Genomic DNA, 110607 nt, shown 5'->3' with positions numbered 1-110607 from the left:
ACCAGGCCCGACAGCCCATCGTCACCCACGGCGGCCTGACCGGGCTGGTCCACGGCGCGGAAACTGCCCCGGACGAGCTGGCGCTGTCACTCGAGCGTCTTGCCGCCATCGAGGAGATCGACCCGGTGGCCGGCACCATCACCGTGCAGGCCGGCGCGCCGCTGCAGAAGGTCCAGGAGGCCGCCCGCGAGGTCGGCATGCAGTTTGCGCTCGACCTGGGCGCCCGCGGCAGCTGCAGCATCGGTGGCAATATCGCCACCAACGCCGGCGGCAACCGGGTGATCCGCTACGGCATGATGCGCCAGCAGGTGCTGGGGCTCGAGGCGGTGCTGGCCGATGGCCAGGTGATCAGCGCCATGAGCCCGATGCTCAAGAACAACGCCGGCTACGACCTCAAGCAGCTATTTATCGGCAGCGAAGGCACCCTGGGCGTGGTCACCCGGGCGGTGCTCAAGCTGCAGCCGGCGCTTGGCGACACCCGCACCGCGCTGGTCGCCTGCCCCGACTTCACCTCGATGACGTCGTTGCTTGCGCACCTGCGTGACAGCCTTGGCGGAAGCCTGGCCGCCTTCGAGGCCATGTGGCAGAACCACTTCGCCCTGATCACCGAACAGGAACGTCATCAGCCGCCTCTGGACACCGACGCGCCCTACTACGCCCTGGTCGAGTCGCTGGCCAACGACGAGGACTACCACCGCCAGCAGTTCGAGGCGGCACTCGAAGCGTCCGTCGAACAGGGCTGGGTGATCGACGCCGTGATCGCCCAGTCGGAAAGCCAGCGCGACAAGCTATGGGCGATTCGCGATGATATCGAAGGACTGGTGGAGGCGCTCTCGCCGATCATGGCCTTCGACGTCAGCCTGCCGATCGGCGAGATGCAGGACTATGTCACCGAGGTTCAGGCACGCCTCGAGGCCCGCTGGCCACAGGTGCGCCTGGCGGTGTTCGGCCATCTGGGCGACGGCAACCTGCACCTGTCGGTGGGTGTGGGCAGCGATGATCCGGACACCCGCCAAGGGGTCGAGGCCTGCCTCTACGAGCCGCTGGCCCGGGTCAAGGGATCGATCTCCGCCGAGCACGGCATCGGCCTGGAAAAGCGCGACTGGCTGTCGATCTCGCGAAGCCCCGAGGAACTCGCGCTGATGGCGACGCTCAAGCGCACCCTCGACCCCCATGGCCTGCTCAACCGCCACAAGGTGGTGCCCTGGACCGCGCTACAGACCTGACCTGACCTGACCTGACCTGACGTGACCTATTAGCATAGGCCGCTGTCGTAACGCTTTCGGCCCCCTCTGACACGCATCCGCCCCCTTCAAGCCAACTCCCACAGGACATCCCATGGCATCCGATACCCCCACCTTCGCCGACCACCTCTACTCCCCGGGACCGGACAACCCCTTCCCTGGCATCTGGGTGCTGAAGCGCCGTATCGGCAAGGAGATCCCCCACCGTCTGGGCTCCAACGAAGGCCTGGACATGCCCCATCGCGCCCTGCGCGAGCACTTCGGTGACGCCATGGTCGAGCACGTCTACTGCTACGGTGACTCAGAGGCCCTGGGCGTGCGCGAACGCCTCGTCCGGCTGCACGGCTTCGACCTGGACACCCTGCGGGTGGACGCCGGCTGCGACAGCCTGCTGGCGCTGGTGCTTCGGGCCACCGCCCCTGCTGGTACCAGCGTGGTCAGCTCCGCCGGCACCTACCCGACCTTCGGCTACTTCGCCAAGGGCCAGGGCTGCCGCCTGATCGAGGTCGACTACGAGGAAACCAGCGACCACCTGGCGCCGGACATCGACGCCTTGATCGACGCCGCCCACAGCCACCACGCTCGGCTCGTCTACCTGGCCAACCCGGACAACCCCACCGGCTTCGTCCACGACGAGGCTACGGTCGCGCGGTTGCGTGACGCCCTGCCTGATGACTGCTGGCTGCTGCTGGACGAGGCCTATCACGACTTCCGCGACGACGCCGCCAAGCCGAGCTTTACCCGCGCCCTGCCTGGGGTGATTCGCTGTCGCACCCTGTCCAAGGCCCACGGCCTGGCCGGGCTGCGCGTCGGCTACGCCATCGCCGAGCCCGACACCCTGGCGATGCTGATGAAGGTGCGCATCCACTACGCGGTGTCGACCCTGAGCCTGGCCGCCGCCGAGGTGGTGCTCGACCACCAGGACGAGACCGACGCCCACATCCAGGCAGTGCTGGAGCGCCGGGCGCGCCTCGCCGAGCACTTCAAGGCGCTGGGCGCCGACGTGCTGGAGAGCGGCACCAACTTTATCGGTATTCGTCTGGCAGATGCGGATCTGGCCAAGCAGGTCAACGCCGACCTGCTGGACGAAGGCAAACTGATCGCACGCCCGGCTCACCCGGCCCTCGGCCATGTGCTGCGCATCACCGCCGTGGCCGATGCCCTCGAGCCCGGGCGACTTGCCCGCCTGGAGCAGGCGGTGCGTGAAGGAATCTGAGGCCAAGGCTGAGGCGATGGAGAAGTCAGTTTCCAGGCAAGATCTCTATGCCAGGCGAGGCCTTGATGGCAGACAGGACATTAACGGCAGGCGAGGTCTCAATAGCAGAGAATATCTCAACAAAAAGTACCGCCAGGCGACCAAGGTCGCCTGGCGGTAATGCTGGGGTGAAGTAAGCGCCGTAGGCCCTATCGCATGCCAGCATAGCAAGCGGCTGGTCCGGGCCCTCGACCCGCTCCCTCAACGTCGGTGAAACGCCACCGACGCCATCTTGCCAGGTGCACGCCGGCCTTCAGCTGGCGCTCTCCAGTATCGCTTCGTTCAACACCGCCTGGGGGAAGTGGCGGCGCAACATGCGATTCTGGAATTCGTCGACGAAGCAGGCGTTGATGATGATGATAAAGCGCTCGAAAGGGGCGCTTGGCTCACACTGGGTGATCGCATCGACGCTATGGAACAGGCGATCATCACGCAGATGCAGCACCTCCCCCGGCGCCAGCGTCACCCGGCCGACTTCCTGCTGGCCGGCCTTGTCCCGATACAGGGTGTTCACCGCCCCGCTCACGTTGTCGCGATTGAGCACCACGATGCTCAAGTACTTGCAGCCATCGGCGTGGATGCCCTGCCCCTGCAACGGATCCACGGTGCCGTCACCACGTACACCGGTGATCTGCATCAGAATGGGCGCGCGGCGCTCGAGCCCCCAAAGCTCCGCCCAGGCCTTGACGAAAGCCTTGACGTCCTCGCGCTCGGTAAGTTCGGGCAACAGCGGCTCGTAGTAGCGCAGCCGATCCGCCATGCTGGCGGCGTCATTGAAGCGCCCGCCCTGGGCCATGGGACACTCGCCCAGGGTTTCGACCTCTCCCTCGTCGTTCAGGTGCAGCCAGGACATGCGCTTCCAGCGGCGATTGACGTAGGGATCCCGCGGCAGGTCACCAATGAATGACTGCCATGCGGACAGATCAATATGCGCCAGGCGAGTCTTGCTCCAGGACTGAGAAGCGACCTCCTCAAGGACAGACAAATCCCAGTACCCGGATTCAGGAATCCGGTGCCCGACGTTGATCGTCTCGATGGCGGCAAGATGCCGACCTTGTGCGATTTTCTGCGCTATTTTCATGTCATTAACCTCGGTTTTGTGCACAAACATGTGCACTTCATGGATGTTGCATATGCAACACCGAGGATCATGTGGAGCGCTCACACAGCGGTCAAATACCGCGAACGAAGAAACTTCGTTGACCAACTTGTTGCCAAAAGAGAGTATCTACGACGTTTATTCCGATAATGGAAAAACTCATTCCGTCGTTTGGTACTCGCTGCTAGCGACAATTTGTACGACACTGCCGATATATGCGGATTCGTTACTTTTGTTCGGGCACACCCTCTGGCACACCTCGCTGCCCCTGCTCAGGAAATGACGCCATTGCACATCGGTGACAGATTCCACACACCACGCTCGACCGCTGCCGATGCCGGCAGCGGCGGCGAGAACGCCCTCCCGCTGCCGTCCCTGACGCTCAGCGACTGGCGCTTTCGTGAACTGCTGATGAGCCTTTCGCGGGTCGCGGTGCAGGGGTACGACAGGGACAGGCGCGTTATCTACTGGAATGGCGCCAGTCAGGCGCTGTATGGCTACAGCGAGCAGGAAGCCCTGGGCAAGCGCCTGGAACAGCTGTTGATACCGGAGGCCATGGTCGACGCAGTGATCGATGCTCACCAGGCGTGGGTCCACCGCGGCGTGGAGATCCCCGCCGAAGAGCTCGAGCTCAAGCACCGTTCCGGCGCCAGCGTACCGGTGTTCTCCCACCACGTGATGCTGGGCCGGGAGACGGACAATCCGCTGATGTTCTGTATCGACATCGACCTGGCTGGTGAGCGCAAGGCGCGTCGCGATCTGGACTACATGACGCGCTTCGACCGCCTGACCGGCCTGCCCAACCGCCACGCCTTCGAAATCGAGCTCAAGCGGACCCTGGCAGAATGTCGGCGCCACAACGACAGCCTGTTGATCCTGTTTGTCGACCTCGACCACTTCAACGAGATCAACGACACCCATGGCTACGACTGCGGCGACAAGGTCATCCGCCAGGCGGCCAATCGCCTGCGGGCCTTCCGGCGCAGCGATGACCTGCTCTGCCGCTTCGGTACCGATGAGTTCGTGCTGGCCCTGCCCCAGGTGGACATGGCCACCGACGCCATACAGGTGGCAGAGCGCCTGCTGGAAAGCCTCTCCCGCCCGATGCGGGTGGACGGCCGCGAACTGAGAATCCACGCCTCGATCGGCATCAGCACCTTTCCCGACAATGGCAGCGAGGTGCAGGAACTGGTGGGCAGCGCCGACGCCGCCAAGACCCGGGCCAAGCTTACCGGCCGCAACACCTACCAGTTCTTCAGCCCCGAAGCCCACGCGGCAATAGTGCGCCAGCACACCATCGCCGAACGCCTGCAGCGCCTGCTCGATCAGGACGGCGGCGGCGAACTGGGCCTGGTCTATCAACCCCAGGTGGCTGCCGTCAGCGGCCATATCGACTCCCTCGAGGCGCTACTACGCTGGACGACCCGGGAAGGCGAAGCCATCTCTCCTGTTGAGTTCATCCCGGTGGCCGAACGCAGCGAACTGATCAAACGCCTGGAGACCTGGGTGCTGCACAAGGTGTGCGAGCAGCAACGCCAATGGCGCGCCGAGGGCAGCCGCCAAGTGCGCGTGGACGTCAACGTCTCCGGACGTCACGCGGTCATGCCCGGCATGTTCGAGGCCTTCGCCTCCTGCGTCGCGTCATACGGCCTGGGGCCTCGCGAGATCGGCATCGAACTCACCGAGAACGTGCTGATCGAGGCCGGCCAGGACGTGCTGGACAGCCTGCGCAGACTCTATGACCAGGGTTACAAGATCGCCATCGACGACTTCGGTACCGGCTTCTCATCGATGAGCTACCTCAAGGTGCTGCCGATCACCGCGCTCAAGATCGACCGCACCTTCGTCGCCGAGTGCACCCAGGACCCCAGGGACAGGGCGATCATGGAAGCCAGCATCTTCCTTGGCCACCGCCTCGGTCTCGAGGTCGTCGCCGAAGGCGTCGAAACCGACGAGCAGCAGGCGTTATTGCAGGAAATGCGCTGCGACCTGCTCCAGGGCTTCTACTACCACCGCCCCATGGATGCCGATCTGGCAGCGAGACTGTTGCGTGCCGACAAGTCAGTCCTTTTACCAACAGGCAAAATGAGTCACTAGGCGCGCCCTCATCAGGATGCCCCTCTTCGCACCAACCATTGCGCACCAGCCCTTTCATAGCCTCATCTTGCACGCAGGCGCTTGCGCGATACAGCGGCTTCTGTATCCTCTGCAAGGCACCTCGCAATGAATTGTGCCATCGACTTTCTACATAACATTGAACACTCCGCCACCGACTCCTCGGACACGGCGAAGCGCGAGCAAGGACCTCACTGCAATGGCAAACACCCCCACCCAACCTCCGGAGCACTACTATCCAAGGCCACCGGCGGATGACGAGATATCGCTGGTCGATATCACCCTGATCCTGGTCAGGCGCTGGAAGATGATGGCTGGGGTGTTTGTGGTCATCGTGCTGCTGGCACTTGCCTTTGCCCTGACCATGACTGATAGCTACCGCTACGTATCGATCTACAACGTGGCTGAACGCGAGCCCAGCGGTGGCGCCGGTGTCGGCGTACTGGAAACCCCGGAGAGCGTGGTCGCCAAGATCGACAACTACTACTTCGATGCGGTCTCCAGCCAAGTACTCGAAGAAAAATCCCTCGACAGGCTGGGCTTCGAGACCACCGCCAAGGCGCCCGAGAACGTTGCCTTCCTGACCCTGTCCTCCGAGGCTGACGAAGACCATGCCGACCTAGTCCAGGAGTACCACCAAACGCTTCTGGACACAGTTAAAGCTGACCAGGATGAACTTCTCGCCAAGCGTCGCGAGACACTGGAGCAGCAGCTCGCCAGCGCCAACGAGAGCCTCGAGGCCGCCAAGCAGTCTTCCTCCGAGAGCGCTGCGGAGCTGGTGGCCACCTACACCGGAAATGTGGTCGACATCGAAGAGAAGCTGGCTTACCTCGCCGAAGGCAACATTCAGCGCGTGGCATCCCAGAGTCGCGAACCGGTGGGCACCAGCAAGGCTCTGATCATGGCTCTCGCCATCGTGCTGGGCGGCATGCTGGCGGTGATGGCCGCCTTCCTGGCCGAATTCGCCGGCACGGTGCGCAAGGCGTCAGCCCGCAAGGACTAAGGGCCTTTCGCTCCCGCCAGGCGGACACCAGCGGGACACCAGCGCCAATAACAAAACGCCCCGAAGGCCAAGGCCTTCGGGGCGCTTCTCTTTACGGCTATCTTTATTAGAGCTAGCAGGCAATGCGGCTCACGCGCTGTCTGTTAAAACGCCTTCCAGATAGCCCCTTCTCCTTCAGCGTTCTTTACGCAACGCCCTCAAGCGAATCACCACGACCGACGGCGTAGTACATCAGCCCTGCACGACGCACGCTTTCGGGGTCGTAGAGGTTACGGCCATCCACCACCACCGGCATCGACAGTTGCTCCTTGAGCCAGGGGAAGTCCAGCGAGCGGAACTCCTTCCACTCGGTGCAGATCACCAGGGCGTCGGCGCCCTTGACCGCCTGGATGCGATCCCCCGCCAACATCAGGTCATCACGCTCGCCGTAAATGCGTCGGGTCTCGCCCATGGCCTCAGGATCATAGGCCTGGACCCTGGCGCCAGCCTCCCACAGGGCCTCCATCAGGGTACGGCTGGGGGCGTCACGCATATCATCGGTGTTGGGCTTGAACGACAGCCCCCAGATGGCGATGGTGCGGCCCTTGAGGTCGCCGTCGAAGGCGCTGGCCAGCTTGGCGAACAACGTCTGCTTCTGGCGCTGGTTTACCGCTTCCACCGCCCCCAGCAGTTCGGCTTCGTAATCCACCTCGCGGGCGGTGCGCGCCAGCGCCTGGACGTCCTTGGGAAAGCAGGAACCGCCGTAGCCACAGCCCGGGTAGATGAAGTGGTAGCCGATCCGCGGATCACTGCCGATGCCGCGACGCACCTGCTCCACGTCGGCGCCGAGGCGCTCGGCCAGGTTCGCGATCTCATTCATGAAGCTGATCTTGGTGGCAAGCATGGCGTTGGCGGCGTACTTGGTCAGCTCTGCCGCCCGCACGTCCATGAACATCAGCTTTTCCTGCAGACGGATGTAGGGCGCGTAGCACTCCCGCATCAGCTGCTTGACCTTATCGGAGTCGGTACCGACCACGATACGCGCACCGTGGGCAAAGTCCTCGATGGCCGCGCCTTCCTTGAGAAACTCAGGATTCGAGCAGACGTCGACGTTCAGGCTGACACCGCGCTGCTCGAGCTGGGACTCCACCATCGCCTTGACCCGATCGGCGGTGCCCACCGGAACGGTGGACTTGTCGACCACCACCTTGTCGTCCTGCATATGCTCACCGATGGCCTTGGCCACCGCCAGCACGTACTGCAGATCCGCGCTGCCGTCTTCATCCGGCGGCGTGCCCACAGCAATAAACTGCAACACACCATGGTTGACCGCCTTGGCGGCATCGGTAGTGAACTTGAGCCGCCCAGCCGACACGTTGGCCTTGACCATGGGCTCAAGGCCCGGCTCGAAGATCGGGATCTCCCCGGCTTCGAGGCGTGCAATCTTGTTCTCATCCACGTCCATGCAGATGACATCGTGACCGACGTCCGCCAGGCAGGTCCCGGTGACGAGCCCCACGTAGCCGGTGCCAAAAATGGTGATCTTCATCCCTTGTCACTCACTCAATGAAATTTTTGATCGGCAAAGGATAACAATCCCGCCCTGCAAATGGCACAGCCCTTTCCTTGCCTGGGTCAAATGGGATAGCGAGAGCACCTGCAGGCACAACCTATCGCCCTTTGCTCCCCCTGGGCTGACACATGTCTGACACATGGCTTACACCGCGTAGAACTGGCGATACCAATCGACAAAGCGCTTGACGCCTTCTTCCACCGGCATCTGCGGGCGATACCCGGTTGCCTGATACAACGCCTCGGTGTCCGCCCAGGTGCGCGGCACATCACCCGGCTGCATGTCCTTGTAGTGGCAGATCGCCTCTCGCCCCACCGCTTTTTCGATGGCGCGAACGAAGTCCATCAGCGACACCGGGCTACCACAGCCAATGTTGTAGAGCGCGTAGGGGGCAGAGGCGGTATCGGTGGTGACCTCGGTACTGCCACGAGGGGGTGGCACCACGTCCAGCACGCGTACGACGCCCTCGACGATATCGTCGATGTAGGTGAAGTCCCGGGACATGTCGCCATGGTTGTACACGTCCATGGGGCGGCCTTCCAGCACTGCTCGAGTAAACTTGAACAGCGCCATGTCAGGGCGCCCCCAGGGGCCATAGACGGTAAAGAACCTGAGCCCGGTGGTGGGCAGGTCATACAGGTGGGAGTAGGTATGGGCCATCAGCTCGTTGGCCTTCTTGGTGGCCGCATAGAGACTGATGGGGTGGTCGACGTCATCGTCGGTGGCGAAGGGCACCTTGTCGTTGGACCCGTAGACCGAACTGGACGAGGCATAGACCAGGTGCTCCACCCGACCGTGACGGCAGCCCTCAAGAATATTGAGGTGCCCCACCAGATTGGCATCCGCGTAGGCGTGAGGGTTCTCGAGCGAATAACGCACGCCAGCCTGCGCCGCCAAATGGATAACCCTGTCAAAGCCCTCCTCTTTGAACAGGCGCTCCACGTGCTCACGATCAGCGATATCCAGACGCTCGAAGCGGACGTCCTCACACCCCTTGAGATCGGCAAGGCGCGCCTCCTTCAAGGCCACATCGTAGTAGTCATTCAAGTTGTCGACACCGACCAGTTCGTGCCCCTGACCACTCAACCGCTTGGCAACCGCGTGACCGATAAAACCCGCCATCCCGGTAATCAGAATCTTCATATGTACACCTGTTCCAAAACTGGGCCAATTGTAACGCGATACCACTGAAATTAGGAAAGCCCACTTGACGAACCTTCGCAGCGTACGAGCCGGCGACTTGAGCAGCAAACAGATTCCAGGTGCAAAGAGACCAACCAAGGCTCTGTGGTAAACTTTGGTGTCCGCAGCCGCCACTGATTCTCAACCGGAGCCACCGTGAACCATCAGCGAATCGCCTTTGTCATCGAAGACCTCTACGGGGGCGGCGCCCAGAAGTCGCTTTTGTACACGGCGGATCAGTTGCGCCAGCGTGGTCACGCCGTCAAGGTCTTCACCCTGCGCGACAAGGTAGAGCACCGCCTTCCTGATGGCCTCGATATCGAGAACCTGGCGGTGGTCACGCGCCTGACCAAGGCGACCTCCACGGTACTGACCGAAAAGTGGCAGGCCCGCAAGGTCCAGAAGGCCCTTGAAACCTGGCGGCCAGAGGTGGTGATCTCCTGCTCCTGCGACAAGATCACCCGGCACCTGGACTGGCCCAACCTCTACTTCTGGATCAAGTCCGACGTCAGCGCCAAGTTCAGTGACCCGGCCGCCCGGGACAAGGCCTTTGCCAAGGTGCGCCGCTTCTACGGCGGGCGCAAGGTGATCGCGGTGTCCGAGGGCGTCAAGGAAAACCTAGAGCAGGTGGTGGGACTTGAAGCCGAGACGATCATCCCGATCTACAATCCCTACGAGCGGGAGCCCTTTGTCGCAATGGCAGATGAGCCTCTGAGCCTGCCACCAGGGGTCGAAAAAGGCCGCTACCTGTTGTCGGTTGCCGCCATCGAGCCGCGCAAACGCCAGGACCGCCTACTGCAGGCCTATCGCCAGGCCCGGGACGAGCATGGTCTCGATATACCCTTGGTGCTGCTGGGCAAGGGCAAGCCAGAGAATGAACAACGACTAAGGGACATGATCGGCGAGCTGGGGCTCGATGATCACATCCACTGGCTTGGCTATACCGCCAACCCCTACCCCTACATACAAGACGCCCTGGCCATGGTACTGACCTCGGACGCAGAAGGCCTGCCGCGAGTACTGATCGAGGCGCTGCTGCTGCACACCCCGGTGATCAGCGTCGACTGCCCGAGTGGCCCGAAGGAGATCCTGACCCAAGAGCTTAAGGACTTTCTGGTGGCACGCAACGACGAGGCAGGGCTTGCCAGCGCCATGGCGCGCATGGCCGAGGCGCCCGTCACCATCGAACCGCGGCACTACCAGCAGTTTCTCACACAAAACGTGCTGCCGAAGTTCGAAGCCCTGCAGTCAGGGTCAGCCTGAACCATGCAGCTTCTGGATATTCCCTTCAACGACCGGCGCCGACGCTACCTGATGTTCCACACCCGCGACCTGCCGGAGCGTCTTGCGCTGTCTCAGACCACGACCACCGCCGCCTTCGAGGCGGTGGGCTCCAGCCGCTTTTTTGTCTCCCAGGACGGCAGGATTCTGGCCAAGGTGGTGCCGGACAAGTTCTCGAAGACGCTCGAGCCCTTCAAGTGGCTGACACGGGACTATCTCGAAAAACGCTGGCTGGCCCAGTCGGATGCGCGCAAGGAGTACCTCAGCATGCGCATCCTCGAGCGGGCGGGACTTCGCACGCCACGTTTCCACGGCTGGGGTTTGAGCCTTAATCCCCTCAACAGAAACGCATCACTTCTTTTGATGGAGCGGGTCAGCGGTGCGACAACGGCGGGCGATGTGTTTGATCAACTCCCCCGCCCTCAGCAGACGAGCTTTCTCGACAAGTTCAGCAAAGAAGTGGCCCAACTGGCCCGGGCAGGCTTTGTCCACCGCGACCTTCACTTCAACAACCTGCTGATCGACAAGCAGGGTGACTTCACCTGGGTCGACGCCCACGTCAGGCCCCTGCCACGCCAGGCGGCCAAGCGATGGCGCCTGCTGGAAGACTCGCTGACACCCAACAAACTGCGTGGCCACGACAACCTAAAGGAAGTCTCCGCCCGCCTCCACCACTACCTGGATCAGTTCGACGGGGATCTCAGCCAGGACAGCAGGTAGCGTTTCAGCCAACACGAGCTCGGCGACAGCTCTCCCTGACAAAGCCAGTGTAGGCACTGCTTTCCTGGGCTAGCGGGCCGCCCAAATGCGGCTGTGCGCTAATCGTCATCATGCAGCGCCAGGTAACGCTCGACGACGTTCTCCAGCCGATAGTGCTCACACTGGGTGTCATCAATCTGCTGCGTGTCCTTCACCAGGCGAGCAATACAGGCGCCAAAGGCCTCGATGCTGTCGAGCGGTACGAGCCACGACGCCAAATCACCGGTCAGTATCTCTGCCGGGCCGGTGGGACAATCGACGCTGATAACGGGGGTCTGGCAGACCAAAGCTTCGAGCAGAACAAGCGGAAACCCCTCATAGTCGGAACTCAGGAGCAGCGCTCGCGCCCGATCGATATACGGATAGGGATTTTCCCGGGGCCCCAGGGTCAGGACTCGCCCCTCCAACTGGCGCTTTTTTACCATCGACCTGACCTCGTCTAGCCCTGCCCCTCCACCTACCATGATCAATGGCAGGACGGTGCCACTGGCTAGATAAGCGTCAAGCAGTCGGTCCAGCCGCTTCTGGCGAATATCCATTCGCCCCACATACAGTAGGTAGTCATCAGGTACGTCATCGACGTCACAGCCCGCCAAGCGGCGAATATCGTCGATGGCGACCGGATTATGGATGGCCACGCCACGAGACGGCGTCACACCAAAGTGCAGACACAATCGATCCAGCATCGCCTGAGATACGGTGACCAGCTTGCGGCCCTGGTACAAGGCGCGCACCTTGCGCTTCTTCAATAACCGCGAGAAGCCATGTTTGTTGCCGAGAAAGCCAATCACCGGGTCGGCATGCAGGCAATACCAGGCGACGTCCCTGAGCCCTGAGCGCGATACCACCTGATGGGCGTGGTGCAGGTGCGCATAAACCAGATCGAAGGCGTGAGCTTGCTCCTTCAACCAGCGATCCAGCATCTTCGCGTGGGCCCGATAGCGCATCCATTTGCTGAGGTTCCCTTTGACCACATAGGGCATCGTCACCAGGTGCACCTCAGCAGGCAGACGGTGACGTTGTCGGTCACTCAGGATCAGCAGGGTGACCTCTGCACCAGCGCTGACCATGCCTGCGATCAAATCCCTGACCACTACAGGCGCTCCGCCTGAGTCCAGATGATCCACGATAAAAAGAACGCGTAATACGCTGCGAGAAGGCATGCAGGAAGCATCCGACCAAGGAATGGACTCCCTATCATCAGCGGCTTCTTACGTTCACCAGAACAGATACTTGGCCCTACCGTGCGCAACTAATGTGCTTAAACACAAAACAAGCGTTCTAGCGCAGTTTTTACAGCACTAGACGGAAGTCACAGCCATGCGCCACGCCTGCCAAAATAGAAATCTCAACTAGCCTCCATACCCCTCAGGATTTGCCGACTGCCAACTCCAGCTATCCCGCATCATGTCTTCCAGCGTTTTCTCTGCGCTCCAGCCAAGCTCCAATCTTGCCTTCGAGGCGTCTGCCCAGAAGGCAGGCAGATCGCCTTCACGGCGTGAAGCGATGCGATACGGTACCCGCTGCCCCGTCACCTGCTCGAAGGAACGGACCATTTCGAGGACCGTCGTGCCCCTGCCGGTGCCCAGGTTATAGGTTGCGACACCCGACGATGTCATTTCCTTCATCGCCTCCAGCGCCTTGACGTGCCCCACAGCCAGATCTACCACGTGCAGATAGTCACGCTCGCAGGTGCCGTCCCGGGTTGGATAGTCATCCCCGAAGATGGACAGCTCCGGCAGACGCCGCACCGCCACCTGGGAGATAAACGGCAGCAAGTTGTTGGGGATACCCTGGGGATCCTCACCGATACGCCCGGAGGGATGCGCGCCGATCGGGTTGAAGTAGCGAAGCAAGGACGCGGACCAGCGATCGTCGGCCCGGACCAGATCCTCGATCATCTGCTCCACCACGGCCTTGGTCGCGCCATAGGGGTTGGAAGGTCTGCCTCGTCCCATGGCCTCGACGTAAGGCACCGGCACGTCCTCGCCGTAAACCGTGGCGGAGGAACTGAACACGATCGATCTGACCCCAGCCTCCTCCATGGCCTCGAGCAAACGCTGGGTGCCCGTCACGTTACTGTCGTAGTAGGAAAGCGGCTGCCGATAGCTTTCGCCGACGGCCTTCAGGCCCGCAAAATGGATCACCGCTTCCGCCGAGTGCTCGGCAAAGGCTCTGTCCAGACAGGCGCGATCCCGGATATCCCCACGGACCACAGGCACCTTCTGCCCGACCAGCTCTTCAACCCTTGCAATAGCCCTGGGTGAGCTGTTGCAGAAGCTATCGTAGACAACGACCTCATGCCCGGCGGAGATCAGCTCGACCAGGGTGTGGGTCCCGATATAGCCTGCTCCACCGGTGACCAATACCTTCATGACATCTGTCTCCTTAAGAGAGTCTGGCGCCGATTCGACAGCCCCCCAAAACATGGGCGCACGATGCCTACATCAGCCAGCCTAAAACCACAGGCCATCTAACGGGCCATCACTAACGGGCTTTCATCGACGGATAACGAAGGCCTGGGCCACCCGCTCAGGTCTGAAGTCGTCAAGCCATTGCTCACGCACTTCAGGCTTGGGCCCTTCGAGTGCAGCGGTGATTCCGACAGCGAGGGCTTCCTCGCTACGTTCAACCAGACAGGTCTCGAGTTCACCCTTGAGAATCTCTCGCACGCCTCCCGGGCAGTCCACCGACAATACTGGCGTGCCGCAGGCTAGCGCCTCGAACAGCACAATGCCCATGCCTTCGAAACGCGAGCTGAGCACAAACAGCCGAGCGTGGCGCATCCAGGGGTACGGGTTGTGCTGATTACCGGCGAAGATGACCTTGTCAGCGATGCCTAATTCGTTCGCCAAGGCCACCAGGCTATCTCGTTCCTGACCATCCCCCACCAGCACCAGCGGCAAGCTAGTACCGGATCGCGCGTAGGCACGCAGAAGCAGGTCGTGCCCCTTGGCCGGCACCAGACGCGCCACGTTCAAAAGGTATGGCTCGGATGGTATTGCGTCATTGGCTTCCAGCATCGCCTCACGGATCGAGCGCAGCGGACAAGGATTGGGAATCACCGTGAGAGAGCGTGGGCGAAATTTCCAGAGTGTCTGCGCCTTGCGCAAGCTTTCGGCCACCCCCTGAGACACTGCCACGATATCCCGGCGATGGTATAGGCAGCGAGCAAACAGGGCCTTGCGACGACTGGCACCATTGAAGTGGAAGATATTTTCGAGCACGTAGCGGGCACGTTTGTCGCGAAAGCTCCAGACCAGCTCGAAGGTACCGATGCCCCGAAAGACGATACGGTCTACTCTTCCGTGCTCTTGCTCGAAGCGCTTCAACCAGTGCCGAAACACGACGCCGCCCATTACGCCAAGCCCCAGGAACAACGCCCTGCCCATCAGCGGATTGAGTAACAGGCGGGCCAACACTTCTAGGCCATAGCCAACCAGCGTCAATCGATTACGCTGTTGCAGCGGCAGGTGATGCACCTTGACCTCGGAATGCTCTGGTCTTAGGGGGCGCTTGACCTTGCGAAAATACACCAGATGGCTTTCATAGCCCGCCTCATGAAAGGCATCTGCCAGGTTGACCGCCACCCGCTCCATCCCGCCCATCTTGAGGGATCTCACCACCACCAGCGTTCTCATGATAGGCGCCCTTGTGTCCTGCGATCGCAAAAGTGAACAATGAGACCACATAATGCTATGCAGGTTCGAGCCACCCCCTCTCGAAACATCAACGGCGATGCTTCCTCTCCACCTCTACCCTTTACTCCATGGGCGCCCGCTCTCCACTGGGCCGACTATGCTGGATCATAAACTGCGCTATTTCGGCCATTCGCACCGACCAATCACCTGCTAAACTAACGAAAAATCAAAGAAAAAGCTGGGACCGGGAGCATGAAGGACAAAAAGCGCGTATTGCTCGTGCTAAGAAGAATGGGCATGGGCGGGATAGAGCAGGCCACAAGAACCCTTGCAAAGGCGCTGCAAAGCGCCGGCCACGAGGCCCATCTGCTGGTCCTCAAGGGGGAAGTCTCGTCAGCCGATAGAGAAACCTGCCGGCTCCACCAATACGACGTAGACCGCGAGAGTCGCCAGGGCCTAGGTCGCTTCATTCATCTTGCCGACAAGACGCTGTTGTCTCCCCTTATCAAGCAGTCAGGGTTCGTCTGGCGCGGCAGGCGCTGCTCAAATGCCTTCAAACACTATGTGGCAGCACTGGAAGCTCAACATGGTCGTTTCGATCTGATCCTCATTCGAGGCCAAGGCGCCTTCGAAAACCTCTGGGCGTTCGATGACGAACGCACCTGGCGCGTCGTCGAAGCCGTGACAGGGCGATTTCCGAATACCGCAAAAGGCCGCTGGCTAACGAGAACCATGTACCAGGGCAAGCAGCTACTTCACGTCTCCAGAGGCGTGCAACAGGAAGTCGGCGACTATCTGGATCGCCAAGGGGTAAAAGTCAGCAGGAGTGAACTTCTCTACAACGCGGTACCGATCGAAGCCATACGCCGCAAGGCAACAGAGACGGCAGAACCGGCCATCCCCCGCCCCTACCTTGTACATGTTGCACGACTCGTTCCAATAAAGAACCAGCAACGGCTGCTCAAGGCCTACTACTTGGCGGTGAACCAAGGCCTAGACCACGACTTGGTCATCATTGGCGATGGCTCCGAACGTCGCCACCTTGAAGAAATGACGCTGGGTCTCGGTCTTGCCGCCCGGGTCCACTTTCTGGGCCAGCGGGACAACCCCTACCCCTGGATGAAAGACGCAACCGCCCTGGTGCTCAGCTCCAACTTCGAGGGGCTCGGTATCGTCTTGGTCGAAGCCCTGGCCCTCGGCACCCAGTGCGTCGCCTGCAAGGTACCAGGCGGCATCAGTGAGGTGTTGGCGGGCCCGCAAGGCAGGCTGCTGGCCGAGCCCAGCGATGCTGGCCTTGCTGAAAAGCTTCTGGAAGCTGTTCAAGACCCTGTCATCGTCGATGATAAGATGATCAAAGCATTTGAACCGCAAGGCGTTATCGCGCAACTTATGGCACTGACAGAAGCCCCTTCGGAACGCCTTTATGCCCATCCAGCGTGACCACCACTTGCCGCTTGCCCCCGACTGGGAATGCAAGGCCAACATCGACCACAATGGCATCATTCAGTTGGCTGACCCCGCCATCGCTGCACTGAGCGCGGGCGACGTTCGACCCAACACCTGGATGCTGGAGGTACGCTACCGGGCAACGTCTCGCTGGAAGTTGCCTGCAGTCACAATCATCGACCGAAGCAACAGCCAACCTACGGAACGCTTTACCCAGTATCTCGAGCCCAATGAGACCGGCAAGCGCTTGATCAACCTCACAGGCATAGAGTCACTCGACCAACTCCAGCTAACGCTGAAACATCTGACGCTTGAGGCGGACGCCACCCTAATCGGCTTTCGCAATCCGGACCTGGCGAACGGACCAATCCTTATCATCGCGCCCCACCCTGATGACGCCGAACTCGCTGCCTTCGGTGTCTACAGCCAGCACCCCAAGAACACCTGGATCGTCACCATCACCGCGGGCGAGCGCCTTAAACGCCTCGACAAGCAATATTGGCCAGGGCTCGATGATTCACTCGAGGAGGCTTCACAGCGAAAGGGCTTTATTCGCGCCTGGAATAGCGCCACCACCCCGCTGCTCGCCGGTGTGCCGGCAGAGCAACTCATCATGCTAGGCTACTTCAACGACACCCTTGCAGCGCTGCATGAAACGCCAAACACCCTCGTACCCTCACACTCGGCACCGACGCTCACACCAGACGCCTATCGCCGGTGGAACAAACTTTCTCTCCCCACCGACGGGCAAGCGCAAAATACCGGGGAAAATCTCCAGAGCGACCTCGCAGCGCTACTGAACAAAATCAAACCAACAACCATCATCACGCCCCATCCAGACATCGACCCTCACGCCGACCATATCGCCAGCACCCGCCACCTGCAGGCAGCCATCGAGCAAAGCGAACACGCACCGGACCACCTCCTGCTCTACGCCAACCATTTGAAGAGCACCCGCGGATTCCCGAGGGGACCCGCCCACGCCGCTGCGGGAGTGTGGCCAACCCAAATCAACGCACCAACACCTCGAGACGACAAGATCGCCAGCTTTCCGCTTAGCTTGGAAGCTCAGAAACAAAAAACCCTGGCGCTGCACTCCATGCACGATCTTGGAGGCACGCCAGGGCTTGAGCGACAACTGAAACGAAAGCTTAAGAGGTTACTGAGCGGAACCCCCTCTGCAGACTGGAGTGAATACAGCGGTCACGATTACTTCCAGACCCATATCAAGGCACATGAAAATTTCGTGCTACAGCACATTGAACAGAGCAAAAAGTCCTGAGCCTCTATGAGGCAGTCAGCTTCTTTCGACATGAGAAAACCGAATTACCGGTTTCCAACTGCCAGCGCCAGATAAAGGTGACCACCACACCCATCACGACATTTTGGATGTAGGACCCTGTCCAGAAGAAGCTATAGGATTCAAATAGGCTGACGATGAAGTAGTAGACAAAAAATGCCCAGCCAAACGCAAAAACCTCCGTCGGCATAACGCCTGCTCGCCAGGCCTTCCAGCTTCCTAACCCAGTCCATATAACAAGAACAATAATGACTGACAACCCCAGCAGGCCGTAGCTCACGACGAAGTCCAGTAGCGTGTTGTGGAGATGTCCATACTCGTTCTTCACCGCCTGAGGAAGCCAATCCGTATGGTCGATCACCAAGCCTCGGCCCTCGCCTCCCCATCCGACGATTGGACGTTCCGCAAACCACTCGAGGCCAGCCCGCCACGTGTGGAGCCGGTTACCAATACTACTGTAAGGCACTTCTTCCCAGTTGCCTTGCCAAGCATTCGCCATAACCGAGTTTTCGGCCGAAAGACGTCTTTCGAGAGTATCGTTGAAGACAGCACCTGCAGTTGCAAGTAAAGAAATAATACACACAAGTGCTACGATTCCTTGCCTTTTTATACTTCTGGAGACAGCCCCCTTGAAGATGACTATCAAAAATATAAGAATCGCGAGAAACGTGGTAACCGTCAACGAAAGCCACACTGCACGAGTCTGAGTCACGAAGACACCCAGCAGGCAAACTGCGAATGAAGTGACCCAAAAAGGAACCGTCAACACTGATAAACGGCCAAGTGAAAAGCAACGCTTAGAAAAGCACAACAAACCAATAACAGCCACGCCAAAAAACATGGCGGTATGTTGAGCATTCCTTATATCAAGGTCAATTCTTTTACCCTGCAAGCCATGCAACCACTGTTCAATCGAACCTTCAAAAAGAAAGCAAGTTGCCATAAAGCCGATTAATGACAGCAGCAACATTGTCCACACATTCTTACGCATACCACCAAGCCAGAATGCGACACCTACGAACAAAAACCACTTACCAAGTCGATCCAGTTCGGGGTTATCTGGCAACCAGTCCGGATGGTGATAGTACCCTGCCCCCCAGCTTAACAGTTGTGCAATCAGGACTCCTAGCAGACACCAGAATACCATACTGGTTCGAAGCGTCGTCCCCTTCCATAGAATCAGAAACAATGCCAGCAAAGCTATAACTGTTCCAGCCTTTTGGCCAACATCAGGAAGCCATATGCGTAACCCCCCATAGATGAACGTCAGCCCAAGACAAAAAACATACATCCACTTCGGCGTAATATTGGAGGAGAAAGCAACAGCACAATTTTTTTCTTGAAACATTTATTATCGACCAAATTAATTTTATCTTGCGCCGTCACCGGTAAACACAGTCTTCACGGTCTTGAACAAAACTAGGACATCCAACCAAAGGGAGAAATGCTTTATATAATAAAAGTCATATTGAAGTTTTTCAATCATACCTTCAACTTCTGCAGCATACCCCTGCTCGACTTGCGCCCACCCTGAAATACCTGGTCGAACAACATGTCGATACCTAAAAAAAGGTACATCTTTTTCGTACCATTCCGATAATTCCATCGACTCGGGACGAGGGCCAATAAAACTCATCTCGCCTTTAATTACATTAAAAAGCTGGGGAAGCTCATCTATCCTGTACTTTCTAATGATTTTTCCTACTCGCGTTATGCGTGGATCGTCGTCCCCGTCAGTAAATCCCTTTCCCGCCTTGCCCACATACATGCTACGAAATTTATAAACCTCGAATGCCTCCCCTCTAAAACCCATCCTCTTCTGTCGAAAAATGGCAGGCCCCTCACTTTCTTTTCGGATCAATACAGCCGTGACCAGCATAATAGGAACACAGAGAGGAAGTAGCAATAAAGCACCAATCAAATCAATGACACGCTTTACATTTGAATAAATGGCAGAAGGCATCAACGAACCAAATTCATTTTCGGAAAGATGGTCGACCCTAACCTTTCCGGTCATTGATTCGTGTATTTGCCTTACGTGATATACAGGAATTCTACAGAGTGTGCACTCAGCTAAGAACCTTTCCCACTTCGCACCCAAGTTATCGCTTCTTAAATCCGCAACAATAGCATCGTAGCGTACGCCGTCGGGCTCTGGCGAACTTAGACGTCTCAATTCTATTTTTGAGTGCGACTCCATGTCTAAAGCATTACCGACCGGGACGACTCCAATCTTCAATTGTCGATAACGTCGTCCTATAAAGTAACCTGAAAAAAACCAGACAAGACACGCCAAGTATCCCATAAAAAGCACTTGGCGCGTATAAGCCTCCCTCGTAAAAAGCAAAATAGCAACGATTACGAGAAATGCTAAACTTACTGTCGGAGCAACATAAGCAGCGACACGCACACCAGGAAACCTCGTAAATCTACGCAAGAAAAATATAATTATCACGAAAGCCAAAGCTATCGCACACATGGTATTAATACGGTTGTCGCTAAGATTATTCCAAAACCCCCACCCCCACCTTTCCAAAGAAGGAAAAATTACCACAAAAGGCAACCCAAATAAAATTTGAAAAGGCACACCCAATAGAAACTTCTCATACCATCTTGAATGGCGACGCTCATAGGTATAACTCACAAATTCACCCTACCAATACGCGGATTTTAAAAAAATAGATTTAGAATATTTATCTATAGACCAAGAGTATTTAATCCGTATACATAATCATTCACCATGAATATCAAGGTCAATGTCAACCGATTGCTTAACCCCGCCCCCCCCGACAGATCCGGGCGTGCGCGCTTTACGCGTCCGTGTAATGCCCTTCTGGTTTTACGCGGCTAATGTCGGGCGTGCTCGGGGTGCCACGTAGCCCAGACACTTGTGTGGCCGCTCTTCTTTGTAGTACCTCATTCAGCGATTGATGACGGCCCTCGCCTGACCCTGCGATTCAAAGTGATGGAGCCAGATGGACTCCTCCTTCAAGGACCAAAAGAAGCGCTCCACGAGTCCGATCTGTTCTGGTGTATATTGCGTTGTGAACTCCTAAGCTAGGCCATAGGCCTTCACCGTGTCCGTGTAGTGACGACTGCTAAAAACAAGCCCGTTATTAGAGCGACGGGCCAACGGCTGCTGCACGCGCCCCAGCGCCCCGAGCCGATAGATCAGCGCTTCCTCCAAGCCCGCCTCCGCAGTCTTGCTGTAATGACCCCCTGGTTTCTGCACACCTTATCCAGTTAATGCGAGGTGTGCTCGGGGTGCCACATAACCCAGAGACTGATGTGGTCGCTCATCCTGTCCTCCTGATGACTGCACTATACCCTGTGCAGCTATGGAGGGGGTCACTTCAGTCCTTCGGGCGAGTCCTAAGCTCGCTTTCCTTGCTGCGCTAGGCCTCATCGATCCCTCGGAGACGGTGAGGTGTTGCGGGCGAGCCACTTCAGCGACGGTGGTCTTGCCCTTGACGATGCCCATGTCCACGTCGGCTTTGCGATTCGCGGTCCAGCGTTTGACGATGGGTTCATTGCTCATCGCGTCCTCCTGATCGCTGCACTATAGCTTGTGCAGCTCTGGAGGGGTGTCATTTTACAGGACCGAAAGAAGCGCTCCTGCAGATGCAAAGATGACGCACTTAACTGTACAAGTTCCACATCCCAAAGACAGCACCTTATCATCAATCACCAACTAATATGATGTAGGAATGTCAAAGCAGATTTCCAATTCCTTTATCAACTGGAATGTTAATCAGACGGTCTCAATGCCCTTGTAAGCAAGCTCATAAAGTCATGTGTTAGTAAATTTTTCCACAACCTCTATATATCTCCGGATAACAACCTCTTCGTCGAAGTTTGACTCTGCTAACAACCTTGAAAAAACTTGCATTTCCTCAATTTGAGAACGAGACATCGAGACCACCTTACGAATAGCTTCTTCCAACTGTGAGATAGACCTTGGTTCAACTAGATAACCATTTTCACCAACAACCACAACGTCACGACAACCAGGTGTATTGGTCGTAATAACAATTTTTCCGGCACCAATAGCTTCAAGCAAACATCGTGGAGTCCCTTCAGGGTAGTAAGATGGCAATACTACACAATCAATATTGTCCAAGAGACGAGGCATATCCTCGACATGGCCTAAAAACTCGACATCACCATCGCCGCTTAGCCCTTCAATAAACTTCGTGTCAACTGATCTCAAAGACTTATCGTGGATCCCTGCCAGGTAAAATTTGATCTGATTATAACTCTCGAGAATATTCCTAGAAGCCTCTACGTATTCAACAACTCCTTTAGGCTTAATAAGGCGGGACGCCATAAGAAAAGTAACATACCCATCGCGCTTCCTTGGCCGGAATCTCTTCAAGTCGACACCAGAACCAGGTATAACGCAAGAATTTTCAGGATCCGCCCATCCCAGTGCAACAAACTTGTCCAAGTCATCGAAATTTTGAAAAAAAATAAAGTGTGAGCGACGATAAAAAAACTTAGATAAAACTCTATACAATTTACCTGCAATACCCCCTAGATTAGAAGCATCGCCTACGCCAGAAACATTAGGGACGCACGGTATTCGAAGCAAATAACAGGATATCAGCGCGTAGAGATTTGTCTTTGGGTTGAATGAAAATAGAATCTTCGGTCTGTTTGTCATAATATTTAAAAAAATCGATATGAGAGAAAAAAACTCCTTAACTAAATTGACACTTGTCGGATTTAAGTAAATATTACACTTCTTAGCACTCAGACTTTCTACTTTTTGTTCTTTGTTTTCGAAGGGATAGAAACAGACCACGTTATAGCGCTTTGAAAGCCTTTCGATCGTAGAGTCCCTAAAATTACTTAAATACCAGCCACTATTAGCTATAAAACCGACCTTCATAAATTCTCCATACAAAACAGACCGTGTACATAAACCGGGCGGATGCAGCTTCTGAGTGCAACACCGTCGATTCGTTGATGACGGAGCCTCCCTATGCGGCAACGTTGTTGTAACCTAAACGGATTGAGAGGTGAACAAAGTGCGTTTCCCCGCAGAGCGTAAGGAAGTCATCCTCAAGAAGATGGCGCCATCCATGAGCATGAACATCCCGGAACTGGCCGAGCAGGAAGGCATCACAGCGACAACCCTCTACAATTGGTGGAAACAGGGCAGAGCACGAGGACAGGTTTTGCCATCACGTTCCACCCAGCCCGACCAGTGGACCAGCCAGGAGAAGTTCCAGAGCGTTCTGGAAACACCCCCGATGAACGAGGCCGAAGTCAGCGCCTACTGCCGTGAGCGCGGGCTCTACCCCGAACAGGTGGAGGCCTGTCGGCATGCCTGCATGAACGCCAACACGGATGCAGCGGAGAAGTCCAAGCAGCAGCGCCAGCCGCACAAGGAAGAACAGAAGCGGCTCCTCAAGTTGGAGCGGGAGCTTCGTCGCAAGGACAAGGTACTCACCGAGATGGCGGCACTACTGACGCTGTCAAAAAAGCAGAGGCGATCTGGGGCACAACCAACGACGAGGACGACTGGCCAGCCTCCCGGATCGCCAAGGTATCGTGACTCTGGTGCAAGACGACCAGCGTGACGGTGCTCGGCTGGCCAAGGCCTGTCAGGTGATGGGGGCAACGTGCGGACCTACTACCTCTGGGTCGCCGAAGTCAAAGTGACGGCGGATTGCCGCCCCGATACCGACTGTCCGGAGGCGGCCAACAAGCTGTCTCCCGAGGAGCGAGAAGCGGTCGTGGCGTTGTACCGGAGCCGCCCTTCGGCCTTCATCATGGCCGATCAGGCGGACAAGGGCTGCTACCAGGCCTCTGAATCGACGATGTACCGAGTGCTTCATGAAGCCGGCCAGCAGCATCGCCGGAGCCGCCAGCAGACCCCGCAGCGCAAGCGCTCGCCGAACACGCATCAAGTCACGGAGCCAAACCGCCTGTGGTGCTGGGATATTTCGTGGCTTCCCGGGCCGGCTCGCGGCACCTGGTGGTATCTATACCTGATCATGGATGTCTTTAGCCGTAAGATCGTTGGGCACGAGGTTTATGAGACGGAGGCCGGTAAGCTGGCCGCTGAGCTGATCCAGAAGGTCTGCTGGCGAGAGCACCTGACGGATTGTCATAAGCCCTTGATCTTGCATTCAGATAACGGCGGCCCGATGAAGGCCTCGACTTTTCCGAAGAAGCTGTATGACTTGGGCATCACTCCATCGTATAGCCGGCCAAGGGTCAGTAACAATAACGCCTTCGCCGAGTCGGCCTTCAGTACGTTGAAGTACCAACCGGGCTTCCCCGTCGACGGCTTCGAGAGCTTGGTCGATGCCAAGGACTGAGTCCAGCAGTTTACCGAGCGGTATAACCATGAGCACCGGCACAGCGCCCTTCGCTACGTCACCCCCGGCCAGCGTTATAACGGCCAGGCCAAAGGCATTCTGGCCCAGCGCCGGGAGGTCTTCGAGTCGGTGAAGCAACGTCATCCGGAGCGCTGGTCGGCTGCCATCCAGGAACTCAGCCTGCCAGAGGTAGTGCAGCTGAATCCCGAGAGGGGCCCGGTGCCGCAGACCTCGGGGTTTTAAAGAGCCACAGTCATTTCATGTGTCAATTATGTTGACAGGCTCCGTGTAACAGGTGACGTTTTTCTTGATCGGCGTTGCTTGCCTTGCCATGGATCACATCGTTAAGTGTGCTTCCTTAACGGGTTATCCACTGTTCTGGGCCACGCTCAGACCTAATATGACAATTGTAGAAAAAAAGACAAGTTGGAATTTTTTCGCAATCAAAAATCGGAAATCATTTTTTTCTTAGGCCGAAAAAGTCCTTGAGGAACGCGTTCACTAATTCCATGGTTTCTCTTAACCCCAGATAACACATTCTTTAGCTAGCAGCCATGATTAATATGAAAAACTCAGTTCTACCTTGCGATATACCCCTTATGATCGCTTTCTACGCCTAAGGTTGTAACTCCACTTTACTTTTCTCAATATTGCATCCCAGAACAAGTCCGCACTTAAAAAAATAGGATTGTATCTTCGGCGCTTAGAGTACTTAGATAACTTATAGCCTAAAGCAATAAGCACATCGCCAGCGCAACGTTCAAATACATCTACCTGATCTTTTGACAACTCACTCTTCCAATTATAGGACCTTTCACTCGAAGCCTTTTTCCCTACTAACTCATGTTGATGAAGAGTATAGCTAGGCTTTTTGAAACCTCCACCAAAGATCATCTCCTTAGTATAACAGATAGAAAACTTCTCACATACTGACTTTAATACATGTTCTGGGTTTATCAAAAAATCCTCATATCGTATTTCCATCGTCTTTACGGAAGAACGAGAAAGCGACATCGCGGACAAAAGAACATTATTTTCCCACCACAATGCAGTCGTAGAAGCTAGGTTAGGTCCCCAGTCCAATTTTCTTACAGAATTATATACTCCCCTACCGTCGCGAACGATGTGGATAGCTGCAAGTTCAAAGTTACCAGTTGCTATGTTTTCCCAATACGATAGTTTTCGAATATTGTGCGGTGTATGGTCAAGCCACAGACTACATTCTTTTCCTACCGTTTTAACCGAGTACTCATTCACACAAACGGTAATAATATCTTGCAATGAGTTGACTGGTTTTTGTTCAGCCAACTTGACAATATCGATGCCCCACAAGCTAAATCTAAAATCATTAGACAAATATGCAACAACATCTTTTTTCGTATTGAAGTCCCACGGACCTATCCCATATTGCTCATAGATATTGATGAAGAAATGTGATTCTGGAGTAACCACCACATCTTCAGTTTTCGAAATAAAATCAGCAAGCATCGTAGTCCCACTACGTTCGCATCCGCCGATTAAAAGTGCCGATCTAAGCATAGAATAATTTACAACTTCTGGCTGTTAACGATAAACGAAACTTGCTCGACCATGTTTTCAACGTAGTCACCCAAATCATCTAATGCTTCATTTGCAGCTCTATTCATCTCAACTTTTACTGATTCATTGTGACGGATCGAGACTACTCGGCGAGCTACATCTTTCAGCCTGTGGTCTTTTATATCATCAATACTAATACAGCTTATTTTTTTATCTAAGTAGTTATTCATCTCACCGACCACTCTTACGACAGGAACACATCCAGCCCTTATTGCTTCTATCGTTGCCATTGACATACCTTCAAAATCTGACGTCAGGAAAAAAAAACTATGCTTTTCTAAGTTCCTTATAACTTCATTTTTAGGGAGATTATACTTGACCGAAATATTTAAAGGAAAAGACGCAACAAGATTATCGACATGTTTATTAACATCCTGCCCTGACAATATAAAAGTGAAAGAAAAGTCAGGCTTTAGCTCTATAATCTGACGCACTAAGTTAGTTAAAATGTCTAATCTTTTCTCTGTGCTATTTCTTCCTACATAGATTCCATCGAATAATCGTGGTTGAAGCTCTAAATCCCTTTTCCAAGATTTTCTATTGAAAGGTATAATGCCAACATCGTTACGCAGTGTTTCTTTTACTATAAAATCACGTGTGGAGATGGAGTCTGCCCATAAAAAATCTGAAAATTTAAAAGATAGTTTTGATATAATCTTAGTTGGGAACGTTTTGTAGCGTGTACTATGAATAAAGCATACCCACTTTACTCCGCGTGATTTAAAATAAAACCCGAGCAAATGTGCCCACCACAGCGATGTGATAACCAGATCTGGTTTGTCTTTAGAAAAAAGCATTTTCCAAACACTTTCTTGACCAACATTAATCACCCCTCTTCTTTTAACATAAAGAACGCGGATATCAAAAAACTCTTTTAAATCCCCAATATTATCTGACAAGCCACTTTCAACACCTCCAATAGTCATTTCCGGTACAATGTAATAAACTATTCTCTTCATGAACAGTTCTCTATGATTTTTGAAACTTCTGCATCCCAATCAAAAGATAGATCGTCCTTTCTCTTTACTACTCTATCCTTCAGCTTACTATGGTATTCCAGAGAATTCGAGATCATAGTCAGCTTCTCGACCAAGGTTTTTTTATCCGAAAAAAGCAAGTCATTGTAAAGCAATATGTCTCTAACTCCAGGAACATTATTGCCGATTATTACCGTACTTTCTGAGATGGCTTCCAATGCTACATTTGGATAAGGGTCTCGATTTGAGGGCACTACCACTAAGTATGCTTGTCTAATAAAACATTGAGCCTTTTTGGTCTGCCCAATAAAGTTTACTTTTGATTCTTCTGCATATTTTTTTTTCAAACTATTATTTAAGGGACCGTCGCCTATAATGTCTAAGCTATCATATAACTCATTACACTCCAAGAAAGCTTGAATCAGCATATCTACGTTTTTCCTAGGTATGAGACTCCCCACAAAAACAACATTCTTTTTTCTTTCGCAAACTTCATGCCCCCAACTTTCTTTAGGCAACGATGGCGGAAGATCATTTGGTAAAACGATAGCCTTTCTGATTAAAACAGACCTTGCCAGCTTGTAATTTTCGAGAATATAATCTAAGTGAGAAGCGGTCTGATAAACAATTTTCTTACTTAATAAAATTATTGAATATTCATAAAAGACAACCTTAATCAATCTCAGATTACTTAATAAATTCTGCGATTCTCGAGCATCAGCTAGTTCATAGCCACGGATGAATGATATTGCCCGCCGTTTGAAGAGAAGAGCCCATATACAACCGTAAAAACAGGGCTCTAATCCAAAACCGAAAAAACTTACATCTTTCTTGGTTAGAATCTTCTCGGACAATGTTTTAGCGACACCGAACCACGTTATCTTCTTTTTGCAACCGTTCTTCAAGTTGAAATTGGAAGAAACGTCACCTTTATAGAACAAAGTAACATTATGCCGTAGAGATAGCGCCTCTAAAGCTCGCTTGTATCGCCTATGACTGCCAGTTTTAAATGTTTTTGAAGTATAGAAAGCTATTATTTCCACTTGGCCTCACTAAAATAGTAACATTAAAATAGCAAAAATTTGTAAGAGATTTTATTTTTAAAGAACCCTTAATCCCTGCTACTGGATTAATTGAGCGCTAGGTGTATAGTCCCGGGAAGTAGTGGACAGAGTCTTCATGAAATCTCTCGGAGTTATCCTGCCAGCAGTCGAGAATTAACCCAATGGGTGTTATTCCTTTGAGCGCTCGAAGCGGGCGAGCACTGTTATACGCCCAGAGATAGTCTTTTAGATGGTTACTCAGCTCGCCCAAAGTGGCGTAATGAAAGCTGCGAATGGTCGCTTCTTTGATGGTGCGATTCATCCGTTCCACCTGCGCGTTGGTCCATGGATTGAAGGGGTGTGTCAGGCGATGCTCGATGCCATGCCGATGGCAGACCACATCAAACCGATGCGGCTTGTCGGATTCCGTCCCTGGGCGCTTGGCAAACTGCGAGCCATTATCTGTCAGCACGGTGTGCACCCGATACGGCTTGCAGCGTGTCTTGAAAGAACTCAGCCGCCTGCTCCCGCTGTGCCTTGCGATAGAGCCGGGCATGCACAAACTTGGAGGTGCGATCGACGGCCACGAACAGATACGCCTCGCCCTCCCCGGTGCGGACCTCACAGATGTCCATATGCAGGTAGCCGATCGGGTAGTGCTTGAATGACGGCTTGGTCGTCGCCTCATCGGTCTGGCGAGGTAGCTGGCTGATGCCGTGGCGCACATACAGCCGATGCAGCCTCGACCGCGTCAGATGAGGGATAAAGCGCTGGAGTACAAAGAGGCAGTTATCCAGGGCGAGCCAAGTAGTGCGCCGAAAGGTGATCGCCGCGGCCTCTTCAAGGTCCGACAAGGAGGTAGAGCGCCCCATGCGCTCATCCTTCACGGAACTGCGACGCCGCCACTTACGCACTGTTGTGGGGTTAAGCTGGGAACGGCGGCTCAGCTCCGCGACCGAAGCTGACGATCGCTGTATGTCTTTTCGGGTGGCGTGCGTGGTCTTAGCGCGTTGGCGAAGTACTTGAGCCATGGATCCTCCTCGGACAATGGTTCGTACCATGGACCATTACACTCCGGGACTAAACAACTAGCGCCGATACAGCTGATGCAGGCTTGAACGTTTCAGGTGAGGGATAAAACACGGGCGAACAAAGAGACCGTCTTCGTGGGCGAGCCAGGTGCTTCAGCGAAAGGTAAACGCCACGGCCTCCTCAGCTTGGCTGCTTAGGGCCAATGCGATCGTCTTCTACGGACCTCCGACCTCCCCACTTGCGAACAGTTTTGGAATTGAGGTTGTACCGGCGGTTCAGCTCCACGTCCCTAGTTGCCGATCGCAATAAGTCTTCTCGGATGGAGTGCATGGTCTTGGCGCGTTCTTGAAGTTCTTGAGACGGGTCATTGTCGGACAATTGTTCGTACCACTGCTCAATATACACCAGGACTAATGATTAGGGCTGCTTATGCTTAAGTCGTGACTGGTATATAGCTGATATGGTTGGGTTTGAGCTGGATGTCAGTACCCAATGCTCTGCTTCATAGCCGAGAAGGTTGCGGCGCAGCCCCTTCCACCTCAACCTCGTGATCAAAAGTACTACGGTTGTTATCGAAAATTAGGATTGGCAACAACGCTGACGTAAATGGTGATACATACACTTATTTCTCTGTGTCATATCTCTCTGTGTCATATCTCGGAAATCGAATGGTAATGAATTGCTTTCATTACGAAGGCTTCTCTTTAGACAAATAGAACTTATGAACTCTAGCTCCGATTTTTATTTCCCTAACTGGATTTATCACAAAAAACCAAAAAACAATCCAAAAGAGAGGGGTTAATATATTAAATCTAGAAGCCGAAACAACTATTATCGGGAAAAACAATATAGGTTTCTTAAGAATCATCTTGGCAAGAGGTAAGAAAAGTGCGGCGCCTAAAAGACCAAGGTAAAAGAAAGCATGAAACAATGAACCATTTCCACGCACGTGACCACAAGCTTCGCATTCGATACTCGAAAACCCATTCCCTAGAAGAAGATCGTCGGTGCTTTTCTCAGCAATATAATAAAAATTTTCTAACTTATAGATTAAACTGTCATCAGTATAATCCCCGGCCCCCATTAATCTATCAATATAATAGGAAATAACAGACATTTCATAAGGGTTCGCCGATACATACAGAGAGAGACCAAGTATAAACAAAAAAAGGAGAGAGCATAGCCCAAAAAATCGATTTAAACTATTCTTCATTGAGATAAAAATAACAACATGAGGTATTATTGAAACAACAACCAGAAATATTGATGCAAGCGACCTACTGCCAAGGCCAGCTAAAATAGAAATACTAGCATAGAAAAAAGCTTCTTTGTTGCTAATCTTACCTATTTTCATACATGGCAACAAGAGTATAACCAAAATTGCTATAATATTTCCAACAGAACCAGGTTCTGCTTGAAGCCCTGAAAACCTAACCCCTCCCCACGAATATTCATAGATTGACCCTTCTGTAAATGGAAATATCAAAGTATTAAAATCTACAGTTATTCCATAGTTATATAGACACCATTGAACAACAACCACTAGACAGTTAACGACCAGCAATATTTTTACTACACTAAAAAAAATATCTACTCTAACTTCTTGAATAATAAAATAGAGCGTCACACAATAAAACAATGCCAGTACTATCTTATATTCGAGATGGAATAAAAAGGCGAGAAGCAGAATAATTACACAAAATATAAGCGACGGAAAATTTCTGTTTTTTATTTTGCTTCCTAAACTAACAACAATTAAAGAGCTTACAGATATAACATAAATGTTTAACACAGTTGCAGAACTTGGATCTTTAGGCTTAACTTGAACTGTAATAAAAAACAACGCAATTAGTGTTATACTCCATCTAACGAAGCGCACATAATTTTTTGGCCTAGACAGCGGCATAGTATCTTTTATTAACATACAAAAACTCAATACCTTGAAAACTATACACAAAAGAAATTAAAAATATTACAAGGTTTATATCAACAGGAACTTTTACTGTATAACCGATCAACTTTGTTATTAGTATAAGGAACATCCGAACGCAGGATACCGAATTTGTCAAACTAATATGGATACCCATCTGGAAGATCATCTAAGCCAAAAAAGCTGCTGCATAGATCATCCCAATCGAACTCGGCGAACTCGGCGAACTCATGGATCATTACACTCCGGGACTAAACACCTATGCCGCCCAGGTACGCTATCGCTATGACTTTATACTGCCACCACCTCAAAGCAGGAGAGCGTCCAACATGCTGATGCGTGAAGGTCACTCGATCGGTGCCATCGTCCATTACATACGGAGAGCTGTCAGCACCTTCCTCGGATACTGCCTCTGAATGCGGCCCCTCAAGCGGGCATTGACACCAGTTCAGCAGGTTTTAAGGCCACGCTGATAATATAAATTTCTCTTTAACACTACTCTTCTATCCAGTGAACTATCTGTTGTGCAAGTACTGATCTCCTAGACAAATGTAAAGCTCCTTTGGTTTCTGCACACCTTACGCGGCTAATGTCGGGGTGAACGGGGGGCCACGTAGCCCGGAGACTTGAAGTGGCCCCTCTTCGCTATGGTATCTATTCCAGTTATTGATGGCGTCTCTCGCCTTACCAGGCGATTCAAAGCGATGGAGGCAGATACTCCTCCATCAAAGACTGGAAGAAACGCTCCACAAGCCCGTTCTGTTCCGGTGTATATAGCTCGTGAACTCCTGAATCAGGCCATAAACCTTCACCATGCCCGTGTAGTGGCAACTACTGAAAACGAGCCCGTTATCTGACCGAATGGCCAACGGTTGCTGAACAGGTCCAAGCGCTCCCAGCCGATAGATCAGGGCTTCCTCCAGCGCGGCCTCCGCGGTCTTGCTGCTGCCATTGTCAGATAATCGCCAGCCGAGGATCTCTCGTGTGCAGCAGTCGATGATCGCCGCCAGGCTGGCTCGCCGATCCTTTCCACACCACACATGGGTGAGATCGGTCGCCCATCGTTCATTAGGCCTCGAGGCGACGGATGGCAGACTCTTGGCACGTGGGCGGAAGCCCTGAGGCCGTTTGCACACCTGCCAGCCTTTGAGCTGCAGGATGCGCTGAATCGGCTTGCGGTTCTCCCCCAGGACACACGCCAGTCGGCGATAGCCATAGCTCCAAAGCCAGTTTCACCCACGCCGCCAAGTCTCCATTGATCACACGCTGCCGCGACTGGGCCGGTAATACAGGCTTCGCCGGGGAATCCCAGCCATCGACAGAGCTTGACGAGCGACACCACATCGCTTTCCTCCGCCATTTGCGCCTGCAGCGACCTTACGAGTTCTCGTCCCCGTCGAGCAGGCGCTTGAATTTTTTAGTGCTTAGACATGCAGATGAGCCTCGCCAAGTGCCTCCTTGGTCTCACGGAGCTCAGACTCGTACTGCTCGCGGATGTCCTTGGGGCCGGCTTTGAACCCGTTCTCCATACTGCGCGGGGCTTCATCGATCCAGCCCCCGAGCTCAGAGACGATGAGATCGTATTGGCGAGCCACTTCAGCGGCCGTAGTCTTGCCCTTGAAGATGTCCATGACCACGGCAGCCTTGCGCTTGGCAGTCCATCGCTTGATTTGATTGTCGTCGCTCATCTTGTCCTCCTGATGGCTGCACTATACCCTGTGCAGCTCTGGAGGGGATCACTTCAGCAGTCAATGATGACCGCCTAGCTGGTCCGCCGATCCTTACCGCACCACATATGAGTTAGGTCTGTCGCCTAGCGCTCATCAGGCCTCGAGGCAACGGATGGCAGACTTCTTGCACGGAGGCAGAAGCTCTGCCGCCGCCTGCGCACTTGCCAACCTTTGAGCTGAACGGATGCGCTGAATGGGCTTGCGGTTCTTCCTCAGGACGCACGCCAGCCGACGATAGCCATAGAGGTAGGGAACCGTTCTAGGACCAGCTTCACGTGCGCTGCCAGATCGGTATTGATGGCGCGCCGCCACGGCCTAGAACGGTAGTACAACGTCCGCTGGGGAAGCCCCAGCCACTGACAGAGTTTGACGAGCGAAACCAAGTGACCCTGCCGGGCCATTTTCGCCTGCAGCGACCTTACGAGTTTTCGTCTTCGTCGAGCAGGCGGCGAAACTTTTTCAGCGCATAAATCTGCAGGTGGGCCTCGTCCAGCGCCTCCTTCGTCTCCCGCAATTCAAATTCGTACTGCACGCGGACGTCCTTCGGGCGAGCCCTAAACCCGTTTTTCATGCTGCGCTGGACTTCATCGATTCAGCACTAGAGCTCGGAGACGGTGAGATCGTACAGTCGCGCCACTTCAGCTGCTCCGGTCTTGCCCTTGAAGATGTCCATGACCACGGCGAGCGCGCACTTCGCGGTCCATGGCTTGATAGGTTTTCGTCACAGATTTTGTCCTCCTGATGGCTGCACGATCCCCTGTGCAGCTCTGGACGGGTCATTTCAATAAGTGCCAAAGGCAACTGCTACGACAATGCCTGTGCCGAGAGCTTCTTCCACAGCCTCAAGGTGGAGGCGGTCCGTCGTGAGCGATTCGCGACCCGGAATGCCATGCTGCAGCAAATATTCGAATATACCGAGATGGACTACAACCGGCAGCGCCCGCACGGTGCGATTAGGAGGATCCGTATTGAGGCCTTCGAAGCCCAGATCGCTCAGGAGGTATCCACCAATGCTGGGTAAGATCAGAGCCCGATGAGACCGCAGGCTCACTCAACGTTAAAAGAGAAGACTCCTTTGGAGCTGGGCGCAGAGATTCTCAAGAAGTCAGAGCCTGGAGCTCCGACAGCTCCGACACGCCGATTGTGTTGTGCTTATAGTTTGAGACCGGGGAGCTGATACTTTCTTGATATTTGAGGCTGTTTGCTAGCTGAATTGTAGCGCCCTAATTATTTTATGCAGAAAACCTTAAAGGATATAGTTACTTAACTTTAATGATTCGATCGGGTTCCGGCCAACGATTCAATTAAGCAAATTAAGAATATACTTTATAGAACCAAGATGGCAGCTTAGTACGAAGCTTCATCCTACAATGAATTGCAAACACAATCACGTTAGCTGGAGTATAAAAAATCAGAAAGTATAATACTCTGGAAATATTGAAATATATCTTATCTCTTAGTTTATCACTTTCTCCTCTTTTTAATTTTCCATAAGAAGAATTCTTTGAATAGCCAGACTTCTCAATCGTCACTTGTCTACCACCTACAAGATGATCAGACAACAGGGAAAGTTCAAGTTTAGGATTAGCTACAAACTTTTCGTAACTTACACAATACATTTTTTCCCGAAATGAATACAGTATTCTGTCGTAGCATCCCGAAATAACCGCATGCTTAAACCAAAACCTTATTTTACTAGGGCAGCCGAATGCATATACATTGGATTTGATTACATCATATAAGTTTCTTTTCACCCATACAATTTTTACTCCTTCTATATTTTCATACAACTCCCTAACGAATAAACTATGAGCTGGTGTTTTTTCCAACCATGCAATGTAGCCATTTTTTTCTGCTGCTTGTGACATTATAGTACAAAAATACTGGTATTTATTTTCACTGTGAGGAAGTTTTTTTGCACCAATACCTAGCAATCTAAAGTAATCTGATTTCTGAAAGGAATAGTGTAAGGTCAATCTATCTTCATTACTCTTGAAACCATTAAAGTAAGGCACTACGTGGCTAAAAAAAGCACTCTCGTGAACACCCTTATGCTCTTCATGTACTGGTGAATATGCGATACCATTTTCAACTAATAGATTAGACACCATTGTCGTTCCAGATCGATGTCTTCCTACAATAAATATTTTTTCCATATTATTCCACTATAACAAATCAATATCAAACTAAAGCAAATATTTTATGGGTACATGTCGAGTTTTACGGAAAACATTATAGCTTCCCCCCCAACCATTTACCTTTTACATAGTATTCAGAAGATCGCGGCTTTATCCAATTCTTACTGGCGTTAGACTAGTAATGATCTTACCCAGCACTGGTGCACACCGGTCTAAGCGATCATTCGAGCCTCGAAGGCCTCTGGGCTGATCATCCCGATCGTGCTGTGACGGCGTTGCCGGTTGTAGTCCAACTCAATGTACTCGAACACCTGCCGTCGCATGGTTTCTCGGGTCGTGAGTCGCTCGCCGTGAATGGCCTCGACCTTGAGACTGTGAAAGAAGCTCTCGGCGCAGGCATTGTCGTAACAGTTGCCCTTGGCACTCATGCTGCACCGGAGGTCGTGCCGGGTCAGCAACGACTGGTACAGGGACGAACAATACTGGCTACCACGGTCGCTATGCACGATGACGCTCTTGGGCATCTTGCGGCTCCACAGCGCCATCTGAAGCGCGTCGCCGACCAGGTCAGCGGTCATGCGCTCGCTCATCGCCCAGCCGATCACCTTGCGTGAATACAGGTCAATCAGCACCGCCAGGTAGAGCCAGCCCTCACCAGTCGCCAGGTAAGTGATGTCGCCGACCCATTTCTGGTTCGGCGCCGTAGCACTGAAGTCCTGCTCCAGCAGATTCGGTGCGACGGGCAGGCCATGCCGTGAGTTCGTCGTGGCCTTGAACTTACGCGCGGCTTTCGCCCGCAAGTTTTGCCGACAGAGGCTGGCAGCCACGGTATTGAGGCAGATGGCTACGCCAGCATCGTTCAGGTCATGGGTCAGCCTGGGGGCGCCTGAGCGCCCCTTGCCTTGCTCGAAGGCCTGAGCCACGCGCTGATCGGTGAGCGCTTGCCGGCGGCGGCGAGGAGAGGGTACACCTACCCGCAGTCGCCAGGCGTAGTAGCCGCTGCGGGCGACACCGAGAAACGCACACATCCGTTGAATGCTGAAAGCCTGACGATGCTGCTCGATGAAGGCGTACTTCACTTCAGGCTTTTCGCGAAGTACACCGCGGTTTTTTCGCGATTTCAAGCTCTTCCGACTTCTCAGCCAGCTGACGCTTGAGCCTCGCGTTCTCTTCCGCCAAGGCCTGCTCGCGAGCCGAGGCACTCTGCTGCTGCTGAGCCTTGGCTCGCCATTGGTAGAGCTCGCTGGGTTGAAGACCCAGCTCGCGGGCGGCGGCACTGGCACCAACACGGTCAGCGAGTGCCAAGGCCTCGTCCTTGTAGACCTGGGAGTAACGGGTGCGAGTCTTCTTCATCGACGTTGCTTGCCTTGCCATGGGGTCACCTCGTTCAGTGTACTGCCTTAACGGGGTGTCCACTGTTGGTGGGCAAGATCAATGGTTCGTACCATGGACCATTACACTCCGGGACTAAACACATAGGCCACTGTCTCATGATCCGCGAACTCTGACCCAGAGCACAGCGTGATGGTCTGGACAGCATCCCGGCGAGGCTTTTCACAGGCGGATCATGCCTTTTTGCTTCAGCTCTGCTGAGATATTGGGCAATCGTGCCGCCAGCAAATAGCTGCTACGTCGATCAACCCGGGTCACCGTGCCAGATTGTAGGCGCCCCTGAACCACGGCGTCACTCTCTCTGTGACCTGCATAGTCCGCGGTAGAGTACCCAATGAAGCGCCTGTAATTGGCCTCCGGGGGGCGATGCTTGATGCCCTCGCGGTAGGGAATCTTGCTGGGCCCTGCGCTCTTTGCCTGAGCACGGTGCTGGCTGCTTCGCTTGGTCTGGCGGAGATCCTGACAGAGATCGCCACCCCGAGCCCTACTATCCCAGATCAAGGCCTAGATCCTCGGGTGACCGACGTCTACACCAGACAAGTGCTCAATGAAACCGCTGACCTGCTGCGGGCTCCATTCATTCCTCCCGCGCCAGCCGGCGACGGCGGTGAGCAAACTGAGTAAGCGCTTCGTCCACTCCCAAGCAGCGCGTCGCTGATGATCACTGCGGGACTGCGCCTGCTCGGGATCGTAGCCACCAGTGGCAGCGTTGCTGCGCAGCTCACGGCGGATCGTACTGGTTGGTTGCCAAGCTCTCTGGCGATTTGACGGCGGCTCATGGCCAGGTCATGACGGGCACATATCTGGTATCGTTGGGTTTGGGTTAGCTGTCGGTATCCCATGCTCTGCTTCACTTTAATCGGTGAGCCGGGAAGAGTACCTGCGCTGCCCTCCCGCCTCTACATCGTGGTCCTAAGTGCTTCAGTTATTCTGTGAATTCAGAACTCACAGCGAGCCGAGGTCTCTTAAGAAAGAAGTGTCGCCTTGGAAAGCAGGCTGCGCAGAGATACTGAGGCTTTATCGTGCGTGTGGCACACGGTATCTGCCATCGGCCGCCCCCATTACGACCTATCTCTCGATTGATAGTCGCCGGAGACCGCTCGAGAAGAGCCGCCACGCTATCTGGTGCTCAAGCCATGCGCGAGGCAGACTTGGATCGTCGCCCGTTTTCGATACAAAGTTCAAAATATGACATGGGTGCAACACCTGAGCAGTTCAGCCAGGTGTTGCACTCAGAATTTGCGGCAAAGTTAGGTTTTGACTGTATGTCTGCATGCAGACAACGGTCTATGCAGGCTGGGCATATCATGGCCTTGAAAATGCTGGAGCGCCTATCAAAGTGCCTACAATTAAGGAGTAGTTTTTTTATAACAATAATACAGCGCTCGATAACGTTCCTTTCACGTTAGAACGGCTTTTCGAATACCTTGGGAAACCAACGGCCGGGTTTTTAGATATCTCTTGCGTTTAGTGATGATCGGCTTCATCCGGTGACGATCGCAGTCTCGGCGGAAGAAACCACTTCCGTAGTTTTTATCCGCCATGATGTGGCCTTACACAGTCGGACTACTCCAAAAGGAAGAACATTGACAGTTATCTGAACCTTGCCACGCAGACACGGTTAAAGTTAGTGGCCAGCCATTCCGATCGCAAAACATGTAAAACTTGGTGATCAGGTCACCTCGGTGGCCCCGACCCCATGGTCAATGGGTCCACTCGTTCCCCCTTTACTGCCGCCACGATCAGCCCGCGTAGTTCGAATCGACGTGGCAGCGACAACCCAAGAATCAAGATCCTTCACACCATCTTCCCGAAGCTTGATATGTAGACTGTCAGGATAGCCTCGAAGGTAGCATCGTTTCGCCACTGCCAAAACCATTCAGTAGACGGTTTCCAAAGCTTAAACCGTTACGGGAGGGAGACCTATTGATTAGGAGAGAGGTAGTGTACTTAACCATATCACAGTTATGATGGTAGAGTTCGAAGCATTTTACCATGCCCCCTCTATAATAACAGAAATGATTAAGTTAAAATACTCGGCTTTTCAGATATACCTAGGCTATGTGCAAGAAAGGCCTAAATCGTAGCCCGTTCTTCGATGCAGAGTTCACGATATAGTATGAATACAGCAACTTATCCTTCGTTCAGTTATTTTACTCATCTTGTTCGGTCGAATCCTTCCCTCTACCATGTGTTTATCTCTAACTAATGACTACGTCTATACATTGGAAGAACCCAAAAGCCCAGCTTCATTTTAACAAAGAAAAGTGCGGCAACATTCTGCATAACGAGTGTTAAAAACAAAGCATAAGCGGCCCCGCTTACGCCCATAATATTGATAAATAAATATAGAAATACTATACCTAATGCACTTGATATTAACGATAAATTCCTCATCAGTCTCTCGTGCCCGGTCATGTTTAACAAAAAACCGACTGATCCAGTCGAAACATTTATCAATTGGCCCAATGCAATAACACGAAGTAAATTTTCGGCATCAGTGAATTCACCACCCAAAATGGTCAATACGGACGCTGGTACTACAAAGCAAATCAGTAGCATAGGCAAAGCCAAAAGGAAGCCCAAGCAAGCTCCTTTCTTTGCTAAATCAGATAGCTCTTCAAGCTTTTTTTCTCTATATAGACTAGCAAAGCGTGGAGGGAGGATAGCATTCAAAACTACCAGGATGAAATTTATTAAAAATGCAGTTCTTTCTGCCGCTTTGAACAGTCCAAGTTCGTGGCTACTTAAGAGCATACCAGCCACTGCCACGGCGACCACATTTTGTATAAATCCGGAAAGACTCATAACAAAATAGTCGCCAGCGCTAATAAAAAACCTTTTTCTATCAAACCTCTCTGGCTCTTGGACCAACTTTTTATTTATAAAAAAACGGGCAGTCTCAAAAAGACCATACATAAGGACCAACCAAGATGACAAAGCCACCACCACACCTATGTCATCAATTGAAATAATTTTAGTAAAAATACTATCCAAAGCTATTATTATACCAACCAAAAATGCCGATATGCCATTTCCTAATAGGCAAGCTGTTGCCGGCTTACGAACAGCCTTCATAAAGCCTGCTATTACAAGGCATGTGGTGAACGCAGGTATCGCGATCGAGATCCCTTTAAGAATCTCACTTAGATACTTGCTGTCAAAAAAATTGCCAATATTGTCTTTAAAGACGTAAACCACTATTGCCACTGTGCAGCTTAGGAAAAAAGTAGAAATAACAGCTTCGCACAAATACCTCTTGGTATTTGTGCACAAATAATTTTCTCCAACATAGCGAACTAATGCGTTGTCCGTTCCATACTTTGCTAATATTCCTGAACCTAGGCAAACGCTTTGAGCCAGAGCGTAAACCCCCACCCCATCAGCGCCATATAACTGACCTAGAACAATCAACAAGAAAAGAGCACCAAATGCAGCCACCCCCCTAGCAAAAAAGGTAATAATCAATGTGGAAAAAAAACTTTTCTTATACATTTTCTTCATTAAATCTGAGCTTAAAAAATACACTTTTCACCACACGCTTCAACTATTCTTTTATTCAACATCATCATGAAATTTGACAAATTAAAATCTACTTTTATCATCAACAAACCCACACCAAAAAGTCGAGCACAAACTTTTCTGGATTTCAAACAACATTGCACTATTAAATTTTCATTTAGTCGGGTCGCCTTAAACCAGCCGCGCAACGTTATTGGATTGTAGGAGATGCCCGCTCTGTATTCTGTATACTTCAAGAGGCTTCTGGACGTTCATCGTCTCTCTAGGCCTGGTATTGAGTGAGTCTGCGATCTCATCGAGCTCCTCTTAGGTGTAGGTCGATAGGTCCGTTCCCTTGGGCAGATACTGTCGAAGCAGACCATTGGTATTTTCGTTCGACCCACGTTGCCACGGGCTGTGTGGACCGGCGAAGTAAATGGCTGTCCCGGTGCGTGGGGTTATTTCTGCATGCTTGACCGTCTCGCGCCCTTGGCCAGTAGACTATCGACAGCCGAAGTGAGCGTAGACAAACGGTTCAACTTTTCAGTAAGGCCAATCATCGCATCCGTCGCGGTCGTGCTGTTCACCCTAACTAGGATAAAGAAACATGTCGTGCGCACGACCAACTTGCCTACGAGGCGCCCCATAATGAGATGGCCTCCCCAAGTCCTAGGCATCAGCTGAGGTTCAAACTCAAGTGGCCGGAGACGAATACTGGCCAAGTCAGGAATTTGGCGGCGACGATTCTCACCAGGGTGGCGTCGACGCCGCTTTTCTTTTCCCTGCCAACAGCAAACAATGAACTCCTTTAGAAGCTAGCCTCGTGGTACCACATAGAGCGCACTCTAGATGCCCTCGTGCGAGACTGTTCATGGGCCGTCAATTGGGTTCATGCACTTCGGTGTTATGGCTACTTGCCAACAACAGTACTTGCGTACCAAGGCGCAAATTCGCTTGTCGTAGGGCGTATCAGCGAAACGCAGAAAACCGCCGAACTGGCGTTACATGCCACTTGAACGAGGGCCGCACAACGTGCAAGTTCCCGAAAAACCTTCCTAACCTCTCCAAAGGTACGTAGCAATGGAGCGTATCGAGTGAACTGCACACACCAGTATGACGGTGCGTAAGTTCTACAGCGGTAAGGTGTCGGTAGTAACGAGTCATAGCGATAGCCTACCTAATCATTCACGTGTTGCACTTGCCGTTTGAGACCGCTTTTATTTCTGCCAGCTCACAGCTCATCGCTCTGTTGTCCACTTATCACAGGCAGGCTTTTACCAATTGAGTCACAAGTTCCTGCTGGCTGTGGCTTGTGGTATCGAGCACAACTTCCGCTTTGGCCGGCGCTTCATAGGGACTGTTGATACCGGTGAAATCCTGAATCTTGCCTTCGCGTGCCTTCTGGTACAGGCCTTTCGGGTCACGCTGTTCGCAGACATCCAATGGCGTGTTGACGTGCGCCTCGACAAAACAGCCGTCATTGAACAAGGCGCGTGCCCCATCACGATCTACCCGGAAAGGCGAAATGAAGGCAGTGATGACAATGATCCCAGCTTCCGCAAATAGACGAGCCACTTCACCGACGCGACGAATATTCTCGGCCCGATCTTCCTCACCCATGCCAAGGTCTTTACACAGACCATGGCGGACATTGTCACCGTCCAGGAGCATGGTGTGGTAGCCTCGACGATTGAGTTCCACTTCCAGAGCATTGGCCAGTGTCGACTTGCCCGACCCGGAATAACCTGTGAACCAGATACACTTGCCCACATGGCCATTGAGCTGCTCACGCATCGCCTGTGTTACGCTTGTACGATTCCAGACCACATTAGCCTTGCTGTCGTTATCACGGAATTCGTAAGGTAGTTCACTATCGAGCGGCTGGTGGATCATCCCGGCGCCAACGGTGATATTACTCAAACGATCGATAACGATGAAGCTGCCAGTGCCAGGGCTGGTTCGGTAGTCGTCCACCGGTACCGGTGCTGTCAACTCCAGCCGGCAGCGTGCAATGGCATTCAGATCCAGGTGGTCGGCGTGGCGCTGCTCGAGCGTGTTGACGTCGACCTGATAATCAATAGCCGTTACCTTGCCTGCCGCATCTCGTGTCGCCAGCTTTATGTCATAGAGTTTACCCGGCTCCAGTGCTGTCTCATGCATCCAGACGATATCGGCCTCGAAGCCACTAGCCAGCGGTACCTTGTCATTCTCCGCCACCAGCCAATCACCGCGCGATATATCGATTTCATCTGTCAACGTTACGGTAATCGCTTGTCCAGGATAGGCCGCTTCAAGGTCACCGTCCCAAGTGACCAGTCGCTCGACCGTAGAGACCTTACCAGAGGGCAGCGCCCTCACCTTCTGCCCCGGACTCATTACGCCCGCTGCCAAGGTACCGCAGTATCCCCTGAAGTCGAGATTGGGACGGTTGACATACTGAACAGGCAGTCGAAGGTCACGCAGATTCTGATCGTGTGTGACCTCGACCGTCTCCAGCAGCTCAAGCAAGGCGGGGCCTTCATACCACTCCATGTGCTCACTACGATTGACGACATTATCGCCTTTCAGAGCGGAAAGGGGTACGAAGCGAATGTCAGGCGCATTTAGCTTATCGGCAATCTTCTGGTACTCGACAACAATCTCGTCATAGCGTGACTGCGAATAGTCGACAAGGTCCATCTTGTTGATCGCCACCACAAGGTGCTGGATGCCCAAAAGATCAGCAATAAAGCTGTGGCGACGTGTCTGAGTCTGAACCCCGTAACGTGCATCAATGAGGATTACTGCCAGGCTAGCGGTAGAGGCGCCGGTCGCCATGTTCCGGGTGTACTGCTCGTGCCCTGGAGTATCTGCAATGATGAACTTACGCCTATCAGTGGAGAAAAAACGATAGGCAACATCGATGGTGATGCCTTGCTCACGTTCCGACTGCAGACCATCTACCAGCAATGCCAGATCAACGTCCTCTCCGGTGGTGCCGCTGGTCTTGGATGCCTGGGTAATTGCAGCCAGTTGATCTTCATAGATCATCTTGGAGTCATGCAGCAGTCGTCCGATCAGAGTCGACTTGCCATCATCGACACTGCCGCAAGTAATGAAACGCAGCAGGTCTTTATTCTCGTGCTCTTTCAGGTACTGCTCGATGTCGTCGCCTATAAGTTCTGATTGATGTGCCATGAGTCCGCTCCCTTTAGAAATAGCCTTCGCGTTTTTTCTTTTCCATCGATCCAGCCTGGTCGTGGTCGATGGCGCGTCCACTGCGCTCGGAGGTCCTCGTAAGCAGCATTTCCTGAATGATTTCTGGAAGCGTTGTGGCCTTGGACTCCACAGCACCAGTTAGCGGGTAGCAGCCAAGGGTGCGGAAGCGCACCCATTTCTCTTGGGGAACCTCGCCATCCTCAAGTGGCATCCGGTCATCGTCGACCATGATGTCCATGCCATCACGATTGACAACCGGACGAGGAGCAGAGAAGTACAGCGGTACAATGGGAATCGACTCGAGATAGATGTATTGCCAGATATCCAGTTCCGTCCAGTTGGACAGCGGGAAGACACGGATAGACTCCCCCTGGTTCACCTTGGCATTGTAGGTATTCCACAGCTCGGGACGCTGGTTCTTAGGATCCCAGCGGTGATACTTGTCGCGGAAAGAGAACACTCTTTCCTTGGCGCGGCTAGCTTCTTCGTCACGACGCGCCCCACCAAAGGCGGCATCGAAACGATACTTGTCCAGCGCCTGCTTCAACGACTGGGTCTTCATGATATCGGTGTACTTCGAACTACCATGATCGAAGGGGTTGATACCTGCGGCCCGGCCTTCTTCATTTATGTGCTCGATGAGTTCCATACCAGCGTCTTTAGCCATACGGTCTCGAAACTCGATCATCTCCCGAAACTTCCAGGTCGTGTTGACGTGCATCAAAGGAAAAGGAGGTGTTCCCGGATAGAAAGCCTTACGGGCCAGATGCAGCATCACCGAGGAATCCTTTCCGATGGAATACAGCATCACTGGGTTTCGGAATTCTGCTGCTACTTCACGAATGATGTGGATCGACTCTGCCTCGAGTTGCTTGAGGTGAGTCTGGCGTTCGGGGGTTATCTCCATTATGACCTTCCAATATATTCAAAAATATTGTCGCGGCAGTTCACACTGTCAGATTTTTTTACAAATATAGAACGGCGTGCGGCACGGACCTTGAAAATCAAAGTCTATTAGTTGAGGTAAGCCCTAACTAAGACTCTCTTTCAAAGCCCTTATCCAGCGCTCATCTTGCAGACCACAAACCACAAAAAAAGGATTCAGAAAACTCTCTTGCTGATTGCAACGAAGGGGGGCTAGGGTATACGCATTGAGTACGCTGCCCCCTGCAGCGGTTACAATAGCCTGAGCTGCAGCAGTGTCCCATTCACAAGTAGGCGCTAGACGTGGATAAAGGTCGGCGGCACCTTCTGCGACTAAGCAGAGTTTTAATGAACTGCCCATAGATACTCGCTCATGTTCCGGCAGTGCGCTACAAAAGGCCTCGAATTCGTCAGAACCATGAGACCGGCTACCGACTATTTTCCAGGCTTCATAATTTGCGTCCGGCAACTCGCGCACGGCAATGGGTGTGGGCTGCCCACCATCAAACTGCTTCCACGCGCCAAGGTTGTTCTGCCCAAACCAAGTAGTTCCTGCCCCAGCACCCAATGCTGGAGCATGAACGATGCCAAATACTGGTACACCGTCCTCGATCAATGCAACGTTGAGAGTAAACTCCCCATTCTTTTTGACAAATTCTTTGGTTCCGTCAAGCGGATCAATGAGCCAATAGCGACCCCAGGATTGCCGAGCCTCGAAAGAAATGTCTGCAGACTCCTCGGACAGAACCGGAACTTCTGGTGTAATACTCTGCAGAAGATCGACCAAGGCGTGATGCGATACCACATCTGCTTCCGTCAGAGGACTAGCATCATTCTTTAATTCAACCCCAAAATCACGTTGATAGATGGCCATTACTTCGTGCCCAGCAGAGCGGACACCCTCTAGTAAGCGGGCTCGAAAATCAACCGTTACAAAATCTGTCAAAACAAGCACCTGTAACAAATAGGTCCGCGGACACTTTCCAGTTAGAAGGGCCACACTAGCGGTATCAACCCAAGCGCAGTCACTCCAATAACAAAACTCAGCGGGGCCCCAAGACGAAGATAATCGGTAAAACGATACCCACCAGGCCCCAGCACCATCAGGTTTGTCTGGTAGCCTAACGGCGTCATGAAACTTGCCGAAGCAGCAAACATTATCGCTATCACGAAAGGCTTAAAATCGACCCCTAACTGCTCTGCCACCGAGATCGCGATGGGGAACATCAGTACAGCAGCGGCATTATTAGTAATCAATTCGGTGAAGGCCACTGTCAAAATATAGACCAGCACCAGAGCTAACCAAGGAGATAAGTCATCGGCCAGCAATAGCCACTGGGCAATCTGGCTGGCTGCTCCAGTCTCGCGCATGGCAGCGCCCAAGGCGAAGGACGCAGAGATGACGACCAGCACACTAAGATCGACTGAACGACGCGCCTTGCTCGCCGGTACGCATCGCGTCATCAGCATGCCCCCTCCCGCCAACAAAGCCGCCTCGAGGATCGACAGCAAGCCAGAAGCGCTAACCACTACCATGGCCGCAAGTATACCGAGTGCCAAAGGAGCTTTACGAAAATCAGGAGGGGTCGAGTCGTTGAGGCCGCTGACAAGCAAAAAATCCTTGCGGTAGCGATACTGATCGACAAAATCCTGCGCGGTCTCTAGCAGCAGTGTATCGCCGACCTGAAGACTGATATTCCCCAGCTTTCCCGGCAGACGCTTGCCATGGCGCGAAATTGAAAGAATGACCGCCTGATAGCGTGAACGAAAACGGGACTCTCGTACTGTCTGCCCAAGTCCCACAAAGTCAGGACCGATCACAGCTTCCACGAGACAACGGCGATGGTGCTCGATATCAAGTTTATGCACATCCCCCCCGGCGGGCCGCATGCCGTGGATCCGCCGCAGCTCTCTTGCACATTCGGGTGCCCCGATGAATATCAGAACATCGCCCGCGGACAATTGAGTATCAGGGGGCACAGCAGTGAGCAGACGCCCTTGACGCTCGATATCTGCCAGGTAGCCGTGACTCAAATGCCTCAAGCCAGCCTCTGCGATACTCCGCCCCACCAGCGGCCCCTTACCATCGACAATTACTTCGACTGCATACTCGCGAGCCATCTCCAACTGCTCCAAGGCGCCTTGCCTATCAGGAAGCAGCCGATCGGAAAAAATATATAAAAACGTGCCACCGACCAGCACAAGGGGTAGCCCGACCCATGCTAGAGAGAACATGCCAAGGCCGACTCCCATTTCTGACTGTAGAAGTCCATCGATGACCAAGTTCGTACTTGTACCGATCAAGGTACAGGTACCCCCGATGATCGCCGCATAGCTCAGTGGAAGCAGCAACTTGGAGGGCGGTAGTCGCAGGCGCCCAGCCCACTCCTGAATCGCCGGGATGAACATTGCAACAACCGTAGTGTTGTTCATGAAGGCACTCAACCCGGAGGCTGGCAGGAGCACGCGCAACTGAGCCTGCTTCAGACGCTTCGGCTGCCCTAACAATCGGTGGGCAAGCCACTGAATAGCTCCGGTCTCCTTCAACCCTGCCGCAACAACATAAAGAGTAGCAATGGTCATCACACCCGGGTTGGAGAATCCGGCCAAAGCATCAGCGGGAGCCAACACTCCGGAGACCACCAAGACCGACAAGGCTCCCATGAGTACCACATCAGGGGAAATCCGCGTTGCCGCCAGCAACACTAGGGTAAATAAAATTGTAAACAATGTAAGTAAGGCGGAGGGTTCCATACCTCTCCCTATGAGACCTTAGACAACAAAATATAGAAAAAACCGCTACACAAAGCGTATTAAGCTTCTATCAACCAACTAATACACACGCATTTGCGATTTTTTATTGATAGAAAAACGATATGCAAAATGTACTCTTCACCACTATTTACGAATTCATCTACAACTACATGAACGTTACATCTTCTATTCTTTCAACATTTCTCTGAAGATATCGCGCCAACTCCCTTTGGCTGGCTTCCTCTCCGTGTACAAGCCGAACTTTTTTTACTTTACCACCAAGATCAATCACAAACCGCAACAAATCGTATTGATCCGCATGTGCTGAAAAACCCGAAATACTGTTGACGTAGGCATTCACCGGCACCCTCGCCCCGTCAAGAACGACTTCGCTTCCACGTTTCGCTCGCTGAATCTGCCTTCCAGGCGTGCCCTCAGCTTGATATCCAACAAACAATACGGTGTGACGAGGGTCTGCTAGCAATCGCTTGAGGTAGTTGACCACCCTGCCCCCGGTGGCCATGCCGCTGGCGGCGATGACGATGCCCCAGGTGTTGGTGGTGGCGAGGTGTTCGACCATGGCGAGGTGGTCGTCGTGGCTGTCTACGGTGACGAGGCCATCGAAGCAGAGGGGGTGGCGGTCTTCATTAAGCCGCGCCTTGGCTTCGCTGTCCCACCAGGGCTTGAGGTCTCGGTATACTTCGGTGAAGCGGGCGGCCAGCGGGGAGTCGACAATGATCAGGGGGCGCTCGCATTTCTCTTCTTCTTGTCGCTCGTGCAGTCGCTCGTGTAGAAGGGTTTCGATTTCGCAGAGCAACTCTTGGGTTCGGCCGATGCTGAAGGCTGGAATGACCACGCTACCGCCCTCGCGCTGTGCACGATAAATCATTTCCTTGAGCTGTGCGCGCCGCGTCCTGCGACCTTCATGCCTTCTATCGCCGTAGGTGCTCTCGAGCACCAGCACGTCTGCCCGCTCCAGAGGTGTGGGATCCGGCAATAGCGGAGTGTCGGGCGGCCCAAGGTCCCCCGAGAAGACGTAGCGATTATCCAGACTCGCGCGCTCGTCCTCAACATCAATTTCGACGTATGCTGAACCGAGTATATGCCCCGCGTTCTGTAGACGCACCTTGACCTTGTAACGCTCATCGTTCAGCAAGCTTTTCCAAGTGCCATAGGGACTTGGATCAAGATGCATTTGAACGGTATCAAGAAACCGCTCGATTAGCCTGCGGTCACGAGTAAAGCCGATTTTAAGGGCATCCTCGATCACCAGCGGCAGCAGCCGCGCACTCGGCGGGGTACAGATGATGGGGCCCTTGAACCCTGCTGCCATCAGGTAGGGCAGGCGACCGATGTGATCGATATGAACGTGGGTCACCACCAGGGCGATGACGTCGTCGACCGGAAATTCGATCTGGTGTCGCTCGAAGCTGGACTGGCCCTTGAGGTCCTCTCCCTGAAATAGCCCGCAATCGATAAGGATGGCGTGGTCTGGAGAAATCTGTAGCCGGTGGCAGCTACCGGTGACGCCTTCGGCGCCACCGTGGTGGATTATGGACGGATATTCCAATGGAACCTGCTCCTTGTTGCCTGAATCAGGGTGACAAGCCCCGACGCCCGCTTCCTGGCGCCTGGGAGCACGCGATTGGAGCTTCCCCGCCCGATCTCAAGGACTATCGATATCAATGACCTTGGGCAGGACGAGGGTGGCGGCATTCTCTGCTACCGCGAATTGGCTCGGGGATGGCCAGCCCAGGAGCGAACCTTCTTCCGTCGTGGTTGGAGCGGTATAGGCAATACTGGAGTCCAGACATGCAGACCACGCATACGCATTGGCCATGTCGGGCGAGGCTTCATCAAAGGTGCCATCAACCGCCAACGCCGTCCTGGCCGCCGCCAGCTCTTCCTTGCAGGCATTCACCGCGGCACGCTTCTGAAAGTTGGTGTACTGCGGTATGGCGATGGCTGATAGCAGCCCGATGATGGCCACCACCACCAAAAGCTCTATCAGGGTAAAGCCGCCCTGCCCTGCCGGTATCACGGTTCCGCTCTGCGCTGAATGACTGGTACTGGTACTGCTTTTACTGTCTTCCATGTCTGATGCTCCCTGTTGGCTTTTTTGCCGTTTCACGGTGGTGCACTTCCTGACCGGTGGTGCGGCATGGCGAAAATGGCGCTGAGCCAGAACCGTCAACCCCCGCAACCCCGCCCTACCGGGTTCGGAGCATCTTACTTGGCGCTGCGAGCGCCTCTGAGGGCTATACGCCCAAACCTTGACGCCGATTCGGGTTCGGATAACAAAACCGCCTCTACGGCCTCTATGGGCGTTCTATCGCGGGGTAGACTGACGGCTAGATTCAGGATGTCGCCGACGGGAGTGATCGGGCCCATCATGGGACCCACTTCCAGGGAGGGTGCTGTGCCATTTGACCAGGGGTTCGGAAACGGCTCGCCGCAGGGGCCAAACAGTGGATTGGCCCAACGGCTGGTGTCACAGGGGTTACTGAGTCCTCCGGCGGCGCTGCGGGCCGAGCGGGAGGCCCAGGACAGCCACAGCACGCTGTTGCGCTACCTGGTGGAGCATGAACTGGTGAGCGTAGGGCCGGCGACCCGAGCAGCGGCAGAAGAATACGACCTGCCATTTGTCGATCTACAGGAGCTGGAGCCGAGCGAACTGCCGGCGCTCTCTCACTTCCCCGAAGCCCTGTTGCGCGAGCATTCAGTGCTGCCGCTTAGCCTCGATGATCATCAATTGCACGTGGCGGTACCCTACCCTTCTACTCTTGCCCGCCTGGGTGAGCTGCAGTTCGTCACCGGCAAGAGCTTGAAGCCGGCGCTGGCACCGCTGGATCAGATCCGCGTGCTGCTCGACGCCTACCTGGGTGTAGATCGCCCCGATGACGGCGCCATCGCCGTCGCTCTGGGCGCGCTTGGTGCCTCAGGCGTGAACACTGCGGGCGCCGACGAGCGGTCGGGAAAGATGCATCCGTCACGGCAGTCGGATCTGACTTCTGGCCAGGGCGTGGCTTTCGACACTGAACAGGATGCCGACCTGGACGAGGAGCTCCATGCCGGGCTGGGTTCCGGGCTCAGCTCCAGCCTGAACGACCAGGCCGATGACGCCCCAGTGGTAAAGTTCGTCAACACCATCCTGCGTGACGCGGTAAGAAAGCGTGCCTCTGACATCCACTTCGAACCCTTCGAGGAGTCCTTTCGGGTGCGCTTTCGCATCGATGGCCTGCTCCACGAGGTGGCCCAGCCGCCGCTTAATCTTCGCGGGCGCATCGCCTCGCGCCTCAAGGTGATGGCGCGGATGGACATCTCGGAACGCCGCCTGCCCCAGGATGGCACCATCAAGGTCCAGCTCGACGATGGCGAGGACATCGACTTCAGGGTCAACTCGCTGCCTACCGTCTACGGCGAGAAGATCGTGCTCAGACTGCTGGGCTCCAGGTCGGCACGCCTGGGTATCGAGCAGCTCGGCTTTTCACCGGACCAGCGACGGCTGTTCGAGACCGCCCTGGCAAGTCCCCAGGGAATGATTCTGGTCACCGGTCCCACCGGCAGCGGCAAGACGGTGACGCTGTACACCGGCATCCACCAGCTCAACGCCGTCGAGCGCAATATCTGCACCGCCGAGGATCCGGTGGAGATCAAGCTGTCCGGGATCAACCAGGTCAATGTGGCGCCGCGCATTGGCCTGGACTTCGCCAATGCACTACGTGCCTTTCTGCGCCAGGACCCGGACGTGGTGATGGTCGGCGAGGTGCGCGACCGGGAAACCGCCGAGATCGCGATCAAGGCCGCCCAGACCGGCCACCTGGTGCTGTCCACGCTGCACACCAATTCCGCCGCCGACACCCTGTCGCGACTGTCGAACATGGGCATCGAAGCCTTCAATATCGCCAGTGCGGTCAGCTTGATCGTTGCCCAACGCCTGGCCAGACGCCTGTGCAGTCATTGTCGGTCCCCGGTCACCCTGCCTGCAGAGGTGCTGGTGCAACAGGGGCTGACCCAGGCTGAGGCCGATATCGCCGAGCTGTACGAGGCCGTGGGCTGTCGTCACTGCACCCAGGGCTACAAGGGGCGGGTCGGGCTATTTGAGGTGGTGCCGGTGGACCAACGCATGCGCCGGCTGATCCTGGAAGGGGGCAGCGCCGATGACTTCGACGCCCTGGCCCGCGCCCAGGGCTACCCGAATCTTCGTCGCAGCGGCCTTAACCGCGTGCTCGAAGGTGTGACCAGTCTGGCCGAGGTCTGCCGCATCACCGCCGCATGAGACCGCCGCCCTCCCCTCCACCATTTGAGTCCACTGACACGTGCCCTTTCGTCATCGCTCGCCTTCTACGGCTCCGCCTGCCTCTTCTTCCGTGTCGTCGTCCTCGCCGGCCACGCCCCCCGGGCAGGTAGGTGGCTACACCCCTGATGCAACGACGGGGGAGCCAACCTCTTCTGCCTCCGGCGGATCGGGTTCCCACGCTGGCCACAGCCACCTTTCAGCCGTGTCAAACGGGTCAAGCGGGTCACGCGACCACCTGCGCAGCGCACGCCGTTCCGCCCCCCAGCATCCGCGCCAGAGGTGCTGGCACTGGAAAGGCGAGGATCGCCAGGGCCAGCGGCGCAGCGGGGTGCTGCTGGCAACCGGCCGTCCCGAGGCCCAACGCCAGTTGCATCAGCTTGGTGTGATCCCGCGCAAGCTGCGCCAGGGCGGCACGCTTGCGCGCTTCGAGCGCCAGATCTCGCCACGGGACCTCACCCTGTTCTCGCGCCAGCTGGCGACCCTGCTGACCGCCGGCGTGCCGTTGTTGCAGGCCTTTCACGTGCTGGGCGAAAGTCTTTCAAAGTCAGCCATGCGGCTAGTCGTTCAGGCACTGGGCATGGACGTCAGCGCCGGGGCCAGCCTGGCCCAGGCACTATCCCGCCACCCGCATACCTTCGATGCGCTGTACGTCAACCTGGTCGCCGCAGGTGAGCAGTCGGGTACGCTGGACCGCATGCTCGAGCGCCTAGCCGGTCATCTGGAAAAGCGCGAGCGATTGAAGGCGCGGGTTCGCAAGGCGCTGTGGTATCCCTCCACCGTGGTAGCGGTGGGCATCGCGGTCAGCGCCATCCTGCTGATCAAGGTGGTGCCCCAGTTCGAACAGATGTTCGAGGGCGTCGGGGCAAGCCTGCCCCCGCTGACTCGGCTGACCATCGAGCTTTCGGAGTTCGCCCAGCAATGGTGGCTGGTGCTGCTGGGAAGTGCAGGCGTGATGGCCGGTGCGGCGAGATGGTGGATCAAGCGCTCGGCCAGGGCGCGCTTCGCCGCTCACGGCCTGGCGCTCAGGCTACCGGTGGTAGGGACGATCCTGGAACAGGCCTCGGTGGCACGCTTCTGTCGCACCCTGGCCACCGCCTTCGCCGCAGGCGTGCCCTTGGTGGAGGCGCTGAAAACCGCTGCCGGCGCCTGCGGCAATGACGTCTACTGCCAGGCGGTGGCGGCAGTGCAGAGCGAGGTCGCCAGTGGCCAGCGACTCCACCTGGCGATGCGGGCGACGAGGCGCTTCCCGCCACTGGCGCTGCAAATGGTGGCCATCGGCGAGGAAGCCGGCGCGCTGGACAGCATGCTGACGCGGGTGGCGGATCACTTCGAGCGCGAGGTGGACGAACGCGTCGACACCCTGACAAGCCTCCTGGAGCCGCTGATCATCGTGGTGCTGGGCGTGGTGGTGGGTGGCCTGGTGCTGGCGATGTATCTGCCGATCTTCCAGTTGGGCAATGTCATCTGACCAAGCCCCGGACTGATGGATCCAGGCATGACGAATGCTGACCCGAGTAGCCCTGACTTGACGAAGCCTCAGCCGACGAGGACTTCGCTCAGTGACGCCTTTATTGACGTCTGCATTGGCTTGATCAGTGGACGTGATCAGTCATGCAGCCACACCGGCGTGCCGGGCGTCGCTTCGTCGAACAGCCGCAACAGGTCGTCGTCACGCAGGCGAATACAGCCATGGGAGTCGGCCACCCCCATGGGCTTGTCCGGCGGGGTGCCGTGAAAATAGATATAGCGGCGCTGGGAATCGACGTCGCCGCCACGATTGAAGCCCGGCTCCAGACCACTGAGCCAGAGGATTCTGGTCAGGATCCAGTCGCGCTCTGGCTGGGCCTGGCCTAGCGCCTCGCTGTAGACCTCACCGGTGGGACGACGGCCACGAAAGACGCAGCCCGCAGGCTGCCCCTCACCGATGGCCGCACGGATCTGGTGCCAGCCCAGCGGGGTCTGACCGCTGCCCTCTTGCTGGCCAGTACCGGCAGCACCGGTGGACACCAGGCATTGCCAGGCAGGGTCTTCACCCCGCCATAGCGTCAGCTGCTGACGCGCGGTGTCGACCTCCACCCACACACCTTCGGTGGGGGGAAGCGCTGCCAATTGCGGGGTATGCATGACCCTGACTCCCTTCTCAGCTTATGCAGTTGGCTCGCGCGTCGCCGGTGGCATCGTCGGCGCCGGCTCCGGCAGTGGCGCCTTCAGCGCTGACACCACCACCGGCATCATGCGGCGCACCAGGTCGCGTACCGAGACATGCTCGTCGTAGTCCTTCTCGGCGATGTCGCGCAGGGCATCGAGCCCAGACAGGGTAAAGATCACGGTGCCCAGCGCAAAGTGCAGACGCCAGAAGCGCTCGGAGTCCGGCAGCTCCGGCGTGGCCTTGCGCACCAGCGCCACGAAACGGGTGAACACGGTGCCGTACTGGTCCTGGATATAGCGACGCAGATGCCCCTGGGCCTGACTGTAGGCCAGCCCCAGCAGGCGCATGAACACCTTGAGGCTGTGCCGTTCGGCCGGTACCTCGAGCACGGTGCGGGCCATGGTCTCGAGCAGCACCTCCAGCGGAATCACGCGATCGCCGTAGCCGCGCTCGAGCTCATCGATGGCGGCATGAAAGCGATCGGAGAAGGGATCCAGGTAGCGGGAGAACACCGCCTGGATCAGCGCCTTCTTGGAGCCGAAGTGGTAGTTGACGGCGGCCAGGTTGACCTTGGCCTTGCCGGTAATGTTGCGCAGCGACGTTTCCGCGAAGCCGCGTTCGGCGAAAAGCACCTCGGCGGTGTCCAGGATGCGCGTCACGGTATCGGTCTGGGCCATTCGCGGGCTCCGTCCAGTCTTGTCAAGGGCAGTTGGAAACAATTGTTTGAATACTGGCTTGAGTGTAAGGGAGCCGCCCTTCTCGCACAATCAACCCTGGCTCCACCCTGTTTCAAACGAATGCATCAGGCGGCGGCCCACTACACCAGTGCCCTGGCACACTATTCCTGGCCTTTCACGGTTTTACTGGATGTACATCCATACTGTACACTTCACCAAGGGCGAGCATTGACGCCCTCAGCATTGGCAAGTGCCGGCAGCAAGCCGCCGCCAAGCCACCCTGTTCCATCGCCGCCCGTGGGAGGCCGCATGACACGTCCCCTGACCCCTCGCCAGCAAAACGTCTATGACTTTATCGTCAAGACCATGAACGAGCTGGGGTACCCGCCCACCCGCGCGGAGATTTCACGCGCCCTGGGCTTTCGCTCCCCCAATGCTGCCGAAGAACACCTGCGGGCGCTCGAGCGCAAGGGCGCGATTCGCGTGATTCGCGGCACCTCTCGCGGCATCCGCCTGCCGGCCCAGGAGGCAGACTCCGGCGCCGCCAACGAGTCGCCCCAGGAAGCCAGCCCCTCACAGGGACTGCCGATCATCGGCGAGGTCGCCGCCGGCAGCCCGATCCTCGCCGCCGAGCACATCGACCGCTACTGCCCGCTGCCGCCGGACTACTTCACCCCCCGCGCAGACTATCTGCTGCGCGTGCGCGGGCTGTCGATGAAGGACGTCGGCATCCTGGAGGGTGACCTGCTGGCGGTGCATCGCACCGAGCGCATCCGCAACGGCCAGATTGTGGTAGCACGCCTGGAGGATGAGGTGACGGTCAAGCGCTTCCAGCGTGACGGCCATCAGGTCACCCTGGAGGCCGAGAACCCCGACTTCGCACCCATCACCCTGGACCTGCGCCGCGACAGCCTGGATATCGAGGGCGTCGGTGTTGGCGTCATTCGCGGCGGCAACGGCCAGGCCCTGGGCTAGTCGCCGTTTTCACCGACGTCGTGCCAGCGCCTGCCCGCCCATGCCAGCACCCGTACGCAAGATTCTGCATGCCGACTGCGACTGCTTCTACGCCGCGGTCGAGATGCGCGACAATCCCGCCCTGCGGGACATTCCGCTGGCGGTGGGTGGCGCGCGCGAGGGCCGCGGCGTCATCACCACCTGCAACTATCCGGCGCGCAAGTTCGGCATTCATTCGGCGATGCCGACCGCCCGCGCGCTGCGCCTGTGTCCGGAACTGACACTGGTTCCGCCGGACTTCGACAAGTACCGCGAGGTGTCGAGGCAGATTCAGGCGATCTTCCATGAGCTGACGCCACTGGTCGAACCGCTGTCGCTGGACGAGGCCTATCTGGACGTCAGCGATGTCGAGGGATTCAAGGGCAGCGCCACCTGGATGGCCCGCTGGCTGAAGGAGGAGTGTCTGGCGCGCACCGGCATCACGGTGTCGGTGGGGGCGGCACCGTCCAAGTTCCTGGCCAAGATCGCCAGCGACTGGGACAAGCCGGATGGGCTGACGGTGATCCCACCCGACCAGGTGGAAAGCTTCGTTCTGGCCCTGCCGGTGCGCAAGCTGCACGGCGTGGGGCCCGCCACCGGCGCCCGTCTGGACGCACTGGGCATCACCACCTGTGAGGAGCTGCGCGAACAGCCCATTGACAAGCTGCTGGACGAGTTCGGCAAATTCGGGCGACGCCTCTATGAACTCGCCCGCGGCATCGACGAGCGCCCGGTCAAGGTGGAGCGCGAACGCAAGTCGATCAGCGTCGAAAGCACCTACGGCCGGGACCTGCCGGATCTGGCCGCGGCCCAGCAGGCGCTGGTCACCCTCTGCGAGAAGTTGAAGGCGCGCATCGACCGCAATGGTCGCCCGCCCCTGGCCGGCGTGTTCGTCAAGGTGCGCTTTGACGACTTCACCACCACCACCCTGGAGTCGAAGGGCCTGGAGCCGGATCTGGCCAGCTACCGCCAACTGCTCGACCAGGCCTGGCAACGCGCCCACCGCCCGGTGCGCCTGCTGGGCGTCGGCGTGCGCCTGGTGCCACAGGAAGCCAGGCAACAGCTGTCATTACCGTTTTGACGTCTGAGAACCCAACGCCACAGGCATGCCAAGCAGGTAACGTCTCAGCACACGGTGCTCTTCGGGTGTCATCGAATCGGGCCACAGCCAGTGGGTGTGCCTCTGCCAACGCAGGGAGATCAGCCTGGCGCCGACGCTTTCACAGGTCAGCTCGATCTCGCGCCAGTCAGCGTCTGAGCAAAGCCGCTCGGATGCGTCCGCCGCTGACGCCAACGGACGCCACTGCCAACGCCCAGGCACCGGGGCCCTGGGCTTGCCCCACCAGCGCATAAGCGCCTGACTCAGGGCGCGCAGAAGGCGTCGCTGCCGACGCTGCCATACGGAAAGGCCCGTATCTTGGGCCTGCTCTTCATCCACGGCGACCAGCGTTGCCCCAGATGCCACTGCTGGCTCACTCTCGACCAGGCACCTTAGCTGACCCTGAAGCGGATGGCGGTGGGCGTGAATCAGTCTGCTGCAGAGAGCTGCGGTGAGTAGCGCCCCCACCGGCGAGGGAGTGGCGCCGGCGACGACCAGCGCGATGGTCGCCACCAGCGCCCCCTGGAAGAGATGCTGCTGCTCAGAGGCCCCGATTGTGACCGTGACCGCTGGTCTCGGCATAGTCCACGATCATCTGCACGATACGGCGACGGCTGGGCTCTTCCGGCCACTCGCGACGCATCAACCACATGAACAGGTCCTGGTCCTCTTCGGTGATCAGCTGGCGATAGGCGGCCTGGTCGGCCTCGTCGAGTTCATCGTAGCAGTGCTCGAGAAACGGCAGCAGCAAGAGGTCCAGCTCCCACATGCCACGGCGGGAGTGCCAGTGCAGGCGCTTGCGCTCGGCCTCGAGGCGGGAGGCCACGGAAGACGGTTGATCCAAGGGGAACCTCGTCAGGGATGGAATGTGTGGCCTCAGTATACCGCAGCACGATCCGCCAGGCAGCCGCCGGCGTATCCCGAAGGTGACCCGGCGCAAGATCATTGCCACGAATGTAGTGCGTTGTTTTCTCAAGACTTGAAAAGTATGCTATCTAAAAACAAGAGGCTGTGACGGATACGGCCTTCGCCACTGGCTTGGCCAGCGCTCAACACCCAGGTGGGACTCACGGAGACAACCGATGACAAAGTCCGAACTGATAGAGCAGATCTCCATGCGGCAGCCGGAGCTGTCGATCAAGGACGTCGAGGCCGCGGTGCGCCTCATTCTGGATGACATCACCGATACCCTCGCCGATGGTGGGCGGGTCGAGATACGGGGTTTTGGCAGTTTCTCTCTGCACTATCGGGAGCCCCGGGTCGGCCGCAACCCCAAGACAGGTGAAGCGGTGGAGCTGGAAGGCAAGTTCGTGCCACACTTCAAGCCCGGAAAGGAGTTGCGCGAACAAGTCGACGCCAGCCGTGCGCTGGGCTACTGAGTTCGCTGGCAACCGCTCTCTCCGTTCTCTTTGTCTCACTATGGGAAGTCACACATGCGTTGGCTAAAAGGCCTGATCATGGCCATCATTCTGCTGGCGGTACTAGTCATCGGTATCCTGTTCGCGACCAACAACCAACAGGCCCTGCCGCTGAACCTCATCTGGTTCGAATTGCCCGAGGCCTCCCTGTCGGTGTGGCTGCTGGCCTCCTTGGCTGTCGGCGTGCTGCTTGGCATGCTGGCGATGAGCGGCGTCTACATTCGGCTGCGCGCCCTGCTGACTCGCGCCCAACGCCACAACCAGCAGCAGCGCAAGGAACTCGATCGTCTTCGCGTGCAGGAGATGAAGGAACTTCCCTGAATGCCCGATCTTCTGCTGCTGGGCCTGCTGGTCGTCGCCCTCGCCATTGGCTGGGCGCTCGGCCGGCGGGAGAGTCGACAGCAAGAACGCCCCGCCCCAAGCCTGCACCGCGACTACTTTGTCGGTCTGAACTACCTGCTCAACGATCAGCAGGACCGGGCCATCGAGACCTTCATCTCTGCGTTGGAGGTCAACAGCGATACCATCGAGACCCACGTCACCCTGGGCAACCTGTTTCGCTCTCGCGGTGAGGCCGACCGCGCCGTCAAGATTCACCAGAACCTGCTCGCACGTCCTTTCCTGGACGGCCACCAGGGAGCCTGGGTGCAGCTCGAGCTGTCCCGGGACTTTCTGCAGCTGGGTCTGCACGATCGCGCCGAACGGCTGCTGAAGGGGCTGGTCAAGGAAGAAACCCACGCCGAAGTACGCCACCATGCCAAGCGGCTGCTGGTGGACCTGTTCGAGCGCGAGGGTGAATGGCAGCAGGCGATCGACGAGGCCGTCCCCCAGCTGACCCGACGCCATGATGACCTGCGTCGGGCCGCCGCCCACTGGCATTGCGAACTGGCCGCAGAGGCGCGAGCATCCAACAGCCACGGCATCGCCAGAAAGCACCTGAAGCAGGCGCTTTCCATCGACGAACGCTGCATCCGTGCCAACCTGATCCAGGCCGAGCTGTGCCACGACACCGGCCAGTACCGCCAGGCGCTCAAGCATCTGGATCGCATTCCCCAGCAGGACGCCGACTTTATCCCGACGCTGCTTGAGCCGCTGGAACGCACCTATCAGCTTCTTGACGACGCCGAGGGACTGATCGCGCACCTGCACCGGCTGCTGGAGCTGAATCCCTGCACCAGCGTAATGCTGCTGTTGGCGCAGACGCTGCGCAAGGTGCGAGGGAGTGATGAGGAGGCGATAGCGCTGATCACCGAACAGCTCAGGAAGGAGCCGAGCCTTGGTGGGGTGGACTATCTGATGGGGCTGTACCAGCGTAGCGAGGCAAGCGAAGGCGATCCCCGTTTCGACCTGCTGCGCCAGCACACCCAACCGCTTATCAAGGCGCTCCCCCGCCACCGCTGCCGGCGCTGCGGCTTCTCAGGTGAACACCTGCACTGGCAGTGCCCCAGATGCAGGAATTGGGGCACCACCAAACCCATCACCGGTATAGAGGGAGAGTAGCGGTCAGCTCTCCCTCAACTCCTTCTCGATTGCCTCTAACGCCGTCATCGGGTCTTCTGCCTGACTTGATCAAGATCGTGGTCAGCCGACTCCGACTGGGTTACGCCTCTTTCAGCTCCTTCTCGATCGCCTCTAACGCCGCCATCGGGTCTTCTGCCTGAGTGACAGGTCTTCCCACCACCAGGTGCGTGCTACCGGCGTCCATGGCCTCGCGCGGGGTCATGATTCGGCGCTGATCGCCGGCCTGGGCAAAGCTCGGGCGAATGCCCGGGGTGACCTTGAGGAAGTCTTCGCCACAGGCTGCCTTGAGACGCGCCGACTCCTGCGCCGAGCACACCACACCATCCATCCCGCTGGCCTTGGCCAGTCGCGCCAGGTGCTCCACCTGCTCGTCCAGGGCTACCGAAACATTAGTAGCTGCAAGTTCCTCGGCGGTCATGCTGGTCAGCACCGTCACCGCGATCAGGCGGGTCGCAAGGCCCTCTCTATCGAGCCGTTCGCGCGCCGCTTCCATCATGCGGGCGCCGCCGCTGGCATGAACATTGACCATCCACACGCCTTGCTCTGCCGCCGCCTGAACGGCAGCCGCCACGGTATTGGGAATATCGTGAAACTTGAGGTCGAGAAAGACCTCGAAACCCCGGCCATGCAGCGCTTCGAGCACATTGGGGCCGCTGCGGGTGAACAGCTCCTTGCCAACCTTGAGACGACAGCGCTCGGGGTCCAGTCGGTCCGCCATGCACAGCGCGGCGTCCATGGAGGGATAATCGAGTGCGATGATCAAGGGCGATGAGGTAGTCACGGAGGCCTCCGGCACAGTGGAATCGAAGGGCGCACCTGCGGCCTGCATGACGTGAGCCAAGCCGGCCCGGTCGCGAGACACAGGACCCGGAGCGCCAAAACGCCGCAGTATATCAGCCCAAGCGACTTCCGCGCGGCCCTATGGCTTCATCTGAATATCTAATTCCACTGATATTTTTATAAGTAATTTCTTATAACTGGATTCGTCGCTCGGCGCCTAAGGTGAAAGTCGAGACCCAACGGCATCACGTCGAACGGACTCGAAGGGGCAAGCCCCCTACGTCATGAAGACGACTTTCAACACCAAGGAGATGTCCGATGCAGACCCACAACGCACAACAGGCTGTTCGCCATCCATCGATGAACGACAACTCGAGCACCCTTTCCGCAAGCAAGCGGTCCAGGTTATGGACTATCGCACTACTGGCACTGACCTGGATGTTGCTGGCACAGCCAGTCATGGCCGAAGAGCAGCTGAGTATCGAGCCGATCAACATCAACGAGGCCAGCGTCGAGTTGCTGGCGGAACTCCCCGGCATCGGCCCAGGCAAGGCTCAGGCCATCGTCGAAGACCGCCAGGCCAATGGCCCCTTCACCACCATCGAGGACCTGACTCGAGTAAAGGGCATCGGTGACGCCACCGTCGCTCGGCTCAAGGATGAAATCAGCCTGCGCTAGACACCGGCTGCACCCAAGCCCTCCGCCGCGCAGTGCTGCGGAGGGCTTGTGGGGGTGAGGAATAATCAACACTTCAGGCAACGGGATTTCTGTTAGCAACCAACAGGCCATGATAGACCATCAGCTGGAGCGCTCGATTTGCTCTCGCAGTTCGCTGACCAGTTCTATCGAAATCTCGGCCACTTGCGCGATCGTCTGATCATCCAGCGAAGTCTGCTGAATCATATTGCGGGCTACCTCTAGCTTGCCTTCTTCGCGCCCTTCCTGACGCCCTTCCTGACGCCCTTCCTGACGACCTTCCTCGCGCCCTTCCTCGCGCCCTTCCTCGCGACCTTCCTCGCGACCTTCCTCGCGACCTTCCTCGCGACCTTCCCGACGGCCCTCCGCCAGCCCCTGCTGCTTCCACTGCTCAGGCCACCGCTTAGCTCTTTCTGCCAGCATATTGTGCACCTCGCTCAATTCATTCAGGGCCTGCCATCCGCCCTGTTCCTCATTTGACACCCAGTTTGGCAATAGTACTCGCTTGATCCAGATGACGAAGTGTCGACGCAAATCTGCCTGCTCTGGTGTCTGCAACCATTTCACCAGCAACCCGATCAGCTCAACCGCATCTGCGGGACTCCGGTGATGCTCCAGCTGGAAGATGGCCGACACCACATTACGCGCTTCGCTGGAGAACTGCTGGTCGGCAACGAGGGCACCTTCATCCAATAGCAGAAAGGACAGATCCGGTCGGTATTGCGCCAGGCTGCCAGGCCCTGCCTGAATGAGATCCCGAACGTTGACAGGCGCGCTCCAGCGACGCTCTCCATTATAGAGCACGATAGGCAACACCGGCGGTAGCTTGCCCGACCGAGTCAGCTGTTTCTGCTTGACCAGATCCTGGTAGAGCAACCCGACGTAGGTCATGGTGCGAAGCGCCATGAAACGATCCACCGTGCTCTGAAATTCCAGCAACAGGTACACGTAGCACCACTCATCACCGAAGCGCGCGCGCCAGATGACATCGTTTTCGCGATCACGCAGGTCATCAGTGACGAAGCTGCCACTGACCCGCTCCAGCGAGTCGAGGTCCAGCTTCTCGATCCAGTCTTCACCGATAAAGCCGGTCAGCAGGTCTCGGATCACCCTCGGCTCGCTGAATAGCAACTTGTAGCTTTGATCATGCTGGTTTTTCATGGCGTGCCCGGCCAGGCGGCCGGCCTCTTCCCTTGGCTAGACCTAGCCCTAGACCTAGACCTAGAGCCGCAGCCCCCCGTCCACCTCCATGACACGGGCGGTGAAGTAGTCATTGTCAAAGATGAAGGCAACGCTCTCGGCGATGTCGGCAGGGGCGCCAAGGCGGCGCAGGGGCACGCCTGCGGTCAGTTTTTCGAGCATGTCGTCACGCATGGAGGCGGTCATCTCGGTTTCGATGAAGCCAGGTGCCACCGCGCCCACGCGAATACCATGACGGGCCAGCTCCTTGCCCCAGGTGACGGTCAGAGCGGCAACGCCGGCCTTGGCCGCGGCATAGTTGCTCTGCCCCATGTTGCCGGCGCGCGAGATGCTCGAGATATTGACGATGACACCCCGACGATCATCCTCGATCATGGCCGTGGCGGCGGCACGCCCGCACAGGAATACACCGGTCAGATTGACATCGATGACCGCCTGCCACTCGTCCAGTCCCAGCGTCTTTTCGACCTTGCCGTCGCGCGCCTTGACCAGCAGGCCGTCACGCAGGATACCGGCGTTGTTGACCAGACCGTCGAGCGGCCCCATGTGCTCGCGAATGTCCGCAAAGGCTTCAGTGACAGAGGCCTCGTCTGCCACGTTAGCCACGAAGGCTCTGGCGGTGATGCCGGCATCGAACAGACCATTGACGGCCTGGTCCAGCTGGTCGTTGTCGGTATCGATGAGCGCGACCCGCGCTCCACGGCGTCCCAGATGGTGCGCCATGGCCAGGCCGAGTCCACGGGCTCCGCCGGTGATGGCGATCAGGGCATCGTTGAGTTGCATGCGGTTTCCCCTTGCAAGACGCGTCATACACGCGCGTTTTCAGATGGTTTTTTGGTAAGGCGCCAAGGCGTGACAGGCCGCACCTGCCGCCAGGCAAAGCGGCCGCGTGATACACCAAAGCACCACATATGAGCCCACTAACCATTGGTGCACCGCATCATGACAACCTTTCAAAACCCCCGCCACTCTTCCTTGGTCTAGCGCAAGCCTGCGCAACCCCCTGCGACCGAATCGGGCAAAAAAAGAAGATCTTTGCCACGCCGAGCGGCTGAAACCGTAAGCACGACTGCGCGAGTGGCCGCGCCAGAGTCGGCAAGGCGCTGCCAGCAAATGAAAGCCGCCGCCAGCAAAACAAAGGCGCAGTCAGCAAAAGCCACAGCAACGCTTGAACTCCGAGGAGGCCACCCCCATCTTGAACGGAGATCACAACGCGGAGCTGACATGCCCTTTCTTCTTATCTTCACCATCTTCGCCCTGCTCGACTTCGCTGTACTCTTTTCGGTGGGTAGCGAAATCGGTCTGCTTTCCACCCTGGCGCTGGTGCTGGCCACCGGCTTCATCGGTCTGCACCTGATCCGTCGCGAAGGTGTGGCCACCTTCGCACGCGCCCAGGAGCGGATGTCACGCGGCGAGATCCCCTCCTCGGAGCTGATGACCGGTGCCGCGCTGATCTTCGGTGGCGCCCTGCTGATGGCGCCGGGTTTTCTGTCTGACGCACTCGGCTTCATGTGCCTGATTCCCAACGCTCGCCGCCTGCTGGGCAAGGCGCTGGCCAAGGTCGGGGTGCGCATGAAGGGCTTCCAGATGGGCGGCACCCATTTCGGCGGTACCGAGGAAGGGGGCTTTGCGGGCCCGAAGGCCAATGCCGATGGATGGGACGAGGCTTCCGGCCGCCGCCGGGATGACACCAGCTGGCGCGAAAGTTCGGCCGGCGATGAAGAACCGCTGGAGGGCGAATTTATCAGCAAGGATGAGCGACGCCGCTAGGGCTTGTCTGAAAAGTGTCTGCGCTCGGTAATACGGCGTTAAAAATCGGATCAAAATGCTCATTTACACCACGTAAACTGCGCTTTCTCACCGATTTTTGCCTTGTCTAACCTTCGCTCGTCGACTTTTCGGACTGAGCCTGAGGCTTGCGCGGTGGACCCACCCTTGCCGCATCATCGTCTTGTCCCTCGCATCGGCACCCTTCGGGGTGCCGATGCCGTTTCATGGGCCCCGTCAGCCTTGGATGCAAGAAGACAAAAAAATTTTCATCCAAGCCCTTGAAAGCCCCCACTCCAGCCCCACTTACCAGAGCAGCACCAAGCTTCGGTGAGGGAGTACGCTCCCCCGCCATTGACAGGAGGGCCGACAAGGGCCTGCCACTTCATCGGCAGCCCGGCAATGACCTCCAGCTCTCGCCGAGTCGCAGGGCGTCACGACGAGAGTGAACAATGAACCGCCGGGGTGGATGCCCCGGCCTTGCAAAACCATCAGGAGAACGTGAGCAATGAACATCCGTCCCTTGCACGATCGCGTCGTCATCCGTCGCGTTGAGGAAGAGCAGAAGACCGCAGGCGGCATCGTGCTTCCGGGCAACGCCCAGGAAAAACCGACTCGTGGCGAAGTTCTCGCCGTCGGTAACGGCCGGATTCTCGAGAGCGGCGACGTGCGTCCTCTGGACGTCAAGGTCGGCGACACCGTGATCTTCAAGGATGGCTTCGGCGTCGAAAAGCAGAAGATCGACGGCGAGGAAGTCCTGATCATGAGCGAGTCCGACATCCTGGCGGTCGTCGAGGGCTAAGCCCTGCCCCGCAGACTCACTCGTTTCAACGTTCACTTTTGACGCTTAGATTCTAAGGAAGTACAGAAAATGGCAGCGAAACAAGTCAAGTTCTCTGATGATGCCCGCAAGCGCATGGCGCGTGGTGTCGATGTCCTGGCCAATGCCGTCAAGGCTACCCTGGGCCCGAAAGGTCGCAACGTGGTGCTGGAGAAGTCCTTCGGCGCGCCGACCGTGACCAAGGACGGCGTCAGCGTCGCCAAGGAAATCGAACTGAAGGACCGGTTCGAAAACATGGGCGCGCAGATGGTCAAGGAAGTGGCTTCCAAGACCTCCGACGTGGCCGGTGACGGCACCACCACCGCTACCGTGCTGGCCCAGGCCATCGTCGCCGAAGGCCTGAAGGGCGTGACCGCCGGCATGAACCCGATGGACCTCAAGCGCGGCATCGACCAGGCCGTCATCGCTGCGGTCAAGGAAATCCAGGCTCTGTCCGTGCCCTGCACCGACTCCAAGGCCATCGCCCAGGTCGGCACCATCTCCGCCAACGGCGACTCGCGTATCGGCGAGATCATCGCCGAGGCGATGGAGAAGGTCGGCAAGGAAGGCGTCATCACTGTCGATGAAGGCCGTGGCTTCGAAGACGAGCTGGACGTGGTCGAGGGCATGCAGTTCGACCGCGGCTACCTGAGCCCGTACTTCGTCACCAACCAGGACACCATGGCGGTGGAACTGGAAGATCCGTTCATCCTGCTGGTGGACAAGAAGATCTCCAACATCCGCGAACTGCTGCCGACCCTGGAAGCCGTCGCCAAGGCTGGCAAGCCGCTGGTGATCATCGCCGAAGACATCGAAGGCGAAGCGCTGGCTACCCTGGTGGTCAACACCATGCGTGGCATCGTCAAGGTCGCCGCCGCCAAGGCGCCTGGCTTCGGTGATCGCCGCAAGGCCATGCTGCAGGACATCGCGATCCTGACCAACGGCACCGTGATCTCCGAGGAAGTGGGTCTGAACCTCGAGCAGGCCACCCTGGACCACCTGGGCACCGCCAAGCGCGTGACCATGTCCAAGGAAAACACCACCATCATCGATGGTGCCGGCAACGATGGTGACATCGAAGCACGCGTCAACCAGATCCGCGCCCAGATCGAAGAGACTTCCTCCGACTACGATCGCGAGAAGCTCCAGGAGCGTGTCGCCAAGCTGGCCGGCGGTGTTGCCGTCATCCGCGTCGGTGCCGCTACCGAAGTCGAGATGAAGGAGAAGAAGGCCCGCGTCGAGGACGCCCTGCACTCTACCCGCGCCGCGGTCGAAGAAGGTGTCGTGCCTGGCGGTGGTACTGCCCTGATCCGCATCCTGACCAAGATCGCTGGTCTCAAGGGTGACAACGAAGACCAGACTCACGGTATCGCCATCGCTCTGCGCGCCATGGAAGCACCGCTGCGTCAGATCGTCACCAACGCTGGCCAGGAAGCCTCCGTCATCGTCAACCGCATCAAGGACGGTGAAGGCAACTTCGGCTACAACGCCCAGACCGGCGAGTACGGCGACCTGTTCGAGATGGGTGTGCTGGACCCGGCCAAGGTGACTCGCAGCGCGCTGCAGTCCGCTGGCTCCGTTGCTGGCCTGCTGATCACCACCGAAGCCATGATCGCCGACGATCCGGACGAGAAGGACGCTGCTCCGGACATGGGCGGCATGGGTGGAATGGGCGGCATGGGCGGCATGATGTAACGCCTGCCCCGGGCAGCTCCGGCTGCCCGACCCGCGCACCCCCAAGCGCACAAAGCCCTGCCTGATGGCAGGGCTTTTTTGTGTTCCACCATTCATCGAGCCGCCTCATCCAGAGGTTGAGGACTTTTCAATTTATTCCCGCCCCCGGGACATGATTCACTATCGGCTGGATCAACTTGCAGGCAACATCATGGATTTGACGCTACTGGACGGCGGCATGGGGCGCGAGCTCAAGCGTATCGGCGCCCCCTTCTCACAGCCCTTGTGGAGCGCCCAGGCGCTGATCGAAGCTCCCGACCGGGTCATCGAGGCCCACCTCAACTTTATCCGGGCCGGCGCCCGAGTGATTACTGCCAACAGCTACGCCTGCGTGCCGTTCCATCTTGGCGAGCGGCGCTATCGGGAAGAGGGGCCGGCACTCGCTTCGCTTGCGGCACGATTGGCAGCGCAAGCGGCAAGCTGCTGGCAGGATGAATCCGTCCAGCCACCGTCGCAAGCCAATGCCCCAGAAGCCTCGCTTAGCGTAGCCGGCTGCCTGCCTCCCGCCCTGGGCAGCTATCGTCCCGATCTGTTCGACCCCGGCCGCGCCAGAGAGATCACCACCGCCCTGTATCATGCGCAGGACCCACACGTGGATCTGTGGCTCGCCGAGACGCTGTCGAGTCTTGCCGAGATCTCGGTCATGCAGGAGGTCCTGGCGGCATCCGAGAAGCCTCGCTGGTACGCCCTCACCCTGCAGGACGAGGTGTCCGACATCGCACGCCTGCGCTCCGGAGAGTCCGTTGCCGAGGCGACCCAACAGCTATGTCAGGGCGGCGCCGACGCCATCCTGTTCAACTGCTCGATTCCGGAGGTCATGGCGCAGGCACTGGTCGACGCCGGCGACGCCATGCAACGACTCAAGCTATCGCGCCCGCTGGGCGCCTACGCCAACAGCTTCTCGCCGATCGGCGATGCTCACCGGGCCAACACCACCTTGACGGCAGACCGGGAGCTGACCCCGGCAGGCTACCTGGACTACGCCAAACGCTGGCACTCCCTGGGAGCAAGCCTGATCGGCGGATGCTGCGGCATCCATCCGGCCCATATCGAGACACTCGCCGACTGGCACCAAGCCGACCATCGCTAGAACGCGCTCTGTCGCCCCACTTCTTCGCTCCACACCCGCCAGCCACACGACACCCAAGAGCCCAGACCACGGCTGCGGCGTCCTTGATCTTCGTCAGGACGACGCAGCGTGGCGACCTGTACTTTCCCCCTTCCTGATCTACAGCAGCGTCGCGCCGCGTCCACGTCGCTAGGCTGTTCGCCCAGCAGATAGCCCGTGGTTTTCCGCCCTTGAAGGTTGCCCCTGTGGCACACCGATGACTCATCGACCGCCAATTCCTCAACGCTCGATCAGGACTTTCCGATGTCCCCCTCTCGGCTACTACTTCTCGGCCCCATCGCCTTGTTGCTTCCCGGGGGCTTTACTCTGTTACGTGGGCGTTCCCTGCATGCCGCCCTCGTCTTCCTTGCCTGGCTGTCACCGCTGGTCGCATCAGCACTGGGGCTGATGAGCCTGGTCGTCGCCCGCCTGGCGGAGTCTTTCAATCTTGTTACCCATGGCCTGGTCCTCAGCATGCATCTGGCACTGTGGAGGCCGCAGCGGTGACCGATCACGACAGCCAACTTCCCGCGCTTTCCTATCGGCGCGATGATGAGATAGACCTGCGCGACATCGCCCTGATGTTGCTTGACGGCTGGAAGTGGATCCTTGGCAGCGTGGCCACCGCCGTGGTGCTGGCCCTGGTGTTTGTCGCCATAGCCCCGCAAAGCTTCCGTGCGTCGACCAGTTATACGCCCTCGTCGGAAGGACTGCGTCTTCTCAACGAGATGCCCGACATCGACTACTCGGCAGCCTCCACTCAGACAGAACTGGAACTTAAGCTCGGTAGCTTCGGCAACCTGCGCGACTTCATCGACGACCATCCCGAGTGGCAGTCCATCGCCCAGTCGGAGGCCGACGAACAGGAGGTGACCCTGGATGAGCATCTGCGCCTTCACTACTTCGACAAGCTAAAGGTTACGCGTCCCGGCAAAGACGGGACAGGCCCGCACCAGTTGAGCCTTGTGTATCCAGAGTCGCTGCAGGGGGCTGCTCTACTCAATGACTATCTGGCATGGACGGAGAGGCAATATGCCCAGGTTCTGGCGCAGCGCGCCGAACACTCACTGGAAACGGCGCTGGCACGCAATAGTGAAGAGATGCAGGCACATCTGGAAGCCTACCGGGACAGCGTGAACGTCGAGATCACACGGCTGCAAGAGCAACATGACGTTCAGTTAGCCGAACTCGATGACCAGCTTCAGGCCGAAAAGAATGCCGAGCGCAAGGCTCGCCAGGAGCGCATTCGCACTCTGACCCAGGCTGAGGCCATCGCACAGAGGCTCGGCATCACCCAGCCCACCTCACCGCCGGCGTTCGGAGAAAACGGACAAACCCAAGTTAGCCACGGTGACAGCGGCAACGCGACAAACCTGCCGCTCTACTTCATGGGCACCCAGGCACTGGCCGCAGAAAAAGAGGTCGTCGAACAAAGCCTGGAGCAGGAAGCCAGCACGCCTGCCATCCGCGAAATCGAGAAAGAGCTCGCGCAATTGCGGCATCAGCGCCAAATCGAAGCGTTGCAGCAACGATCCGACGACTCGTCGTTTGTCGACGCCTACAATCAGTTGAGCCAGGAAAATACCCTGCTGCGGGCCAACCGCGTCACCGCCGACGATATCGACATCATCGAGGTGGTCAACCTGGCCTATCGTCCGAACCGTCCAGAAGGCCCGGGCAAGGCCCTGGTGCTGGCACTCGCCGTGATACTGGGGGGCATGCTGGGCGTCATGCTGGTGATGTGTGTATCGTTCGGCCGAAGCCTCAAGCACTACAGGGCCCAGCGGGCGTGATGTTGCCAACCCGACCTGGCAGCGCCAGCGCTGCACCCCTTGCCACGATCCGCTGGCTCTCCCACGCCATCCCGTAATACGTCCTCCAGCACTAGCCCCGAGTCAGATCATGGCCTGACTCAGGGAAGCGCCTCGTCCCTACCCACCTTGCCTGTCACGCTTATTGGTTGAATTCAGGAGCCAAAGGGAACAACGGATCACTCCTTCGACCATTGGCCGTGCTGGACACCACCCCGGCTTCACCCACTACCCTTGGCTCCCTGAACAGGTGCGCGCCAACCTGGGCATCATGGCTTATCCTGCATAGCGCCTGCGAACGTCAAGCTGGCATCAAGTGGGAACAATATGCCTACCCCACTCTGGAAACCACGCTGCCTCAGTGCCATTCGCGTTGTCAGACCATGGTTGGTCATATTTTACAGAGCACCTCGGTGATCAATCGAATTAGCACATAAAAAATCAATTAAACTCATATCAGCATATAAACGTTATGTTTTTAATAAGCCGACCAGTCCTTATGCGCATTTCAAGTTAACATAGACTTACATACTTACATTCTCCCTGCTACTTTCAACCGCAATATAAAGTGCATATAAGCACTATCCCTTGGCTCACGCAGGGCTGATAAACGCCATGTCAACACTTAAACACCTGGTGGCATCCCCCATGATGCTGCTGCTTCCGGGCGCTCTGGCGTTCAGCGAACGACGCTATATCTCGGCGGCCATCATGCTCGCCGCGGCACTTGCGCCCATCTTCCTGCTGTATCTGGACCTGGTCGATACCTCTCATTTTCTTCTTGCGGAAGTGTCTGTCCTGCTCGTTCACCTGCTCGCTCTGACGGCGAGGCTTGCTGTCTGGAATCCTCACGCATGAACTCTTTCAACCATCAAGCCGTCGATCAACCTGAGCATCCTTCCTCTGACGAGATTGACCTGCGAGACATTGCCATCATGCTGATCAACGGATGGCGCTGGATCGCCGTCAGCATGGCAACCTGCCTCGCACTGGCGACGCTCTATCTGGTGGCATCCACACCGTCATACCATTCTTCGCTCGCCTACACCGAGACCAGTGATGGTCTCAATGTGATCAACCGCATTCCGGGGATTGCCATCACTCCCCAGCAGGCCGTTTCCGAACTGGAGATCCGCCTGGGGAGTTACGAGCGCTTCCGCGGCTTCCTCGACCAGCACCCCGACTACGCCGACATGCTGATGCAGGATAGCGCTCCGGAACTCGAAGGCACGGTGCTTCGCACGCAGTTCCGAGAGCTGAAGGTAGCGTCTGGCGACCTCGCCTCCGGTAGCCCCGGGGAGGTTAGCTTCTCCTATCGTGAAGATATCGACGGCGCTGCATTGCTGAACCATTACTTCCAGTGGTCGCAGCGGCAGTACACCGAAGACCTGCTCGCGCGCGTCGATCGTAGCCTGGCCAGCGCCATTTCACGCAATGAGGCAGACATGGAAGCCCACCTGGAGGCCTACGACGCCGAGCTTGACGCGACCGTCACGCGGATGAGCGAGGAGCACTCGATTCGCCGGCTCGAGCTCCAGGATCAGCTTGCCGCCGAACGCGCCGCGGAGCTCGCTTCCCGCGAAGAGCGCATTCGCACCCTGGAAGTAGCAGAAGAGATCGCCGGCATGCTCGGCATCACCAAGCCTACGTCCCCACTATCGCTGGGAGACGCCGATGACGCCGCCCGTATCGTCTACGACAACGTCAGCATCGGCAATGATCTACCACTGTACTTCCTGGGTACCGAAGCCCTGGCGGCCGAGCGTGAGGTATTGAAGCAGGGGCTCGACCAGCCCATCTCCTCGCCGGCCATCCGTCAGATCGAAAAGCAGCTCGAACAGTTGCAGCACCAGCGGCGTATAGAAGCCTTCAATGCCCGCGAGAATGACTCGGCGTTCATTGACGCCTACAACCAGCTACGCCAGGAAAACACTCTGCTGAGGGCCAACCGCATCAACGCCGACGACATCCACGTCGTCGAGGTGGTCAATGTGGCCTATCGCCCAATGCAGCCCGAGGGCCCCGGCAAGGCCCTGGTGATGGCGCTCGCCGTGATCCTCGGGGGCATGCTCGGCGTGATGCTGGTGATGCTGGTGGCGTTCAGCCGCAGCTTAAGGCGGTATCGTTCACAGACAGCCTGATCTTTTCACCACCGTCTCAGGGGCCGCCATCGCGGCCCCTTCGCTTTGGGCGAAAGTGGCGGTATGGTGTCGCTCGTTTTCCCATCGACGGTTGCCGTGCTCCATGACTCAAGCCTTGCCCTTCGCCAATCTGCGCATCGTTCTTGTCCAGACCTACCATCCCGGCAACATCGGCTCCGCTGCTCGCGCGATGAAGACCATGGGCCTGACCGATCTGGTGCTGGTCAATCCACGCGTTTTTCCCGATGAAGAGGCCACCCGCCTGGCCGCAGGTGCGGCAGATGTGGTCGAAAACGCCCGTGTGGTGGAACGTCTCGAGGACGCCATCGATGACTGTGTCAGGGTGGTCGGGGCCAGCGCCAGGCTGAGAAGCCTGCCACTGCCCCACTATGACGAGCCGGACGAGATGGCCCAGGCGCTGGTGAAGGACGCGGTGCACGACCCGGTGGCACTGGTCTTCGGCCGCGAGCGCTTCGGCCTGACCAACGACGAAATCCGCCTGTGCTCGCATCAGGTCAGCATTCCGGCCAATCCCGACTACGGCATCCTGAACCTGTCCCAGGCGGTGCAGGTGCTGGCCTACGAGTTGCGCCGGGCGTGGCGCCGACTCCCCTGCGCTGATATCGATGTCGCCGTGGATAGCGATGCCGACAACGTCGCCACTTCGGGGACCCCGTCCCGACTGCGCCAGCCCACCCGCGAGCAGGTCGCCCACTTTCAGGCACATCTGGGCCGGGTGATGCGCGACAGTGGGTTTATTACCCAGCCCCACGCGCGCACCGAGGAACAGCTCCAGGCGCTGTTCGCCCGGGCCACGCCCACGCGCAAGGAACTCTCGCTGCTGCGCGGCCTGCTGTCATCCCTCGAGGCGCACCTGCCCCCTTCCAGCGACGATCGCCAGGACTGACGTCACTACAGCAAAAGGCCCCGCCTGGGCGGGGCCTGGATGGCCATGTCGGGGGTGGCGTCGATCAGCCTTCGATGACGCCACAGGCGACGCGGGCACCGCCACCGCCGAGCTTGGGCTTGTCGGAGTAGTTGTCACCACCGGAGTGAATCATGATGGCATGGCCTGCCAGGTCATCCTCGCTGATGCGCGGCGCCAGGGCCGGCAGTGTCGCCTCGCCCTGCTGCCCCACCGCCAGCGCCGGCAGGTCACCCAGGTGGCCGTCACCGTAGGGGCCCTGGTGGGTGCCGGTGTCCTCCGGGTCGAAGTGGCCTCCGGCGCCAGCCGCCGCAACCGTCTCGCCATCCTTCTCGGCCGGCTCGCAGCTCGGGTTCACGTGAACGTGAAGGCCGTGGATGCCGGTATCCAGACCCTCGAGGTCGGGCGTGATCCTGAGACCATGCTCACTATCCTCGAAACTGATGGTGCCGAGGGAGTCGCCAATACCGTCGGTGCTGACGCTGTGCATCTCTACCTCCGTGGCGGCGTGGGCGGCGCCTGTTACCAGCAGGCCTGCCCCCAGCAAGCACGATCCGGCAAATACGCGTGCCTTCAACATCTTGTCGCTCCTGTCCATGTGTCGATCCTCTCCATCTGTGAACAAGTGTCTTGCTGCGCCCTGGGCTCGATAACTCCTTCATCTTCCCGGGAGCGCCACGACCCACCGGTCGATGAGTCTCCCCCAGCGTGGACCATATCGACGGATCTGCACAACCCGTAGCACTCATGTCTCACTATTGCGGCGGCTCACACGTCGATGTTCGGGCCGGGCCGGGCGCACAAAAAAACGCCCGCGCGAATAGCGCGGGCGTCTGGGCTTTCCGGTGGGCGATCACAGCGTCATCGCCGCCAGCCAGCCAAAGCCGATCAACGGGATGTTGTAGTGCACGAAGGTCGGCACCACGCTGTCCCAGATATGATCATGCTGACGATCCACGTTGAGGCCGGAGGTCGGCCCGAGAGTGGAGTCCGACGCCGGGGAGCCGGCGTCACCCAGGGCGGCGGCGGTGCCGACCAGGGCCACCGTCGCGAGATCGGAGAAGCCGAACTGTACCGCCAGCGGAACGAAGATGGCGGCGATGATCGGGATGGTCGAAAACGACGAGCCGATGCCCAGGGTGATGAACAGCCCCACCAGAAGCATCAAGAGCGCCGCCAGGCCACGGTTGTCGCCGATCACCTCGACGCTGGCGCTGACCAGGGTCTCGATCTCGCCGGTGGCGGTCATCACGGCCGCGAAGCCGGAGGCCGAGATCATGATGAAGCCGATCAGGGCCATCATGCGCATGCCGCTGGTGAACAGATCATCGGCTTCGCGCCAGCGGAAGATGCCACCCATGGACAACAGCGAAAAGCCCACCAGGCCACCCAGGATCATCGAGCCGGTATAGAGCTGGATGCCGAGCGCAGCGACGATCGCTATCACCGACATGATCAGGCCCAGGGTGTGAGGCTCCTCGATCTCGCTGTGGTCGTGGCCATGGCCGTGGGCCGGCGTATTGCCGAGCTCCACCTCGTCATAGACCCGAGGCTTGCGGTAGGACAGGAACACCGCCACCAGAAGCCCGAGGAACATGCCGGCGACCGGCACGCCCATGGCCATGGGGACCATGGCGCGGTCGATCTCGAGGCCCAGTGCGGCGCCAGCCTCGTTGATGTTGGCCAGCAGGATGTCGTTGAGGAAGATCGCCCCGAAGCCCACCGGCAGCAACATGTAGGGCGCGGTCAGGCCGAAGGTCAGGGTACAGGCGACCGCGCGGCGGTCCATCCTGAGCTGATTCATCACCTTGAGCAGCGGCGGAATCAGGATCGGAATAAAGGCGATGTGGACCGGGATCAGGTTCTGGGAAGAGATCGCCACCAGCAGCACGCTACCGATCAGCAGGTACTTGACCGTGGCCTGACGGGACGCGCTGGACTCCTGCCCCAGCAGAGTGATCAGGCGGCGTGCCAGCAGGTCCGGCAGGCCCGAGCGAGAGATCGCCACGGCGAAGGCACCGAGGGTGGCGTAGGCCAGCGCCACCTTGGCACCGCCACCGACACCGTCGTTGAAGGCCGCCAGGGTGTCCTCGATGGACAGACCACCGGCCAGGCCGCCCACCAGGGCCCCTACCACCAGGGCCAGCACCACGGAGACCCGCGCCAGCGACAGTCCCACCATCACCAGCACGGCAAGGATTACAGCGTTCATAGACGAATCCAGGTTTAAGTTCGAGAGAGAGTTTGCGCAATCAAGGCTTGTCGGAAAAGCACCGGCGCTCGCCGGCTTTTCGTGCCAAGCCTGGTGCCTGGCGAGACGGCCTCGACTGCCGTACGCGACGGCGCCTGGGCATTTCGCCGGTAACAGGCGGCGCGAATGGTACCAGAAAAGTCCTGTGGCCGGGATGTCACCAAAGGGTCATGAGGCGGTTATCTGACTGACACACGCCTGGCCGATACTACCTCTGTGTTCAGGCGACACCGGGCAAGGGACACTGCCCCTCGAGCGTCACGGAGGCGACGGCGCGGGAAGCGCCAAGGGAGCAACACGGGCACAGGGAAGCTGCCCCAGGGAGGAAAGACGGCTAGCTGCGCCACGACTCAAGGGTCGTGGCGCCTTTCTTTGTGGCCATCGTGCAGCCGCCTGGTTGTGTAAACCGACCTAGTCGCTGTCTGTGTCGATATCCACTTCGTTATCCGTCGGGACCAGGCTCAGCCAGTCGGCGTAGCGCGCCAGGTCATGGCGATCTCCGTTGGTCGCCGGTGACAACCGACCTCGACAGACGTCGCGATACAGTCGCTGCAGTCTTGCCGTCAGGCTATCGGCGGCTATCGGCTCAGCGACCCCGGGTGCCCCGGCACGGGCGCCGATATGGCGACCATCGAGCTCCCGCAACGGCAGTATCTCGGCGGCGGTGCCGGTAACAAAGGCCTCGTCGGCGATGTACAGCTCATCGCGGGTGATGCGGCGCTCCTGCACCTCCACGCCCAACACCTCACGCGCCAATCGGATCACGCTGTCCCGGGTGATCCCCTGCAGGCAGGAGGTGACCTCCGGCGTGTGCAACACCCCGTCTCGATAGAGAAAGACATTGGCCGCGCTGGCCTCGGCCACGTAGCCTTCGGCGTCAAGCATGATCGCCTCGTCAAAGCCCGCCTTCACCGCGGTATTCAATGCCAGCATGCTGTTGACGTAGTGGCCGCTGGTCTTGGCCCGACAGGCGCTGATATTGACGTGATGGCGCGCCCAGGACGAGGTCAGGGCCCTGAGCCCGACGGCAGCGGTCTCGGCGCTGACGTAGGGTCCCAGGTCCCAGGCCACCACCATCATCTGACAGCTCAACGCCTTGGCGCGCAGCCCAAGGCCCTCGGGACCGAGAAACACGGTGGGCTTGAGATAGGCATCGGTCAGCCCATTGCGGATCAGGCACTGGCTCTGCGCCTCGATCAGCTCTTCATGGCTCCAGGGCACCTCGAGGTCGAGGATATGGGCGCTGTCCAGCAGGCGTCGGGTATGCTCGTGGACCCGAAACAGCCGGGCATTGCCGTTGTCGTCACGATAGGCGCGCACGCCCTCGAAGCAGCCCATGCCATAGTGCAGCGAGTGGGTCAGCAGATGGGTCGTGGCCTCCCGCCAGGGCAGCCATTCGCCGTTCTTCCAGATCCAGCCGTCGCGCTGGTGCAGTCCACTCATGTGCCTGGCTCCCTGTCCCTGTTCCTGTTTGCGTCGCTGTCCCTGCCACAGACGCAGGCGATAGCCTCTTCAGCCTGGCTGTCGTCGCGGGCCTCGGTGATCTGCCCAGGCCAGTCGCGCCGCCAGCCATCGATCAGTTCACGCTGGTGGGGCTGCAGTGCCTGATAGCCCCAGGCTGCGATCTCGTCGTTCTGTGGGTCATCCACGCCGATGTCGCTGTCGGCCAGCGCCTGAATCACGGCGTGGCCACACAGCGGGACATAGCCTTCCGAGTAGCCGCCTTCGTGGACGACCACCAGGCGCCCTTCACAACATCGCTGAGCCAGCGCCTTGACCGACTGGGCCATGCGCCCGAAGGCATCGCTATTGAGCAGCATCTTGCCCAGCGGGTCCTTGGCGCAGGCGTCATAGCCACAGGCCACCACGATCAGATCCGGCGCGAAGGCCTCGATGGCCGGCAGCACCAGGCGCTCGAACGCATAGTCGTAGGCGCCAAGCCCCGAGCCCGGCGGCAACGGCAGATTGAGACAGGACCCCGACGCGCCCTCACCGCCCTGCTCGTCGAAGCCACCGGTCTCGAGCGGATAGTTGCCGGCCTGGTGCAGCGATACCGTCAGCACCTCGGGGTCGTCCCAGAAGGCGCTCTGCTGGCCGTTGCCGTGGTGTACGTCCCAGTCGAGGATCGCCACCCGCTGCACCAGCCCCAGCGCCTTCGCTCGCATCACCGCCACTGGAATGTTGCCGAGCAGGCAGAAGCCGCGACCGCGATCGGCTTCGGCGTGGTGCCCCGGTGGACGGCACAGCGCATAGGCACTGGCGTGGGTGCCACGGGCCACCGCCTCCACCGCTGCGATGGCAAGCCCGGCGGACTGCCGGGCGCTGGCAAGGCTGCCCGGGCGATAGGGCGCGGCCTCGCCGGCATCGCCACCCAGGCCCGCATCACCTGCCTCCAGCGCATCAAGGTAGTCTTTCGTGTGGAAGCGCTGCAGGTCCTCGCGGCCGGCCGCCGGCGGCTTCACCTCCTCAAGCTCGTCGATCAGCCCGCTGACCTCCAGCAGGTTCTTGAGACGGCGCTTGCTCTCCGGGCTCTCCGAGGCCGGCTGGGGCTGCAGCCAGGGCCCTGGCGCCGAAAATACCCCGATCGCCCCCTGGTCGTGCCAGAAGCAGCGCTCGTGCCAATAAAAACCGGTCGTCTTGCTGTGGCTCATGGGTGACCTCAGGCCTGGGGCAAGGCGGCCACCACCATGATCTCGACCTTCCACTCCGGCCGGGCCAGGCGCGCTTCCACCGCGGCACGCACCGGCGGACGACCGGGGCTGACCCAGGCATCCCAGGCGGCATTCATCTCGTCAAATTCGGCCATGTCGGTAACCCACACCTGGGCCGAGATCAGTCGATCCTTGGAGGTCCCGGCCTTGGCCAGCAGTTCGTCGATTCGCGCCAGCACCTGCTCGGTCTGGCCGCGCATGCCTTGGCTGGCGTCCGCCGGTACCTGGCCGGAGAGGTAGAGGGTGCCATTGTGCACGGCGATCTGGCTCATGCGGTCGTTGCTGTCGTGAAGGGTCGGGCTCATGGTGTTTTCCTTGTGGGAGATCATCCGCGGGATGATCGTTGGGCTAAGTATTGAGCTGTTCAGGGCTGTATCAGGCTTTATCAAGCTATGGTCAGGCGTCGTTGAATCCGCGCAGGAAGGCGGCCAGGTTATGGCTCAAGGCCGCGGTCGGATAGCCGCCCTCCTGCACCAGCACGGTGGGCAGGCCCAGCTCACCGATCTGGCGACCGATGGCGACGAAGTCCGGGGTTTCAAGCGTCAGCCCCGCCAGCGGGTCGTCCTTGTGGGCATCGAGTCCCAGCGCCACAACCAGCGCGTCCGGGCTGAAGCTCGCCATGGCGTCGAGCAGCTCATCGAGACCGGCCTGAAAGGCCTCGATACCGCTGCCCAGTGCCAGCGGCACATTGAGGTTGGCGCCGAGTCCAGGACCGATACCGGTCTCGCCGGCTCCGCCCCAGTAGTAGGGATAGAAGTCGCTGGGATCGACGTGCAGCGATCCTGTCCAGACGTCGCCACGGTCGTAGAAGATGTCCTGGGTGCCGTTACCGTGGTGGAGGTCGATATCGAGAATCGCCACCTGGGACACATGCTCGCGCAGCACCGTGGCCGCGAGGGCCGCGTTATTCAGAAAACAGAAGCCCCCGGCACGATCGGGGCCGGCGTGGTGCCCCGGCGGACGACACAGAGCGTAGGCGGTGCCGCCGCCGGCGACGATGCTCTCGGCGGCGGCCTGGGCGGTAGCGGCACTGGCCAGGATGCCCTGAAAGCTGGTCTCGGTCATCGGACAGGCCATGTCGTGCATGTGCCAGCCCACCTGCCCCACCGGATGGCGCGGGTAGTGTTTGCCGCCGCCGCAGGGATGGACGTTCGGCGCCACGAATTCGGTGGCGTCCGGCAACGCCTGCCAGCGGGCATGGATGGTCTCGAGAAAATCCAGGTAGCGCTCGCTGTGGATCTCCTTGAGACGCTCCCTGAGCGTGGGACTGTCGACCTCGGCCGGCGCGGTCAGGGCCAGGCCGACCTCGGCCAGGCCTTCGCTCAGAAGCTCCGCCCGGCGGGGCCCTTCGGGGGAATCGGTGAGGGCTCCACGCTTCAGGAACTGAGGCGGCGCGTGACGTTCCTGGTCAGGATGGTAGAAAAGTTTCATCTGCATCTGTCTCCGGTGATGACGCTCCGTCACTGCTCACATCAGTCGAGCAGCGAGGGGATCCATGTCGATAGTGCCGGAAAACCCGCCAGCAACACCACTACCAGGATAAAGGCGGTATAAAACGGCAGCGACGCCAGGATCGCCTTTTCGTAGGGGACCTGGGCGATTCTTGCCGCCGTCATCAACGTCATGCCCACCGGTGGCGTGACGTTGGCGATGTTGAGGGTGACGATCATGACGATGGCGAAGTGCAGTGGATCGAAGCCCAGGCTGACCATCGCCGGCACCACCACAGGGCCGATGACCACTAGCGCCGGCAGTACATCCATGACCGTGCCGATGACGATCAGCAACAGGCACACCAGCAAGATCTGCACGAAGGCGACATCGCTCAGGGAGGTGATCAGGCTCGCCGCCTCCCGGGCGACGCCAGAGCGGGTGACAAACCAGCCGAGCACCGCCGAGGTCGCCAGCAGAAAGAACACGACACCGGAAAACTTGACCGTGGTCACGAGCGCCTGGGCCACCTTGGCCAGGGTCAGGTTGCGATAGAACAGCATGCCGATCAGGATCGCGTACACTGCGGCAAAGCCTGAAGCTTCGGTGATGGTGGTCATGCCCGAGAGTATCCCGCCGAGGATGATCAATGGCACCAGCATGGCCGGCAGCGCCGAGAAGAATGCCAGCAGAGCCATCTTCAGCGGCGTCGGCGCCTGCTTGGGGTAGCCCCGCCGCCAGGCCAGCACGATGCTGGTGGCCAGCAGCGCCACGGTCATCAGAATGCCCGGCACGATGCCTCCGGCAAACAGGTCGATGACCGAGACGTCCCGCAGCAGGGTGGCGTACACCACCATCACCACGCTTGGGGGAATGATCGGCCCGATGATCGAGGAACAGGCGGTGATCGCCGCCGCGTATTCGGCGTCGTAGCCCTGCTTCTTCATCTCCGGAATCATGATCTTGCCGATCGCCACAGTATCGGTGATGGCGGCCCCGGTCAGCCCGGCGAAGAACAGCGATACCGTCACGTTGACGTGAGACAGCGCCCCCCTCACCCGACCGAACAGCGCATTGTTGAAGGCGATCAGCTTCTGGGTCAGCCCGCCCTGGTTCATCAACTCGGCGGTAAAGATGAAGTACGGCACGGCGATCAGCATGTAGCCGGAGACACCGGAGAACATGCGATCGGCGATGATCCCCACCAGGCGCTCGCCGCCCAGCTCATAGACCCCGGCAACCCCCGAGATCGCCATGACCACTGCGACCGGGGCGCCGATTGCCAACACCAGGATAAAGGCCAGAATCGCGGCGGTCATGGGCGTGGCTCCCGGGCGACAGTGTCGCCTTGTGGTGAAGAGGGATCGGAGGATTCGACACGGCTGTCGACCGCCTGCTCGGCGTTGCTGCCGGCGCCATTGTCATTGGAATGGATCGCCTGCTCGATCACCGCGTCGCTGTCGATGAAGTGCTCGAGCAGTGCAAAGCCGTGCACCAGATGCAGCGCGATGATGGCGCCGGTCAGCGGCACCGCGAAGGTGGTCCACTTGTAGGAAATCTGAATACTGTCGGACACCATGTAGCTCTGGCGGGCGTTGGAAAAGAAGTCCCAGCCGTAGAACATCATCAACACCGCCAGCGCGCCGATGACGGCCAGGGTCGCGCCGGCTGCCAGCACCACCAGCGGGCGCGGCAGCAGCTTGACCAGCAGTGTCATGGCCACGTGCTCGCCGGAATGCAGCGCGATGGTCGAGGAGATGAGCCCGATCCACGGCAAGAACAGGCGGGCCAGGGAATAGGTCCAGCTGAGCGCCCCGCCGGTAAACAGGGTGTACAGAAACCCGGTGAACGAAATACCCAGCATGGCCAGGACGCAGCCGACGCAGAACACGATGGCGAGGCGATTGACGCCGTCGCTCAGGCGCTGGAGCCAGGCCTGAAGAGATCGCAGTGATGACATGACAGGAGAACTCGGGCAAGGCGGTGGGCACTGGCGGGGCGGCCTGGCCGCCCCGCCGCGACAATCACTGGCCGTAGCGGCTGTAGGCCTCTTGCGGCAGCGACTGGCGCAGGCCATCGACCTCGGCCAGCAGGTCGTCGATCAAGGCGGCGTCGAGTCCGAAGTCGTCGACGATCCAGCTCTTCCAGGCCGGACGCGCCACCTCTGCCATGCGCTGGCGCTCTTCTGCCGGCATCAGGTAGCACTCCTCGAAGATCTCGCAGGACGTCTGCCAGCTGGCGGTCGCCAGCATGCCGGAAGCGCCATGGCTCAGGCTGACCGCCTCACGGGCGGCGTTGGTGATGACCCGCTGGTGCTCCTCGGGCAGCTCCTGAAACCAGCTCTCGCTGACCATCCAGCTGGCGCTGTTGTACACGTGCCCGGTCAGGGTGGTGTAGTCGGTCACCTCGTCCAGGCCGAAGGTGGTGTTGATCACCGGCGCGTTGAACTGACCGTCGGCGAGTCCGGTCTCCAGCGCGGTGATCAGCTCGCCCCACGGCAGCGGTGTGGCGGAGGCACCCAGCGCCTCCATGGTGGCGACGTGGGCCGGGTTTTCCTCGGTGCGGATGTTGAGCCCCTCGAGGTCATCCACGGTCTTGATCAGCCGCTCGTTGTTGGTGAAGGCGACAAAGCCGCCACCATCATCGAAGGTCCCCAGATAGCGCATGTCCGCCTGTTCGATGGCGCCCTGCATGAAGTCGGCGAACCACTCGCCATCGAAGAAGGCCCAGGCCTGGCGCCAGTCATCGAACAGGAAGGGGGCCGTCACCGCCTGATACTCGGGGTAGAACGACGACATCGCGCCGGAGGTCAGAATGGCGGACTGCAGCGCCCTGCCACCGGCCTGGACCTGGGAGCCGGTCTCGACTTCGGAGCCCATCTGGCCGCCACCGAAGATGCTGACGGTGACGTCGCCTTCGGTGCGACTTTCCACCAGTTCCTTGAAGTGGACGAGGGCAGGATAGATGGCGTTGTTGGTCAGGTTCTCGGGGATCAGGGTAGCGATGGCCATCTCGTAGGACTGAGCCTGCGCCTGGGACGCCATCAGCGCCAGCGGCAACGCTGCGAGCGCCAGCATCGGCGCTCGTCGCCGCTGTCTGGCCGGCTGGCCACGCCGGGCGCCGACCTTGTGGTTGTCGCGCGAGCGGCGGTCAGCCGAAATACGATCGTCAGTGTGGGCGGAGGCAGGAAGGGAGGTCGAAGACATCGGTAACTCCGGTTGTTGTCATGGTTGTTGTCATTGTTGATGGCGCCGAATCGAGGCCGGCGCCGAGTGACTCCTTTTCAGGCTATGCGCGAAACCCATCGTCAACTTGCCCGAAACTACGAAAACCTTGCCCGGAACTCAGGCAAACCGTGTCGTCGGCCACAACGTCACCGCGACGAGAGGAGAAAAGTGACAGGTGGGTGAGCGCGAGAGCGGAGAGAGGCTGAATCGCTGTCCAGGCATTGTTTGAAAAGTCGGCGAGCGATGGTTAGACAAGGCAAAAATCGGTGAGAGAGCGCAGTTTACAAGGTGTAAATGAGCACCTTGATCCGGTTTTTAACGCCGTATTACCGAGCGCAGGCACTTTTCATCAAAGCCTATGGATCTGTGCGCTCCTGGGAGGGCGCCACCCCATGAACCCTGCGATAAGCTCGGGAAAAACTGCCCTGGTCACGAAAGCCCACCAGCGCCCCAATCTGCCCCAGCGGCAACTCGCTGTGACGGATCAGCGCCTGGGCGTGGCTCAACCGGCGTCGGCGAACATAGGCCTGCGGCGTCATCCCGGTGGCCTGGCGAAAGCTGGCGTGGAAGTGACCGGGGCTAAGCGCGCACAAGGACGCCAGGTCATCCACGCGAATGTCGCTGGCCAGGTGCCTATCGATCCAGTCGTCCAGCAGACGCAGATCGAGCCGACCGCTGACGCCCGTCGATCGTGTTGGGGCACAGGTTTCGCTGGAAGCCTCCAGATGGAGATAGAGCGCGCGTAACAGAAGCGCTGCGATATCGTTGCCCAGGGTGGGGAATTGATCCAGTTGCCGCATCAGGCTGTCGGCAAGTCGCTGCAATTCGGGGGGCACCGCAAAGAAACGCGGTCGCTCGAACAGTCGGGCCACGTCGACGTCTGGCAGCCCGAAGACCACCGGCACGTCGAGCACGAAGGTACGATTGTTGCCGTCTCCCAGGTAGTCGTGATGGCAGTTGCCTGGAATCAGGCAACCACGCTCGGCGGTGACCCGTTGCTCCCGCCCCTCAAGGGATAGTTCGGTACTGCCGCAGGTGGGCAGAATCAACTGGTGGTAGCCGTGCACGTGGGAGACGTGCTCGTTGGCCAGGGTCTTGGTCCTGAGATCGATCCGGCTCACGATCGCCTCGCCTGAAGAAGATACCTCTACCATGCCGCTCACCGAACAGCCTGACAAGCCGGGGCGAACGCCCGGCTTCACGCGACCTCAACGCTTGTCGCCTGGGCATCCTTGTGGCGGGGGCATGGCGGCCGTTGTCAGACTCGGCGTCTTCTCAACAGCGACCCTTCTTGGCCTGTCCCGGCGGACAGAAGTCGCCACCGTCATGATCTCGATGGTCGCGATGATCGTCATCGATGATGATCAGTGGCTCCGGCGAGACCCGTGCGGGGTCATAGCTGCAGCCCACCATCAACACGGCCATCACCAGGAAAACAATCCATCCAGCGGTTCGCATATGCATGACTCCTTCCGTTCAAATCGACACCAGCCTAACGCAAAGGTCGCCTTTTCGCCGCTGTCGACGCCCTGCAACACCCGGTGTCTGCCAACAGCGACAACTACTTTCTGGATCCGGCGCCCAGAAAAATGCCGCTCCCGGGGGAGCGGCATTCACACGGTTGACAGTGGCAAGCCTGTCAGAACAGTTCGTCGGGTTGCTGCTGGGGCAGGCCCTGCAGATCCAGCGGATCGACCACATCGGGCACTTCCTGCGCAGACTCACCCTGCTCGGCGGCCACGGTGAAGCGCGACGATGGCACCACCTGGTCGGTTTCCTCCGGCGGGACACCGTTGCCTTCGTACATCGGCTTGATACCCTCGATAACGAACATGTTGTCGTTGTAGTCGAGGTTGGATCCGGAATAGTCCTGAAGCACCAGATAGGTATCAGGAATCTCGTTACCTTCATCGTCCAGCGCCTTGAACACGCGAACGTAGTAGCCACGCTCCAGATCCGGCGAATCCGCCGGTGGCTTGCCCTTGCCGGGAGGATTCAACGAGGGATCGGAGGACAGGGTGGCCACCTCGAGGCCGAACAGATCGTTGCCTCCCCAATTGTCAGGAATATCGTCTCGGGTGAAGGTGGCTGCCGGTTGCTGACGATCAAGATAGGTCAACGGCAGAAAGGACTGGTTCTGGTCCGCATCGTGGCGAATCAACTTGATATCCTGGGAGGTATTCCTGAAGGCGTGGAGTCCGAAGGCAGCCACACCCGCCCCATGCAGTGCGACTATCTGACTCACCTTGGCTTCATCGACCCCGTCGGCCAGGGTCCAGTAGCGCGACAGCACTTCCTCCTCGCTGACGGCGCGATAGAAACCGTAGTCATCGAAGGCAGAGCCTCTGGCGCCACCGTCCGTCGGAATACCGCCAATCCGGTTGCCGAATCCGGCCACGTTCCAGACCTCGTCGACGGTCGGTTCCCAGCCGCCCTCATCCTGAGCCTGCCAGAACCCGGCAAGCGTCAACTCCTGGACCGGGGCATCGGCGTCGTTGGTCACCAGCCTCAGACTCCCGAAGAAGCTGCCGTCATCGGCGTTGCTGGCGGGCGGACGATAATTCGCGCGATCGAACAATACATCGATCTCGAGCGATTCCCCCGGTGCCAGTGTCACCCCTTCAAGGGCCGCCGCGTCAGCAAGCACGAAGGGGCCATCCAGTGAGACATCAAGAATGGTCAGCGGGTCGCTGCCATCATTGGAAATGACGGCGGTAGCACTTTCCTTGAAGTCCCGATCCGGGCCACCAAAGTCGTTTTCATCGAGATAGTTGAACAACAGGCGATCACTGAAGTAGTTGACGTCACCACTCTCCAGGTGGGCCACGGCCTCGGCAGTGACTGCGACTGGCGTCACATCCAGGTAGTCGATGCGCTGACTGCACAGATCATCGGACACCATGTGCAGGCGGTACTCGATCCCGGGCTCCAGCTCGACGTAGTAGGACTCTTCACCCGCCGTTCCTGCTCCGGGAAAGGACATCACGGTCAATGGCTTGCCATTGAGACTGAGGGCCAGATCCTCGCCACGCAGCACACCGGCATTCGCCGCCAGATCGAGCCGGTAGAGGCCTCGAGTATCGACCTCGAAGAAGAAGTCAGCGCTTCGCGGGTCGACGCTGAGCGCCGAGATGCCATCCTCAAGCTCGATGCGCACGCCATCGGTGGCGTCGGCTGGCCCGAGAACGGCGGCCCGAATCGCTTCCAACGACTGGTCGGGCACCCACAACAGGTCCATGTCCGGCCCAACCGCCGCCGGCGCGGTCACTACCAGGGTATTGATCCCCGCCTTCAGGCTGACCAACACGTTATGATAGATCCAGTCAGCGTTATTCTCACTCAGCCCTGCGAAGTCGAGATCATCCTGGGCGACACCATTGATACTGAAAGACAGCGGTCGATCCGCCTTGGTCTGAGAAAGGTTGTAGCGGAAACCGATTTCATAGGTTCCCGCTTCTTCGACACGAATCGACCAGGTGATGGTCTGGTCTTGCGTGCCCCTGAAGTCGGCGTAGGCGTTCTCCGAGACGTCGCGCACGTCACCCACTTCGACCACTCGAGGTCCGTTTAGCAGTGCATCCTCGGCCTCGTAGATGCCGAAACCGGGCGAAGGCTCGTGCACCACTTCCAGCTGATCCACGTTAGGCCCAGCCCGGGACACCGACTGCAAACGCACCTCGACATCGCCCGGCGCCAGGTTCACCTCGATATCCTGGGTCATCCAGAAACGCCAGCGATCGGAACCCTCGAGGCTGTCCGGTGCCGGTGGAAAGTCGGCGATACCCACACTCAGGCCATTGACGAAGACCTCGAGAGGTCGATCCGAAAAGCCACCATTGGCATAGCGCACCCGCAGTACGGTGTCACCACCATCACCGGCTTCCAGGGTGAAGCCAAAGGTGATGGCATCGTCTGAGTTCCTGCCGAAATCAGCGTAACCGCCACCGACCCCGTCGTTGTCATCCAGATTGCCGTCATTGCCAAAGCTGCCCGGCTGCAGCCCCGGCACCTCACTGGCGATCCCTTCACGGATGATGATCTCGGCAGCGCCGCCCTCGCTGATGGTGGCGCTGGTGCCGTCGCCAGGGGTGTTGTCCTCGGCCTGGATGGTTGCCAGTATCCTCATCGAGTCAGTGCCAGCCCCGCCGGACGACATGGGTTCGACGGGATCCAGGCGGACCAGCTGACTCTCGCCGGTCCGGCGGTTCAAGGTGACCAGATACAGGCGCCCTGTGGCGGGGTTCTCGATGATATCCAGAGGATCGGTATAGGTGATGACCTTGCCGGCGGCATTCCGAAGAACGTCGTCACCGATGACCTTGCCTTCGGCATTCACCGTGATCCAGCGAATGTCGTCTCCTCCGGAATACTCGGTGATCAGCAGACTGCCCTTGAAGGCATTGCCGAAGGTATCACCGACGTATTCGGTCGCGCCGTTGGCAGAGCGGTTCTCCCCCAGCGAGTAGGCATCGTCGATGCGATAGTTGGGGTCGGGCTCGATGCCTGGATCGTAGGACGTGACCTCGTTGATGTCCTCCAGCCGGGTGGGGTTACCGCCGTTAAGGATGTACTCGTCCTGCAGAGGATTCGGGTGGCCGTAGTACCCCCCCTGCTCGACCTTGAACAGATAGTCATCCTGCTTGACCACGTTGGTCGCCGATTCGTCGATCAGCGTCGAGGGGTCATCCGGCACGGCACCGCCCGCCGCCGAGCCATTGGTCGGCGTGTACAAGTAGCCATTGGAGTGCCAGACCAGATCGTAGGCGTTGCGGACCCCGGTGGCGAAGATCTTGACCACGGCATCATCGACGAAGGGATCGTAGAAGCTCTCCAGCACGAGGCCATCAGCGTCCTGGACGCTGGCGACACCCTTGTCGTCAAACACCAGAAAGCGCCCTTCCTCCATGGGAATGTGGGCATTTTTCAGGTCATTGTCGACGTCGAGGAAGCGTGTCTGGTCTTCCGGCAGGGGCTCGGTGGTGACATCGAAGCCACCAGCGGGCGGCGAGCGCGTCGGATCCACCTCCAACACCGCCGCAGACAGCAGACGTTCGGGCCTATTGCCCCAGGCACTGTCGCCGTCCCCCATGGCGGTATTGGACCCCTGGGTCAGGTAAAGCAGATGCGAGGGTTCAGTGGGCGACGCCTCTGCATCAAACGCCGGATTTTCCCGAAACTCGATGCTGTTGGTGACGTGGTCCGCCACCGAACGGGGAAGTCCGGTCAGGTAGACTTCGGCACTACCGCTGAAGTCGTCTCCCTCGTCCAGGGTAATCTTCAACAAGCGACCGCTGAAGTCGGGGGTCGAGGTGTCGCGTCCGGACAGCGGGATCGGATAGTTGTCGGTCACCCACAACACCTTTGGATCGGTCGGGTCCACCGCGATGCCGATGATACCCCGCCGATTGTTGAAGGCGTCGGCGTCGGGCTCCATGAAGGGATCCAGGGCCAGCGACAGGGCCTCCCCGGGGCCCAGCGAGCCGTCCTCAGGGTCCAGCGCGTAGCGCACGATCTGGCCGCCCATGCTGACCACGTACAGCGCATCACCCCCGGCGCTGACCTCGAGGGAGGTAAAACCGAAGGCTCCGTCGACGGAACCGTTCAACTCCACCGTTCCCTCGAAGGCCACATCACTGGGCAGGATATCCGGTTCTGGCCCGGTAACGAAGGTATTGGTGTACTTCAGGAATTCCCGGGTCGGCAAACTGCTGTCGCTGTTGTCGCCACGATCCTGAAAGCCATCGATCACCAGGCTATAGCTGGTGAAAGGCTTCAGCGTTTCCTTGGGGGAAAGGGTCAGTGAATCGAAACCGCCGGTGGTGTTGATATCAAACGCCACCTCGATGCCGGTGACGGTCTCGAACAACCGTACCGAACCATCGCTCAGGCTCTTCAGGAGTGCGCCTCCTCGGCCCTCGACCACCTGAACGCCGACGAAGATATCGGAGGTGGGATCGACTCCGGTGGGCAGGCTACCGTCTTCCCTGTCCAGATCCACGACAACGGTATTGGTAGCAACACCGGCGATGGCCCGGGCATCGGTAAAGTGCGCATAGTCGAGGCTCGCTGGCTGGTCATCTTCCGGAGTCAGGTCCGGCAGCGGTCGGATCTCCAGATACTGCAGCTTGACGTTCTTGCTGTCGACGTCGAGCGCATCCAGCGTCAGACGACCATCGGTCACCTCAACCACCCGAGTGACCAGATCCGAACGCAGGCCCTCGGTGTCATTGGTCGGCGTCGCATCGATGGAAAAGTCGTCTGGACGCCCTGGGGCAAAGGCATCGGTGAAGGCAACACCCTCCGCATTGACCCCGTAGAAGGCGTCGAAGTTGCCGGAAGCGTCGCCCACCGACATGGTCACCTCGTAGAAGCCGGGCTCCAGCTCAATTTCCCAGCCTGCATCGACGAAGCCGTCGCGCTCGCTGGTCATCTGGGCAAAGGTCGCCTGGCGCGGGTCCAGGCCGACGAAGCGCTCGGAGCGATCCACCAGGGTAAAAGCACCCTGACTCGCCAGCGACAATGGATCGGTGCCGTTCTCAGTTCCGTCGGCAATGCTTTGCTCGGTGACCCAGCCGTAGCGGTAGGTCTTGCCGTCCACTTCCAGCATCTGTGTTCCAAAGGCCTGGCCGGTGTCCGCGACATAGCCCTCGGGAACGTCGGCCCCCTGTGGCTGGAAGTTGATCTTCAGTGTCGGACGCTCGCCGGGCTCGACGACGAGCGGAGACAGCTTGACCAGGTCAAGGTTGGCCCCCCCTGACGTGAGATTCTCAAGGCGAACAGAATGGGTCCCGGCTTCGATCTTGAGTTCAAGCGACTCTTCCCGCCAGCGTTGCCAACCATCATCACCAGCCCCGGTGGAAGCAAACTCGAACTCGCCTACCCTGACGCCATCAATGTAGAGCGCCATGGGGCGATCAGCGTTGCCTCCATTGGCGTAGCGGGCGTCCAGTCGGAAATTGCCGCCTTCCTCCACGGTGACTTCGAATACCCCGGCATCGCCGACATCGTTGCCTAGGTCAAGGTAACCCTCGCCACTGTAGCCAGGCCTGAGCGAATCCACGCCATCGGCTTCCAGACGCGCCGTCGTATCGGCCGGGCTGCCTGGATCCGACTCCTGATCGTCGATGGTAAAGGTTTCCGCCTCGAACGACATGATGCCTGTTTCCGGCTCCGGATCGGGATCGGGATCAGGATCTGGGTCAGGGTCGGGATCTGGTTCGTCTTCCACCTTTACCAGTGTCAGCTGATCCAGGTTGGGTCCCTGGCCCACGCCACCCTGTTCCGCCGTGGGGATCGACAAAAACAGCTGATGCGAACCCGGCTCAAGCTCAAGTTCGACCGTCACCTCCTGCCAGCTGCTCCAGCCACCGGTTCCAGGAAAGCTCACCGACGTCGTGACGCCGCCATCCACCTGAAGCGCCAACGGACGATCACTGTTGCTGCCGTTGGCATAGCGCAGGGTCAATTGGTAGCTGCCTGCCGTATCGACACTGATGTCATACTGGACACCATCACCGGGATCCCTGCCAAGATCCACATAGGCATTGTTGACAGCACCGGGCCTGGCGTTGCTACCCGACACCACTTCGGTGACAGCGCCGGAGGGTCTACCGCCAACGTCGATGATGGTGCCCTCTTCCGCCTGCCAAACCAGAAGATCGGCATCCTGTGGCACCACCAACATCTGGGCGGTTCTTCCCGTGATCGGGCTGACCATCTCATCGTTACTGCTCATGGTGACTCCATATATTTTCTACATGTCATACCCCATGAAAACCGTTTTACATTCGGAAACAAATAGCAAATATCTTACACCAACATCAGAAGTTGAGGGTTTTTTTTGATCCAACTACTTCGTCTTGATCAACTCGCCCTTCCACAACAGAACTTTTTTGACGCATCTAAAAGCGGCCGAAAACCTATTTACTCCCTCTAAAAACAATGACTTCAATATTCCTCACAATAATCGTCGACAAAAACAGCACAGAATTTTTCAAAAATTCAACAAAAGAATACGGAAACATCTATTGAGATTCTTCATTTTTATGCCGTTTTACATAGATTTGTAAGCTCTAAAAAAGTCGTTTCGGCGAACTTCTCCCTAGCCTCTCACTCCCTGCCAACTCCATACTTCATTCCATCAGACTTCGGACACCCTGCACGACAAGGTGCTAAACGACATCAGGCATCGCTCTTCGCTCCGGCTGCCAACACCACCAGAACTTCGCCGCAAATCCAGAAAACGAGACGCCTTTACATGACCCCCACCCGTTACAATATTCGGGAGGCGATACTTCGCTGCCGACGCGGCCTCTTCGACGTCGGACTGTTCAGCCTGTTCATCAACCTGTTGATGCTGGTGCCTTCGCTATACATGCTGCAGGTGTATGACCGGGTGCTGGCCAGTCGCAGCGTCGAGACCCTGGTCATGCTGACGTTGGTCGTGGTGTTCCTGTTCGCCGTCATGGGCGGACTCGAGTGGGTTCGCTCGCGACTGCTGGTGCGCATCGGCAATGCCCTGGATGAACGGCTCCAGCCGGCTGTCCATCAGGCCATCTACGATCAGGCCCTGCGCCGTCCGGGTGCCACCTCGACCCAGGCGCTGGATGATTTGGCCACGCTGCGCCAGTTCGTCTCCGGCCCCGCCCTGCTCGCCTTCTTCGACACGCCATGGATCCCCCTCTACCTGGGGGTACTGACGCTGTTTCATCCGCTCTACGGGCTCTTTGCCCTGGCCGCCGGCATCCTGTTGCTGGCCCTGGCCGCGATCAACGAGGCCTGCACCCGGGGTCTGCTGAAACAGGCTGGCGGCCACCAGGTCGCCAGCCGCGACGAAACCGCCGCCAACTTGCGCAACGCCGAGGTGCTCCATGCCATGGGCATGCTGGAGAGCGTAAAGCGACGCTGGCAGTCGCAGCACCGTGACTCCCTCGCACTGCAATCCCGGGCCAGTGATCGTTCAGGTGTACTCACCCACCTTTCGAAGATACTAAGGCTGCTGTCCCAGTCGCTGATCCTCGGCCTGGGGGCATGGCTGGTACTGAAGGCGGAATTGACCCCAGGAATGATGATCGCTGGCTCGATCCTGCTGGGGCGAGCTCTGGCCCCCATCGATCAACTGATCAATGGCTGGAAGAGCTTTATCGCCGCCCGTAACGCCCGCGAACGCTTGGGCCAACTCATCGACAGCGAGGCGCCATCACCACCGATGCCGCTGCCCGCCCCGAAGGGCCAGCTTTCCCTCCAGCAGGTATGTGCCGGCCCGCCTGGAGCGACCGTCGCCTCACTCAACGCGATCAGCGTCGACCTCAAGGCTGGCGAACAACTCGCTATCGTCGGCCCGAGTGCCTCGGGAAAATCGACCCTGGCACGGGTAGCCCTGGGCATCTGGCCGAGTCTCGACGGATGCGTACGCCTCGATGGCGCCGACATCCTGCGCTGGGAACGCAGCACCCTGGGGCCCCACCTGGGCTATCTACCCCAGGACGTGGAGCTGTTGGCCGGAAGCATTGCAGACAACATCGCTCGCTTCGGCCCGGTCGACGCCGACGCAGTACTCAAGGCGGCCCACCTGGCCAGCGTCCACGAGTTGATCCTCAAGCTCGACGAAGGCTACGACACCACCATCGGACACGGCGGCACGGGTCTATCCGCCGGCCAGCGTCAACGCATTGGCCTTGCCAGAGCCCTGTACGGCGAACCATCGCTGGTGGTGCTGGACGAACCCGATTCCAATCTGGACGAAAGCGGTGAGCGAGCCCTGGTGGAAACCCTGGTCCGCCTGCGCCGGCTCGCCACCACTACCCTGGTGATCACCCACCGACAGCGCCTGCTGGCCCAGGTCGACCGGGTAATGTTCCTCGACAACGGCCGAGTGACGTCCCTGGCTCCTCCCTCTCCGGCCGGCGGGGCAAGACTCAAGGGAACGGTGTCCTCGGCACGGGTGGTGAAGCAAGTCGCCGGTGCCGGCACGCCCTCTTCTCAACGAGCACCGTCCGGCGTTGCGCCATCGAACCCGCTGCCAACGGATCCCCCTTCATCCAACAGCTCGAGGACACCACGATGAGCGCTCAAGTCTCTACTTCGGTGCCCGTCGAGACCGCCGCCATCGACTCGAGCTCGGCCACCGCGGGTCCTGAGAATCAAGTACCGGTGGACCTTCGGCCCTATCGCCGCTGGGGCCTTGCCATCCTGCTGGTGGCCTTCGGTGGCTTCGGGGTCTGGTCGGTCACCGCTCACCTGGCGGTGTCGGTGGTCGCCCCCGGTTCGGTCTCGGTGGAAAGCTTCACCAAGACGATCCAGCACCTGGAAGGCGGCATCGTCGCCGACGTGCTGGTCGAGGACGGTGATCACGTGGAAGCCGGCGACCCACTGATCGTGCTGGACGACACCCAGGCGCTGGCGCAACAGCGCATCGCCGAGACCGAGTACCTGATCACTCGGGCCAGCGAGGTGAGACTGCTGGCGGAACAGGCCGACAGCGACAGCCTGGTCTTTCCACAGGAACTGATCGCGTCCAGCAATTCGCGGGTTCAGGAGGTGCTGGGCGTGCAGCGGCGGCTGTTCGAGGTACGCCGGCAATCGCTGGACGATACGCTGGCCGCCCTGGACCAGCAGATTCTTCAACTGGAAGAGCAGATCACCGGCCTGGGGCAAACCCGTTCGATCACCCAGCAACGCATCGACTCGCTGGAGGGTGAGGTCGCCAACCACCGCAAGCTGTTTCGTGACGGCATGATCAGCAGCCAGCGTCTGCGTGAGCTGGAACGCGAGAGCCTGGAGTACCAGAGTGACAACGCGGGACACGCCTCGGAGATCGCCCGACTGCGCGCCCAGATCAGTGAAAACACCCTGAACAAGCAGATTCGCCTGCAGGCATTTCAACAGCAGGTGGGCGAAGCGCTACGTCAGGTCCAGGCCGAGGTCGCCGACGCCGAAGAGCGCCTGGTCGCTCTCAATGACACCCTCGCGCGCACGCGGATCACGGCCCCTGTGGCGGGTACCGTGGTAGACCTGCAGGTGCACACCCTGGGCGCCGTGGTACGTGGTGGCGACCCGCTGCTTGACCTGGTCCCGGCCGGCGACGGTTTCGTGATCGAGGCCCGCGTCCCCAACCACGATGTGGATCACCTCTACCCCGGCCAGTCGGCGGAAATCCGCTTCAGCGCCTTCAACCAGCGCCTGTCCAATGTCATCGACGGCGAGGTGGTCCGCGTCAGCGCCGACAGCTTCGAGGACGAAGCCACCCGCCAGCGCTACTACAAGGTCCGTGTCGGAGTGACCGACCTGGGCAAATCCCAGCTGACCGACAACATGCGTCTTGTCGCAGGTATGCCGGCAGAGGTGATGATCCTCACCGGGGAGAGAAGCTTCGCCAGCTATATCACCAAACCGATCAACGATATGCTCGCCCGGGCCATGCGTGAGGAATGACGAAAGACCAATCACCAAACCACTGAATCAATGGCGACATGCTAGCCCGGGCAATGCGTGAGGAATGACGAAAGACCAATCACCAAACCACTGATTCAATGGCGACATGCTCGCTAGAGCAATGCGCGAGGAATGACGAAAGAGCAATCACCAAACCACTGATTCAATGGCGATATGCTCACTAGGGCCATGCGTGAGGAATGACGAAAGAGCAATCACCAAACCACTGATTCAATGGCGATATGCTCACTAGGGCCATGCGTGAGGAATGACGAAAGAGCAATCACCAAACCGCTGGTTCGATGGCGCCATGCGCACGCGCAGACTGCCAGTTCCAGGAAGGCCCCCCCCCCAGAGAGATCAAGCAGTAGGATCAAGTACTGGGATCAAGCAGAACAAAATGACGAGGACCGAGTTGGACCACTCGGCTCGATGATGGCAAGAAAAAGAACTGCGCGGACCAAGGTTCAGGGGGGGGACGGTCCGCGCAGGGCCAGCTCCCTGCCGGCACGGGACTCCATGACAGCGACTCTGCTGCATCTTTCTGGAGCAGAGAATGGCCCCCCGGCCATCCTCCCTCCTCCATTTTTCTTGTTGTCAGACCCCGTTGCCGGGGCCTGACATGGCTTCCTCCCTCGTTTTTCTGTTCCGCCTCGGCGTGTTCTCCAAGCCTCAGCCTCAGAAGCCGGCGTCGTCCTGCTGAACGCCCTGGACCCCGACATCGTCGCTCATCGGCTGACTGTCGATACCATCGTCGGCCTGGCTGGCGAGCGGATCGTCCGCCAGCAGCAGACTGGCGCTGGCCGCGTTGGCCGCCGCCACGTCCGGATCACGGGTCAGCTCGAAGGACGCGATGTCCTGGGAACCCCCGTTGAAGGTCAGTCGCAGCACCTGCACGCCTGCCTCCAGATCCAGGGTCATCGACGCCGTGTCGACGAACACGCCCCAGTCACTGGTCACCGGCGTGTCGACGCTGCCCTGCTCGTAGACGCTGCCGTTCTGCTCCACCGAGGCGGTGATACTGCGTCCGCCATTGGGGCCAGAAGTAACGAAGGACAGGGTATGGCTACCGGCCTGCTCGACATTGATGGTGTACTCGAGCCACTCGCCATCCTCGATCCAGCCCACGGCCTCACCCTGGCCGACGATATCCACTGGAGTATCGCGGAAGTCGCTACCGAACTGCGCCGAGCTCAGCTCGTTGAAGGCCTCGCCCTGCTCGCCCTCGTCGAACTGCACCGCATCCAGCGCAAGGCCATCATCGGCGTCCACCAGCCAGGGGGTACCACCGGCGTTGAACGCCTGCTGGCCATCCCGTGACAGCGAGAAGCCCTCAAGGTCCATGGACCCGCCGTTGAAGGTCAGGCGCAGCACCTGCTCACCGGCCTCCAGCGTCACCTGGGTGCTTTCGGTCTCGACATAGTTGGTCCAGCCACCGGTGGGCTCGACCCCCACCGGCGTGGCGGTGGCGTAGGGCGTGCCGTCGTCCTTGGTGAAGCTGGCGGTAATCGAGCGCTGCCCACCGCCGGTGGTACCCAGCGAGGCCAGGAAGGCCATGTCGTAAGTCCCCGCCTGCTCGATGTTCAGGGTGTACTCCACCCATTCGCCATCCTCGATCCAGCCGATGGCGCTGCCGCCGTTGGACAGATCCACCCCCTCGCCGCGCACGTTGCTGCCGAGCTGCGCCTCGCTGGTGTCGTTGTAGGCGACGTCCTGTCCGCCCTCGTCATAGTTCACCGCATCGAGGCTGAACTCGCTGCCCACCTGCCAGGGCTGGCCATCGTCGGTGAATGCCTGCTGGCCATCGTCCACCGCTCCCACCGGCGCCAGGGTAAAGCTCGCCAGATCCATGGAGCCGCCGTTGAAGGTCAGGCGTACCACCTGTTCGCCCGCCTCCAGCGCCACCTGGGTGGTCTCGGTCGGCACGAAGTTGCTCCAGCTACCGGTGTCGTTCACCGCCACCGGCGAGGCGCTCACGTAGGGGCTGTCGCCGCCCTTGGCAAAGCTTGCGGTGATGGTGCGCGGCCCGGGGAAATTGGTGTCCATCGAGGTCAGGAAACCAAGATCATAGAGCCCGTCTTCGGCCACGTTGATGGTGTACTCGACCCACTCGCCTTCGGTGATGTAGCCGATGGCCAGTGACGGCGTGGAGATGTCCACCGCCTCGTCCGAGCGGAAGCCATTGCCCTGATGCGCCGCGGTGGAGTCGTTGTACGACACCCCCTGACCGCCGCTATCGAACAACCGCGCCTCCAGGGTCAGACCGTCGGCGTCCACCAGCCACGGGGTCTGGGTGTCGTTGAACGGGTCCTGACCGTCGTCCACCGGCTCCACCAGATCCAGGCTGAACGATGCCAGATCGAGCTGACCGCCGTTGAACGTCAGCCTGAGCACCTGCTCACCCTCTTCCAGATCGAAGGTCAGGGGACCCACCTCGGTGAAGCTGGTGAAGCTGCCGGTGTTGGGCAAGGCCTGCGTCTGGGCATCGGTGTAGAAGTTGCCATCCTGCTCGAAGGCCGCGGTGATCGACTTGCCACCTGAGACCGCCGAGGTGGAGAAGTTCAGCGTATAGGTGCCTGCCGTCTCCACGTTCAGGGTGTACTCCAGCCACTCGCCGTCGGCCACATAGCCGATGGCCAGGCTACCGTTGGAGATGTCCACCGCCTCGTCGGAGCGGAAGCCATCGCCCTGGTGCGCGTCGGTGGTGTCGTTGTAGGCCACTCCCTGACCCCCGTTGTCGAAGAACCTCGCCTCCAGGGTCAGGCCGTCTGCTCCGACGGCCCAAGCGCTCTGGTCGTCGTTGAAGGCGGTCTGCTCCACCGGCGTCGGATCGTCGAGGAAGTTCGGGGTACCGTCGCCATCATCGTCGTCGTAGAGGTCCACGCGGCCATTGCCGTCGGCGTCCTCGGCGCCGGTCGGATCATAGGTGGTGACGTTCTCGACAAGGAAGATATTGTCGTTGTAGTCGTAGTTCACCCCCGCGTAGTCCTGGATGACGATATAGGTGTTCGGGATCACGTTGCCGTCGGCGTCCTTGGCCACGTACACCCGGATCAGGTGACCGTCGTTCTCGTCCCAGTTGAGGTTGGCCCCCGGGATACCGATGGCATCGATGGTGTCCTCGTAGAGGTTGGCATCGGGATCGGACCAGGAGATGTATCCCGGACGATCGGAGATCTCGGCATAGAAGCCGAAGGGATCGTCACGATCCAGGGTCGCCACCGCCAGGTTGTCGCCGTCATTCAGGGTACGCGGCAACAGGGTCTGACCGTCGGCCTCGTCATGGGCGATGATCTCGTCGATGTCGCGGCTGTCGACGTCGTGGATGAACAGCCGGGCGATGTCACCCTGGCCATGGTAGGCCGCCAGCTGGGTGATGGTGATCGGCGAGGCCCCGTCGGCGCGCTGGAAGTACGGCGCCAGAACCTCGTCGCCGTTGGCCTCCACCAGGCCGCCCTGGTTCATCTGTCCCTGGGCCACGTCGGTGGAGTAGCCGAAGGCGTTGACGATCTCCTGCACCGTCGGCTCCTGGCCGCTCTCGGACTGGTTCTGGCTGATGCCGGCCAGTTCGATCACCTTCTCGGCCTCGTCGGCGTCGCTTGAGCTGATGATCAGGCTGGCCTCGTAGAGCGAACCGTCGTTGGGGTCATCGGCGATAAAGCGCACCGTCACCTCCACCGACTCGCCCGGCGCCAGGGTCACCGCACTGAACGCCTCGGTCAGCTCGAACAGCGAGGTATCGCTGACCTCGACGTCGTCGATGGTCAGGGCATCGAAGCCGTCGTTGGACAGGGTGATGGTGACCTCGTCGTGGACCTCCTGGGCATCATTGACCGGGTTCTCGATGCGCGACATCACCAGGCGCTCGTCGGAAGGCACGCCGTCGTTGTTGGTCACGGTCAGCGAGCCACCGGACACCGGCTTGACCCCTTCGATCACGAACATGTTGTCGTTGTAGTCATAGTTGATGCCGGTGTAGTCCATGATCCCCAGGTAGGTATTGGGGATCACGTTGCCGTCGGCGTCCAGCGCCCGGAACATGCGCACCGTGTAGCCCCGCTCGATGCCGTCGGCGTCCGCCGGCGGCGTGCCTCCACCCTGGGGGTTGAGCGACGGATCGGTGGACAGGCCGGCCATCTCGATGCCGAAGACCTCTTCGCCGGCCCAGCCATCGGGGATGGTATCCCGGCTGAACGTCGCGGTGGCAAAGTCACCGTTGTTGACCAGCGGCAACAGCGTCTGGTTGTTGTCTCCCTGGTGGTTGGTAAAGATGATGTCCTGGTTCTTGTTGCCCGGCGCATGGATACCCAGCGTCGCCCCGCCACCACCGTGGTAGGCGGCGATCTGGGTGATCTTGGCCTCGCTTACGCCGTCGGCCAGCGACCAGTAGCGCGACAGCACCTCGTCGTCGTTGACCGGCCGATACAGGTCGAAGTCGTTGAGCACCGAGTTCTGGCCGCCACCGGTGGTCGCCAGACCATCGATCTGGTTGCCGAAGCCGAACACCTCCCAGACCTCGTTGACGTTGGGTTCCCAGCCACCCTCGTCACGAGCCTGCCAGAAGCCGGCCATGTGGATCTCGGCCACCGGCGAGTCCTGGTCATTGGTCACCAGTCGAATGCGACCCTCGAAGACACCATCCCCGGCGTCGGTGGTCGGCGCCGTATAGGCGTCCCGGTCGAACAGCACCGTGACCGTGAGCGACTCACCGGCAGCGAGGGTCAGGCCGTCGAACGCACCCGGATCGGCCAGCACGAAGGGCCCGTCGATATCGGACTCGAGAATCTCCAGCGGCTCGCTGCCGCTATTGGAGATCGTCACCGTGGCGCTGTCCTTGAACTCGCGATCATCGTTCGAGGCGCTGTTGTTCTCCAGGTAGCTGAAGTGCAGGCGGTTGGCGAAGTAGGCAGCATCGCCGCTCTGCACCTCGATATCGGCGTTGTCGTTACCGGTCAGCGGCGACACGTCGAGGTAGTCGAGGTCATCGGCACCATCGGCGCTGGATACCGCGCGCAGGTTGTACTCGACGCCGGCCTGAAGCTCGACGTAGATGCCCTGCTCGCCGGCGTCACCCACCCCGGGATAGGCCAGGCTATCGATGGTCTGCCCATTGAGGGTCAGCGCCAGCGAGCCACCGTCATCGGCACCGGCGTTGGCCGCCAGGTCCAGACGATAGAGACCGTCGCTGTCCACCGTGAAGTAGAAGTCGGCGGTCAGCTCATTGACGGTACGCGCACTGTTGCCATCCTCGAGCTCGATGCGGCCACCATCGGAGACATCGGCGTAGACCGGGATGAAGATGTCACCATTGTCGTCCGGCACCCGCAGCAGGTCGATGTTGGGGCCCACGGCATTCGGCGCGGTCAGCACGATGGTGTTGCTGCCGGCTTCCAGGTTGACCAGCACGTCCTGGAAGAACCAGTCGGTCTCGTCGTCGTTGCTCTGGCCGACGAAATTGAGCTGACCCAGGTCATTGCCGTTGATGGTCAGGCCCAGCGGACGGTCGGCCTTGCTCGCGGCCAGCGCGTAGCGGAAGCCGATCTCGTAGCTGCCCGCCTCGTCCACGTTCACCGTCCAGGTGATGGTCTGGTCCCCGGCACCGGCAAAGTCGACGAAGCCATCACCGGAGGCGTTGCGGTCGTCCTGGCTCTCGGGGACGACTACCGCCCCGCCGAGCGCGGCGTCCTCGGCCTCGTAGAGGGTGAAGCCTGGCGTTGCATCCTCTTCCTGGAGGATCGCCAGCTGGTCGATGTTGGGCCCGGTGTTGTCGGTGGCCTGGAAGCGCACCGTGTTGAGACCGGCTGCCAGATCGGCATCGATATCCACCGTCAGCCACTCGGCCCAGCGCGAGTCTGCGTCATCAAGCGACGGGTCCTGGGGCGGCGGGAAGGATACGACGCCCACCGAGACGTTGTTGACGAACACCTCCAGAGGACGATCGGCATTGCCGCCGTTGGCGTAGCGCACCCTGAGCACCGAGTCGCCGGCCTGATCGGGGTCCAGCTCGAAGCTGAAGGTGATGAAGTCCTCATTGGTGCTACCGAAGTCGGCGTAACCGCCGGGCACACCGTCATCGTCGACGTCATTGCCATCGACCCCGAAGGCGCCGGGTCGCAGGCCGTTGGGCAGATCTGCCTGGTTCGGCTCGGGATTGTTGATGTCGCGGATCTCGATCTCGGCGCCAGCACCGGAGGCCACGACCACCGAGGTGCCGTCATCCGGGGTCATGTCCTCGGCCTGGATGGCCAGCACCATGACCAGATCATCGACGGGATCGGGATCCGGATCGACGGGACCGGTGGTGCCACCCGGGGCCGGGTCGAGGCGAATGATCTGGCTCTGGCCGTTGCCGCGGTTGAGGGTCAGCAGGTAGAGCTGGCCGGTAGCCGGGTTCTCGATGATGTCCAGCGGGTCGACGTAGGTGATGACGTTGCCGTCGGGATCACGCAGCACATCGTCGCCGATGACGTTGCCGTTGGCGTCCAGGGTGATGGAGCGCACGTCGTCACCGCCGGAGTACTCGGTGAACAGCACGTTGCCCTGGAGGTTGCCGCCGAACACGCCGCTGGTGTATTCCACCGCCCCGTTGGGCGAGCGGTTCTCGCCCAGCGAATAGACCCCGGCGATGTCGTAGGTGCCCTCGGGAATGGTGCCCGTCGGGTACTTGTCGACCTGGTTGGGGTCGTTGGCACCGGTGGGATTGCCGCCATTCAGAATGTACTCGTCACGCAGCGGGTTCGGATGGCCGTAGTAGCCGCCCTCCTCGATACGGAACAGGTAGTCATCCTGATTCTCGACATTGGTGTAGCGCTCGTTCTCCGGCGTGGAGGGATCATCCGGCACGTTGCCACCGGCCGCCGAGCCGTTGGTCGGCACGTAGAGGAAGCCGTTGGAGTGCCACACCAGGTCGTAGGCGTTACGCGCCCCGGTGGCGAAGATCGTCAACACCGCGTCGGGGGCGTAGGGATCGTAGTAGGTCTCCAGCACGTTGCCACTGGCGTCCTGGACCGTGGCTACGCCGCGATCGTCGAACACCAAGAACTCGCCGTTGCCCATGGGGATGGGATCATCCTTGGGATGACCGTCGGGGTCATCGAAGCGCCGGTTCAGGCCATCGTCGGGCAGCGGTTCGGTGCTGACGTCGAAGGGCCCATTGGACACGTCACGGGTCGGATCGATCTCCAGCACTGCGGCGTTCAGAAGACGCTCGGGACGGTTGCCCCAGGCGCTGTCCGGCTCGCCCATGGCGGTGTTCGAGCCCTGGATCAGATACAGCAGATGGCTCGGCACGTCCGGGTTGGTGTCCGGGTCGTAGTCCGGGTTCTCGCGGAACTCGAGGCTGTTGGTCACGTGGTCGCCGTTGGAGCGCGGCAAGCCGGTGATATAGGCCTCGGCGGTACCGGAGAAGCCGGGTCCATCGTCCAGGGTGATCTTGGTGATCCGTCCGCTGAAGTCCGGCACACCGTTGTCACGTCCGGTCAGCGGGATCGGATAGTTGTCGGTGATCCACAGCACATTGGGATCGGTGGGGTCCACCACCAGACCGATGATGCCGCGCTGCTGACTCTGTCCCGGCTGGTCGAAATAGTCGTTGGGCAGACTCAGATCCTGGCGATTGGACAGCGAACCGTCGATCGGGTCGACGTCGTAGCGCAACAGTTCACCGCTGATGGTGGCGATGTACATGTAGGCGCCATCCGGGCTCATCTCCAGCGAGGTGAAGCCGAAGGCGCCGTCGGCGGCGCCGTTGAGTTCCACCACGTCGTTGAAGGCCACGTCGCGGGCGACCACCTCCGGCTCTGCACCGGTGACGAAGGTGTTGGTGTACTTCTGGAACTCGCGGGTCGGCGCGTCAGGATCGTCATTGGGTCCGCGGTCCTGGAAGCCATCGATCACCAGGGTGTAGCTGGTGAACGGCTTGAGCGTCTGGCTCGGCGAGATGGTCAGCGAGTCGAAGCCGCCGGTGGTGTTGGCGTTGAAGCTGACTTCCTGACCGGTGACGGTCTCGAACAACCGGATCGAGCCATCACCCAGACTTTCGAGCAGGGCCCCACCACGCCCGTCCACCACCGAGATGCCGACAAAGATGTCGGAGGTCGGATCGACCCCGGTGGGAATGGCACCGTCATCCGGATCGAGATCCACCTCCACCTCGTTCTGGCCGACCCCGGCGATCGCCCGGGCATCGGTGAAGAAGGCGTAGTCTTCGGCGGCGTCGCGGTCATCCCCGGGGGTCAGGTCCGGCAGGGCCTGAATCTCGATGTACTGGATCTCGGTGTTCTCATTGTTGAGCCCCATCGAATCCAGGGTCAGACGACCGTCGGTGACCTGGACGATACGGGTGACCAGGTCAGAGCGCACGCCGTCTGTGTCGTTGGACGGGTTGGTGTCCGCCGGGAAGTCATCCGGGCGGAACGGGGTGAAGGGGTCGTTGAACAGCTCGCCCTCGGCATTGAGCACGTTGTTGCTGTCGTAGGGCCCACTGGTATCACCGATGGAGATGGTGACCTCGTAGAAGCCGTCTTCCAGCTCGATCTCCCAGCCGGCACGCACATAGTTGGGTCCCGGCTGGTCGAAGTGGGCGTAGGTACCCTGACGCGGGTCGAGGCCGGCGATGTCATCGGTGCGATCATTGACCGCGACGCTGGTCAACGAACTGATGTCCAGCGGCTCGGTGCCGGGATCGCCATCGTAGATCGACTCCTCGGTGACCCAGCCGTACTGGTAGGTCTGGCCGTCCACGGTGACCGACTGGGTGCCAAAGGCCTTGCCGTTGTCGGCGATATAGCCATCCGGCACCACGGTGCCCTCGGGCTGGAAGTTGATCTTGACCGAGAAGCGATCGCCCGGCTCCACCGGACGATCCGGTGCCACCCCGTCACGACTCACCGTCAGGCTATCGATGTTGGGGCCAGCGTTGCCGATATTGGCCAGGCGAATGGTGTTGTCGCCGGCCTCGAGCTCCACCTCGATGGTGGTGGTGGTCCAGTTCTCCCAGCCGGCCGCGTCGGTACCGGTGGAGGCAAAGGCCAGACTGCCCTGGCTCTGGCCGTCGACCAGGATATCCATGGGACGATCGGCGCCGTTCGAGCCGGCGTTGGTATAACGCACTTCCAGGGTGTAGGTGCCGGCCTCATCGACGCTCACCTGAAACTCGGCGGCGTCACCGGCGTCGGCGCCCATGTCCAGGTAACCGCTGCCGGAGAAGCCGTCCCACAGACCGTCGGGACCGGCTGCGGTGTTGGTTTCCGGATTGTCGGCGTCGCGCACCTGGGTGTCGCCGTCGACATCGACGATGGTCAGCGCCTCACCCTCGATGGCGAAGTTGAACGCCGGGGTGCCGACGTCGGCCTCGTTGAAGTCGAACACCACCTGGTCGATGTTGGGACCGCCGGTGGCGCCCGCAGGCATGGTCAGGGTGAAGGTGTTGGCGCCCTCGACGAGATCCACCTCGACTTCCAGGGTCTGCCACTGGTTCCAGGCGTCCGCGCCGGTGGCGTTGGGGAAGCCAAGCTGGCCTTGATCATCGCCGTTGACGGTCAGATCCAGCGGCCGCGGGGCATCACCTCCGTTGGCATAACGCACGGTGGCGGTGTAGCTGCCGGCCTCCACCGCGTTGACGTTGAAGGTGATCTGGTCGCCGGGATTGGAGCCGAAGTCCAGGTAGGCATCACCTACCGCGCCGGGACGATAGTTGCCAAAGTCGTCAGGATTGTCCGCATCCACCGGCCGGGTAACCTCGCCCTGGGCGGTACCGCCCACGTCGACGATGTCGGCGTCTTCGCCCTGCAGGGTGATCGGCGCCACCACGACGTCGTCGTCCTCGAAGCTGACCACTTCGGTGGCGCTGGCCTCGTTGCCGGCGGCGTCGGTGACAAACAGCGAGACGGTGAGATCACCGCTCTGGTCGTCGAGCTGACCGCTCAGGTCCAGGGTAATGTTGCCCGAGGCATCCGGCGTCACCTCGGTGCGGGTCGCGCCACCGTCGAAGGACACCTCGACGGTGGTAACGTCGTCATCGACACCCGAGACATTGAACACCGCCGCCGCCAGCTGGTTGGCGTCGAGGATATCGTCGTCGGCGACGATGGCGAGATCGCCGTCCTCGTCGGCGCTGACGTCCTGCGCAATCGGGCCGCTGCCGCCCTCGGTCACCTCGATGCGATCGATGTTGGGACCGGTATTGGCGCCTGCCGGGATCGCCAGGGCGATGGTGTTACTGCCCGCCTCTAGGGTCACGGTGACGGTCTCGAACTGCCAGTGGTCGAAGCCTTCCTCGGGGCCGGTGCCGTCCGGATCGGTGCTGACCATGGCCAGGGCGAGCGGATCACCGCCGTTGATCACCAGGTCCAGCGGGCGATCACTGTTGGTGGCGTAGCGCACGCTGATGTCGTACTGGCCAGCCTGGGCCACGTCGATCTGCCAGCTGACGTTGTCTCCCGGGGTGTCACCGAAGTCCAGATAGCCGGTGCCACTGAAGCCCGGACGCAGTCCGGTGGGCTGGTTCGGCTCGGGGTTGTCCGGGTCGCGGACCTGGGTGTCGGTGTTGTTGGGGTCGGTATCGAAGCTCTCGACCACACCGTCCTCGGCCTGCAGGCTCAAGGGCGAGAAAGGCGCCTCGTCGACGTCGTTGACGGTGACCGACACCAGCTCGGTGGTGGAAAGATCGCCGTCGCTGACGCTGACCTCGACCTCATAGACGTTGTCTTCGTTGGCGTCCGCCGCCAGCTCGAAGTCGCGCGCCGAGGTGAAGGCCAGCGCTCCGGTATCAGGGTCGATGGTGAACAGCGGCGCGTCGACACCACCAGTGATGGCGAACACCGGCGCCGTCAGGGTGGCCGGCTGACCGTCCTCATCGAGCACCGAGATGGACCCGATCTCGGTCAGGTTCTCGTCGATGGCAAGTGCGGTTGCACCGATCGAGAGACTCTCGTTGACGTCGTTGACCGTGACCAGAGTGGCCTGGGACACGCTGTCTTCGCCGTCGCTGACGATGACCGTCAGCTCATAGACGCCGTCTTCGTTGGCGTCGGCGGCGAGCTCGGCGTCCGGGGCATTGACGAAGCTCAGTACGCCGGTATTGGCGTCGAAGCTGAACAGCGCGGCATCGGCGCCCTCGAGGGTCACCGTCAGAGCGTCACCGTCCAGGTCGTCCAGTGTCAGGGTCGCCACGGCACTGGTGTTTTCATCGACACTGACGCTGTCGTCGAGGCCGTCAATCGTCGGGGCGTTGTTGACCGGCTCCTCGATGCGCAGGAGGTCCAGCGAGTCGATGCGCATCAGCTCGCCGCCCTCGCCTCTAAGCTCCAGCGACAGCAGCGAATCGGCGGTAATCTCCACCGGGGTCTCGAACACGATCTCCTTGCGGTTGCCGCTCTGACCGGCGTTGCCCCGGCCACCACTGCCCACCAGGGTGCCGAAATCGTCGCTCAATACGACGTCGGAGGTCAGGCTGTCGCTCGACAGATTGCGCGCCTCGAGGGCATTGCCGTCGATGGACAGGGTCAGTTCACCCTCACCGTCGGTCTCGTCGAAGACGTACAGGGTAACGCGATACCAGCCCGGCTCGACACCTGCGGCCGCAAGCTCGGTGCCCACGGTGGCGGGCGCGTTGCTGGTCACGCGGATCAGCTCATTGCCCGAGGCGCTGGCGTTGCCGGTGGCGATGACGTTGTCGGCGTCCAGGTCGGTAAAGGCCTCGGCCTCGATGGTCACGACGTCACCGATATCGGTGCCCTCGATCTGGAACTCCAGCACCTGGGTCGCCGACAGACCGCCGGGATCGGTGGCGCGCAGGGTCACGCTGAAATTGCCGCCCTGGGAGGGCGTGCCCTGGATCACGCCATTGACCACCTCGAGTCCTGCCGGCAAGTCCTCGACCGTCAGGGTCAGGTCGTCACCATCGGGGTCGGAGAACAGCGGCGCGAAGTCGGCGATCGCCACCTGACCGAAGGCCTCGCCGACTTCACCGAAGAACGGCTCCAGCGCCGCCGGCTCCGCCACCGGGGCGTCGTTGACGTTGTCGATGGTCAGCACAAAGCTGTCGGAGGTCTCGATCTGTCCGTCATCGGCAAACAAGGTAACGGTATAATCACCGGATTCCAGCCCATCCAGGCTGCCGCTCAGCACGCTGCCGTCGATGGCAAGGCCAGCGGCGTCGACAGGCGCACCACCGGCGTCGGCCACCTCGAAGCGGTAGCTCAGATCGTCGCCGTCGGGTCTTCGAAGGCCAGGTCGACCTCGAGGGTGGAACCTTCATCGAGGGCAAGGTCGGCGACGCCACCACCGACCACCTGCGGCGCCTGATTGACGTCGCCGGTGGTGGCCTCGCTCAGGGTCACGTTGGAGAAGCGCGCGCTGCCCTTGGCGCCCAGGTCGTCGTCGTTGACGAACACCAGCGAATCGATGGTGGTGCCAGCGTGGGCCGACAGATCGATGGTAAAGCTGACGACGCCATCACCGTCGTCATCGACGCCCTGGCCACGCAGGTCGACAAAACCACCCTGGCTCTGGGTGCCGGCCAGCTGGTAGGCGCTGTTGCCACCGTTGAAGGGGTTATCGTCGAGGTCAAAGCCGATCGCGATGATCTCCGACACCGGGGTGTCAGAGGCGCTGAGTTCGAGCGTCAGGCGAGTGTCGGTGGTGATCTGGTAGCTTTCACCCAGGGCCACCCGCTTCCACACGTTGTCGGTCAGGGCGAGCGTCGCGCCGGCGTCTTCCACCGCCGCACCGGTGCCCTGGGACGGGTTGTCCTGGTTGCCGCCGTAGGACGAGATCGCCCCCACCGAGAAGTCCACCGTCAGCGGGGCATCGTCGGCTTCCAGGGTGACCTGGGTGCTGGTGCTGGCTTCGTTGCCGGCGGCGTCGGTGACGTAGAGGGTGACGTCCAGGGTGCCGGCGTCCTGGCCGGACAGGTCCAGCTGGAAGCTGCCGCCATCGACACCCACCGGGGTGCGGGTGGTGCCGCCGTCGAAGCTTACCTCGACGACATCGGCGTCGGTGTCCAGCCCCGCCAGGTTGAAGGTGACAGCGTCGCTGTCATCCGCGGTTACCGGATCGACAGGGCCGCTGAGCGCCAGGTCAGCACCCTCGTCGGCGGTGGTATCCAGCGTCAATGACAGCTCGCGAGTCGCACGGTTGCCGAAGGCATCCATCGCGATCAGGCTGGCCGCCAGCGGCCCATCGGCCTGGCCGGACAGGTCGAGGCTGAAGTCACCGTTGGCGTCCGGGGTGACCTCCTCGACGTTGACGCCGCCATCGAAGCTGACGCCGACGAAGACGATGTCATCATCCAGCCCCGTTACGTTGAAACCCGCCGAGGCAGCGGCGTCGGCATTGATCAGAGCGGAAGCGGAGCTGAACGACAGGTCGTCACCTTCGTCGCCCTCGACATCGCCGACCGGACCGGTACCCGCCGTGGTGACCTCAAGACGATCGACGTTGGGTCCATTGTTGCGGCCAGCCGGGATCGCCAGGGTGATGGTGTTGTCGCCGGCCTGCAGACTCGCCGTCAGGGTCTGATAACCCCAGACATCGAAGCCCTCGGGATCGACATTGCTGGCATTGGGATCGGTGCTGGCAAAGGCCTGGGTCGAGGCGTCTCCCCCGTTGATCGACAGATCCAGCGGGCGCGCCCCGTTGCTGGCGTAGCGGAAGTTCAGGTCGTAGTCACCCGCCTCGGCCACGTTGACGGTAAACGTCAGGCTGTCGCCGGGTGCGCTGCCGAAGTCCACATAGCCGGTGCCGGAGTAGTCCGGGCGCAGCCCGACAAAGCCGCCGTTCTCGGGGTTCTCGGCGTCGCGCACCAGGGTGGCGGCACCGTTGTCGGCGCCGAGCTCGGCGTCCTCGGCCTGCACCACCAGCGGGTCGATCACTGGATTGGTTGCCGCAGCGCTGACCAGGGCCAGCTCGATCTTGTCGATATTGGGGCCATTGGTATAGCCGCCGCCCAGACGCAGGGTATTGGAACCGGCAGCCAGGTCGACCTCCAGGGTCTCGACGGTCCAGCCTTCCCACTGGCTGCTCTGATTGGGCCGGTTGGCAGCGTCGAGATCGGACTCGACATCGTCGGGGTAGTAGTCCGGCGCCGTGGTTGTCGCGAAGGCAAAGGTGCCCAGGGTGGTGGTGGTCGCGCCGTCCACCAGTATCAGGTCCAGCGGACGGGGGTCGGAGGTCGCGTAGGTGACGCTTACGGTGTAGGTGCCGGCGGTGGCCACGTCCAGGGTAAAGTCAGCGCTGGCATTGGCATTACCAAACGCCCAATCCAGGTAGCCGGCACCTTCGGCGCCGACGCGGAAGGTCTCGTTGTTGTTGGTGAAGTCAGCGATGCTATCGAGCGTCGCCACCCGGTTGGTACCAGTGTCGTCCACGTCCTCGTCGGGCGACAGCAGCATGTCCTCGCCTTGCACCACGTAGCGATCGGGGTCCGGGGCGGTGATTTCCAGATAGTCGATGTTAGGCCCGCTGGCCCCATTGGAGGTCAGCGTAATGGTGTTGGTGCCCTGGGCCAGGGTCACCCGTACCGGCTGGGTCAGCTCGAAGTTGGTGAAATCATCGCCGGTGGCGGGCAGGTCGAACATGCGGTCGAACAGCTCGCCGTTGACATCCAGTCGCAGGGGGCGGTTGCCGTCGCCCATGGCGTAGCGCAGCACCAGGTCGTATTCACCGGCCTCCGGCGCCTCGAAGGTGAAGGTCAGGCTCTCGCCACCGGCCACGCCGTTGCCGTAATCCACGTAGGCGTTGCCCTCGGCATCGGCGGCGTCAGGGTTGGCCGGATCACTGACCACGGCGATTCCGGTATCGCCGGAAATACTGGCCGAGGCGCCGTCGCTGGCGTCATCGTCCTCGGCCTGGATACGCAGCGAAAAGCCGATCGGCGCGGCCGCGGCCACTATTGAGGGGGTGGCTGAAAGCGCCGCGGCTGGGGTGGTAGAGAGCGCCGCGGCTGGGGTGGTAGAAAGCGCCGCGGCTGGGGTGGTAGAAAGCGCCGCGGCTGGGGTGGTAGAAAGCGCCGCGGCTGGGGTGGTAGAAAGCGCTGCAGGGGTTGCTGCCGAGCTTGATGCTGGGGTTGCCAAAGGCGCTGCGCTATCGGACGCAGCAGGCGCGCCTGGTGCCGACGCCGGCGCGGCATCTGCCGGGATGCCCTGATCACCAGACGCTTGATCCGCTCCTTCCAGACCTGCACCGTCCTGCCCCGCTTCCACCTGGCCACTCGGGCCTGCGACTTCTTCGTCACTGGCAGCCTCGGCGTCCTCGATAAGCACATCGAAGGCAGCACGAAGTCCGCCCAGTGCCTGCCCTTGCCCATCGAGGGCATCGATCACCATGGCCAGCTTGCCCGGTTGCGGCGTAGGCAGATGGTCAAACACGAAGGGCCGTTCGAAACGCTCGAAGACGCTTTGTGCGCCGGAGGCATCCTTCCAGGTCATCCGCACGGCTTCGACCGCGTCCCGCCATTGGCCAGGATGCGGTGCGACCACCAGATCATGCATCTCGAAATCTTTTGTCCGAAATTCCGCCTTATCTGCCAGACGCTTTTGAAATGACTTTTGCCCACGGCTCACAAATGACATGGAAAACATGGCCTGCCCCCTGACGATTATTTTGGATAGTGATTGCCACCAACTGCCAACAAGAACCCATAAACTTTCTTCGAAGATCTCTCTCGCCGCTTTACAGTCCGCCCAGACGAATCCCCAACTTCCGCTGAGACAACAAACGAACCGGTAGCCAGAAAGAGATGGCTCTCTCTGATTCTATAACCCGACGGAGGTACATCAAGATTTTTTTGACAGCGCTAACCATGCGGAATAAACGGTAAAGAAACTCTCATCAACGGTGATCTATATCGTTGTTTTTACTTGTTTTATTAGATTATTAACCTCTCTGCATGCAGTATAGCCACCACTCCAAAACCAAAAACAAGGCACCTTGAAGTCCAGCGTAACAACACTCCAACATGAGACTTTTATTATGCCAACATCGGATATATATTCAGATTTCCACTATTAAAAAATCAGAGATACAGCCCGCAGATAACTGGGGAATAAAATCCAAAGAATAACTAGGCAAAAGCCCCTGTAAAGTAGTTGCAAGGTAGAAAAATCCGCATAACATCTTTAGTCATTCGACGTCCGCGTTGACCCACGACATTCACCACCTATGGGCAAATGGCCCAACCGATTTTCAAAAAAACGGCGCAATGTTCGCCAAACAAGAAAAATGACGTAACGTCCAGGGGGAGAGGGAAGATGTCTGCGGAACACAACGATCTGCGCAAGGTGCTGGCCTTCTGCCGGCGCAGCTTTGGCTATGTGGCTCTGTTCAGCCTGTTCATCAACCTGCTGATGCTGGTGCCGCCACTCTATATGCTGCAGGTGTATGACCGGGTGCTGACCACCCGCAGCCAGGAAACCCTGTGGATGCTGACGCTGGTGGTGGTGTTCCTGTTTCTGGTGATGGGTGGGCTCGAGCTGATGCGCTCACGCATCCTGGTCCGGGTCGGCAATCGCCTCGATGCGCTGATCAGTCCCCGGCTCTACAGCGCCATGTTCAAGCGCACCCTGTCGAGTCCCGGCAAGCCCTCCGCCCAACCGCTCAACGACCTGACCAGCCTGCGTCAGTTCCTCTCCGGCAACGGCCTGTTTGCCTTCTTCGATGCGCCCTGGGTACCAGTCTACATCGGGGTGCTGGCACTCTTTCATCCGTGGTTTGGGCTGTTTGCCCTGGGCGCCGGCGTAATTCTGGCCACCATCGCGGTCATCAACGAGCGTATGACCAAGCAACTGCTGACCGAGGCCAACGGTCGCCACGTGCAGTCCCAGGACCTGGCCAACAGCAACCTGCGCAACGCCGAGGTGCTGCACGCCATGGGCATGCTGCCCGGCATCCAGGGCCGCTGGGCGGCGCGCCATCGTGAATACCTGGTGCTGCAATCCCAGGCCAGCGATCGTTCGGGCCTGCTGACCAATACCTCCAAGGTGCTGCGGCTGATGTTCCAGTCGCTGATCCTGGGCATCGGTGCCTTTCTGGTGCTCAGGGGCGAGCTGACCCCTGGCATGATGATCGCCGGTTCGATCCTGATGGGCCGCGCCCTCGCCCCCATCGACCAGATGATCAACGGCTGGAAGGGCTTTTCCGGGGCACGCACGGCCAAGGGACGACTCGAGGCGTTGCTCGACGAGGTGCCCGCCGATCCGCCGACCATGCCGCTGCCCCGGCCCCGCGGTCAGCTCAGCCTGGAAGGCGTCAGCGCCGCGCCTCCCGGCGTGCGCCTGCCGACCCTGACCAACATCGACCTCAAGCTTGCCAAGGGCGAACACCTGGCCGTGGTCGGCCCCAGCGCCTCGGGCAAGTCTAGCCTTGCCCGGGTGGTGCTCGGGCTATGGCCGGCTCAGCTTGGCTGCGTGCGCCTGGATGGCGCCGATATCAACAAGTGGGATCGCACTGCGCTGGGCCCCTACCTCGGCTATCTGCCCCAGGACATCGAGCTGTTCGACGGCAGCGTGGCCGAGAACATCGCCCGCTTCCAGGAGGTCGACCCCGAGCAGGTCGTACGTGCCGCCCGCCGTGCCGGCGTGCATGAACTGGTGCTGAAGCTGCCCGAAGGCTATGACACCTATCTGGATCACGGCGGCACCGCGCTGTCCGCCGGTCAGCGCCAGCGTATCGGCCTGGCCCGAGCGCTCTACGGCGACCCCGCGCTGATTGTGCTGGATGAACCCGACGCCAATCTGGACGATGCCGGTGAGGCCGCCCTGGCCGAGTGCCTGCTCCAGCTGCGCCAGCAGGGCACCACCGCGCTGGTGATCACCCATCGCCAACGCCTGCTGAGCAACGTCGATCGCATCCTGGTGCTCAAGGATGATTGCATATCTAACATGCTGTTGTGAAAGTAAAAAAGGCGTTATTTTCGAGCCTTTCTTGATAAGGTGGTGCCGCAGGATACTGAACCTGTCGCACCTCCATCGACGTTAACGACTGGTAACAAAT

General features: G+C 58.9%; 75 protein-coding genes and 2 pseudogenes. 31 read left to right on the top strand and 46 right to left on the bottom strand.

The window, feature by feature from the left end; all coding sequences use genetic code 11:
• A partial coding sequence (locus NH448_RS06745) for an FAD-binding oxidoreductase (RefSeq protein WP_253028615.1) occupies positions 1-1226 on the top strand: 1226 nt, incomplete at its 5' end.
• A gap of 112 nt (positions 1227-1338) precedes the next feature.
• Positions 1339-2460 carry an aminotransferase class I/II-fold pyridoxal phosphate-dependent enzyme gene (locus tag NH448_RS06740; protein ID WP_253028614.1) on the top strand — a complete coding sequence of 374 codons (1122 nt, stop codon included), beginning with the start codon at positions 1339-1341 and terminating at the stop codon, positions 2458-2460.
• Between the two features lie 292 nt (positions 2461-2752).
• Here NH448_RS06740 and NH448_RS06735 read toward each other — a convergent pair whose 3' ends face one another.
• The gene (locus NH448_RS06735; protein ID WP_290442696.1) at positions 2753-3580 is read right to left on the bottom strand and encodes a 2OG-Fe dioxygenase family protein; all 828 of its coding nucleotides are present in this window, start codon (positions 3578-3580) and stop codon (positions 2753-2755) included.
• Between the two features lie 297 nt (positions 3581-3877).
• Here NH448_RS06735 and NH448_RS06730 point away from each other — a divergent pair, with 297 nt between their 5' ends.
• Both NH448_RS06730 and NH448_RS06725 read left to right on the top strand, forming a co-directional pair.
• Entirely contained in the window at positions 3878-5695 is a 1818-nt protein-coding gene (locus NH448_RS06730; protein ID WP_253028612.1) for an EAL domain-containing protein, read from the top strand.
• A 217-nt stretch (positions 5696-5912) separates the two neighbouring features.
• A complete protein-coding gene (locus tag NH448_RS06725; protein ID WP_253028611.1) occupies positions 5913-6716 on the top strand; it encodes a lipopolysaccharide biosynthesis protein in 804 nt (267 codons plus the stop codon).
• Between the two features lie 184 nt (positions 6717-6900).
• On the opposite strand, the gene NH448_RS06720 is transcribed toward NH448_RS06725, so the two are convergent.
• Positions 6901-8244, bottom strand: a complete 1344-nt coding sequence (locus NH448_RS06720) for a UDP-glucose/GDP-mannose dehydrogenase family protein (protein ID WP_253028610.1) — start codon at positions 8242-8244, stop codon at positions 6901-6903.
• 168 nt (positions 8245-8412) lie between these two features.
• Positions 8413-9411 carry an NAD-dependent epimerase gene (locus NH448_RS06715; RefSeq protein ID WP_253028609.1) on the bottom strand — a complete coding sequence of 333 codons (999 nt, stop codon included), beginning with the start codon at positions 9409-9411 and terminating at the stop codon, positions 8413-8415.
• Between the two features lie 195 nt (positions 9412-9606).
• On the opposite strand from NH448_RS06715, the gene NH448_RS23635 reads away from it, so the two are divergent.
• Together NH448_RS23635 and NH448_RS06705 are read left to right on the top strand one after the other, a co-directional pair.
• Positions 9607-10713: a glycosyltransferase gene (locus tag NH448_RS23635; protein WP_253028608.1), complete on the top strand. Its 1107-nt coding sequence runs from the start codon at positions 9607-9609 to the stop codon at positions 10711-10713.
• 3 nt (positions 10714-10716) lie between these two features.
• Positions 10717-11451 (top strand): lipopolysaccharide kinase InaA family protein, encoded by a 735-nt coding sequence (locus NH448_RS06705; protein WP_253028607.1) that lies wholly within the window; start codon positions 10717-10719, stop codon positions 11449-11451.
• 98 nt (positions 11452-11549) lie between these two features.
• Here NH448_RS06705 and NH448_RS06700 read toward each other — a convergent pair whose 3' ends face one another.
• From NH448_RS06700 to NH448_RS06690, 3 genes are all read right to left on the bottom strand, one after another.
• On the bottom strand, positions 11550-12653 hold the full coding sequence (locus NH448_RS06700; protein WP_253028606.1) for a glycosyltransferase: 1104 nt from the start codon (positions 12651-12653) through the stop codon (positions 11550-11552).
• A 189-nt stretch (positions 12654-12842) separates the two neighbouring features.
• Positions 12843-13865: a UDP-glucose 4-epimerase GalE gene (gene galE, locus NH448_RS06695; RefSeq protein ID WP_253028605.1), complete on the bottom strand. Its 1023-nt coding sequence runs from the start codon at positions 13863-13865 to the stop codon at positions 12843-12845.
• A gap of 123 nt (positions 13866-13988) precedes the next feature.
• A complete protein-coding gene (locus NH448_RS06690; protein WP_253028604.1) occupies positions 13989-15089 on the bottom strand; it encodes a glycosyltransferase in 1101 nt (366 codons plus the stop codon).
• Positions 15090-15383: 294 nt separating this feature from the next.
• Here NH448_RS06690 and NH448_RS06685 point away from each other — a divergent pair, with 294 nt between their 5' ends.
• Both NH448_RS06685 and NH448_RS06680 read left to right on the top strand, forming a co-directional pair.
• Positions 15384-16571, top strand: coding sequence for a glycosyltransferase (locus NH448_RS06685; protein ID WP_253028603.1), 1188 nt, complete (start codon positions 15384-15386; stop codon positions 16569-16571).
• Positions 16555-17859 (top strand): PIG-L family deacetylase, encoded by a 1305-nt coding sequence (locus NH448_RS06680; protein WP_253028602.1) that lies wholly within the window; start codon positions 16555-16557, stop codon positions 17857-17859. The genes NH448_RS06685 and NH448_RS06680 overlap by 17 nt, the downstream gene beginning before the upstream one ends.
• 4 nt (positions 17860-17863) lie before the next feature.
• Here the strand turns inward: NH448_RS06680 and NH448_RS06675 are convergent, their stop codons facing one another.
• The 3 genes from NH448_RS06675 to NH448_RS06665 all read right to left on the bottom strand — a co-directional run bounded on the left by NH448_RS06675 (position 17864) and on the right by NH448_RS06665 (position 22768).
• Positions 17864-19225, bottom strand: coding sequence for an O-antigen ligase family protein (locus tag NH448_RS06675; RefSeq protein ID WP_253028601.1), 1362 nt, complete (start codon positions 19223-19225; stop codon positions 17864-17866).
• A 21-nt stretch (positions 19226-19246) separates the two neighbouring features.
• On the bottom strand, positions 19247-20521 hold the full coding sequence (locus NH448_RS06670) for a sugar transferase (protein ID WP_253028600.1): 1275 nt from the start codon (positions 20519-20521) through the stop codon (positions 19247-19249).
• A 1146-nt stretch (positions 20522-21667) separates the two neighbouring features.
• Positions 21668-22768: a glycosyltransferase family 4 protein gene (locus tag NH448_RS06665; RefSeq protein WP_253028599.1), complete on the bottom strand. Its 1101-nt coding sequence runs from the start codon at positions 22766-22768 to the stop codon at positions 21668-21670.
• A 130-nt stretch (positions 22769-22898) separates the two neighbouring features.
• Between NH448_RS06665 and NH448_RS06660 the strand changes: the two genes are divergently transcribed.
• Both NH448_RS06660 and NH448_RS06655 read left to right on the top strand, forming a co-directional pair.
• Positions 22899-23462, top strand: a complete 564-nt coding sequence (locus tag NH448_RS06660) for a transposase (protein WP_253028598.1) — start codon at positions 22899-22901, stop codon at positions 23460-23462.
• A 42-nt stretch (positions 23463-23504) separates the two neighbouring features.
• Positions 23505-24206, top strand: a complete 702-nt coding sequence (locus NH448_RS06655; protein WP_253028597.1) for a DDE-type integrase/transposase/recombinase — start codon at positions 23505-23507, stop codon at positions 24204-24206.
• Positions 24207-24803: 597 nt separating this feature from the next.
• On the opposite strand, the gene NH448_RS06650 is transcribed toward NH448_RS06655, so the two are convergent.
• The 7 genes and pseudogenes from NH448_RS06650 to NH448_RS06625 all read right to left on the bottom strand — a co-directional run bounded on the left by NH448_RS06650 (position 24804) and on the right by NH448_RS06625 (position 32475).
• Complete coding sequence (locus NH448_RS06650) at positions 24804-25745, bottom strand: sulfotransferase (RefSeq protein WP_290442695.1); 942 nt, start codon at positions 25743-25745, stop codon at positions 24804-24806.
• 8 nt (positions 25746-25753) lie between these two features.
• Positions 25754-26764, bottom strand: coding sequence for a glycosyltransferase (locus tag NH448_RS06645; RefSeq protein WP_253028595.1), 1011 nt, complete (start codon positions 26762-26764; stop codon positions 25754-25756).
• Positions 26761-27825 carry a glycosyltransferase family 4 protein gene (locus tag NH448_RS23630; RefSeq protein WP_253028594.1) on the bottom strand — a complete coding sequence of 355 codons (1065 nt, stop codon included), beginning with the start codon at positions 27823-27825 and terminating at the stop codon, positions 26761-26763. Before NH448_RS23630 ends, NH448_RS06645 begins: the two co-directional genes overlap by 4 nt.
• A 97-nt stretch (positions 27826-27922) precedes the next feature.
• Positions 27923-28856, bottom strand: a pseudogene (locus NH448_RS06635) (IS481 family transposase).
• A 689-nt stretch (positions 28857-29545) separates the two neighbouring features.
• The gene (locus NH448_RS06630) at positions 29546-30781 is read right to left on the bottom strand and encodes a hypothetical protein (RefSeq protein ID WP_253028593.1); all 1236 of its coding nucleotides are present in this window, start codon (positions 30779-30781) and stop codon (positions 29546-29548) included.
• Between the two features lie 731 nt (positions 30782-31512).
• Positions 31513-31827, bottom strand: coding sequence for a DDE-type integrase/transposase/recombinase (locus NH448_RS23625; protein WP_366077695.1), 315 nt, complete (start codon positions 31825-31827; stop codon positions 31513-31515).
• 384 nt (positions 31828-32211) lie between these two features.
• Positions 32212-32475, bottom strand: a complete 264-nt coding sequence (locus tag NH448_RS06625; protein ID WP_253028592.1) for a DUF1153 domain-containing protein — start codon at positions 32473-32475, stop codon at positions 32212-32214.
• Positions 32476-33298: 823 nt separating this feature from the next.
• On the opposite strand from NH448_RS06625, the pseudogene NH448_RS06620 reads away from it, so the two are divergent.
• Positions 33299-33538, top strand: a pseudogene (locus NH448_RS06620) (IS3 family transposase); the annotation flags it as partial.
• 292 nt (positions 33539-33830) lie between these two features.
• On the opposite strand, the gene NH448_RS06615 reads toward NH448_RS06620, so the two are convergent.
• From NH448_RS06615 to NH448_RS23515, 10 genes are all read right to left on the bottom strand, one after another.
• Positions 33831-34673: a sulfotransferase gene (locus NH448_RS06615; RefSeq protein ID WP_253028591.1), complete on the bottom strand. Its 843-nt coding sequence runs from the start codon at positions 34671-34673 to the stop codon at positions 33831-33833.
• Positions 34674-34867: 194 nt separating this feature from the next.
• Positions 34868-36029, bottom strand: a protein-coding gene (locus tag NH448_RS06610) for an IS3 family transposase (RefSeq protein ID WP_253028590.1) whose coding sequence is annotated in 2 segments (ribosomal slippage) — positions 34868-35762 and positions 35761-36029 — 1164 coding nt in all. Because the reading frame shifts where the segments join, the coding sequence is not laid out codon by codon here.
• Positions 36030-38252: 2223 nt separating this feature from the next.
• The gene (locus tag NH448_RS06605) at positions 38253-39542 is read right to left on the bottom strand and encodes an MATE family efflux transporter (RefSeq protein WP_253028589.1); all 1290 of its coding nucleotides are present in this window, start codon (positions 39540-39542) and stop codon (positions 38253-38255) included.
• A 333-nt stretch (positions 39543-39875) separates the two neighbouring features.
• Positions 39876-39986, bottom strand: coding sequence for a hypothetical protein (locus tag NH448_RS06600; protein WP_253028616.1), 111 nt, complete (start codon positions 39984-39986; stop codon positions 39876-39878).
• A gap of 822 nt (positions 39987-40808) precedes the next feature.
• Entirely contained in the window at positions 40809-42725 is a 1917-nt protein-coding gene (gene cysN / locus NH448_RS06595) for a sulfate adenylyltransferase subunit CysN (protein ID WP_253028588.1), read from the bottom strand.
• Positions 42726-42738: 13 nt separating this feature from the next.
• A complete protein-coding gene (gene cysD / locus NH448_RS06590) occupies positions 42739-43653 on the bottom strand; it encodes a sulfate adenylyltransferase subunit CysD (RefSeq protein ID WP_253028587.1) in 915 nt (304 codons plus the stop codon).
• A 123-nt stretch (positions 43654-43776) separates the two neighbouring features.
• Positions 43777-44625, bottom strand: a complete 849-nt coding sequence (cysQ, locus tag NH448_RS06585) for a 3'(2'),5'-bisphosphate nucleotidase CysQ (RefSeq protein WP_366077706.1) — start codon at positions 44623-44625, stop codon at positions 43777-43779.
• Between the two features lie 32 nt (positions 44626-44657).
• A complete protein-coding gene (locus tag NH448_RS06580) occupies positions 44658-46424 on the bottom strand; it encodes an SLC13 family permease (protein WP_253028585.1) in 1767 nt (588 codons plus the stop codon).
• A 166-nt stretch (positions 46425-46590) separates the two neighbouring features.
• On the bottom strand, positions 46591-47994 hold the full coding sequence (locus NH448_RS06575) for an MBL fold metallo-hydrolase (RefSeq protein WP_253028584.1): 1404 nt from the start codon (positions 47992-47994) through the stop codon (positions 46591-46593).
• A 96-nt stretch (positions 47995-48090) separates the two neighbouring features.
• A complete protein-coding gene (locus tag NH448_RS23515; RefSeq protein ID WP_290442694.1) occupies positions 48091-48519 on the bottom strand; it encodes a prepilin-type N-terminal cleavage/methylation domain-containing protein in 429 nt (142 codons plus the stop codon).
• Between the two features lie 378 nt (positions 48520-48897).
• On the opposite strand from NH448_RS23515, the gene pilB reads away from it, so the two are divergent.
• A complete protein-coding gene (gene pilB, locus NH448_RS06565) occupies positions 48898-50703 on the top strand; it encodes a type IV-A pilus assembly ATPase PilB (RefSeq protein ID WP_290442693.1) in 1806 nt (601 codons plus the stop codon).
• 223 nt (positions 50704-50926) lie between these two features.
• On the top strand, positions 50927-52192 hold the full coding sequence (locus NH448_RS06560) for a type II secretion system F family protein (RefSeq protein ID WP_253028582.1): 1266 nt from the start codon (positions 50927-50929) through the stop codon (positions 52190-52192).
• A 137-nt stretch (positions 52193-52329) separates the two neighbouring features.
• On the opposite strand, the gene NH448_RS06555 is transcribed toward NH448_RS06560, so the two are convergent.
• Both NH448_RS06555 and NH448_RS06550 read right to left on the bottom strand, forming a co-directional pair.
• Complete coding sequence (locus NH448_RS06555; protein ID WP_253028581.1) at positions 52330-52848, bottom strand: L,D-transpeptidase; 519 nt, start codon at positions 52846-52848, stop codon at positions 52330-52332.
• A 21-nt stretch (positions 52849-52869) separates the two neighbouring features.
• A complete protein-coding gene (locus NH448_RS06550; protein ID WP_045994566.1) occupies positions 52870-53550 on the bottom strand; it encodes a TetR/AcrR family transcriptional regulator in 681 nt (226 codons plus the stop codon).
• A 309-nt stretch (positions 53551-53859) separates the two neighbouring features.
• On the opposite strand from NH448_RS06550, the gene lexA reads away from it, so the two are divergent.
• Entirely contained in the window at positions 53860-54525 is a 666-nt protein-coding gene (gene lexA, locus NH448_RS06545; RefSeq protein WP_108132779.1) for a transcriptional repressor LexA, read from the top strand.
• Between the two features lie 40 nt (positions 54526-54565).
• Positions 54566-55624: a DNA polymerase IV gene (gene dinB, locus NH448_RS06540; protein ID WP_108132778.1), complete on the top strand. Its 1059-nt coding sequence runs from the start codon at positions 54566-54568 to the stop codon at positions 55622-55624.
• Between the two features lie 559 nt (positions 55625-56183).
• Here dinB and NH448_RS06535 read toward each other — a convergent pair.
• Positions 56184-56486, bottom strand: coding sequence for a succinate dehydrogenase assembly factor 2 (locus NH448_RS06535; RefSeq protein ID WP_045994570.1), 303 nt, complete (start codon positions 56484-56486; stop codon positions 56184-56186).
• A 238-nt stretch (positions 56487-56724) separates the two neighbouring features.
• Between NH448_RS06535 and NH448_RS06530 the strand changes: the two genes are divergently transcribed.
• The 3 genes from NH448_RS06530 to lapB are packed head-to-tail and all read left to right on the top strand — an operon-like array spanning position 56725 to position 58560.
• Entirely contained in the window at positions 56725-57021 is a 297-nt protein-coding gene (locus tag NH448_RS06530) for an integration host factor subunit beta (protein ID WP_045994571.1), read from the top strand.
• A 54-nt stretch (positions 57022-57075) separates the two neighbouring features.
• Positions 57076-57381, top strand: coding sequence for a LapA family protein (locus NH448_RS06525; protein WP_045994572.1), 306 nt, complete (start codon positions 57076-57078; stop codon positions 57379-57381).
• Positions 57382-58560 carry a lipopolysaccharide assembly protein LapB gene (gene lapB, locus NH448_RS06520; RefSeq protein WP_124804424.1) on the top strand — a complete coding sequence of 393 codons (1179 nt, stop codon included), beginning with the start codon at positions 57382-57384 and terminating at the stop codon, positions 58558-58560. It abuts the gene before it with no gap.
• A 100-nt stretch (positions 58561-58660) separates the two neighbouring features.
• On the opposite strand, the gene pyrF is transcribed toward lapB, so the two are convergent.
• A complete protein-coding gene (gene pyrF, locus NH448_RS06515; protein ID WP_146164658.1) occupies positions 58661-59362 on the bottom strand; it encodes an orotidine-5'-phosphate decarboxylase in 702 nt (233 codons plus the stop codon).
• Between the two features lie 317 nt (positions 59363-59679).
• On the opposite strand from pyrF, the gene NH448_RS06510 reads away from it, so the two are divergent.
• Positions 59680-60039 carry a ComEA family DNA-binding protein gene (locus NH448_RS06510; RefSeq protein WP_308812428.1) on the top strand — a complete coding sequence of 120 codons (360 nt, stop codon included), beginning with the start codon at positions 59680-59682 and terminating at the stop codon, positions 60037-60039.
• 120 nt (positions 60040-60159) lie between these two features.
• Here the strand turns inward: NH448_RS06510 and NH448_RS06505 are convergent, their stop codons facing one another.
• Positions 60160-61218, bottom strand: a complete 1059-nt coding sequence (locus NH448_RS06505) for an Rpn family recombination-promoting nuclease/putative transposase (protein WP_108132774.1) — start codon at positions 61216-61218, stop codon at positions 60160-60162.
• Positions 61219-61278: 60 nt separating this feature from the next.
• Positions 61279-62040 (bottom strand): SDR family NAD(P)-dependent oxidoreductase, encoded by a 762-nt coding sequence (locus NH448_RS06500; RefSeq protein ID WP_045994575.1) that lies wholly within the window; start codon positions 62038-62040, stop codon positions 61279-61281.
• Between the two features lie 441 nt (positions 62041-62481).
• Here NH448_RS06500 and NH448_RS06495 point away from each other — a divergent pair, with 441 nt between their 5' ends.
• The 9 genes from NH448_RS06495 (at position 62482) to NH448_RS06455 (ending at position 71545) form a co-directional block, all read left to right on the top strand.
• Positions 62482-63027, top strand: coding sequence for an FxsA family protein (locus NH448_RS06495; protein WP_108132773.1), 546 nt, complete (start codon positions 62482-62484; stop codon positions 63025-63027).
• 505 nt (positions 63028-63532) lie between these two features.
• A complete protein-coding gene (locus tag NH448_RS06490) occupies positions 63533-63826 on the top strand; it encodes a co-chaperone GroES (RefSeq protein ID WP_045994577.1) in 294 nt (97 codons plus the stop codon).
• A gap of 69 nt (positions 63827-63895) precedes the next feature.
• Positions 63896-65539 carry a chaperonin GroEL gene (gene groL, locus NH448_RS06485; RefSeq protein ID WP_045994578.1) on the top strand — a complete coding sequence of 548 codons (1644 nt, stop codon included), beginning with the start codon at positions 63896-63898 and terminating at the stop codon, positions 65537-65539.
• A gap of 190 nt (positions 65540-65729) precedes the next feature.
• Positions 65730-66668, top strand: a complete 939-nt coding sequence (locus NH448_RS06480; protein ID WP_253028580.1) for a homocysteine S-methyltransferase family protein — start codon at positions 65730-65732, stop codon at positions 66666-66668.
• 282 nt (positions 66669-66950) lie between these two features.
• A complete protein-coding gene (locus NH448_RS06475; RefSeq protein ID WP_253028579.1) occupies positions 66951-67193 on the top strand; it encodes a hypothetical protein in 243 nt (80 codons plus the stop codon).
• Positions 67190-68479: a GNVR domain-containing protein gene (locus NH448_RS06470; protein ID WP_253028578.1), complete on the top strand. Its 1290-nt coding sequence runs from the start codon at positions 67190-67192 to the stop codon at positions 68477-68479. Before NH448_RS06475 ends, NH448_RS06470 begins: the two co-directional genes overlap by 4 nt.
• Before the next feature lie 666 nt (positions 68480-69145).
• A complete protein-coding gene (locus NH448_RS06465) occupies positions 69146-69355 on the top strand; it encodes a hypothetical protein (protein ID WP_253028577.1) in 210 nt (69 codons plus the stop codon).
• The gene (locus tag NH448_RS06460) at positions 69352-70638 is read left to right on the top strand and encodes a GNVR domain-containing protein (RefSeq protein WP_253028576.1); all 1287 of its coding nucleotides are present in this window, start codon (positions 69352-69354) and stop codon (positions 70636-70638) included. Before NH448_RS06465 ends, NH448_RS06460 begins: the two co-directional genes overlap by 4 nt.
• 103 nt (positions 70639-70741) lie before the next feature.
• Positions 70742-71545 carry an RNA methyltransferase gene (locus NH448_RS06455; protein WP_253028575.1) on the top strand — a complete coding sequence of 268 codons (804 nt, stop codon included), beginning with the start codon at positions 70742-70744 and terminating at the stop codon, positions 71543-71545.
• Positions 71546-71609: 64 nt separating this feature from the next.
• Here the strand turns inward: NH448_RS06455 and sodC are convergent, their stop codons facing one another.
• The 12 genes from sodC to NH448_RS06395 form a co-directional block, all read right to left on the bottom strand.
• The gene (gene sodC / locus NH448_RS06450) at positions 71610-72143 is read right to left on the bottom strand and encodes a superoxide dismutase [Cu-Zn] SodC (RefSeq protein ID WP_253028574.1); all 534 of its coding nucleotides are present in this window, start codon (positions 72141-72143) and stop codon (positions 71610-71612) included.
• Between the two features lie 273 nt (positions 72144-72416).
• Positions 72417-73775 (bottom strand): Na+/H+ antiporter family protein, encoded by a 1359-nt coding sequence (locus tag NH448_RS06445; protein WP_045994850.1) that lies wholly within the window; start codon positions 73773-73775, stop codon positions 72417-72419.
• A 450-nt stretch (positions 73776-74225) separates the two neighbouring features.
• Positions 74226-75257, bottom strand: coding sequence for a branched-chain amino acid transaminase (locus tag NH448_RS06440; protein WP_253028573.1), 1032 nt, complete (start codon positions 75255-75257; stop codon positions 74226-74228).
• Entirely contained in the window at positions 75254-76465 is a 1212-nt protein-coding gene (locus NH448_RS06435; RefSeq protein WP_253028572.1) for a class II histone deacetylase, read from the bottom strand. The genes NH448_RS06440 and NH448_RS06435 overlap by 4 nt, the downstream gene beginning before the upstream one ends.
• A gap of 8 nt (positions 76466-76473) precedes the next feature.
• Positions 76474-76830: a RidA family protein gene (locus NH448_RS06430; RefSeq protein ID WP_253028571.1), complete on the bottom strand. Its 357-nt coding sequence runs from the start codon at positions 76828-76830 to the stop codon at positions 76474-76476.
• Positions 76831-76921: 91 nt separating this feature from the next.
• Positions 76922-77956 (bottom strand): histone deacetylase family protein, encoded by a 1035-nt coding sequence (locus NH448_RS06425; RefSeq protein WP_045994862.1) that lies wholly within the window; start codon positions 77954-77956, stop codon positions 76922-76924.
• 41 nt (positions 77957-77997) lie between these two features.
• Positions 77998-79275 carry a TRAP transporter large permease gene (locus tag NH448_RS06420; RefSeq protein ID WP_108132764.1) on the bottom strand — a complete coding sequence of 426 codons (1278 nt, stop codon included), beginning with the start codon at positions 79273-79275 and terminating at the stop codon, positions 77998-78000.
• Entirely contained in the window at positions 79272-79916 is a 645-nt protein-coding gene (locus NH448_RS06415) for a TRAP transporter small permease (protein WP_253028570.1), read from the bottom strand. The genes NH448_RS06420 and NH448_RS06415 overlap by 4 nt, the downstream gene beginning before the upstream one ends.
• Before the next feature lie 64 nt (positions 79917-79980).
• A complete protein-coding gene (dctP, locus tag NH448_RS06410) occupies positions 79981-81033 on the bottom strand; it encodes a TRAP transporter substrate-binding protein DctP (RefSeq protein WP_045994863.1) in 1053 nt (350 codons plus the stop codon).
• Between the two features lie 506 nt (positions 81034-81539).
• Complete coding sequence (locus NH448_RS06405; protein ID WP_253028569.1) at positions 81540-82304, bottom strand: AraC family transcriptional regulator; 765 nt, start codon at positions 82302-82304, stop codon at positions 81540-81542.
• 154 nt (positions 82305-82458) lie between these two features.
• Positions 82459-82641 carry a hypothetical protein gene (locus tag NH448_RS06400; RefSeq protein ID WP_045994856.1) on the bottom strand — a complete coding sequence of 61 codons (183 nt, stop codon included), beginning with the start codon at positions 82639-82641 and terminating at the stop codon, positions 82459-82461.
• A gap of 181 nt (positions 82642-82822) precedes the next feature.
• A complete protein-coding gene (locus NH448_RS06395) occupies positions 82823-88918 on the bottom strand; it encodes a carbohydrate-binding protein (protein ID WP_253028568.1) in 6096 nt (2031 codons plus the stop codon).
• Positions 88919-89440: 522 nt separating this feature from the next.
• On the opposite strand from NH448_RS06395, the gene NH448_RS06390 reads away from it, so the two are divergent.
• Together NH448_RS06390 and NH448_RS06385 are read left to right on the top strand one after the other, a co-directional pair.
• Positions 89441-91249 (top strand): type I secretion system permease/ATPase, encoded by a 1809-nt coding sequence (locus NH448_RS06390; protein ID WP_253028567.1) that lies wholly within the window; start codon positions 89441-89443, stop codon positions 91247-91249.
• Positions 91246-92616, top strand: a complete 1371-nt coding sequence (locus tag NH448_RS06385; RefSeq protein WP_253028566.1) for an HlyD family type I secretion periplasmic adaptor subunit — start codon at positions 91246-91248, stop codon at positions 92614-92616. The genes NH448_RS06390 and NH448_RS06385 overlap by 4 nt, the downstream gene beginning before the upstream one ends.
• 678 nt (positions 92617-93294) lie before the next feature.
• Here NH448_RS06385 and NH448_RS06380 read toward each other — a convergent pair.
• Complete coding sequence (locus NH448_RS06380; protein WP_253028565.1) at positions 93295-104802, bottom strand: carbohydrate-binding protein; 11508 nt, start codon at positions 104800-104802, stop codon at positions 93295-93297.
• A gap of 14 nt (positions 104803-104816) precedes the next feature.
• Positions 104817-108107, bottom strand: coding sequence for a CBM35 domain-containing protein (locus NH448_RS06375; RefSeq protein ID WP_253028564.1), 3291 nt, complete (start codon positions 108105-108107; stop codon positions 104817-104819).
• A 759-nt stretch (positions 108108-108866) separates the two neighbouring features.
• On the opposite strand from NH448_RS06375, the gene NH448_RS06370 reads away from it, so the two are divergent.
• On the top strand, positions 108867-110507 hold the full coding sequence (locus NH448_RS06370; protein ID WP_253028563.1) for a type I secretion system permease/ATPase: 1641 nt from the start codon (positions 108867-108869) through the stop codon (positions 110505-110507).
• Positions 110508-110607: the final 100 nt, after the last annotated feature.

This window comes from Halomonas sp. OfavH-34-E, assembly GCF_024124525.1.
Lineage (GTDB): Bacteria > Pseudomonadota > Gammaproteobacteria > Pseudomonadales > Halomonadaceae > Halomonas > Halomonas litopenaei.
This window is presented reverse-complemented; position numbering and strand designations above follow the sequence as displayed.

Coding starts and splice junctions, on each gene's coding strand:
- NH448_RS06740 (WP_253028614.1), top strand. CDS start 1,339: ATGGCATCCGATACCCCCACCTTCGCCGACCACCTCTACTCCCCGGGA.
- NH448_RS06735 (WP_290442696.1), bottom strand. CDS start 3,580: ATGAAAATAGCGCAGAAAATCGCACAAGGTCGGCATCTTGCCGCCATC.
- NH448_RS06730 (WP_253028612.1), top strand. CDS start 3,878: ATGACGCCATTGCACATCGGTGACAGATTCCACACACCACGCTCGACC.
- NH448_RS06725 (WP_253028611.1), top strand. CDS start 5,913: ATGGCAAACACCCCCACCCAACCTCCGGAGCACTACTATCCAAGGCCA.
- NH448_RS06720 (WP_253028610.1), bottom strand. CDS start 8,244: ATGAAGATCACCATTTTTGGCACCGGCTACGTGGGGCTCGTCACCGGG.
- NH448_RS06715 (WP_253028609.1), bottom strand. CDS start 9,411: ATGAAGATTCTGATTACCGGGATGGCGGGTTTTATCGGTCACGCGGTT.
- NH448_RS06705 (WP_253028607.1), top strand. CDS start 10,717: ATGCAGCTTCTGGATATTCCCTTCAACGACCGGCGCCGACGCTACCTG.
- NH448_RS06700 (WP_253028606.1), bottom strand. CDS start 12,653: ATGCCTTCTCGCAGCGTATTACGCGTTCTTTTTATCGTGGATCATCTG.
- galE (WP_253028605.1), bottom strand. CDS start 13,865: ATGAAGGTATTGGTCACCGGTGGAGCAGGCTATATCGGGACCCACACC.
- NH448_RS06690 (WP_253028604.1), bottom strand. CDS start 15,089: ATGGAGCGGGTGGCGGTCAACCTGGCAGATGCCTTTCATGAGGCGGGC.
- NH448_RS06685 (WP_253028603.1), top strand. CDS start 15,384: ATGAAGGACAAAAAGCGCGTATTGCTCGTGCTAAGAAGAATGGGCATG.
- NH448_RS06680 (WP_253028602.1), top strand. CDS start 16,555: ATGCCCATCCAGCGTGACCACCACTTGCCGCTTGCCCCCGACTGGGAA.
- NH448_RS06675 (WP_253028601.1), bottom strand. CDS start 19,225: ATGTTTCAAGAAAAAAATTGTGCTGTTGCTTTCTCCTCCAATATTACG.
- NH448_RS06665 (WP_253028599.1), bottom strand. CDS start 22,768: ATGAAGGTCGGTTTTATAGCTAATAGTGGCTGGTATTTAAGTAATTTT.
- NH448_RS06650 (WP_290442695.1), bottom strand. CDS start 25,745: ATGCTTAGATCGGCACTTTTAATCGGCGGATGCGAACGTAGTGGGACT.
- NH448_RS06645 (WP_253028595.1), bottom strand. CDS start 26,764: ATGAAGAGAATAGTTTATTACATTGTACCGGAAATGACTATTGGAGGT.
- NH448_RS06630 (WP_253028593.1), bottom strand. CDS start 30,781: ATGTTAATAAAAGATACTATGCCGCTGTCTAGGCCAAAAAATTATGTG.
- NH448_RS06625 (WP_253028592.1), bottom strand. CDS start 32,475: ATGAGCGACGACAATCAAATCAAGCGATGGACTGCCAAGCGCAAGGCT.
- NH448_RS06615 (WP_253028591.1), bottom strand. CDS start 34,673: ATGGAAAAAATATTTATTGTAGGAAGACATCGATCTGGAACGACAATG.
- NH448_RS06605 (WP_253028589.1), bottom strand. CDS start 39,542: ATGTATAAGAAAAGTTTTTTTTCCACATTGATTATTACCTTTTTTGCT.
- cysN (WP_253028588.1), bottom strand. CDS start 42,725: ATGGCACATCAATCAGAACTTATAGGCGACGACATCGAGCAGTACCTG.
- cysD (WP_253028587.1), bottom strand. CDS start 43,653: ATGGAGATAACCCCCGAACGCCAGACTCACCTCAAGCAACTCGAGGCA.
- NH448_RS06580 (WP_253028585.1), bottom strand. CDS start 46,424: ATGGAACCCTCCGCCTTACTTACATTGTTTACAATTTTATTTACCCTA.
- NH448_RS23515 (WP_290442694.1), bottom strand. CDS start 48,519: ATGGAAGACAGTAAAAGCAGTACCAGTACCAGTCATTCAGCGCAGAGC.
- NH448_RS06555 (WP_253028581.1), bottom strand. CDS start 52,848: ATGCATACCCCGCAATTGGCAGCGCTTCCCCCCACCGAAGGTGTGTGG.
- NH448_RS06550 (WP_045994566.1), bottom strand. CDS start 53,550: ATGGCCCAGACCGATACCGTGACGCGCATCCTGGACACCGCCGAGGTG.
- lexA (WP_108132779.1), top strand. CDS start 53,860: ATGACACGTCCCCTGACCCCTCGCCAGCAAAACGTCTATGACTTTATC.
- dinB (WP_108132778.1), top strand. CDS start 54,566: ATGCCAGCACCCGTACGCAAGATTCTGCATGCCGACTGCGACTGCTTC.
- NH448_RS06530 (WP_045994571.1), top strand. CDS start 56,725: ATGACAAAGTCCGAACTGATAGAGCAGATCTCCATGCGGCAGCCGGAG.
- NH448_RS06525 (WP_045994572.1), top strand. CDS start 57,076: ATGCGTTGGCTAAAAGGCCTGATCATGGCCATCATTCTGCTGGCGGTA.
- lapB (WP_124804424.1), top strand. CDS start 57,382: ATGCCCGATCTTCTGCTGCTGGGCCTGCTGGTCGTCGCCCTCGCCATT.
- NH448_RS06510 (WP_308812428.1), top strand. CDS start 59,680: ATGCAGACCCACAACGCACAACAGGCTGTTCGCCATCCATCGATGAAC.
- NH448_RS06505 (WP_108132774.1), bottom strand. CDS start 61,218: ATGAAAAACCAGCATGATCAAAGCTACAAGTTGCTATTCAGCGAGCCG.
- NH448_RS06500 (WP_045994575.1), bottom strand. CDS start 62,040: ATGCAACTCAACGATGCCCTGATCGCCATCACCGGCGGAGCCCGTGGA.
- NH448_RS06495 (WP_108132773.1), top strand. CDS start 62,482: ATGCCCTTTCTTCTTATCTTCACCATCTTCGCCCTGCTCGACTTCGCT.
- NH448_RS06490 (WP_045994577.1), top strand. CDS start 63,533: ATGAACATCCGTCCCTTGCACGATCGCGTCGTCATCCGTCGCGTTGAG.
- groL (WP_045994578.1), top strand. CDS start 63,896: ATGGCAGCGAAACAAGTCAAGTTCTCTGATGATGCCCGCAAGCGCATG.
- NH448_RS06480 (WP_253028580.1), top strand. CDS start 65,730: ATGGATTTGACGCTACTGGACGGCGGCATGGGGCGCGAGCTCAAGCGT.
- NH448_RS06475 (WP_253028579.1), top strand. CDS start 66,951: ATGTCCCCCTCTCGGCTACTACTTCTCGGCCCCATCGCCTTGTTGCTT.
- NH448_RS06465 (WP_253028577.1), top strand. CDS start 69,146: ATGATGCTGCTGCTTCCGGGCGCTCTGGCGTTCAGCGAACGACGCTAT.
- NH448_RS06460 (WP_253028576.1), top strand. CDS start 69,352: ATGAACTCTTTCAACCATCAAGCCGTCGATCAACCTGAGCATCCTTCC.
- NH448_RS06455 (WP_253028575.1), top strand. CDS start 70,742: ATGACTCAAGCCTTGCCCTTCGCCAATCTGCGCATCGTTCTTGTCCAG.
- sodC (WP_253028574.1), bottom strand. CDS start 72,143: ATGTTGAAGGCACGCGTATTTGCCGGATCGTGCTTGCTGGGGGCAGGC.
- NH448_RS06445 (WP_045994850.1), bottom strand. CDS start 73,775: ATGAACGCTGTAATCCTTGCCGTGCTGGTGATGGTGGGACTGTCGCTG.
- NH448_RS06440 (WP_253028573.1), bottom strand. CDS start 75,257: ATGAGTGGACTGCACCAGCGCGACGGCTGGATCTGGAAGAACGGCGAA.
- NH448_RS06435 (WP_253028572.1), bottom strand. CDS start 76,465: ATGAGCCACAGCAAGACGACCGGTTTTTATTGGCACGAGCGCTGCTTC.
- NH448_RS06430 (WP_253028571.1), bottom strand. CDS start 76,830: ATGAGCCCGACCCTTCACGACAGCAACGACCGCATGAGCCAGATCGCC.
- NH448_RS06425 (WP_045994862.1), bottom strand. CDS start 77,956: ATGAAACTTTTCTACCATCCTGACCAGGAACGTCACGCGCCGCCTCAG.
- NH448_RS06420 (WP_108132764.1), bottom strand. CDS start 79,275: ATGACCGCCGCGATTCTGGCCTTTATCCTGGTGTTGGCAATCGGCGCC.
- NH448_RS06415 (WP_253028570.1), bottom strand. CDS start 79,916: ATGTCATCACTGCGATCTCTTCAGGCCTGGCTCCAGCGCCTGAGCGAC.
- dctP (WP_045994863.1), bottom strand. CDS start 81,033: ATGCTGGCGCTCGCAGCGTTGCCGCTGGCGCTGATGGCGTCCCAGGCG.
- NH448_RS06400 (WP_045994856.1), bottom strand. CDS start 82,641: ATGCGAACCGCTGGATGGATTGTTTTCCTGGTGATGGCCGTGTTGATG.
- NH448_RS06395 (WP_253028568.1), bottom strand. CDS start 88,918: ATGAGCAGTAACGATGAGATGGTCAGCCCGATCACGGGAAGAACCGCC.
- NH448_RS06390 (WP_253028567.1), top strand. CDS start 89,441: ATGACCCCCACCCGTTACAATATTCGGGAGGCGATACTTCGCTGCCGA.
- NH448_RS06385 (WP_253028566.1), top strand. CDS start 91,246: ATGAGCGCTCAAGTCTCTACTTCGGTGCCCGTCGAGACCGCCGCCATC.
- NH448_RS06375 (WP_253028564.1), bottom strand. CDS start 108,107: ATGCATGATCTGGTGGTCGCACCGCATCCTGGCCAATGGCGGGACGCG.
- NH448_RS06370 (WP_253028563.1), top strand. CDS start 108,867: ATGTCTGCGGAACACAACGATCTGCGCAAGGTGCTGGCCTTCTGCCGG.